95 protein-coding genes and 1 pseudogene (1 of these 96 running past the window's edge) are annotated in these 115343 nt (G+C 72.4%); 36 read left to right on the top strand and 60 right to left on the bottom strand.

The features are described 5' to 3' along the window. A protein-coding gene (locus J2X68_RS15855) for a DUF2252 domain-containing protein (RefSeq protein WP_310433183.1) crosses the window boundary here: on the bottom strand, positions 1-704 show its beginning. It extends 718 nt beyond the left edge of the window; 704 of the gene's 1422 nt are visible here — the first part of the coding sequence; it begins with the start codon at positions 702-704; its stop codon lies off the left edge, out of view. A 320-nt stretch (positions 705-1024) separates the two neighbouring features. Here J2X68_RS15855 and J2X68_RS15850 point away from each other — a divergent pair, with 320 nt between their 5' ends. From J2X68_RS15850 to J2X68_RS15835, 4 genes are all read left to right on the top strand, one after another. Next, the gene (locus tag J2X68_RS15850) at positions 1025-1435 is read left to right on the top strand and encodes a hypothetical protein (RefSeq protein WP_310433182.1); all 411 of its coding nucleotides are present in this window, start codon (positions 1025-1027) and stop codon (positions 1433-1435) included. A gap of 168 nt (positions 1436-1603) precedes the next feature. Beyond that, positions 1604-3220 (top strand): MFS transporter, encoded by a 1617-nt coding sequence (locus tag J2X68_RS15845; protein WP_310433181.1) that lies wholly within the window; start codon positions 1604-1606, stop codon positions 3218-3220. A gap of 573 nt (positions 3221-3793) precedes the next feature. Further along, positions 3794-8200, top strand: a complete 4407-nt coding sequence (locus J2X68_RS15840) for a hypothetical protein (RefSeq protein ID WP_310433180.1) — start codon at positions 3794-3796, stop codon at positions 8198-8200. Between the two features lie 347 nt (positions 8201-8547). Continuing rightward, positions 8548-9318, top strand: a complete 771-nt coding sequence (locus J2X68_RS15835) for a glycosyltransferase family 2 protein (protein ID WP_310433179.1) — start codon at positions 8548-8550, stop codon at positions 9316-9318. Here J2X68_RS15835 and J2X68_RS15830 read toward each other — a convergent pair. From J2X68_RS15830 to J2X68_RS15810, 5 genes are all read right to left on the bottom strand, one after another. Further along, a complete protein-coding gene (locus tag J2X68_RS15830) occupies positions 9308-9490 on the bottom strand; it encodes a ferredoxin (RefSeq protein WP_310433178.1) in 183 nt (60 codons plus the stop codon). The two genes, J2X68_RS15835 and J2X68_RS15830, sit on opposite strands and share 11 nt — an antisense overlap. A gap of 25 nt (positions 9491-9515) precedes the next feature. Continuing rightward, entirely contained in the window at positions 9516-10022 is a 507-nt protein-coding gene (locus J2X68_RS15825) for a hypothetical protein (RefSeq protein WP_310433177.1), read from the bottom strand. Between the two features lie 312 nt (positions 10023-10334). Next, a complete protein-coding gene (locus J2X68_RS15820; RefSeq protein ID WP_310433176.1) occupies positions 10335-10730 on the bottom strand; it encodes a luciferase family protein in 396 nt (131 codons plus the stop codon). A gap of 125 nt (positions 10731-10855) precedes the next feature. Further along, complete coding sequence (locus J2X68_RS15815; protein ID WP_310433175.1) at positions 10856-11728, bottom strand: TIGR03943 family putative permease subunit; 873 nt, start codon at positions 11726-11728, stop codon at positions 10856-10858. Further along, on the bottom strand, positions 11725-12756 hold the full coding sequence (locus J2X68_RS15810; RefSeq protein WP_310433174.1) for a permease: 1032 nt from the start codon (positions 12754-12756) through the stop codon (positions 11725-11727). Before J2X68_RS15810 ends, J2X68_RS15815 begins: the two co-directional genes overlap by 4 nt. 188 nt (positions 12757-12944) lie before the next feature. On the opposite strand from J2X68_RS15810, the gene J2X68_RS15805 reads away from it, so the two are divergent. Continuing rightward, positions 12945-14855 (top strand): NAD-binding protein, encoded by a 1911-nt coding sequence (locus tag J2X68_RS15805; RefSeq protein WP_310433341.1) that lies wholly within the window; start codon positions 12945-12947, stop codon positions 14853-14855. Positions 14856-15314: 459 nt separating this feature from the next. On the opposite strand, the gene J2X68_RS15800 is transcribed toward J2X68_RS15805, so the two are convergent. After that, on the bottom strand, positions 15315-17132 hold the full coding sequence (locus tag J2X68_RS15800) for a prolyl oligopeptidase family serine peptidase (protein WP_310433173.1): 1818 nt from the start codon (positions 17130-17132) through the stop codon (positions 15315-15317). 200 nt (positions 17133-17332) lie between these two features. Here J2X68_RS15800 and J2X68_RS15795 point away from each other — a divergent pair, with 200 nt between their 5' ends. Continuing rightward, the gene (locus tag J2X68_RS15795) at positions 17333-18160 is read left to right on the top strand and encodes an SURF1 family protein (protein WP_310433172.1); all 828 of its coding nucleotides are present in this window, start codon (positions 17333-17335) and stop codon (positions 18158-18160) included. On the opposite strand, the gene J2X68_RS15790 is transcribed toward J2X68_RS15795, so the two are convergent. The 7 genes from J2X68_RS15790 to J2X68_RS15760 form a co-directional block, all read right to left on the bottom strand. Beyond that, positions 18130-19161 carry a hypothetical protein gene (locus J2X68_RS15790; RefSeq protein ID WP_310433171.1) on the bottom strand — a complete coding sequence of 344 codons (1032 nt, stop codon included), beginning with the start codon at positions 19159-19161 and terminating at the stop codon, positions 18130-18132. The two genes, J2X68_RS15795 and J2X68_RS15790, sit on opposite strands and share 31 nt — an antisense overlap. A 134-nt stretch (positions 19162-19295) precedes the next feature. After that, complete coding sequence (locus J2X68_RS15785) at positions 19296-19922, bottom strand: SigE family RNA polymerase sigma factor (protein WP_310433170.1); 627 nt, start codon at positions 19920-19922, stop codon at positions 19296-19298. Positions 19923-20414: 492 nt separating this feature from the next. Further along, positions 20415-21473, bottom strand: a complete 1059-nt coding sequence (locus J2X68_RS15780; protein WP_310433169.1) for an aspartate-semialdehyde dehydrogenase — start codon at positions 21471-21473, stop codon at positions 20415-20417. Continuing rightward, positions 21473-22765 carry an aspartate kinase gene (locus J2X68_RS15775; RefSeq protein ID WP_310433168.1) on the bottom strand — a complete coding sequence of 431 codons (1293 nt, stop codon included), beginning with the start codon at positions 22763-22765 and terminating at the stop codon, positions 21473-21475. Before J2X68_RS15775 ends, J2X68_RS15780 begins: the two co-directional genes overlap by 1 nt. A gap of 284 nt (positions 22766-23049) precedes the next feature. Then, the gene (locus J2X68_RS15770) at positions 23050-23715 is read right to left on the bottom strand and encodes a DUF5063 domain-containing protein (RefSeq protein WP_310433167.1); all 666 of its coding nucleotides are present in this window, start codon (positions 23713-23715) and stop codon (positions 23050-23052) included. Continuing rightward, the gene (gene recR / locus J2X68_RS15765; protein WP_062645091.1) at positions 23708-24307 is read right to left on the bottom strand and encodes a recombination mediator RecR; all 600 of its coding nucleotides are present in this window, start codon (positions 24305-24307) and stop codon (positions 23708-23710) included. The genes J2X68_RS15770 and recR overlap by 8 nt, the downstream gene beginning before the upstream one ends. 79 nt (positions 24308-24386) lie before the next feature. After that, the gene (locus J2X68_RS15760; protein ID WP_310433166.1) at positions 24387-24731 is read right to left on the bottom strand and encodes a YbaB/EbfC family nucleoid-associated protein; all 345 of its coding nucleotides are present in this window, start codon (positions 24729-24731) and stop codon (positions 24387-24389) included. A gap of 318 nt (positions 24732-25049) precedes the next feature. Between J2X68_RS15760 and J2X68_RS15755 the strand changes: the two genes are divergently transcribed. Continuing rightward, a complete protein-coding gene (locus J2X68_RS15755; RefSeq protein ID WP_399040120.1) occupies positions 25050-25784 on the top strand; it encodes an SLATT domain-containing protein in 735 nt (244 codons plus the stop codon). A gap of 36 nt (positions 25785-25820) precedes the next feature. Here the strand turns inward: J2X68_RS15755 and J2X68_RS15750 are convergent, their stop codons facing one another. The 4 genes from J2X68_RS15750 to J2X68_RS15735 all read right to left on the bottom strand — a co-directional run bounded on the left by J2X68_RS15750 (position 25821) and on the right by J2X68_RS15735 (position 30516). Next, positions 25821-27359, bottom strand: a complete 1539-nt coding sequence (locus tag J2X68_RS15750; RefSeq protein WP_310433164.1) for a substrate-binding domain-containing protein — start codon at positions 27357-27359, stop codon at positions 25821-25823. Positions 27360-27460: 101 nt separating this feature from the next. Next, positions 27461-29359, bottom strand: a complete 1899-nt coding sequence (locus J2X68_RS15745) for a protein kinase domain-containing protein (RefSeq protein WP_310433163.1) — start codon at positions 29357-29359, stop codon at positions 27461-27463. 93 nt (positions 29360-29452) lie between these two features. Beyond that, a complete protein-coding gene (locus J2X68_RS15740) occupies positions 29453-29911 on the bottom strand; it encodes a MarR family transcriptional regulator (RefSeq protein WP_310433162.1) in 459 nt (152 codons plus the stop codon). Next, the gene (locus J2X68_RS15735) at positions 29908-30516 is read right to left on the bottom strand and encodes a type 1 glutamine amidotransferase family protein (RefSeq protein ID WP_310433161.1); all 609 of its coding nucleotides are present in this window, start codon (positions 30514-30516) and stop codon (positions 29908-29910) included. Before J2X68_RS15735 ends, J2X68_RS15740 begins: the two co-directional genes overlap by 4 nt. A gap of 175 nt (positions 30517-30691) precedes the next feature. Between J2X68_RS15735 and J2X68_RS15730 the strand changes: the two genes are divergently transcribed. From J2X68_RS15730 to J2X68_RS15715, 4 genes are all read left to right on the top strand, one after another. Beyond that, positions 30692-32047: an aspartate aminotransferase family protein gene (locus J2X68_RS15730; RefSeq protein WP_310433160.1), complete on the top strand. Its 1356-nt coding sequence runs from the start codon at positions 30692-30694 to the stop codon at positions 32045-32047. Between the two features lie 201 nt (positions 32048-32248). After that, the gene (locus J2X68_RS15725; protein WP_310433159.1) at positions 32249-32950 is read left to right on the top strand and encodes a GntR family transcriptional regulator; all 702 of its coding nucleotides are present in this window, start codon (positions 32249-32251) and stop codon (positions 32948-32950) included. Further along, positions 32947-35415: a glycosyltransferase family 2 protein gene (locus tag J2X68_RS15720; RefSeq protein ID WP_310433158.1), complete on the top strand. Its 2469-nt coding sequence runs from the start codon at positions 32947-32949 to the stop codon at positions 35413-35415. The genes J2X68_RS15725 and J2X68_RS15720 overlap by 4 nt, the downstream gene beginning before the upstream one ends. A gap of 59 nt (positions 35416-35474) precedes the next feature. Then, a complete protein-coding gene (locus J2X68_RS15715) occupies positions 35475-36125 on the top strand; it encodes a hypothetical protein (RefSeq protein WP_310433157.1) in 651 nt (216 codons plus the stop codon). 20 nt (positions 36126-36145) lie between these two features. Here the strand turns inward: J2X68_RS15715 and J2X68_RS15710 are convergent, their stop codons facing one another. Then, complete coding sequence (locus tag J2X68_RS15710; RefSeq protein WP_310433156.1) at positions 36146-36439, bottom strand: hypothetical protein; 294 nt, start codon at positions 36437-36439, stop codon at positions 36146-36148. Between the two features lie 232 nt (positions 36440-36671). Continuing rightward, positions 36672-37955, bottom strand: coding sequence for an adenylosuccinate synthase (locus J2X68_RS15705; RefSeq protein WP_028806748.1), 1284 nt, complete (start codon positions 37953-37955; stop codon positions 36672-36674). A gap of 206 nt (positions 37956-38161) precedes the next feature. On the opposite strand from J2X68_RS15705, the gene J2X68_RS15700 reads away from it, so the two are divergent. Beyond that, positions 38162-39034, top strand: coding sequence for a diacylglycerol kinase family protein (locus tag J2X68_RS15700; RefSeq protein WP_310433155.1), 873 nt, complete (start codon positions 38162-38164; stop codon positions 39032-39034). Positions 39035-39071: 37 nt separating this feature from the next. On the opposite strand, the gene eutC is transcribed toward J2X68_RS15700, so the two are convergent. Both eutC and eutB read right to left on the bottom strand, forming a co-directional pair. After that, positions 39072-39905: an ethanolamine ammonia-lyase subunit EutC gene (gene eutC, locus J2X68_RS15695; RefSeq protein ID WP_310433154.1), complete on the bottom strand. Its 834-nt coding sequence runs from the start codon at positions 39903-39905 to the stop codon at positions 39072-39074. Further along, on the bottom strand, positions 39902-41404 hold the full coding sequence (eutB, locus tag J2X68_RS15690; protein ID WP_310433153.1) for an ethanolamine ammonia-lyase subunit EutB: 1503 nt from the start codon (positions 41402-41404) through the stop codon (positions 39902-39904). Before eutB ends, eutC begins: the two co-directional genes overlap by 4 nt. 149 nt (positions 41405-41553) lie before the next feature. On the opposite strand from eutB, the gene J2X68_RS15685 reads away from it, so the two are divergent. Next, positions 41554-43074, top strand: coding sequence for an APC family permease (locus J2X68_RS15685; RefSeq protein WP_310433152.1), 1521 nt, complete (start codon positions 41554-41556; stop codon positions 43072-43074). On the opposite strand, the gene J2X68_RS15680 is transcribed toward J2X68_RS15685, so the two are convergent. Further along, positions 43071-43559, bottom strand: coding sequence for a MarR family transcriptional regulator (locus J2X68_RS15680; protein WP_310433151.1), 489 nt, complete (start codon positions 43557-43559; stop codon positions 43071-43073). The two genes, J2X68_RS15685 and J2X68_RS15680, sit on opposite strands and share 4 nt — an antisense overlap. 74 nt (positions 43560-43633) lie before the next feature. Here J2X68_RS15680 and J2X68_RS15675 point away from each other — a divergent pair, with 74 nt between their 5' ends. Together J2X68_RS15675 and J2X68_RS15670 are read left to right on the top strand one after the other, a co-directional pair. Further along, complete coding sequence (locus tag J2X68_RS15675) at positions 43634-44524, top strand: ABC transporter ATP-binding protein (RefSeq protein ID WP_310433150.1); 891 nt, start codon at positions 43634-43636, stop codon at positions 44522-44524. Further along, positions 44521-46089 (top strand): ABC transporter permease, encoded by a 1569-nt coding sequence (locus J2X68_RS15670; protein WP_310433149.1) that lies wholly within the window; start codon positions 44521-44523, stop codon positions 46087-46089. Before J2X68_RS15675 ends, J2X68_RS15670 begins: the two co-directional genes overlap by 4 nt. Positions 46090-46531: 442 nt before the next feature. Here the strand turns inward: J2X68_RS15670 and J2X68_RS15665 are convergent, their stop codons facing one another. The 20 genes from J2X68_RS15665 to J2X68_RS15570 form a co-directional block, all read right to left on the bottom strand. Continuing rightward, positions 46532-47749: a cytochrome P450 gene (locus tag J2X68_RS15665; RefSeq protein WP_310433148.1), complete on the bottom strand. Its 1218-nt coding sequence runs from the start codon at positions 47747-47749 to the stop codon at positions 46532-46534. A 264-nt stretch (positions 47750-48013) separates the two neighbouring features. Continuing rightward, a complete protein-coding gene (locus tag J2X68_RS15660) occupies positions 48014-48679 on the bottom strand; it encodes a response regulator transcription factor (protein ID WP_310433147.1) in 666 nt (221 codons plus the stop codon). Next, positions 48676-50037, bottom strand: coding sequence for a histidine kinase (locus tag J2X68_RS15655; RefSeq protein WP_310433146.1), 1362 nt, complete (start codon positions 50035-50037; stop codon positions 48676-48678). The genes J2X68_RS15660 and J2X68_RS15655 overlap by 4 nt, the downstream gene beginning before the upstream one ends. A 136-nt stretch (positions 50038-50173) precedes the next feature. After that, entirely contained in the window at positions 50174-50851 is a 678-nt protein-coding gene (locus J2X68_RS15650) for a response regulator transcription factor (RefSeq protein ID WP_310433145.1), read from the bottom strand. Next, on the bottom strand, positions 50848-52500 hold the full coding sequence (locus tag J2X68_RS15645) for a sensor histidine kinase (RefSeq protein WP_310433144.1): 1653 nt from the start codon (positions 52498-52500) through the stop codon (positions 50848-50850). Before J2X68_RS15645 ends, J2X68_RS15650 begins: the two co-directional genes overlap by 4 nt. Positions 52501-52510: 10 nt before the next feature. After that, positions 52511-53698: an acyltransferase gene (locus tag J2X68_RS15640; protein WP_310433340.1), complete on the bottom strand. Its 1188-nt coding sequence runs from the start codon at positions 53696-53698 to the stop codon at positions 52511-52513. Between the two features lie 112 nt (positions 53699-53810). Then, the gene (locus tag J2X68_RS15635) at positions 53811-54821 is read right to left on the bottom strand and encodes an alpha/beta hydrolase (protein WP_310433143.1); all 1011 of its coding nucleotides are present in this window, start codon (positions 54819-54821) and stop codon (positions 53811-53813) included. Positions 54822-54988: 167 nt separating this feature from the next. Beyond that, positions 54989-55873 (bottom strand): alpha/beta hydrolase, encoded by an 885-nt coding sequence (locus J2X68_RS15630; protein WP_310433142.1) that lies wholly within the window; start codon positions 55871-55873, stop codon positions 54989-54991. 291 nt (positions 55874-56164) lie between these two features. Further along, positions 56165-57367: a kynureninase gene (gene kynU / locus J2X68_RS15625; protein ID WP_310433141.1), complete on the bottom strand. Its 1203-nt coding sequence runs from the start codon at positions 57365-57367 to the stop codon at positions 56165-56167. Further along, positions 57360-58205: a tryptophan 2,3-dioxygenase family protein gene (locus J2X68_RS15620; RefSeq protein WP_310433140.1), complete on the bottom strand. Its 846-nt coding sequence runs from the start codon at positions 58203-58205 to the stop codon at positions 57360-57362. The genes kynU and J2X68_RS15620 overlap by 8 nt, the downstream gene beginning before the upstream one ends. 160 nt (positions 58206-58365) lie before the next feature. Next, positions 58366-58779 (bottom strand): DUF3151 domain-containing protein, encoded by a 414-nt coding sequence (locus J2X68_RS15615; RefSeq protein WP_020129192.1) that lies wholly within the window; start codon positions 58777-58779, stop codon positions 58366-58368. A gap of 80 nt (positions 58780-58859) precedes the next feature. Beyond that, positions 58860-60377, bottom strand: coding sequence for an MFS transporter (locus J2X68_RS15610; RefSeq protein ID WP_310433139.1), 1518 nt, complete (start codon positions 60375-60377; stop codon positions 58860-58862). Positions 60378-60474: 97 nt separating this feature from the next. Beyond that, positions 60475-61506 (bottom strand): class II fructose-bisphosphate aldolase, encoded by a 1032-nt coding sequence (gene fbaA / locus J2X68_RS15605; protein WP_310433138.1) that lies wholly within the window; start codon positions 61504-61506, stop codon positions 60475-60477. A gap of 165 nt (positions 61507-61671) precedes the next feature. Continuing rightward, positions 61672-62220, bottom strand: coding sequence for an orotate phosphoribosyltransferase (gene pyrE, locus J2X68_RS15600; protein WP_310433137.1), 549 nt, complete (start codon positions 62218-62220; stop codon positions 61672-61674). A 34-nt stretch (positions 62221-62254) separates the two neighbouring features. Beyond that, positions 62255-63052 (bottom strand): aldose 1-epimerase, encoded by a 798-nt coding sequence (locus J2X68_RS15595; RefSeq protein ID WP_310433136.1) that lies wholly within the window; start codon positions 63050-63052, stop codon positions 62255-62257. 21 nt (positions 63053-63073) lie between these two features. Beyond that, positions 63074-63913, bottom strand: a complete 840-nt coding sequence (locus tag J2X68_RS15590; RefSeq protein WP_310433135.1) for an alpha/beta hydrolase — start codon at positions 63911-63913, stop codon at positions 63074-63076. Positions 63914-64120: 207 nt separating this feature from the next. Further along, complete coding sequence (locus tag J2X68_RS15585) at positions 64121-64990, bottom strand: SRPBCC domain-containing protein (protein ID WP_310433134.1); 870 nt, start codon at positions 64988-64990, stop codon at positions 64121-64123. A 98-nt stretch (positions 64991-65088) separates the two neighbouring features. Continuing rightward, a complete protein-coding gene (locus J2X68_RS15580) occupies positions 65089-66738 on the bottom strand; it encodes a polyamine aminopropyltransferase (RefSeq protein ID WP_310433133.1) in 1650 nt (549 codons plus the stop codon). A 96-nt stretch (positions 66739-66834) separates the two neighbouring features. Then, the gene (locus tag J2X68_RS15575) at positions 66835-67389 is read right to left on the bottom strand and encodes a DUF2617 family protein (RefSeq protein ID WP_310433132.1); all 555 of its coding nucleotides are present in this window, start codon (positions 67387-67389) and stop codon (positions 66835-66837) included. A gap of 411 nt (positions 67390-67800) precedes the next feature. Continuing rightward, a complete protein-coding gene (locus J2X68_RS15570; protein ID WP_310433131.1) occupies positions 67801-68106 on the bottom strand; it encodes a hypothetical protein in 306 nt (101 codons plus the stop codon). Between the two features lie 140 nt (positions 68107-68246). Between J2X68_RS15570 and J2X68_RS15565 the strand changes: the two genes are divergently transcribed. Further along, positions 68247-69443 carry a pyridoxal phosphate-dependent aminotransferase gene (locus J2X68_RS15565; protein ID WP_310433130.1) on the top strand — a complete coding sequence of 399 codons (1197 nt, stop codon included), beginning with the start codon at positions 68247-68249 and terminating at the stop codon, positions 69441-69443. Positions 69444-69520: 77 nt separating this feature from the next. Here the strand turns inward: J2X68_RS15565 and J2X68_RS15560 are convergent, their stop codons facing one another. Beyond that, entirely contained in the window at positions 69521-70066 is a 546-nt protein-coding gene (locus J2X68_RS15560) for a YbjN domain-containing protein (RefSeq protein ID WP_310433129.1), read from the bottom strand. Between the two features lie 142 nt (positions 70067-70208). On the opposite strand from J2X68_RS15560, the gene J2X68_RS15555 reads away from it, so the two are divergent. Continuing rightward, positions 70209-70724: a hypothetical protein gene (locus J2X68_RS15555; protein ID WP_310433128.1), complete on the top strand. Its 516-nt coding sequence runs from the start codon at positions 70209-70211 to the stop codon at positions 70722-70724. Positions 70725-70761: 37 nt separating this feature from the next. Here the strand turns inward: J2X68_RS15555 and clpB are convergent, their stop codons facing one another. Next, on the bottom strand, positions 70762-73365 hold the full coding sequence (clpB, locus tag J2X68_RS15550) for an ATP-dependent chaperone ClpB (protein ID WP_310433127.1): 2604 nt from the start codon (positions 73363-73365) through the stop codon (positions 70762-70764). A gap of 121 nt (positions 73366-73486) precedes the next feature. Here clpB and J2X68_RS15545 point away from each other — a divergent pair, with 121 nt between their 5' ends. Then, positions 73487-73900: a TIGR03618 family F420-dependent PPOX class oxidoreductase gene (locus J2X68_RS15545; RefSeq protein WP_310433126.1), complete on the top strand. Its 414-nt coding sequence runs from the start codon at positions 73487-73489 to the stop codon at positions 73898-73900. A 172-nt stretch (positions 73901-74072) separates the two neighbouring features. Here the strand turns inward: J2X68_RS15545 and J2X68_RS15540 are convergent, their stop codons facing one another. Further along, complete coding sequence (locus J2X68_RS15540; RefSeq protein WP_054241900.1) at positions 74073-74408, bottom strand: hypothetical protein; 336 nt, start codon at positions 74406-74408, stop codon at positions 74073-74075. A 525-nt stretch (positions 74409-74933) separates the two neighbouring features. On the opposite strand from J2X68_RS15540, the gene J2X68_RS15535 reads away from it, so the two are divergent. Together J2X68_RS15535 and J2X68_RS15530 are read left to right on the top strand one after the other, a co-directional pair. Then, a complete protein-coding gene (locus J2X68_RS15535; RefSeq protein ID WP_310433339.1) occupies positions 74934-75782 on the top strand; it encodes a helix-turn-helix transcriptional regulator in 849 nt (282 codons plus the stop codon). 97 nt (positions 75783-75879) lie between these two features. After that, positions 75880-76938 carry a helix-turn-helix transcriptional regulator gene (locus J2X68_RS15530; protein ID WP_310433125.1) on the top strand — a complete coding sequence of 353 codons (1059 nt, stop codon included), beginning with the start codon at positions 75880-75882 and terminating at the stop codon, positions 76936-76938. Here J2X68_RS15530 and J2X68_RS15525 read toward each other — a convergent pair. Both J2X68_RS15525 and J2X68_RS15510 read right to left on the bottom strand, forming a co-directional pair. Further along, positions 76835-77941, bottom strand: coding sequence for a LuxR C-terminal-related transcriptional regulator (locus J2X68_RS15525; protein WP_310433124.1), 1107 nt, complete (start codon positions 77939-77941; stop codon positions 76835-76837). The genes J2X68_RS15530 and J2X68_RS15525 overlap by 104 nt on opposite strands. An 898-nt stretch (positions 77942-78839) precedes the next feature. Beyond that, positions 78840-79949 (bottom strand): substrate-binding domain-containing protein, encoded by a 1110-nt coding sequence (locus J2X68_RS15510; protein WP_310433123.1) that lies wholly within the window; start codon positions 79947-79949, stop codon positions 78840-78842. A 987-nt stretch (positions 79950-80936) separates the two neighbouring features. Between J2X68_RS15510 and J2X68_RS15505 the strand changes: the two genes are divergently transcribed. Continuing rightward, positions 80937-82214, top strand: a complete 1278-nt coding sequence (locus J2X68_RS15505) for a hypothetical protein (RefSeq protein ID WP_310433122.1) — start codon at positions 80937-80939, stop codon at positions 82212-82214. 196 nt (positions 82215-82410) lie between these two features. Here J2X68_RS15505 and J2X68_RS15500 read toward each other — a convergent pair whose 3' ends face one another. The 6 genes from J2X68_RS15500 to J2X68_RS15475 form a co-directional block, all read right to left on the bottom strand. Next, positions 82411-84141, bottom strand: coding sequence for a TraM recognition domain-containing protein (locus J2X68_RS15500; protein ID WP_310433121.1), 1731 nt, complete (start codon positions 84139-84141; stop codon positions 82411-82413). 86 nt (positions 84142-84227) lie between these two features. Then, positions 84228-85673, bottom strand: a complete 1446-nt coding sequence (locus J2X68_RS15495; RefSeq protein ID WP_310433120.1) for a hypothetical protein — start codon at positions 85671-85673, stop codon at positions 84228-84230. Beyond that, complete coding sequence (locus tag J2X68_RS15490) at positions 85670-87778, bottom strand: peptidoglycan DD-metalloendopeptidase family protein (protein WP_310433119.1); 2109 nt, start codon at positions 87776-87778, stop codon at positions 85670-85672. The genes J2X68_RS15495 and J2X68_RS15490 overlap by 4 nt, the downstream gene beginning before the upstream one ends. 6 nt (positions 87779-87784) lie before the next feature. Continuing rightward, a complete protein-coding gene (locus tag J2X68_RS15485; RefSeq protein WP_310433118.1) occupies positions 87785-88462 on the bottom strand; it encodes a hypothetical protein in 678 nt (225 codons plus the stop codon). A 200-nt stretch (positions 88463-88662) separates the two neighbouring features. Beyond that, positions 88663-89025: a DUF4913 domain-containing protein gene (locus J2X68_RS15480; protein WP_310433117.1), complete on the bottom strand. Its 363-nt coding sequence runs from the start codon at positions 89023-89025 to the stop codon at positions 88663-88665. A 95-nt stretch (positions 89026-89120) separates the two neighbouring features. Next, positions 89121-89744 carry a hypothetical protein gene (locus J2X68_RS15475; RefSeq protein WP_310433116.1) on the bottom strand — a complete coding sequence of 208 codons (624 nt, stop codon included), beginning with the start codon at positions 89742-89744 and terminating at the stop codon, positions 89121-89123. Between the two features lie 336 nt (positions 89745-90080). On the opposite strand from J2X68_RS15475, the gene J2X68_RS15470 reads away from it, so the two are divergent. The 13 genes from J2X68_RS15470 to J2X68_RS15410 all read left to right on the top strand — a co-directional run bounded on the left by J2X68_RS15470 (position 90081) and on the right by J2X68_RS15410 (position 104494). Next, positions 90081-91778, top strand: a complete 1698-nt coding sequence (locus tag J2X68_RS15470; RefSeq protein WP_310433115.1) for a conjugal transfer protein — start codon at positions 90081-90083, stop codon at positions 91776-91778. Between the two features lie 59 nt (positions 91779-91837). Then, complete coding sequence (locus J2X68_RS15465; protein WP_062645045.1) at positions 91838-92098, top strand: hypothetical protein; 261 nt, start codon at positions 91838-91840, stop codon at positions 92096-92098. 64 nt (positions 92099-92162) lie between these two features. Next, positions 92163-92648, top strand: a complete 486-nt coding sequence (locus J2X68_RS15460) for a hypothetical protein (protein WP_310433114.1) — start codon at positions 92163-92165, stop codon at positions 92646-92648. Positions 92649-92702: 54 nt separating this feature from the next. After that, positions 92703-95705: an ATP-binding protein gene (locus J2X68_RS15455; protein WP_310433113.1), complete on the top strand. Its 3003-nt coding sequence runs from the start codon at positions 92703-92705 to the stop codon at positions 95703-95705. A 53-nt stretch (positions 95706-95758) separates the two neighbouring features. Further along, positions 95759-96364, top strand: a complete 606-nt coding sequence (locus J2X68_RS15450) for a hypothetical protein (RefSeq protein ID WP_310433112.1) — start codon at positions 95759-95761, stop codon at positions 96362-96364. Between the two features lie 13 nt (positions 96365-96377). Next, entirely contained in the window at positions 96378-96992 is a 615-nt protein-coding gene (locus tag J2X68_RS15445) for a hypothetical protein (RefSeq protein WP_310433111.1), read from the top strand. Positions 96993-97020: 28 nt separating this feature from the next. After that, the gene (locus J2X68_RS15440; RefSeq protein WP_310433110.1) at positions 97021-99222 is read left to right on the top strand and encodes a hypothetical protein; all 2202 of its coding nucleotides are present in this window, start codon (positions 97021-97023) and stop codon (positions 99220-99222) included. A 48-nt stretch (positions 99223-99270) separates the two neighbouring features. Next, positions 99271-99900, top strand: a complete 630-nt coding sequence (locus tag J2X68_RS15435; RefSeq protein WP_310433109.1) for a hypothetical protein — start codon at positions 99271-99273, stop codon at positions 99898-99900. A 37-nt stretch (positions 99901-99937) separates the two neighbouring features. Continuing rightward, positions 99938-100546 carry a hypothetical protein gene (locus tag J2X68_RS15430; RefSeq protein ID WP_310433108.1) on the top strand — a complete coding sequence of 203 codons (609 nt, stop codon included), beginning with the start codon at positions 99938-99940 and terminating at the stop codon, positions 100544-100546. After that, entirely contained in the window at positions 100543-101787 is a 1245-nt protein-coding gene (locus J2X68_RS15425; protein WP_310433107.1) for a hypothetical protein, read from the top strand. The genes J2X68_RS15430 and J2X68_RS15425 overlap by 4 nt, the downstream gene beginning before the upstream one ends. A 7-nt stretch (positions 101788-101794) precedes the next feature. Continuing rightward, positions 101795-102556: a hypothetical protein gene (locus J2X68_RS15420; protein ID WP_310433106.1), complete on the top strand. Its 762-nt coding sequence runs from the start codon at positions 101795-101797 to the stop codon at positions 102554-102556. A 127-nt stretch (positions 102557-102683) separates the two neighbouring features. Then, positions 102684-104192 (top strand): WhiB family transcriptional regulator, encoded by a 1509-nt coding sequence (locus J2X68_RS15415; protein ID WP_310433105.1) that lies wholly within the window; start codon positions 102684-102686, stop codon positions 104190-104192. A 44-nt stretch (positions 104193-104236) separates the two neighbouring features. Next, a complete protein-coding gene (locus tag J2X68_RS15410) occupies positions 104237-104494 on the top strand; it encodes a hypothetical protein (RefSeq protein ID WP_020129155.1) in 258 nt (85 codons plus the stop codon). Positions 104495-104713: 219 nt separating this feature from the next. On the opposite strand, the gene J2X68_RS15405 is transcribed toward J2X68_RS15410, so the two are convergent. Further along, positions 104714-105109: a hypothetical protein gene (locus J2X68_RS15405; protein WP_310433104.1), complete on the bottom strand. Its 396-nt coding sequence runs from the start codon at positions 105107-105109 to the stop codon at positions 104714-104716. A 239-nt stretch (positions 105110-105348) separates the two neighbouring features. Here J2X68_RS15405 and J2X68_RS15400 point away from each other — a divergent pair, with 239 nt between their 5' ends. Then, positions 105349-108540: a hypothetical protein gene (locus J2X68_RS15400; RefSeq protein WP_310433103.1), complete on the top strand. Its 3192-nt coding sequence runs from the start codon at positions 105349-105351 to the stop codon at positions 108538-108540. A 92-nt stretch (positions 108541-108632) separates the two neighbouring features. Here J2X68_RS15400 and J2X68_RS15395 read toward each other — a convergent pair whose 3' ends face one another. The 5 genes from J2X68_RS15395 to J2X68_RS15375 all read right to left on the bottom strand — a co-directional run bounded on the left by J2X68_RS15395 (position 108633) and on the right by J2X68_RS15375 (position 114167). Continuing rightward, positions 108633-109088 (bottom strand): heat shock protein transcriptional repressor HspR, encoded by a 456-nt coding sequence (locus J2X68_RS15395; protein WP_310433102.1) that lies wholly within the window; start codon positions 109086-109088, stop codon positions 108633-108635. A gap of 5 nt (positions 109089-109093) precedes the next feature. After that, positions 109094-110269, bottom strand: a complete 1176-nt coding sequence (dnaJ, locus tag J2X68_RS15390) for a molecular chaperone DnaJ (RefSeq protein ID WP_310433101.1) — start codon at positions 110267-110269, stop codon at positions 109094-109096. Positions 110270-110308: 39 nt separating this feature from the next. Further along, positions 110309-110968, bottom strand: a complete 660-nt coding sequence (gene grpE / locus J2X68_RS15385) for a nucleotide exchange factor GrpE (RefSeq protein ID WP_310433100.1) — start codon at positions 110966-110968, stop codon at positions 110309-110311. Next, positions 110965-112803 carry a molecular chaperone DnaK gene (dnaK, locus tag J2X68_RS15380; protein ID WP_310433099.1) on the bottom strand — a complete coding sequence of 613 codons (1839 nt, stop codon included), beginning with the start codon at positions 112801-112803 and terminating at the stop codon, positions 110965-110967. The genes grpE and dnaK overlap by 4 nt, the downstream gene beginning before the upstream one ends. Positions 112804-112898: 95 nt before the next feature. After that, positions 112899-114167, bottom strand: coding sequence for an MraY family glycosyltransferase (locus J2X68_RS15375; protein WP_310433098.1), 1269 nt, complete (start codon positions 114165-114167; stop codon positions 112899-112901). 383 nt (positions 114168-114550) lie between these two features. On the opposite strand from J2X68_RS15375, the pseudogene J2X68_RS15370 reads away from it, so the two are divergent. Then, positions 114551-115343 (top strand): annotated as a pseudogene (locus J2X68_RS15370) (Fe-S oxidoreductase); the annotation flags it as partial.

The raw sequence follows: 115343 nt of genomic DNA, 5'->3' as shown, positions 1-115343 counted from the left end.
ACGACGTGGGTGAGCTTGTCGAAGACCTGGAGGGTGTCGCGCGAGAGCGCTTTGGTCACGGCCTGCGCCCACCGCTCGCGGCCCCGCGCGGAGAGGTCCGCCCCGAACCGGTTCCGTACCCAGTCGACGTCGAACTGGGCGTACCAGACGGCGAGGTTGCCGAGTTCGGCGAAGGACCGCATGCTCTCGCGGTACGACCGCACGGTGGCCCGGACGATCCTCGACCGCTCCTTGGTGCTGAAGCCGTTCGCCCGGCCGGCGATGACGAGGCTGGCGGCCAGGCGCTTGACGTCCCACTCCCAGGGGCCCGGCAGCGTCTCGTCGAAGTCGTTGATGTCGAACATGAGGCGCCGCTCGGGTGAGGCCAGCAGCCGGAAGTTCAGCATGTGGGCGTCGCCGCACAGTTGGGTGCGCAGGCCGGTCTTCGGGGTGTTCGCGAGATCGGACGCCATGATGGCGGCGGCCCCCCGGTAGAACCGGAACGGCGACTCGGACATCCGGCTGTAGCGGATCGGCACCAGGGCGGGCAGCCGGGTCGCGGACTGCTTCTCGATGATCTTCAGCGGGTCGGGCCGTCCCGGTCCGGGCGCGAACTCGGCGTGGCTGGCGCGGGGCGCCTTCGCCCGCGCGGCCTTGCCCAGCGCGGCCCGCTCCTGCGGGGTGCGGTGCCGCACGTCGTGTCCGTCCAGCTGGTTGTCGGTCATGGCTGCGGCTCCGTGGGGTGGTCTCGCCGGACGCCCGGGCGCCGACGATGGTCATGGCCATGGCGGGGGTGCAGGGGTACGGCTCCCTTCGGCCCGATCACGAGCGGTCCGGTGCCCGGCCTCCTCGGGGGCCGGGGCGGCGCCGGCCGGTGCGAGCGCCCGGAGGCCCGCCGCATCGCCGGTGTGTCCGCTTCCAGACCACCAGGGAACCGCGCCGCGAACTTCACCCGCCTCGGGTGATCTCGGGGGCCGGGCCGCACCGCACGCTCGGAGAGGCAGTACCGCACGTCGCACATCACCGACCAAGTGAGGAATCCGCCATGACCACGAGCACGGTGCACCACAGGTCGTCCACGTCCGGGGCAGCCGCCGGCGGGCTGGTGACGTTCGCCGGCGTCATGCTGTTCATCGCCGGTGTCCTCGATCTGTTCCGGGGCATCATGGCCATCGCCAACGACGACATCTACGTCTCGACGCCCAACTACGTCTTCAAGTTCGACCTGACGAGCTGGGGCTGGATCCAGCTGGTCCTCGGAGTGATCGCCATCGGCGTGAGCCTCGGACTGTTCTCGCGTGCGACATGGGCGCGGGTCGTCGCCGTCGGCATCGCGGGACTGCTGATCATCGCCAACTTCCTGTCGATCCCGTACTACCCCGTCTGGTCCCTCACCCTGATCGCGCTGTACGCCTTCGTGATCTGGGCCCTGTGCACGGTCCCGCGGGAGCGCTGAGGCGCGAGCGCACGCGCCGCGGCCGGCCCCGTACGGCGGCTCCCCTCGGCGGGTCGCGGCGCGCCACCGTGCGGCCGTCCCCGCCGGGGCTCCCGGCGAGCCACCACCCGGCTGACCCCGCTGGCGGGTCGCGGACGCGTTCCGCGTGACCACGGCGAGAATGCGGCCATGACCCCCACAGCGGATACGAACGAGGGTTCGACAACGGGGCGGATCGTCCTGCTGACACTCGCGGCGGGCCAGTTCCTGATGGCGCTCGACAGCTCCGTCATGAACGTGTCGATCGCCACCGTGGCCGAGGACGTGGACTCGACCGTCACGGGGATCCAGGGCGCGATCACGGCCTACACGCTCGTGATGGCGATGCTCATGATCCCCGGTGGCAAGGTCGGGGCGCTGATCGGCCGCAAGCGGGCGTTCATGATCGGCTGCTGTGTCTACGGATGCGGGTCGCTGACCACGTCGCTCGCCCCGAACCTGCCGGTGCTGCTGGTCGGCTGGGCGCTCCTGGAGGGGATCGGGGCCGCGCTGATCCTGCCCGCGATCGTGGCGCTCGTCGCCGGCAACTTCACCGTGGAACGCCGCCCCGCCGCCTACGGCCTCGTCGCCGCCGCCGGAGCGGTGGCCATCGCGGTGGGGCCGCTCGTCGGGGGCGTGGCCACGACGTACTTCTCCTGGCGCTGGGTGTTCGCCGGGGAAGTGGTTCTCGTGCTCGGCATCCTGCTGCTGGCCCGGCGGGTCGCCGACGCGGTGCCCGACCGGCGTCCGCGCATCGACCTCGTCGGGGCCGTGCTCTCCGCCCTGGGGCTCGGGATCTTCGTGTTCGGCGTCCTGCGCTCGTCCCAGTGGGGCTGGTTCCGGCCGAAGCCCGACGCGCCTTCCTGGTGGGGCGTCTCGCCGGTCGTCTGGCTGATGCTCGCGGGCCTGCTCCTCATCTGGCTCTTCCTCCGCTGGGAGACCCGGCTCGTCGGCCGCGGCCGGGAGCCGCTCGTGGACCCGGCCCTGCTGGGGAACAAGCAGCTCACCGGCGGTCTGACGATGTTCTTCTTCCAGTACCTCGTGCAGATGGGCGTGTTCTTCGTCGTACCGCTCTATCTGTCGGTCGCGCTCGGCCTGTCGGCGCTCAAGACCGGCGCGCGCATCCTGCCGCTCTCGCTGACCCTCCTGGCCGCGGCGATTCTGATCCCGCGGCTCCTCCCGGACGTCTCACCGCGCCGGGTCGTGCGGTTCGGGATCCTCTCCATGTTCGCGGGGGCGGTGATCCTGATGGTCGCGCTCGACGCGGACGCGGGCGCGGAGGTCGTCACGATCCCGCTGCTGCTGATCGGCCTCGGCATGGGCGCGCTGGCCTCCCAGCTCGGCTCGGTCACCGTCTCCGCGGTGCCGGACGAGCAGAGCGCGGAGGTCGGCGGCGTCCAGAACTCCGTCACCAACCTGGGCGCCTCGATCGGCACGGCGCTCGCCGGGTCCCTGCTGATCGCCACGCTGACCACGTCGTTCCTGACCAGCATCGAGCAGAACCCGGCGGTCCCGGACTCGGTCAAGACCCAGGCGAACGTGCAGCTCCAGAGTGGGGCGCCCTTCCTGTCGGACGCCCAGCTCAAGACCGCCCTGGAGGACGCCGACGCGAGCCCGGCCGTGACCGACGCCGCGCTCGACGCGAACACCGAGGCACGACTCGACGGTCTGAAGGCCGCCCTCGCCGTCCTGGCGCTCGCCGCCCTCCTCGCCCTGTTCTTCACCCAGCGGATCCCGACGACCCAGCCGGGCTCGGCCAAGCCGTAGCGGAGGCTTGCGTCGTCCACCCGCCGCCCGCCCGTCGTCCACCGCCCCCGGGCCCGGGCCGGCGGGGCGTGGAGCCGGGGGCCGAGGCACGGGGGGCCGGGGGCGTGGGTCGGAGGCCGGAGGTCCGGGGCGTGGGTCGGAGGCCGGAGGTCCGAAGAGTGGGTCGGGAGCCGGAGGTCCGGGGCGTGGGTCGGAGGCCGGAGGTCCGGGGCGTGGGTCGGGAGCCGGAGGCCCGAAGAGTGGGTCGGGATCGAGTCGGCGGCGGGGGCGATGCCGTCGCCCGCGACCGTACGCGAAGCTCGTCACACGCCGCACCGTTGGCCACCGGTCCCTCCCCTCGTGCGGACCGGTGACGAACGGTGCGGGCGGAGTCGACCACGCCATGACGGCGCGGTTCGCGCGCCGGGCGCGCGGTCGCCCGCGTTACGCCCGGTTGATGCGCTTCTGCCTCCGGATCCTGCCAGCTGCGGCCCGAACCGAGGAGGATCCGATGTCCGGTCAGCCACTTAACCGCAGGTCAGCCATATAAAGTGGTTTTTCCGGTCCGGATTGCAGGTGCGGGGGAAGTTAGGGGTGGAGGCCTTGAGTTCCGACTCGGGCGCACGCACAGCCTTCGCGGAACGACTCGCGCTGCTGTACAAGGAGGCCGGCAACCCTCCGCTCAAGCGCGTGTCCGAGACGGTCGCCCGGCTCCAGCGGGTGGACGAGCGGGGACGGCCCGTAAGGGTGTCCACCCAGCGGATCAGCGACTGGCGACGGGCCAAGAACGTCCCCGCCCAGTTCGCCGCCCTCGCCGCGGTGCTGCACGTCCTGATACCCGAGGCGCGGCGGGCGCGACCCGCACCGGTGTCCACCGGGCTGTACGACCTCGGCCAGTGGCAGCGGCTGTGGGAGCGGGCGGTGGCCGACCCGGTCGTCGGCGATGTCCCCGTCGCCCCGGGGACGGAGGAGGAGGGCGAGCGGCCGGCGGCCGAGGCTCAGGGTGTCCCCGGCGGGGTGTGCCCCTACCGCGGACTCGCCTCGTACCGTGAACAGGACGCCCGCTGGTTCTTCGGCCGGGAGCGCAGCACGGACGCCCTCGTCGCCCAGCTCCGCGCGGCGGAACGGACGGGCGGCCTGGTCATGCTGGTCGGCGCCTCCGGGGCGGGCAAGTCCTCGCTGCTCAGCGCCGGTCTCGTGCCCGCCCTCCAGAACGGCGCGGCGGCCGGCCGCAACGGGGGCGCCCGGGCGGCGAGGGCCGGGAGCCCCGCGCAGGTCCTCCAGCTGGTGCCGGGCGCCGATCCGCTCGCCGAGCTGACCAGCCGCATCCCCGAGCTGTCCCCGCTCATCGCCTCGGCCTCGGCCTCGGCCACGGCCACGACGTCGACCTCGACCGCCGCCGCCACTACCCCTGCCACCACGCCTGCCGTCACGGCGACGGCCGTCTACGGGAAACCCGGCACCCCCCGCTTCGCGCGGGCCGTACGGGAGGCCGTCACCGCCTGGGCCCAGCGCGACGCGGCCGCCACCCGCACTGGCCCCACCAGCCCCTTCGACCCCACCAGCCCCACAGGCACCCCAGTCCCCTCCGGCCCCACCAGCCCCACAGGCACCCCGGTCCCCACAGGCACCCCAGCCCCCTCCGGCACCTCCCACCCCACAGGCGCCTCCCACCCTTCCGGCCCTTCCGGCCCTTCCGGCGCCTCCGGGTTCCCCGACCGGCCGGTCATCATCGTCGACCAGTTCGAGGAGGCCTTCACCCTCTGCCCCGACGAGGCGAGCCGGCGCCTCTTCATCCAGCTCCTGCACGACGCCTGCAGCCCCGCCGACACCGGCACGGGGCGCACACCGTTACCGCCCCCCGTCCTCGTCGTGCTCGGCGTCCGTGCCGACTTCTACGAGGAGTGCCTCAGCCACCCCGAGCTTTCCGACGCGCTCCAGCACCGGCACATGGTGCTGGGGCCGTTGTCCACTTCGGAGCTGCGCGAGGCGGTGACCGGCCCGGCCAGGGCCGTGGGGCTGGAGCTCGAACCGGGGCTGGCCGAGCTGATCATCCGCGAGGTGACCGTCGACGGTCCGCGTGGAGCGCACGCGGGCGCGCTTCCCCTGCTCTCCCACGCCCTGCTCGCCACCTGGCAGCGCCGGAAGGCGGGACGGCTGACGCTGGCGGGCTACCGCGCGGCCGGCGGTATCCAGGGCGCGGTGGCGGCGACCGCCGAGCGGGCCTGGTCCGGGCTCGACCCTGCGGCGCGCACCGCGGCCCGGCTGCTCCTGATGCGGCTGGTCCGGCTCGGCGAGGACACCCAGGCCACCCGGCGCCGGGGCACACGCCGGCAACTGGCGGAGGAGTCGGCCGACCCCGGCAAGACGGAGGAGTCGCTGGAGGCCCTGGTGCGCGCCCGGCTCGTGACCCTCGACGCGGAGACCGTCGAGATCACCCACGAGGCGCTGCTGCACGCCTGGCCGCGGCTGCGCGACTGGATCGACGAGGACCGCAGCGACCATCTGCTGCGTCAGCGGCTGGAGGAGGACGGCCGGGCCTGGGACAGCTCGAACCGCGACGCGGCCCTGCTCTACCGGGGTTCCCGGCTGGAGCAGGCCCGCAGCTGGGCCAAGTCCGCCGGCGACACCTTCCTGACCCGCAGCGCCGTGGAGTTCCTGGCCGCGTCGGTCAGGCTGCGCAGGCGCATCGTCTGGATCAGCCGGGGCGCGGTGTCGGCGCTGGTGGTGCTGGCGATCGTCGCCGTCGGCGCGGCCGTGGTCGCCTGGCAGCAGCGCAACGACGCCGTGTTCGAGCAGGTGGTCGCGGAGGCCGACCGCGTCCAGTACACGGATCCGTCGCTGTCCGCGCAGCTCGACCTGGTGGCGCACGACCTGCGGCCGGGCGACGCGGGCTCCAACAACCGCCTGATCTCGATCGTGAACGCGCCGCTGGCCACGCCGCTCCTCGGCCACACCGGCGCCGTCTACCTGACCTCGTTCAGCCCGGACGGCAAGGTGCTGGCCACCGCCAGCTACGACCGGACCGTCCGGCTCTGGGACGTCCGCGACCGGTCCCGTCCCAAGCCGCTGGGCAAGCCCCTCACCGGCCACCGCAGCTGGGTGAGCAGCGCGGTGTTCAGCCCGGACGGCCGCACCCTCGCCAGCGCGGGCGACGACGGCACCGTCCGGCTGTGGGACGTCCGGGATCCCGCGCACCCACGCCCGCTGGGCAAGCCCCTGACCGGGCACACGGGCACGATCTACCTGCTGGCCTTCAGCCCGGACGGGCGGACCCTCGCCTCCGCGGGCGAGGACCACACGGTGCGGCTGTGGGACATGGGGCTGCCTTCCGCGCGAGCGCAGGGGAACGCGGGGAACACGGGGACCGCCGGAAGCGCGGCGAGCGCCGGGCCGGGGCAGGTGCGGCCCACCGCGATCGGCGCGCTGACCGGCCACACCGCCGCCGTGCGCTCCGTGGCGTTCAGCCCGGACGGCCGGACCCTCGCGGCCGGCGGCGACGACAACACGATCCGGCTGTGGGACACGGCCGACCCGCGCCGGGCGCGGCGGATCGACCGGGTCCTGACCGGCCACACCGACACCGTGCACTCGCTGGACTTCAGCCCCGACGGGGACACCCTCGCCAGCGGCAGCACGGACGACACGATCCGGCTGTGGGACGTGACCGACCCCGGCCGGGCGACCCAGCTCGGCCCCCCGCTGACCGGGCACACCGGTCCTGTCTGGTCGGTGGCGTTCAACCCCGCCGGGACCATGCTGGCCGCCGGCAGCGCGGACAGCACGGCCACCCTGTGGAACGTGAGCGACCCGGCGTACCCCTCGCAGGTCGGCGAGCCGCTCGCCGGGGGCAGCGGCGAGATGTACGCCCTCGGCTTCAGCCCGGACGGGCGGACCCTCGCCACCGGCAACGGCGACAGCAAGGTCCGGCTCTGGTCGATCCCGACGGCGGACATGATCGGCCGCAGCGGCGCCTTCCGGCCGGACGGACGGGTGCTGGCCACGGCCGCCCGCGACGGCAGGGTCCGGCTGTGGAACGTGGCGGACCCCGACCGTCCGGTGACGCTGGGCGCGCCCTTCATGCCCGACGACGGCAGCGAGCGCACGCTCGCGTTCTCGCCCGACGGGCGCACGCTCGCGGTGCTGACGGCCAACCGGGCGGTGTACCTGTGGAACGTCACCGACCCGGCCCGGCCGGTCTCTGCGGGGCCGCCCGTCCAGCTGCGCACCCGGTTCCTGGGCCCCGACGCGCTCGCCTTCGCGCCGGACGGACGCACGCTGGCGACCGCGTACGACGACCGCACCATCCAGCTGTGGGACGTCGGCGACCCCGCCCACACCACCGCGCTCGGCTCTCCGCTCACCGGGCACAAGGGGTTCGTCAACGCCCTCGCGTTCAGCCCGGACGGCCGCACCCTCGCCAGCGGCAGCGCGGACCACACCGTACGGCTGTGGAACGTCACCGACCCCCGGCACACCACGCCCGTCGGCAAGCCCCTCACCGGGCACGTCGGCCCGGTCAACGCGCTCGTCTACAGCCCGGACGGCCGCACGCTGGCCAGCGGCAGCGACGACGACACGGTCCGGCTGTGGAACGTCACCGACCCGGCGCAGGCGTCCCGGCGCGGCTCGCCCCTGACCGGCCACACCGAGGCCGTGGTGTCGCTGACCTTCAGCCAGGACGGCGAGACCCTCGCCAGCGGCGGCAACGACAACACGATCCGCCTGTGGAACGTCACCGACCCGGCCGGGGCCTCCCCCATCGGGCAGTCGATGAGCCCCAACGCCAAGACCGGCAACTTCCTGTCCTTCAGCCCCAACAGCCACATGCTCGGCGTCTCCAGCGGGGCCGACACCGTACGGCTGTGGAATCTGGACGTCGACCAGGCGATCACCCGTATCTGCGCGACCACGCGAGGCGTGCTGACGGCCGAGAAATGGCACGAGTACCTGCCCCGGCTCTCCTATGAGCCTCCGTGCGAGGACCGACCGGGAGAGTGATCCCGATCACAACGGCAGGGCAGCTGAGAAGTCGGCTCCCGCCGGCACGGCAGCCTTGTTAGCCTTGGCCATAGCCCGGTCGCTGGTGCATCCCCCGTCGCCAGCGACCGGGCCTTTTCCTGCCCCTTTCGGGATCTCGCCGCCGCTTTCCCGCCTTTTCCCTCCCCTTTCCCGCATGGCCCGCCCCGGTGAGTCCCCCCGGCCGGACCCCCGGCGGGTCCCGGCGACCGGGAGTCGTAGGCTGGCGCCGTGCCGATACCCAGCAGAGCGACGGCGGTCCGCGGCGACGGGAGGCGCGGGCGCCCGGGGCGCCTCGAACGCCCTGGATCCTGCCCGGAAGTCGCGTCGTGAGCCGACGCATCGTCATCGTCACCGCCGTGCACGCCCCTTCGGCCCGATACCTGCCCGAGGCCTACGAGTCGCTGCGCACACAGGAGTTACCCGCGGGCTGGGACTGGCACTGGGTGATCCAGGAGGACGGCACGACGGACGAGGTCGCGCCCCACATCCCCGACGACACCCGGGTGACGTTCCGTCAGGGCCGCCCGGGCGGACCGGGAGTGGCCCGCACGATCGCGCTCGCGCACGCCGAGGGCGAGTACGTGAAGGTCCTGGACGCCGACGACCGGCTCGCGCCCGGCACCCTCGCCCGCGACCTGGCCGCCCTCGAACGCGATCCGGCCCTCGGCTGGGCGACCTCGAGCGCCCTCGACCTGATGCCGGACGGCTCCACGGTCGGCTTCCCCGGCGATCCCGCCGAGGGGCCCATCGAGCGGGGGGCCGTACTCGACCACTGGAAGGCGAACGACTTCCGCGCGCCGGTGCACCCCGCGAGCCTCTTCGTGCGACGGGACCTGCTGACGGCGCTCGGCGGCTGGATGGCGCTGCCCGCTTCCGAGGACACCGGCGTCCTGCTGGCGCTCAACTCGGTGAGCCGAGGCTGGTTCTCGGCGCGGACCGGGCTGCTCTACCGGAAGTGGGACGGCCAGGTGACGGGCCAGTCCGCGCACGTCGACCCCGCCGAACGGGAGGCGCGCATGGCGGTGGTGGAGGCGCGGACCCGGGCGCTGGAGTCCTTCCGCTGGAGCTACCCGCCCCGGGGCGCCCCTAGAGACTGATGGCCTGCGACGGGCAGCGCTCGGCCGCGTCCCGCACCTCCGGGTCGTCGCCGGTGTCCTCGCGTCCCGGCACGACGGCCCCGAAGCCGTCCGCCGTGGTGAAGACGGAGGGCAGGCGAAAGGCGCATTCGCCGGAGCCGTAACAGAGTTCGCGGTTCACGGAGACCGTCATACGACCTGTCTGCCCTCCGGCGGTCTCACTCAACCGGCGCTCCGGCCGCGGCCATCCAGTGGGCGACCCTGCGCAGCGTGGCCTCGTCGACCCGGTCGACCAGGGTCCGGACGGCCGTCACGTCGTCCGGCGCGAGATCGTAGAGGCCGGCCTTGCTCAGGCCTGCCATGAGGACCTGGTGCCGGCGGTCCTCCAGGCGTTCCGCGAGCCTGGCGTGGCCGGGTCGCGCGGCGCCGTCGCCCGGCGGCGGGGACGGCGCGGCCTCCGGTGCGGCCGCGGCCGGGGACGGGTCGAAACGCTGCCACTCACCGTCCTTCGGCCCCCACAGAGCGACGGCCACCTCGTCCCCCCGGGCCCGCTTGACCTGCGTCATCTCACCGATCGCGTACAGCACGGGCGTGCGGTCGGGGGATTCGGCGCCCGGCCGCCAGGACGCCGAGGCCGGGTCGTAGAACATCGCCACCCAGCGGGGCACGCCCGACGGCTGCGGGCTCAGGGGGGGACGGGTCGGACGGTCCGCTTCGGTCTCCATGGCGCTCGTCCCTTCCGTTTCGGGCATCGGCATCCGCATCGCCACCGGTGCCGGTATCCCTGGGCGCCGGTATCGCCTTACTACGCCAGGGCGACCATAACTGACGGACCGTCAGCTCACCAGACGGCCGCAGCGGATACCGCGCGGACGCCGCGGGCGGCCGGCGTGGACGGCGTGGACGGCCGGCGTGGGCGGCGTGGGCGGCGTGGACGGCGTGGGCGGCGAAGGGGATACGGAACGGTCGACGTGGGGTTGCCGGGCGACGGGGCCTGTCGCCCGGTGGACCCCGCCGGACGGGAACGCCCCGCAGGTCTAGATGCCGGCGACGCTCCCTCGGGTGAGCGCCACTTCCCGGTCCTCGTTGCAGCGCGGGAGGACGGTGACGTCCACGTCCGGTTGCCTCTGGTGGGCCTGGAGCGCGGCGCTGACCAGCGTCATGAGCAGGTCGATGTCCGTCTCGCACTCCAGATGGACGGTCACCCAGGGCGAGCCGGGCAGCAGCCGGATCGCGGTGGAGTGCCTCAGGTCCCGCTCGAACCGGCGGATCGCCTTGCCGGTGAGATGCAGGTCGACACTCCGGTCGGAGTGGAAGTGCGCGATCTCGACCCCGGCCGAGCGCAACGCCCGACCGGTGCCGCAGCTGGGCGGGACCTCCGCGAGGTCCGGCCAGGTCGCCAGTCGTGTCAAGGCACGCGAGGCCGCCGTCATGGCCACCATCATGAAGCGCTCACCGCCCGGCCACCAGGGGTTGAGTGAGCCTTAACCGGCGTGTAGCAGGGGGAATTTCGGGTGGGGGACGCTCAGGTGAGCTGAACGTCGACGACCGGGAACACTCAGTTGTTCCAGGACTCGTCGTAGGGGTCCCTGGGAGTGGGGGCGGGCTCGGCGGTGGTGACCCGGAGGAAGGGGATCGGGCCGTCGTTGACCGGGTCGTGGACCGTGCGCGGGGTGTAGGCGCCGGTGACGGTGAGCCAGGTGTCCGGCTGGAGGACCGGCGGGATGTCGCCGGTCAGGCCGACCTTGACCGGCTGGGCGTCGGCGGCGCAGCAGTTGAGCGCCATACGGACCAGGTAGGGCGTGCCGTCGTGGTCCAGGGCCACGAAGCCGGTCAGGCGGACCTGGCGGCCGGCGAGGGTGCGGCCGTGGTCGTATACGGCGCGGCCCGCGTAGTCGACGACGCTCAGGGGCAGCGGGTCCGCGGCGGGAAGGGCCGGATAGGCCAGGGGTTCCTGGAGGGCCGTGCCCGTACGGGTCGCGCTGTACGAGCCCAGGGCCGGCGGGGCGACCAGGATCAACGCCAGCAGGGGGAGGACCAGGAGCCAGGAGACCCGGGGTTCGGGGTGGGCGTGGTCGGGGTGGGCGTGGTCGGGGTGCGCTTCCTCGGGGTGCGTGGGGGCGTCCGCGTCGGCTCCGCACCCCTCCGGCCGAAGTGTCGTCGCCGCCTCCGTCCCGGTCTCCGTCTCCGTCTCCGTCCCGGTCTCCGTCGCTACGATCCCCGTCCGGGTCCTCGCCTGGCTCCTCGTCCTCGTCCTGCGGTGCTCGTACCACGCCGTCGCCAGCGCGGTGACGACGAGGATCGCGCCGGACGCCAGGAGCAGCGGGCGCAGGCCCGCCTTGACGTAGCGGAGGTAGAGATCGGTGGTACCGGCGTGCAGCAGGGCCGCGCCGAGGAGGAAGAGGACGGCCGCCTGGGACTGTCGGTTCACAGCAGGACCCATCCCGTCAGGGCCGCCGACGCGATGGCCAGCGCGAAGGTCGCCGGGGCGAAGCGCAGCGCGAAGCCCCGGCCGAAGGTGCCCGCCTGCATCGCGAACAGCTTGAGGTCGATCATCGGACCGACCACCAGGAACGCCAGCCGGGCCGTCAGCGAGAACTGGGTCAGGGAGGCGGCGACGAACGCGTCCGCCTCCGAACAGATGGAGAGGACCACCGCGAGGACGGCCAGCGTCAGGACGGCGACGGCCGGGTTCTCCGCGGCCGTGCGCAACCAGCTCTCCGGGGCGACCGCCTTCAGGGTCGCCGCCGCCATCGCGCCCAGGACCAGGAACCCGCCCGCGTGCATCACGTCGTGCCGGACCGAGTCCCAGAAAGCGGCCCCCTTGGTCTCCCCCTCGTGCGGCGCGTGGGCCGGCAGCCGCAGCCAGTCCGTGCGGCCCAGCCGCTGCCACAACCAGCCCATCGCGCAGGCCACGAGCAGACTGGCGACGAAACGGGCCAGCACCATCTCGGGGTCGCGCGGGAAGGCCACGGCCGTCGCCGTCAGCACGATCGGGTTGATCGCCGGGGCGGAGAGCAGGAAGGCGAGGGCCGCGGCCGGGGTCACGCCCCGGCGGACCAGGGCGCCGGCCACCGGGACCGAGGCGCACTCGCAGCCCGGCAGGAGCGCGCCCGCGACCCCGGCGACCGGGACGGCGAGCCCGGGGCGGGACGGCAGGGCGCGGGCGAAGAAGGAGGGCGGCACGTAGACCGCGATCGCCGCCGACAGCAGCACCCCGAACACCAGGAACGGCAGGGCCTGCACGACCACCGCCACGAAGACCGTCATCCAGCTCTGCATCACCGGGGCGGACAGCGCGCGGCGGATGGGGCTCTGCAGCAGCACCATCAGGAGCAGCAGCATGGTCAGGGCCAGGGGCGAGGTGAGACGCCCGGGCTGGTCGGACGGCGCGGGCGGGGCCTGCGGGCGGTCCCGGTGGGCGCCCTCCTCGGGCGGGGCCGCTCTGGTGATGGCCACGGGTCGCGCACCTCCGGCTTCCGTGTTCTCCCTGATGCCTGTTTCTCGCATTCCCTCCCCTTTCATACGGGGGTTCCGTGCGGGGTGTTCACGTCATCCGTGGAACCTCCCGTCCCGGTGAGGCAGTCTTCTCCCTCGTGGGGAGCGTTCCGAATCAGGGTCAGCCGCCGGGCATCGCCGGCGCGCACATGGTCGTGTGCGGTGACGACGGCCTGGCGCACCGGCTCGCCGCCGAACTGCGGGGGGTGTACGAGGAGCAGGTCACGCTCGTCGTGCCGCCCGCCGAGCGGACGGTACGGACGCCGGTCGTGGGACGCGCCCGCGCGGTGTCGGCGGCGCTGCTCGACCGGGTGGTGAGCGCGGCCGTCAACCGGGCGGCGGGCAACGGCACGCCCGCCGCGCCGAGCGAACCCGTGGGCGGACAGCGGACGTTGGAGGCCGTGGAGGCCACCGAGGCGGTGCTCGCCGAGGCGGGCGTGGAGCGGGCCGCCGCCCTCGCGCTCGTGTACGACGACGACGAGACCAACATCCGGGCCGCCCTCACCGCCCGTCGCCTCAACCCCCGCCTGCGGCTGGTGCTGCGGCTCTACAACCGGCGGTTGGGCCAGCACATCGAGGAACTCCTCGACCAGGCCGCCGCGTTGGCCGCGGAGAGCGCGAGCGCCGCGGGGGACGTCTATGACGCCTCCGCCGGTGACGCCTCGACCACCGTGCTGTCCGACGCCGACACCGCGGCCCCCGCGCTCGCCGCGACCGCCGTCGTCGGCACCAGCAAGGTCGTCCAGACCGATGGGCTGCTGCTGCGCGCCGTGGAGCGGCCGCCGGCCCGCCCCGGGGAGTCCGACCCGCCGGGCCTGCCGACGCTCGCGCTGCTCTCCGCGATCGGCAGCGACCCGGCGTTCGCGGACGGCTCCGAGGCCAGCGGCGATCAGGGGCCGCTGCTGCTGCCCGACGCGGCGGCCGTACGGGAGGCGGCCGCGTCCGGGCGGCGCGGATCCGTCGTCCTGGAGCAGGTCGCCTACTCCGCCGGACCCGCGTTGCCGGCCGGGCGGGGCGTCGGGGTCGTGGCGCCGTTCGCCTCGCTGTTCTCGCGGCGGCTGCGGTGGTCGCTGGCCGGGCTCGTCGGGTGCGTGTTCGCGCTGGCGGTGGCGTTGTGGCTGGTCACCGGCATCCATCCGCTGGGGGCGCTGTATCTGACGCTGCTGGACCTGTTCGCCGTCAACGACCCGGCCGTCGGCGCCGGCACCGAACGTCAGGTGCTTCAACTCCTCTCCGGGCTGATGGGGTTGCTGCTGCTGCCGGTGCTGCTGGCGGCGGTGCTGGAAGCCCTCGGCACGTTCCGTGGGGCGGGCTCCCTGCGTCGGCCGCCCCGGGGCCTCGGCGGGCATGTCGTGCTGCTCGGGCTGGGGAAGATCGGCACCCGGGTGCTGACGCGGTTGCGTGAACTGAACATCCCCGTGGTGTGCGTCGAGGCCGGGCCGGAGGCGCGGGGGCTCGCGGTGGCGCGGCGGTTGCGGGTGCCGGTGGTGCTGGGGGACGTCACGCAGGAGGGGGTGCTGGAGGCCGCGAAGATCCACCGCGCGCACGCGCTGCTGGCGGTGACCAGCTCCGACACGACGAATCTGGAGGCCGCGCTGTACGCGCGGTCGCTGCGGCCCGATCTGCGGGTGGTGCTGCGGCTGTACGACGACGACTTCGCGACCGCCGTGTACCGCACCCTGCGGGCCGCGCATCCGCAGGCGCTGACCCGGAGCCGGAGCGTCACGCATCTCGCGGCGCCGTCGTTCGCCGGGGCGATGATGGGGCGGCAGATCCTGGGGGCGATCCCGGTGGAGCGGCGGGTGTTGCTGTTCGCCGCCCTGCGGGTCGGGGAGCATGCGCAGCTGGAGGGAAGGACGGTCAGGGAGGCGTTTCGGGCGGGATACTGGCGGGTGCTGGCGCTGGACACCGGGCGTGAGGGCCAGGGCGGGTCCGGTCTGCTGTGGGACCTTCCGGACACGCGTGTCCTGCGGAGCGAGGACCGGGTGGTGCTGGCGGCCACCCGCCGGGGGCTGGCGGAACTCCTGCGGCGGCAGCGGCGCAGGACCGCCGGGGCCTAGCGCGCCGACTCCTGCGCCGGCCGACCCGGACGGCTCCGGATGCCCGCCACCCCGACTCCTGCGCCGGCCGACCCGGACGGCTCCGGATGCCCGCCCCGCCGCCGGCCTTCCGTCCTTCCGGGCCCTGAGGGTTTCTCGCCCCCGCCGCCCCTTCCCGTCCCGGCCTCGGGGACTCCGCCCCCGAACCCCCGCTCCTCAGACGCCGGAGGGGCTGGGGGGACGGAGGCTCGGAGGGGCTGCGGGTCGGGAGGCTCGGGGCGGCCGGAGGGGTCGAGGGGGCGGAGGGGCTGCGGGTCGGGAGGCTCGGGGCGGCCGGAGGGGTGGAGAAACGGAGAGGTCGAGGCGGGAGCAGGCAGTTGTGGCGGAGGGCCCGAAGTTCAGGAAGGCCCTGAGGGTTTGGCCCGGCGGTCCGGCAAGAGCCGGGCGCTGGCGTTCAGCCAGAACTGGAGGAGGCCGCTTCTAGCGTGGCAAGTGCCTTTCCGCGAACTCCAGTTCCAGTCTCACCTGCTTGATCCGCTCGTCCACCACCAGTGAGCCGTGACCCGCGTCGTAGCGGTACACCTCGTGCACCGCGCCCCGCTCCTCCAGGCGCCGGACGTAGTTGTCGATCTGGCGGATGGGGCAGCGGGGGTCGTTGACGCCGGCCGAGATGTAGACGGGGGCCCGCACCTTGTCGACGTACGTCAGCGGGGACGACGCCTCGAACCGCTCCGGGACCTCCTCCGGGGTGCCGCCGAGCAGCGTGCGGTCCATCGCCTTCAGTGCCTCCATCTCGTCGTGGTAGGCCGTGACGTAGTCGGCGACGGGGACGGCGGCGATGCCCACGGCCCACGCGTCGGGCTGGGCGCCGAGGCCGAGGAGGGTGAGGTAGCCGCCCCAGGAGCCGCCGGTGAGGATCAGCCGGGCGGGGTCGGCGAGGCCCGAGCTCACCGCCCATTCCCGGACGGCCTCGATGTCCTCGAGCTCGATCAGGCCCACCCGGTGCTTCAGGGCGTCCGTCCAGGCGCGGCCGTAGCCGGTGGAGCCTCGGTAGTTGACGCGGACGACCGCGTAGCCGTGGTCCACCCAGGCCGCCGGGGCCGCCGCGAAGGCGTCGCTGTCGTGCCAGGTCGGGCCACCGTGGATGTCGAAGACGGTGGGCAGCGGGCCGGTGGCGCCGGCGGGCCGCTGGACCAGGGCGTGGATACGGCCGCCGGGGCCCTCCACCCACACGTCCTCCACCGGGACCGAGCCGGGGGACTTCATGCCGGGCGGGTCCAGGACCACGTCGCCGGTCGTCGAGCGGACGGCCGGCGGCCGGGCCGCGGACGACCACAGGTACTCCACACTGCCGTCCGGTCGGGCCGTGGCGCCGGAGACCGTGCCCGGCGGGGTCGTGATCCGCTCCAGCGCGGCGCTCGCGAGGTCGTAGCGGAACAGTTCGCTGCGGGCCTCGAAACTGTGCACGATGAGCAGGCCCGAGCCGTCCGGGTACCACTCGGCGCTGACGTCACCCGGCAGGTCCAGGTCCAGGTCCGTCTCCAGGCCGGTCGCCACGTCCCAGACGAGGGGCTCCCAGCGGCCCCGGCGCTGGTGACCGATCAGCAGCCGGGTGTCGCCGTCGACCGGGGCGAAGCCCAGCACCTCCAGGCCCAGCTCCTCGACGCCGCCCTTGGTGTCGTCCAGCTCGGCGACCTTCGAGCCGTCGGGGCGCAGGACCCGCAGCGCGGAGTGCATCGCGTCGCCGTGCTCGGTGTGCTCGACGGCGATGAGCGAGCCGTCGTGGGAGAGGTCGCCCACGCCCGCCGACTCCCGGTGGCGGTAGAGCTCGAAGGGGGGCTCGCCGGCCCGCGCGACATGGATCGTCGTGCCCTCCTCGTCCGTGGAGCGGCCGACCACCGCGGTCCGGCCGTCGCGGCCGAGGGCCAGGCCCGCCGGGTAGGAGGCGTCCAGACCCGGGGTGGCGGGCTCGTCGGCTCCGCCGCCGAAAGGCTGACGGCGCCAGACGCCGAACTCGTCGCCGTCCTTGTCGTCGAACCACCAGATCCACGCGCCGTCCGGGGAGAGCACGCCGTCCGTCGTGCCGTTGGCCCGGTCGGTCACCTGGCGCTGGTGGCCGGTGGCCCGGTCCCAGGCGTACAGCTCGTACGTCCCCGTCGCGTTGGAAACGAACAGGGAGCGGTCCGGCGCGTCCTGCGCCCAGTCGGGCAGCGACACCCGGGGCGCCCGGAAGCGCTTCTCCCAGTCCGGCATCTCCTCGTACTGCTCGGGTGCGGCGGACCCGTTGCTCTCAGTCATGACCCCATATTGCCCGTCCGCGACGACAACGCGACGCCAAGGTCCCCAGGCTGTGGATAACTTCCCACCGACTTCGCACCTCCCTCCCACCTCCGCGGCCCACCCGGGCCTCCGCCCCGGCCCCGCGCAGCCCCGCCCGAGCCACGCCCGGACTCACCCCCGCGGGTCGGCGGGCCGCGCCCGCCCCGTACCGTGGAGGCGTGTACCGGTTCCTGCTGACGCCCCGCTGGTGGGGGATCAACGTCTTCGTGCTGCTGGCCATCCCCTTCTGCGTGTTCATGGGGTCCTGGCAGCTGAGCCGGTTCGAGGCGCGGGTGGACGACCACCGCAGCGCGAAGGAGCAGGCCGAGTCCGCCGGCACGCAGGCGGCGAGCCCGCTGGCCGAGCTGCTGCCCGTGGACAAGGCGACCTCCGGCCGCCGCACCACCGCCACCGGGCAGTACGGCAAGCAGCTGCTGGTGCCCGACCGGCGGCTGGACGGCAAGGACGGGTACTACGTGCTGACGCTGCTGCGCACGGACGGCGGCAAGGCGCTCCCCGTGGTCCGCGGCTGGCTGCCCGGCAGCGCCGACTCCGCGAAGGCCCCGGCGCCCCCGGCCGGCCGGGTCACCGTCACCGGCACGCTCCAGGCCTCCGAGACGCCGGGCGACAACGGGGTGCGGGCGCAAGGGGGCCTGCCGGCCGGGCAGACCTCGGCGATCAGCGCCGCGTCGCTGGTCAACCTGGTGCCGTACGACCTCTACGACGCCTGGGTGACGCTCGACACCGCCGACTCGGGGATGACGGCGGTGCCCGCGACCGCGGCGGCCGACACGGGGCTCGACCTGAAGGCGTTCCAGAACCTCGGCTACACCGGCGAGTGGTTCGTCTTCGCCGGGTTCGTGGTCTTCATGTGGTTCCGGCTGCTGCGCCGCGAGGTGGAGTTCGTGCGGGACGCGGAGCTCGGCATCCTCCCGGAGGAGCCGGACGCCGGCTCAGCCGATCGCCCTCGGCCGGTTCAGGAGGACGCCAGCACGCCCGTCCGGTAGATGGTCCCCGCACACGCGCCGGAGACCGTGGCCACGCTCGTCGGGGAGCCGCTCTCGGCCGTGTAGGACACGTTCACGCTGCCCTCGACCGTGCCGTCCTCGGTGTAGAGCTGGGCCGCGGTGCCGGTGGTGGTCTCGCCGGTCGTGCTCGACTGCTCGCTCGGGGTCGGCGAGGGGGACGCCGTGCCGCCGCTGTCGCCGCCGCTGCTGCCGCCCGTGGTGGGACAGGTCTCGGACGGCACCCAGGCGAACTTCACCTCGTAGGCCGAGCCCGGCGCGAGCGCGTGCTGGGAGACGTAAAGGGAAGGGTCGGGCAGGCCGGCCGCCGCGTCGCCCGAGGCGTGCTCCACGACGGTGATCTTCGAGGCGTCGGCGGCGCCCTGGGCCCCGAACGTCACGGAGACGGCACCGCTGACGGTGCAGGTGGCGCCGGAGGCGTTCCGGACGTGGAACGTGCCGTAGACGGTGCCGGCCGCGTCGGGGACGTCGACGCCGGGAGTGCCGGCCTCGAGCTGGTCCGCCGTGCAGGCGGGCGCGCTCGCCGCGGACTCCGAGGCGGGACCGCTGCCGCTGGAGGCGGTGCCGCCCGCGGACTCCTTGCCCTGGCCGTTGTCGGTGGCGCCGCCCTTGCCCTGCTCACCGGTCTCGCCGGAGGAGTCGCCGACCTTGCCCGAGGAGCCGCCGTCGGGGCCCTTGCCCTGTTCCGTTCCCCCCTGCGCCTGGGAGGCCTGGCCGGCGATGGAAGGGTTGGCGGTGGAGCCGCCGGCGTTCGAGACGTGCAGCACGGCGGGGACGGCGGTGCCGAGGAAGAGGGCCGCGGCCGCCATGCCGACGGCCGCCTGCCGCTTGCGTGCCCGCCGGACGGGCACGGCCCGCCGCAGGTGGTCCAGCGAGCCGTCGCGCGGCTCCATCTCCTGGACGGCTTCGTGCAGCATCCGGCGCAGTGCCAGCTCGTCCGAGCCGAGCCCGTCGGGGCTCTCGTCGTCGAGGTGGTGGTTCACGGTTGAGTTCCCAGCGTGCGATTGCTTCGGCTCTTGTGTGGGCGACGAGGACGTCGGCTCGTGCCATGCGAACGGCTCGTGCCGCTCATGACTGTCGTGACTCCCGTGCGAGCCCTGCCCTTCGGCTTCCCCGCTCACGCCGGAGCCTCCATGGCTATGCGCAGGGCGGCGATGCCGCGCGAGCCGTACGCCTTGACCGAGCCGAGGGATATGCCGAGGGTCGCGGCGACCTGGGCCTCGGTCATGTCGGCGAAGTAGCGCAGCACGAGGACCTCGCGCTGACGGCGCTGGAGGCCCTTCATCGCCTTGATGAGCGAGTCGCGCTCCAGCAGGTCGTAGGCGCCCTCCTCGGCGCTGGCCATGTCCGGCATCGGCTTGGAGAGGAGCTTCAGGCCGAGTATGCGGCGGCGCAGGGCGGAGCGGGACAGGTTGACGACCGTCTGGCGCAGGTAGGCCAGGGTCTTCTCCGGGTCGCGGACGCGTTTGCGCGCGGAGTGGACGCGGATGAAGGCCTCCTGGACGACGTCCTCGCAGGAGGCGGTGTCGTCGAGCAGGAGGGCGGCGAGTCCGAGCAGCGAGCGGTAGTGCGCCCGGTAGGTCTCGGTGAGGTGGTCGACGGTGGTGCCGGCCGCCTCGGCGGTCTCGGCGGTGACGACGTTCGCCTCGGCGGCTTCGGCGCCGTCACGCTGGCTGGGGACGCGGGCGGGCCGCGCTGCGGGCATGGGCGCGATCACCGGCATGCCGCCGGGCGTGCCGGGCATGCGGGGTCGGAGGACGGCCCGCGGCGGCCGCAGGGCCGCGCCGAGGGGCGCCACTGGGAGTTCGAGTACCTCTGCCACGCCAGTTGGACACACTTCCCCCCGTGGGGGTTGTACGCGTCCGGCGTCACTTCTGCGTCGGCCAAGGCCCCGCGTACCCGTCTCATGTGTCCCGCTCTTCCCCTGTTTGCCATATGAACGGGCGTCCCCACGCCCGGATCACCGCGTCCCCGAACGCTGTGATCGTTCACACCCCTGCGCGCGCCCCTGAAGGTGTGCCCGCGCACACCCCGGAGGGTGACCGCAAAGACGCTCCCCGCCCTGCGCACGGTTGCGGAGAGCGGGGAGGAAAATCTTCGGACGCCAAAGGTGCCCGATACAAGTGTTCAGAGCCTACGACCCGCTCACATTGCACGGGAGATCTTACTGAGCCGCCAAGCTCTGGCCAGCACTTTTACTCCCGGTAGCGGCCCGCCGGACACCGGCGCGGCCGCCTCAGGACAACTCGGCCGCCACCAGCTCCGCGATCTGCGCGGTGTTCAGCGCGGCTCCCTTGCGCAGATTGTCCCCGCAGACGAACAGCTCCAGCGCCGTCGGGTCGTCGAGGGCCCGCCGCACCCGGCCCACCCAGGTGGGGTCGGTGCCGACCACGTCGGCGGGTGTGGGGAACTCCCCCGCCGCCGGATTGTCGAACAGGACGACACCGGGCGCCGTCGCGATGATCTCGCGGGCGCCCTCCACGGTGACCTCGTCCTGGAAGCGGGCGTGCACGGTGAGGGAGTGCGTGGTGACCACCGGGACGCGCACACAGGTCACCGCCACCGGCAGCTTCGGCAGCCCGAGGATCTTGCGGGACTCGTCCCGCACCTTCATCTCCTCCGACGACCAGCCGTCCGCGCGCAGCGACCCGGCCCACGGGACGACGTTCAGCGCCACCGGCTCCGGGAACGGCCCGGTGTCGTCGCCGACGGCCCGCCGCAGGTCACCGGGGCCGGTCCCCAGCTCGGTGCCGGCGACCAGCGCGATCTGCCGCCGCAGAGTCTCCACGCCGGCCCGCCCGGCCCCGCTCACCGCCTGGTACGAGGACACCACCAGCTCGCGCAGCCCGTACTCGGCGTGCAGGGCGCCGAGGGCGACGATCATCGACAGCGTCGTGCAGTTCGGGTTGGCCACGATCCCGCGCGGCCGGGTCCGCAGCGCGTGCGCGTTGACCTCGGGGACGACCAGCGGCACCTCCGGGTCCATCCGGAAGGCGCCGGAGTTGTCGACGACGACCACGCCCTTGGCGGCGGCCACGGGCGCCCAGTGCGCCGCGACCTCGTCGGGCACGTCGAACATGGCGACGTCGACCCCGTCGAAGGCCTCCTCCGACAGGGCCACCACCTCGACCTCCTCGCCGCGCACGGCCAGCTTGCGGCCGGCCGAGCGCGGGGAGGCGACGAGGCGGATCTCGCCCCAGATGTCGGCCCGCTGGGACAGGATCCCGAGCATGACCGTGCCGACGGCCCCGGTCGCTCCCACGACCGCGAGGGTCGGACGCACTGTGCCGGCCATCAGCGGCCGGTGCCTCCGTAGACGACGGCCTCGTCGCTGTCGGAGTCCAGCCCGAAGGCGGTGTGCACGGCGCGCACGGCCTCGTTGACGTCGTCGGCGCGCGTCACGACCGAGATGCGGATCTCGGAGGTCGAGATCAGCTCGATGTTCACGCCCGCGTCGGCCAGCGCCTTGAAGAAGTCGGCCGTGACACCCGGGTTGGTCTTCATCCCCGCGCCGACCAGCGAGATCTTGCCGATCTGGTCGTCGTAGCGCAGCGAGTCGAAGCCGATGCCGGCCCTGTTCTTCTCCAGGGCGTCGATGGCCTTGCGGCCCTCGGCCTTGGGAAGCGTGAAGGAGATGTCCGTCAGGCCGGTGGAGGCCGCGGACACGTTCTGCACGATCATGTCGATGTTGATCTCGGCGTCGGAGATCGTGCGGAAGATCACGGCCGCCTCGCCCGGCTTGTCCGGCACGCCGACGACCGTGACCTTGGCCTCGGAGGTGTCGTGCGCGACACCGGAGATGATGGCCTGCTCCACCGGCTTGTCCCCTTGCTGCTGTGACTTCTGAACGAGTGGCTCACTGCTGACCCACGTGCCCTCGTGCCCGCTGAAGGACGAGCGGACGTGGATCGGGATGTTGTAGCGGCGGGCGTACTCCACACAACGGTGGAGCAGCACCTTCGAACCGGAGGCCGCGAGTTCCAGCATGTCCTCGAAGGCGATCCAGTCGATCTTCCGCGCCTTCTTCACCACGCGCGGGTCGGCGGTGAACACGCCGTCCACGTCGGTGTAGATCTCGCAGACCTCGGCGTCGAGCGCGGCGGCGAGGGCGACGGCCGTGGTGTCGGACCCGCCGCGCCCCAGCGTGGTGATGTCCTTCTTGTCCTGGCTGACACCCTGGAACCCGGCGACGATGGCGATGTTGCCCTCGTCCAGCGCCGTCCGGATGCGGCCCGGCGTGACGTCGATGATCCGGGCTTTGTTGTGAACCGAGTCGGTGATGACGCCTGCCTGGCTGCCGGTGAACGACTGGGCGCTGTGGCCCAGGTTTTTGATCGCCATCGCCAGCAGGGCCATGGAGATCCGCTCTCCGGCGGTCAGCAGCATGTCGAATTCCCGGCCGCTGGGCATCGGAGATACCTGCTCGGCGAGATCGATCAGCTCGTCCGTCGTGTCGCCCATCGCGGAAACGACGACGACCACCTGGTGGCCGTTCTTCTTCGCTTCCACGATCCGCTTGGCGACGCGCTTGATGCCCTCGGCATCGGCTACGGAGGAGCCTCCGTACTTCTGCACGACAAGGCCCACGTGCGCTCCTCGCTCAGTTTGTCTGTTTCCGCACATACGCCCTTGTACTGCGGGTCGGCTCAGTCTAACGAGCGCCCGAAAACCGCCTCCCGAGTCCCGCATGATGAGACTCGGTGAGGCTCGCGGAAGAAACCGGAACGGGGCACGGGCACCCGTCGTCGGGTCTTCCCTTCCCACTCAGGCCGAAGTGATAGCTGTGAATTAAGATTCAAGCACTATCGCGCGGCCGGCCCGGCGTGAGAGGGCGGGGCGTGCCGGGCAGGGGGCCGCCCGGCGGGGCGGGGTCAGTTATGGACCGGGCCCGGACCTCGGTGGCCGCCGATCTCCTTCTCCATGACCCGGCCCGCCTCGAACTCGAGGGTCTCGTCGCCCAGGGGGGACTGGTCGGTGTCGAGGCCGTTCAGTTCCTCGAGGGGCTGGTCCAGGCGGATGTGGGCGAGGACCGAGTGCAGGGCGCGCAGGGTCGCCGAGGCGGTGGAGCCCCAGTTGGAGAAGTAGGAGAACTGCCACCACCACAGGGCCTCGGTGGTGCGGCCCGCGCGGTAGTGGACCATGCCGTGGCGCAGGTCGGCGATGACGTCGGCGAGGTCGTCCGAGATCCGGGCCGGGACGGGCGCCTTGCGGGGCTCGTAGGGGTCGAAGACCTCCGAGTAGACGTCGACCGGCTCGAGGAGGCGGGCGAGGTTCTCGCGGAGCTCGTCGGCGTCCGGCTCGAAGCCCGGGTCGGGCTCGTAGCGCTCGTCGGGGACGATGTCCTCGTGGGCGCCGAGGCGGCCGCCGGCCAGGAGCAGCTGGGAGACCTCCAGGAGGAGGAAGGGGACCGCCAGGCCCGGCTCGTCGCCCTTCGCGACCTCCGTGACGGCTACCAGGAAGCTCTCGACCTGATCCGCGATCTGGACCACGAAATCGTCCGGGTCGTGGTCGGTCGCGTGCAGCGTGGCGTCAGACATCTAGGAGTCGTCTCCCCTCGAAGGCGCGACCGAGGGTCACCTCGTCCGCGTATTCCAGGTCGCCACCCACCGGGAGGCCGCTGGCCAGGCGGGTGACCTTCAGGCCCATGGGCTTGATCATGCGGGCGAGGTAGGTGGCCGTGGCCTCGCCCTCCAGGTTCGGGTCGGTGGCCAGGATCAGCTCCGTGACCGTCCCGTCGGCCAACCGCGCGAGAAGTTCCCGTATCCGCAGGTCGTCGGGACCGACGCCTTCGATGGGGCTGATCGCGCCGCCCAGGACGTGGTACCTGCCGCGGAACTCACGCGTGCGCTCGACCGCCACGACGTCCTTCGGCTCCTCGACGACGCAGATGACGCTCGGGTCGCGGCGCGGGTCGCGGCAGATCCCGCACAGCTCCTCCTGCGCCACGTTGCCGCAGGTCGCGCAGAAGCGGACCTTCGCCTTGACCTCCATGAGGGCCTGCGCGAGCCGCCGTACGTCCGTCGGTTCCGCCTGGAGGATGTGGAAGGCGATCCGCTGCGCGCTCTTGGGACCGACGCCGGGCAGCCGCCCCAGTTCGTCGATGAGGTCCTGGACCACGCCTTCGTACAACGGACTGCCGTCCTTCCTGGGATTCCTTGCGGTACGTACGGTAGTTGGCCGAGGCCGGTCTTAGATAGGCGGGACGGCCCTAGAACGGCAGTCCCGGGATGCCGCTGCCGCCGCCCAGCCCCTGGGCGAGCGGACCGAGCTTCTGCTGCTGGAGCGTCTGCGCGTTCTCGTTGGCCGCGTGGACGGCCGCGACGATCAGGTCGGCGAGCGTCTCGGTGTCGTCCGGGTCCACGGCCTTGGGGTCGATCCGCAGGGCGCGCAGCTCGCCGGAGCCGTTCACCGTGGCCTGCACCAGGCCGCCGCCCGCCTGCCCGTCGACCTCCGTGTTCGCCAGCTCCTCCTGGGCACGGGCCAGGTCCTGCTGCATCTTCTGGGCCTGCTGGAGCAGCTGCTGCATGTTGGGCTGGCCACCACCGGGAATCACGATCAGCTCCTGTTTCCTACGACTGTCGGGCGTGCCTTCGGGCGGGTCTTTCCCGCTCGGCACGAGCCTACGTGCTCTGTGCGGGTGTCGCCCCAGCACTCTTTCGAGTGAGTCAGGTGTGAGGCCTATACCTGATCAAGGCCTACTTCCGGGCGTAAAAGAGATGAAACCTTCCTCTTCGCCACCCATTGGGAGGTAGGAAAGGTCCGGCGCAGCAGCATCAGGCGTCACGGGTGTCACGCAACGTGAGCGGTCGGGATCGGTCGGGTTCAATCGGTCGGGATCAGTAGGGAGTGCCGGGTGGGTCAGCAGCCGGAGATGCAGCCCGAGGGTCCGCCTCAGGACGGGCGGAGTGAGGGCGCGGCCGGGCTGCGGCCGGGCGATCTGGCCGGGCGGACGCTTCCGCTCGGGGACTGGGGCGAGCCCGCCGAGCGGCTCGACGAGTTGTACCGGTGGGTGGAGCGCGGGGCGCTGGACACCGCCGCCTGGTACCTCGCGGACCGGGTGTGGAAGCGGCGGTGCGCCAGGGTCCTGCGCACCGGGGCGGCGGCGGGAGCGGTGTGCGCGGCGGCGCTGCCGTTGCTCGACCTCACCCGGGTGCTGGGCGGTGTCGCACCCTGGGGGTACCTGGCGCTGCTGGTCGCGGTGGCGTGCGCGGCGGCGGACCGCTTCTTCGGGGTGACCTCCGGCTGGATAAGGGACGTGGCCACCGCGCAGGCCGTGCAGCGCCGGCTCCAGGTGCTCCAGTTCGACTGGGCCTCGGAGAGCGTCCGGGAGGTGCTGGGCCCGGCGGAGGGTACGGCGAGCGAGGCCGCGGAGCGGTGTCTCGCGGTGCTGCGGCGGTTCTCGGAGGACGTCTCGGAACTGGTGCGCACGGAGACGGCGGACTGGATGGTCGAGTTCCGGACCGGGCCCGCGCCCATGGGCATGCAGGGGGCGGTCGCCTCCGGGGGGCGGACGGACGCGGGTGGGGGGTACGGACGGTTTCCGCTGCCGCCGGGAGCGAACGCCCGGCCGAACATGCCGCGGCAGCGGCCGCCGGAGCCGCGGTGAGGCCCCGCGCCGCCCGTCGGCGAGGCGGTCTCGCGCTCACGTGCCGGACGGGTCGGAGCCGCACAGGCGCATGCCCTCCGGGGTCCAGCACGGCAGGTGGCCGTGGGTGCGGATCACGTCCTGGCCGTTGCCTCGGGTGAGGTAGGTCAGGAAACTCGAGGCCAGGGAGTCGGCCGGCGGGCGGCCGTAGGTGTAGGCGTACTCGATCTCGCGGTACGGGTAGTCGCTCGTGCCGTGTTCGATGGCGTCCACGGAGGGCGGGGCGCCGCCCAGGTCGAGCGGGTGCAGGCCCTTCGCGCGCCCGGCCAGGTTGAGCTCGCTGTAGCCGATCGCGCCGGGGGTGGCGGCGACCGTGGACAGCACCTGGTCGGTGGAATCGAGTTCGCAGCGGACGACGGGGGCCGTCGGGTCGTCCTTGTGGACGCAGTCGACGGACGAGTTCGCGATCTCGCCGCGGCCCAGCACCCGCCGCTGGAACACCTGCCGGGTCCCGGAGTTGGCGTCCCGGCTGACCAGGACCACCGGCAGGTCCGGTCCGCCGACCTCGGCCCAGTTGGCGATCTGTCCCAGGTACAGCCGCCGCACGTCCGCCGCGGAGAGGTTCCTCAGGGTGACGTCGTCCTGGACGACCAGCGCGAACACGGACACGGCGACACGGTTCTCGCGCAGTTCGTCGAGACCGGCCGGCCGGGGGCCGTCGGAGAGGGCGACGACGGGTGGCGAGCCCCCGCCGTCCGCGGCGGCTGCGACGAGCTCACGGATCCCGGCCGTCGAACCGTGCGCGTCCACGGTGATCGAGGACCCCTCGCAGTCGCGCTCGTACTTCGCCGCGACCTCCCGGATCACCGGTGCGAACGCGGTGGAGCCGGTGACCGTGAGCGCCCCGCGCTCGCAGCCGACCGGGGGCGGGGCGTCCCGGACGACGACGATCGTCGCGAGGGTGACCACACAGACCGTGAGCAGGATGGAGATCAGCCGGGCGGCCCGGCCGAACAGCGGCGGGGTGTCGTCCGGGGTCGCGCTGCGGTTGGGGTGCACCTCGCCGTCGCGCAGACCGCCGTAGAGCCGTATCCCGCGGCCGACGTCGCCGCCCGACAGCAGCACGAGCAGCTTGAAGTGCTCGCGGGGGTTGAGCGGGACGCGCGGAATGCGCAGGGTGTTGCCTTCGTAGCCGAAGCCCCGGTCCGCGGTGAAGTGGTCCACGAGGTGGTCGGTGTCGGTGGGCTGGGTGACCGACACCCCGCGGATGGTGCGGTCGGTGAAGACGGCGGTCAGGCCGTGGCGTTCGGGGCCCGTGTAGTCGTCACGGGCGATGCCCTGCGAGCCGTCGTTCTCGATGCGCAGCAGCACGAGCGTCGCGTCCGCCATGCCGGGGGCCTCGTCGAAGAGGCCGAGCCGGCGGCTGGGGCGGCCGGATCTGACGTCGTCGCCGATCGGGTTGTCCATCTGCACCCGGTAGCCGACGCGTTTCCTGCGCGGCACCCGGCGCTCGTACCAGACCATGATCCCGGACGCGACGACACCGACCAGGGCCGTCCCCACGGCCACCACGTTCTCCGCGTTCAGCCACTCCACTGTGGGCGCCCCCGCCACTCCCGCAGGCCGGATGGTAGGCGGTCACCGTACGTCCGTCCGGTGGGACATTCCGGACTGGTCGACGGACGTTCGCGTGACGTTCACCGCCGGGTGTAGGTCAGCTTCTCCCCGGTGCCGGTGTTGACCCGTCGCAGCGTGCCGTCGGCGAGCAGGGTGACCTCGGAGGCGGCGCCGGGACTGCACGAGGAGAGGGGTTCGCCGGCGGTGACCTTGGACGGGCCTATCTTCAACGGGCCGTCGTCGCCCGGCCGTGCGGAGAGGGTGGCGCTGAACTCGCAGTGGTAGCCGTCCCCGTCGGCGACGAGGGCGAGCACCGCGTCGCCCACCTCGCCCTGGGCGAGGGTCAGCCGGCGGGTGTTCGTGCCGCTCTCGTTCTCGATCGTGGTGGTCCAGCTGCCGAGATAGGCCGCGGGGACCACGCCGTCCGCCGAGGAGGCGGAGGGGGACGCGGAGGTCGACGGGGACGAGTCGGGCGAGGGCAGCTCCGAGGCCTTCGCGGCGGAGGGCGCCGAACCGGCGGACGTGCTGGGCCCCGCGTTCGCCGCGGGGTCGTCGTCGCCGTTCATGAACGCGTACACCGAGCCGCCCGCGGCGACCGCGACCACCAGGCCGACCGCGACGAGCAGGGCGGTCGTCCGGCCGCTGCGGCGCGGCGGCTCCTGCGGGCCGGTGGGGCCGGCCGGTCCGTACGGGTCGTGCGGCGGGGTGGCGCCGGGGGTCGCGGCGGCGTCCGCGTACGGGTTGTACGGCGCGCCGGGGCCGGGGGCCGCGGACCAGGCGGCCGGCGGCTGGGGCGGGTGGCCGTAGGCGGCCGGGGCCTGCTGCGGATGCTGCTGGGGGTAGCCGTACACCGGGTGGGGCGGGGCCGCCCGTCCACCGGGGGCGTGGGGCTGCGCCGGGATGCCGTCGGCGCCCGCGACCAGCGTCGGGCGGGGGTCCGGCGAGGGCGCGGCGCCGCGCGGCCCGGAGTGCTGCGGGAAGGCCTCGGGGGCGGTCGCCGCGTGGTCCGCGAAGGCGGGGCGCCCCGGGTGGCCGGCGCGGGACGGGCCCGTGCCCTCCGGGTCCTCCACCTCCAGCAGCCGCACGGCGTGCCGGCCGAGCTGCGCCACGAGGGCGCCGGGCAGCCAGGGGTCGCGGGAGCGGCCGTCGGAGACGGTGTCGTCGACGCCGGTGAGTTCCAGGACGCGCTCCAGGGAGGGCCGGGCGCCCGGGTCCTTGCGCAGACAGCCGCGGACCAGATCGGCGATGCCCTCGGGGACGCCGGAGAGGTCGGGTTCGTCCTGGGCGATGCGGAACATCAGGGCGTGCGCGCCGCTGTCGACCGAGCCGAAGGGGAGGGTGCCGGTGGCGGCGTAGGTGATGACCGAGCCGAGGCAGAAGACGTCGCTGGCGGGCGTGACCGGGTCGCCGCGCAGCTGCTCGGGGGCCATGAAGCCGGGCGAGCCGATCACCGCGCCGGTCTGGGTCAGCCGGCTGTCGCCGCTCACGCTCTCCAGCGCCCGCGCGACGCCGAAGTCGATGACCCGGGGCCCCTCGATGGTGACCATGACGTTGGACGGCTTGAGGTCGCGGTGCACGATCCCGGCCGCGTGGATGTTGGCCAGCGCGTGCGCGAGCCCGGCGGCGAGGATCCGCACCGACCGCTCGGGCAGCGGACCGTGGTCGTGGCTCACGACCTGCTGGAGGCTCGGCCCGGCCACGTAGCCGGTGGCGACCCAGGGGACTGCGGCCTCGGTGTCGGCGTCGAGGACGGGCGCGGTCCAGAACCCGCCGACCCGCTGCGCGTTGCGCACCTCCTGCCGGAACCGCGCCCGGAACTCCTCGCGCGCCGCCAGCTCCCGCCGGACCAGCTTCACGGCGACCGTGCGCCCGCGGTCCGAGCGGGCGAGGTAGACCTGCCCCATGCCGCCCGCGCCCAGCCGCGCGAGCAGCCGGTAGCCGCCGATGCGCTGCGGGTCCTCCGGGCCCAGCTTCTCCATCGCAGCGCCGCCTTTCCCGCACATGTGTGAACGAGACATGTGCAACCCCGCCGAGAATAATCCGGCCGTTCGGGGAGTAGTGCGGTGCGGTGTCTACGGTTGCGTAACAGCGGGCTCCAAACCGTCCAGCACCGTGGACAGGCGTTCCAGTACGTGTACGGCCGCGGCGAGCTCCGCCTCCCCGAAGGCCTCCGCCAGCCGGTCGGCGAGGGCCGCGTGACCGGGGTCGATACGGGCCACCGCGGCCCGCCCGGCCTCCGTGGGCGCGAGCAGCTTGGCGCGCCGGTGGGCGGGGTTGGGCCGGTACTCGGCGAGGCCCTGCTCCACCAGCAGGTCGGCGACGCGCTGGACGCTCTGCCGGGTGATGCCCATGGCGCGGGCGATGCCGGACACGGGCAGCGGGTCGCGGAGCACCGCGCCGAGCACCTGCCACCGGGCGGCGGTGAGCCCGGCGGGCCCGGCCAGCTCCTCGGCCACGGCGAGGAACTGGCCGTTCAGCCGGAACACCCCGAGGGCGCCGCGGCTGAGCAGATCCTGTCGCTCCCTGCTCACCGGTCGGCCGACGCCTTCTCCAGCACCGCGTAGGCCTCGGCGTCGGAGTCGTGGAACAGCCGGTACCAGGCGTCCAGCACCTCGCCCTCGTAGACGCCGAGCAGCCGGAAGATCTCGCGGGCGAAGGCGACCGGTTCCGTCGGGCCGGCGGTGATCAGGTTCGCGTCGGTGACGGCGTCCGCCTCCACGTACCGGTCGCCGCCCCCGTAGCCGGTGGCCGCCAGGTAGAAGGAGACCGCGCCGGTGTGGTCCCGGTCGTCGAGCAGGCCCTCGCGGGCGAGTCCCGCGGTGGCCCCGCAGATCGCGGCGACGGGCACCCCGGCGTCGAGGAACGCGCGGGCGGTGCGGGCGAAGGGCGCGAGGTCGTCCGAGGTGTCCCACAGGTCGGCGCCCGGCAGGATCAGCAGGGAGCTGTCCTCGGGCCGTACCGCGTCCAGCGCCAGGTCGGGCCGGATCCGCAGGCCGCCGGTGCTGACCACCGGCTCCTCCGATCCGCCGACGGTCCGGATCTCGTACCCGTTCCGGGCGAGGTACGCCGTGGCGAACCCCGTCTCCCAGTCGGCGAGCGTGTCGTACACGGCGAGATGCACCGGCTTGCGGCTCATGGCTCCTCCTCGCGAGCGGAATCCTTATGACAGAAGGCTGTCACTTCGACAGCAAGCTGTCAATGCATGCCCGACCCCTCGCTCCGCACGCCCGACAACCTGTCGCGGAATCGCCCCGTCCACGGAACAGGACGCCGATACCGCTTCCGCATCGCGGACATTTACGCTCACCCGCATGACCCCTCAGCCCAACCCCCAGGCCGGCGCCGCCGTGAAGGCCGCGGACCGCGCGCATGTCTTCCACTCCTGGTCCGCCCAGGAGCTCATCGACCCGCTCGCCGTGGCCGGCGCGGAGGGGTCGTACTTCTGGGACTACGACGGCAAGCGCTACCTCGACCTCACCAGCGGGCTCGTCTACGCCAACATCGGCTACCAGCACCCGAAGGTCGTCGCCGCGATCCAGGAGCAGGCCGCACACCTGACCACCTTCGCGCCCGCCTTCGCCGTCGAGGCCCGTTCGGAGGCGGCCCGGCTCATCGCCGAGCGGACCCCCGGCGACCTGGACAAGATCTTCTTCACCAACGGCGGCGCGGACGCGGTCGAGCACGCCGTGCGCATGGCCCGGCTGCACACCGGGCGCGCCAAGGTGCTGTCCGCCTACCGCTCGTACCACGGCGGCACCCAGCAGGCCGTGAACCTCACCGGCGACCCGCGCCGATGGGCCTCCGACACCGCGACGGCCGGGGTCGTCCACTTCTGGGCGCCGTACCTGTACCGCTCCCGCTTCTACGCGGAGACGGAGGAGCAGGAGACCGCGCGGGCGCTCGAGCACCTGGAGACGACGATCGCCTTCGAGGGGCCGGGGACGATCGCCGCGATCATCCTGGAGACCGTGCCGGGCACCGCCGGGATCATGGTCCCGCCGCCCGGCTATCTCGCCGGGGTGCGGCAGCTCTGCGACCAGTACGGGATCGTCTTCGTCCTGGACGAGGTCATGGCCGGCTTCGGCCGCACCGGTGAGTGGTTCGCGGCCGACCTGTTCGGCGTGACGCCCGACCTGATGACCTTCGCCAAGGGCGTGAACAGCGGATACGTGCCGCTCGGCGGGGTCGCGATCTCCGGCGCCATCGCGGAGACCTTCGCCCGGCGGCCCTACCCGGGCGGCCTGACGTACTCCGGGCACCCGCTGGCCTGCGCGGCCGCCGTCGCGACGATCAACGTCATGGCGGAGGAGGGCATCGTCGAGAACGCGAAGAACCTGGGCGCCTCGGTCGTCGGTCCGGGCCTGCGGGAACTGGCGGAGCGGCACGCGTGCGTCGGCGAGGTGCGCGGTGTCGGCATGTTCTGGGCCCTCGAACTGGTGAAGAACCGCGAGACCCGCGAGCCGCTCGTGCCGTACAACGCGGCCGGCGAGGCCAACGCGGCCATGGCCGCCTTCGGCGCGGCCGCCAAGAAGGCCGGGGCCTGGCCGTTCGTGAACATGAACCGCACCCACTTCGTGCCGCCGCTCAACGTCTCCGAGTCCGAGGTCAAGGAAGGTCTCGCGGCCCTGGACGCGGCGCTTTCGGTGGCCGACGAGTACACGGACTAGCGCCGGACCGGCACCGGGAAAAGGGCCGCCGGAGGGCCGCGGAACGACCCGGCGGGGAGGGGTCGCGGCCCTTCGGCGGGTCGGTGACGCGGAGGGCGATCGACCAAGGTCCGGATTTCGTCGAACGCGTAAGGTGGCGTGCTCGTACATACCCACGAGCACGCCGCTTTTCCCGCACCCGACGATGGAGACGCCCCGACGATGCCCGGCAGCACCGGCAACGGAGCCGTGACGCGCAGCACCCTGCGGCAGCAGATCGCCGACGCGTTGCGCGACGAGGTGCTGGGGGGACGGCTCCAGCCGGGCCAGGAGTTCACCGTCAAGGAGATCGCCGAGCAGTACGGCGTCTCCGCGACCCCCGTCCGCGAGGCCCTCGTCGACCTCTCCGCGCAGGGCCTGCTGGAGGCCGACCAGCACCGGGGCTTCCGGGTCCACGAGTACTCCGTCCCGGACTTCCGGGGCATGATCGAGGCGCGCAGCCTGATCATCGAGGGGATGTTCCTGGCCCTGGACGAGGGCCGTCAGCGCCACCACGACTACGACGACCCGCGGACCGCGGCCGCCATAGCCGGGGTGCGCCGCCGGGGCGAGGAGGCCCAGCGTGCCGCGGCCGCCGGCGACCTCACCGTCCTCATCGGCTACGACCTGCGCTTCTGGCGGGAGCTGAGCGCGCTGTTCGGCAACCCCTATCTCACCGACTTCCTGCACCGGCTGCGGCTCCAGTCCTGGGTGTGCACGGTGCAGCACCTGCGCCGGCCGACCGATCTGCGCGGCCACCTCTGGTCCGGCCACACCGAACTCGTCGACGCCCTGTACGACCGCGACACCACCACCGCCCGGGCGATGCTCGCCGCGTACAACGACGAATCCGTCGCCCTGATCGAGCGCCTGGCGGCGGAGTGAGCAGGGCGCAAGCCCCCGGCACGTCCGCTCCCGCGCACCGCAGCGCGCCCGTCGAACTCTCCGTCGTCATCCCCGCCTTCAACGAGGAGCATCGGCTCGGCCCCACCCTGGACGCCGTCACCCGCTACCTCGACGCCACCGGGAGCCACTGGCGCACCTGGGAGATCCTGGTCGCCGACGACGGTTCCACCGACGCCACCCGTGAACTCGTCACCGCCCGCCGCGACCCCCGGGTGAAGCTCGTCGCGGGCTCCGGCCACCGGGGCAAGGGCCACGCCCTGCGCCGCGGCGTCGCCGCCGGCCGGGGCCGCCACGTCCTGGTCATGGACGCCGATCTCGCCACTCCCGTCGAGGAGTTGGAGCGCCTGGAGAAGGCGCTGGCGGACGGCAACGCGGCGGCGATCGGCTCACGGGCCGTACCCGGCGCGAGCCTCGGCGACCGCCAGCACCGGATACGCGAACTCGCCGGCCGGGCGGGCAACCTGCTCATACGCCGGACGACCCTGCGGGGCACGCGCGACACCCAGTGCGGCTTCAAGCTCTTCGACGGCGACAAGGCCCGCGCCGCCTTCGCCGCCTCCCGCCTCGACGGCTGGGCGATCGACGTGGAGGTGCTGCGCCACTTCCAGCGGGTCGGCTGGCCGGTCGCCGAGGTGCCCGTGCACTGGTCGCACCAGCCCGGCTCGAAGGTCCGTCCGGCGGACTACCTCCGGGTCCTGCGCGACCTGGTCCGGCTGCGGATCACGGCGACGGGACCCGCGGACGTCGTAGCCGTCCTGCTGTTCCTCGCGATGGCGGTGGCCCTCTACTCCGGCCGCCTCCCGGACCCGGACCACCGCTACCTCACCGACTCCCTCCAGGACCAGAACCAGTGGGAGTGGTTCTTCGCGGTGACCGCCGACAACATCGCCCACCTGCGCAATCCTCTCTTCACCGGCCTCCAGGGCGCCCCGGACGGCGTGAACCTGATGGCCAACACCACGATGCTGGGCCTGTCCGTCCCGCTCACGCCCGTCACGCTGGCGCTCGGACCGGCCGTCACGCTGAGCCTGGTGATGACGCTGGGCCTGGCCGCGACGGCCGCCGCCTGGTACCGGCTGATCGTGCAACGGCTCGTCGACCGCCGTACGGCCGCCTTCGCCGGAGCCGCGCTGGCCGCCTTCGCGCCGCCGATGATCAGCCACGCCAACGCGCACCCCAACTTCGTCGTGCTGTTCATGATCCCGCTGATCATCGACCGCGCGCTGCGGCTCACGACCGGTGCACGCGTCACCCGCGACGCGGTCGTCCTCGGCCTGATGGCGGCCTACCAGTTGTTCCTCGGCGAGGAGCCGCTGCTGCTCGCCGCGCTGGGCATGCTGCTGTTCGCGGCCGCCTACGCGGCCGTACGCCCCGACGTCGCGCGCGAGGCCCTGCGGCCCCTGCTGACCGGTCTGGCGGTCGCCGGCGCCGTCTGTCTCCCCCTCGTCGTGTACCCGCTGGCCTGGCAGTTCTCCGGTCCGCAGAGCTACACCGGCATCGACCACGGCACCGCGCCCGGCGTCGCCAACTCCGTCCGGGCGCTGCTGTCCTTCGCCGAGCGCTCCCTGATCGCGGGCGACGCGCGCCGCGCCGACGCCCTCTCCCTGAACCCGACCGAGCAGAACGCCTTCTACGGCTGGCCGCTGGCGCTGCTCGCGATCGCGGTCACGGCGGGACTTCGGCGGCGGCCGGTCGTCAAGGCGCTGGCCGGGACGGCGGCGGCCGCGGCCGTGCTGTCCCTCGGTTCGCGCCTCCCTCTCCCGCTCACCGACTCGACCGTCCCCGGCCCCTGGGCCGCGCTCGCCGGACTGCCGCTCTTCGACTCGGTGATCGAGAGCCGGGTGGCACTGGTCTGCGCCCCGCCGCTGGGCATGCTGCTCGCCCTCGCGGTCGACCGGCTCGCCCGGGTCCGCAGGCCGGGCGCGCGCCGCGCCGGTCTGACGGCCGTCTGCCTCGCCCTGCTCCCCCTGGTACCCGCCCCGCTGAAGTCGGAGCCGCGCGCCGAGGCGCCCGCCTTCTTCACCGACGGCGCCTGGAAGACATACGTCCGCGGCGACGAGACGCTGGTCCCGGTGCCGCTCGCCGAACCCGCGGACGCCGAGGCGCTGCACTGGCAGACCGCGGCCGGCCTCGGCTTCCGGATGCCCGGCGGCTACTTCAACGGCCCCTACGGCGACGGCGACCGCACCGGCGTCTACGGCGTCCCGCTGCGGTTCACCGCCGGTCTGCTGCGGGACGTGCGGTACACGGGCGTGGTCCCGGCGATCGACGCCCGGGCCCGGGCCGAGACCCGCGAGGATCTCGCGTACTGGCGGGCGGGCGCGCTGGTGCTCGCCCCGCAACCGCACGCGGACCGACTGCGTGAGACGGTGGAGAAGCTGGTCGGCCGACCGGGTAGGCGGGTGGCCGGAGTGTGGGTATGGGACCTGCACGAGGGGAGCTGACGCGGGCCTCACCGACTACTCTTCCCTGACCGGTCGACGCACTGAGTGAGGAGCTCTCTTTGGCCTGTGACCTGTGGCTGGTGCCGCTCGTCGACGTGTTGTGCCACACCCCCGACAATCCCTTCGCCGACGAACTCGCCCAGTACAACAAGGTGCTGGCCGAGGCGGGTCTGCCGCCCGTGCCGGTGTACCAGTACATGCCGGGGCTGTCCGGCGAGGTCGCCCCGGTGGCCGGCTTCGACTACGACGCCCTGCACTTCCTGCGCCGCGCCTACCTCCTCCAGGTGTGCGGCCTGCCGGTGACGCCGGTGGACGAGCTGGGCGGCGACTACGAGCAGCTCCTGGAGATGTTCGAGGCGACGGCCCAGCAGTCGCACCTGGTCTGGCACTACGACCACGCGGGCGCCTACGTGCCCGTCGACTTCCCGCAGCCCCTGTCCAACGATGAACTCCTCGCGGGCGGCGGGCCCCTGGGTTCCGCGCAGTCCCTGCTGCGGGAACTGGAGTTCGTGGCCCCGTCGATCGGCATCGATCCGGCCAATCCGCCGTCGGCTCCGCAACCGCCCGCAGCGCCCACGGAGTTGGAGGAGCCCGCCGTCCCGGCGCCGTACGACTCCAGCCCCTTCGCGCGCGAGCGGCACGTCTGGCTCGGGCTGCACGCGGCGGCGACGCGGAGTCTGGCGCAGGGATCGATGATCGTGTTCAGCTGAGCGGTCGACCGGACGGCCGGTCAACGGCCGAGCTGCGCGAGGCCCTTCTGCACGTCTTCCCTGTTCATCACCGGGGTGTAGGAGATCTCGGCGCCGAGCTGGAGGAAGAACGGCTCGCTGAGCGCGGGCATCTGCGCACTCTCTTCCATGTCGAAGAAAAGGAAGGCGGTGCGGCGGCCGTGGTCGGTGGTGAAGTAGGCGGCCTCGGGCTTGAGCTGCGCCATGGACTCCTCGATGAGCTTCCCGAGGGTGCCGTTCCGGATGGCCTCGTTCGCCTTCTCGGTGTCCATGGACGCCTTCAGCATCATGCGCATCGCAGTCACTTCCTTCTGGTCGACACACATGCGGGTCAACCTCAGGATATGCCCGTACGCGGCTTTTATCCCTTGCGGCGAGACCGGCCGGACGACCTCCGCAGACGGCCGCGCCGGCCCGCGCCGGCTCCCGCCGACGGGGCCGCGCGCGAGGCCGGCGAAGACGACGGGCCGGTCAGGGATGCCCCTGACCGGCCCGCGCCCGCAAACCGCCGCCGGATCGCCGCCGGTACTACAGGAACGAGTTGATCTCGATCGTCTCGTCCCGGCCCGGGCCCACGCCGATCGCGGAGATCGGGGCGCCGGACATCTCCTCCAGCGCCTTGACGTACGCCTGGGCGTTCTTCGGCAGGTCGGAGAAGGACTTCGCCTTGGTGATGTCCTCGGACCAGCCGGGCAGGGTCTCGTAGATCGGCTTCGCGTGGTGGAAGTCGCTCTGCGAGTACGGGAGTTCCTCGACGCGCTTGCCGTCGATCTCGTACGCCACGCAGACCGGGATCTGCTCCCAGCCGGTCAGGACGTCGAGCTTCGTGAGGAAGAAGTCCGTCAGGCCGTTCACGCGGGTCGCGTAGCGGGCGATGACCGCGTCGAACCAGCCGCAGCGACGGTCACGGCCGGTCGTCACGCCCCGCTCGCCGCCGATGCGGCGCAGCGCCTCGCCGTCCTCGTCGAACAGCTCGGTCGGGAACGGGCCCGAGCCGACGCGGGTCGTGTAGGCCTTCAGGATGCCGATGACCCGGCTGATCTTCGTCGGGCCCACGCCCGCGCCCGTGCAGGCGCCGCCCGCGGTCGGGTTGGACGAGGTGACGAAGGGGTACGTGCCGTGGTCGATGTCGAGGAGCGTGCCCTGCCCGCCCTCGAAGAGGACGACCTTGTCGGCCTCCAGCGCCTGGTTGAGGAGCAGGACCGTGTCGGTGACGTACGGAGCGAGCTTCTCCGCGTAGCCGAGCAGTTCCTCGACGACCTGGTCGACGGCGATCGCGCGGCGGTTGTACAGCTTGGTGAGCAGCTGGTTCTTGCCGTCGAGCGCCGCCTCGACCTTCTGGGTCAGGATCGACTCGTCGTACAGGTCCTGGACCCGGATGCCGACCCGGTTGATCTTGTCGGCGTAGGTCGGGCCGATGCCGCGGCCGGTGGTCCCGATCTTGCGCTTTCCGAGGAAGCGTTCCGTCACCTTGTCGACAGTGACGTTGTACGGGGTGATGATGTGCGCGTTGCCGCTGATCAGCAGCTTCGACGTGTCGACGCCGCGCTCGTTCAGACCGCTCAGCTCGGAGAGCAGGACCGACGGGTCGACAACGACACCGTTACCGATGACCGGCGTACAGCCGGGTGACAGAATGCCCGAAGGGAGCAGGTGGAGTGCGTACTTCTGGTCGCCCACGACGACCGTGTGGCCGGCGTTGTTGCCGCCCTGGTAACGCACTACGTAATCCACCGAGCCACCGAGAAGGTCGGTGGCCTTCCCCTTGCCTTCGTCACCCCACTGAGCACCGAGCAGCACAAGTGCGGGCACGCGCGTACACCCCTTCCGGGTGGGGCATGTCCAAGGCCAGGGGCGTACGCGGTGGCTCTTTCCACCGCGTGCACCGCGTGCACCGCGACCGTCGTCGGTCGCCGCTTGTCGGACCCGGATGCCCCGGAATAGACCAAGCCCCTGGCGCAATAGCGCAAGGGGCTCTTGCACAAAGATGCTACCCGAGGAAGCGAGGCAGGACCGAGGTGGCGACTTTCGCGACGTCCGAACAGCTGCTGGTGATCATCGATCCGGTCGCCAGGCGCACGGACGGGGAGTCCGTACGAATCGCGAAAGACGTGCTCAGCGCGGGTGCGGCGAGCACGAAGGTGTGCCTCCCCGAGGACCCGGAGGAATTCGCCCGGGCGCTGGCCCGGCGGGGCTCGCGACGGCCGGTGGTCGTCGGCGACGACCGCGCGCTGATGCGGGCGGTGGCCCTGCTGCACCGGCAGCGGACCCTGGCCGAAACCGTGCTCTCGGTGGTGCCCGTGGGCACGGCCCTGGGCGTCTCGCACGCCCTGGGGGTGCCCACGGGGGCGGTGGCGGCGGCCCGGGCCGTCCTGGACGGCACGGAGCGGCGTCTGGACGTACTGGTGGACGACAGCGACGGGGTGGTGCTGGGCGCGCTGCGGATCCCGCCGGTGCCGTCGGCCGCGCGGCCGGAGACGACCGCGGCGGAGCCCGGGCTCGCGCACGGCGGCGGCCACCCCTGGCTGCGGACCTACCAGTCCCTCTTCCGGACGCTGGTGCCGTCCCGGCCGTCGCGGCTCTCCGCCGCCCCGGCCACGCCCGGCCCGGCCCGGCTGCGGATCGAGGTCGACGGGGTGACGCTGGTCGACCTCGACCAGCCGGTGGAGGCGGTGTCGGTGACCCCGGGACCCGACGGCACGGCGATCGTGCGGGTGCGCCCGCTGTCCCTCGGCGCGGCGGTGGAGCCCCTGGAGACCCGGGGGCGGACGGTGACCGTCTCGGGCGCGGATTTCCGCTACCGGGCGGACGCGGCGGTCGCGGGGCCGGTGCGCCGGCGCACGTGGACGGTGCGCGAGGGGGCGCTGGGACTGATGCTGCCGGAGCTGTGACCCGGGAAGATCCGGGGCGCGGGCGCGACGGGCCCGGTTAGGCAGAGCCCCGCCGGTCCGGCTGGCCGGGGAGGGTCTCGTCCTTGAGGTCGACGCCGCTGCGTCCCAGCTCCCGGGCCCCCCGCAGCAGCGCGGCCAGCTTCGCCGCCGCCGTCTCGTAGGAGAGGCCCAGGGGCGGGCGGATGTTGGACAGGCAGTTGCGGTCGGCGTCCGTCGTGACGCCCGGCCGGGGCCGGTGGGTGAGGTACGCGCCCAGCGAGTCGGCCGCCGACATGCCGGGGCGTTCGCCGACGAGGAGCACCACGGCCGTGGCGCCCATGGCGTGCGCGATGTCGTCGCCGAGGGCCACCCGGGCCTGTTCGGCGAGGACGACGGGCGCCACCGAGGTGGCGGACGGCAGCCGCGCGGTCGTCGCCCGGATCATCGCCGCCGCGTGCTCGTGCACCGCCCGGCTGGAGAGTCCGTCGGCGACCACGAAGACGACGTCCCACGCGCCCGTGGGCAGATGCGCCCGGTCGATGGGGTGCAGGCGGCGGCCCAGGTCGGGGCGCTGGAGGTAGGTGAGACGGTCGGGGGCGGCGCTGCGGACCCGGACCACCGAGGTGCCGGTCAGCCGCGCGGCCACCGTGTCCGGGTCGAACGGCGAGTGCACCGCGTCGCGGGCGGCGGCGTGCGCGGCCTGGAGCTCCAGACGGTGCCGGGTCGGCAGGGCGGAACCGGCCCGGCCCAGACCGATCCGCGCCTGGGTGCGCAGACGCAGGGACGCCCACAACTCCCCCTGCTCATCGGTCGTCGGACCGGCCGTCGCCTGCGTCTGCGTCCGTGCCGGTGCGTGCGCCTGCGCCTGCGCCTGCGTCTGGCTGTTGGTCATGCCGCGAGCTCCCGTCCGGGGGTGGCGGGTCCTGGGGTCCCGGTGACGGCGGGGCCGGTGACGGCGGGGCCGGTGGCGGCGGGGCCGGTGGCGGCGGGGCCGGTGACCGCGGAGCGGGTGGTGGCGATCTCCGTCAGCGGGTGGGCCGGTCCGGACAGTTCGCGGATGCCGCCCCGCCGGTCCAGCAGCCCGATCGCGTCCAGCCACGCCTCGAACTCCGGCGCGGGGCGCAGCCCCAGCACCTCCCGCAGGTACAACGCGTCGTGGTAAGAGGCCGACTGGTAGTTGAGCATGATGTCGTCGCCGCCCGGGGTGCAGATCACGAAGGAGGCGCCGGCCACGCCGAGCATCGTCAGCATCGTGGCGATGTCGTCGTCATCGGCGTCGGCGTGGTTGGTGTAACAGATGTCGAGGCCCATGGGCAGGCCGAGCAGCTTGCCGCAGAAGTGGTCCTCGAGGGCGGCGCGCAGGATCTGCCGGCCGTCGTAGAGGTACTCCGGGCCGATGAAGCCGACGACCGTGTTCACCAGCAGCGGGTCGTAGCGGCGGGCGACCGCGTACGCCCGTGCCTCGACCGTCTGCTGGTCGACCCCGTGGTGCGCGCCGGCGGAGAGGGCGCTGCCCTGCCCGGTCTCGAAGTACATGACGTTCCGGCCGACGGTCCCCCGCTCCAGGGCCAGCGCCGCCTCGTACGCCTCGTCGAGCAGGCCGAGGGTGACCCCGAAGGAGGCGTTGGCGGCCTGGGTGCCGGCGACCGACTGGAAGACCAGGTCGACGGGGGCGCCCCGCTCCATCAGGTCCAGGCTGGTGGTGACGTGGCACAGCACGCAGGACTGGGTGGGGATCGCGTACCGCCCGATCACCTCGTCGAGCAGTTCCAGCAGGTCCCGTACGGCCTTCGGGCTGTCCGTGGCCGGGTTGACGCCGATCACCGCGTCGCCGGAGCCGAGCAGGAGGCCGTCCAGCAGCGCGGCGGCCACGCCGGCCGGGTCGTCGGTGGGGTGGTTGGGCTGCAGGCGGGTGGCGAGCCGTCCGGGCAGGCCGATCGTGGAGCGGAAGGCGGTCACCACGCGCACCTTCCGCGCCACGGCCACCAGGTCGGCGTTGCCCATGAGCTTGGAGACCGCCGCGACCGTCTCGGGCGTGAGTCCCGGCGCCAGCGCGGCCAGCGACACCGCGTCCGCCGCCTCCGACAGAAGCCACTCCCGCAGCTCCCCGACCGTCATCGACGCCACCGGCGCGAAGGCGGCCGGGTCGTGGCCGTCGAGGATGAGCCGGGTGACGTCGTCGTCCTCGTAGGGGATCAGGGGCCGGGTCAGGAAGTCGGTGAGCGGCACCTCCGACAGCGCCCAGCGCGCCGCGACCCGCCGGCGCGCGTCCCGCGCCGCGAGACCGGCCAGGCGGTCGCCGGAGCGTTCGGGGCTCGCGGCGGCGAGCAGTCGGGCGAGCGAGTCGAAGCGGTACCGCTCACCGCCGAGGGTGCAGGTGTAGGCGCTCATGGCGGCGACCGTACGAGGCGTGTGTTGCGACCAGATTTCTAAAGGTCTGGTTGACAAGCATTTAACGTGCCGACACCCTTGACCGACTCATTCGGGCTACAGAGTTCCGGTCCAGCACACCAGCGGACGACCAGGAGAGGGGCCACCCGATGGCAGTGGACGAGGGCGTCGCCTCAGCGGCGGGAACAACGGCGGAACCGGGTGGGGAAGGCGCCGTTCACCGGCTCAAGCCCAACGCCATCGGCTTGCTCGGGGTGGTCTTCATGGCCGTCGCGACGGCCGCGCCGATCACCGCGATGACCGGCAACGTGCCCTTCATGGTGTCGGCGGGCAACGGCATCGGGGCCCCGGCGAGCTACCTGGTCGCAATGGTCGTCCTGGCAATCTTTTCCGTCGGCTTCACCTCGATGGCGAAGCACATCACCTCGACCGGCGCCTTCTACGGCTTCATCTCCTACGGCCTCGGCCGCTCGGTCGGGCTGGCCTCGGGGCTGCTCGCGACCTTCGCCTACGTGGTGTTCGAGCCGGCGCTGATCGGCATCTTCTCGACCTTCGCCACCACCACACTGCAGGACCAGACGGGCCTGGACATCCCCTGGTGGGCGTTCGCGGTGCTGATGCTCGCCGTCAACGCGACGGGCACCTGGTTCGGCGTCTCCGTCGCCGAGAAACTGCTCGTCGTGCTGCTCGCCACCGAGGTGACGATCCTCGCGGCGATGGCGATCTCGGTCGCCCTGCACGGCGGCGGCCCGGACGGCTTCAGCATCGACCCGGTCAACCCGGTCAACGCCTTCCGGGGGACCAGCGCGGGCCTCGGGCTCTTCTTCGCCTTCTGGTCCTGGGTCGGCTTCGAGTCCACGGCGATGTACGGCGAGGAGTCGCGCAACCCGAAGAAGATCATCCCCAAGGCCACGATGATCTCGGTGCTGGGCGTCGGCGTGTTCTACGTGTTCGTCTCCTGGATGGCCATCATCGGCACCGGCCAGGGGAAGGCCGTCCGGGTCGCCACGGCCGATCCGCTGGCGCTCTTCTTCGGCCCCACCGAGCGGTACGTCGGCCACTGGGCCGTCGACGTCATGCAGTGGCTGATGATCACCGGCTCGCTGGCCTGCGGCATGGCCTTCCACAACTGCGCCGCCCGCTACATGTACGCCCTGGGCCGCGAGGGCGTCCTGCCCTCCCTGAAGAACTCCGTCGGCCGCACCCACGCCCGGCACGGCTCCCCGCACATCGCGGGCCTGGTCCAGACCGTCGTCTCGGCCGTCCTGATCGGCGCGTTCTGGGCCGCGGGCAAGGACCCGTACACCGGCACCTACGTGCTGCTCGCCATCCTCGGCACGATGGCGATCCTGGTGGTGCAGGCGGTGTGCTCGTTCGCCGTGCTGGTCTACTTCCGCTCCCACCACCCCGAGAGCAGGCACTGGTTCAGGACGTTCACCGCCCCGCTCGTCGGCGGCGTCGCGATGCTCGCCGTGGTCACGCTGCTGGTGTCCAACATGGGGGTCGCGGCGGGGCCGGAGTCGGGTTCGCTGGTACTGAAGGCGACACCCTGGCTGGTCGCGCTGATCGCGGTGGCCGGCGTGGGCTACGCGCAGTACCTGAAGCGGCGGGACCCGTCCCGCTACCGGCTGCTGGGGCGGACGGTGCTGGAGGAGACGAAGGAGCGCTAGCCCTCCCCGAACACCGTCACCCGGTGGACGCGCCAGCGCTCCATCATGGCCGCGATCTCGCCTTCCATGAACTCGAAGAAGGCGAGCGTCTCGGCCATGCGGCGTCCGGCCGGCGTGTCCGGGCCGAGGCTCAGGACGCCCTCGCGCAGCGCGCCCTCCCACCGCTTGATGAGGGTGTCGCGGTTGGTCAGCGCCTCGTACCACTGGTCGCCGTGCACCCGGTAGCGCTCCCGGCGCGAGCCGGGCTCCCGCTCGCGGGACACCATGTGCGCCTGGGCGAGGTAGCGCACCGCGCCGGAGACGGCGGCGGGGCTGATCCGCAGTTGTTCACCCAGTTCGGCGGAGGTCATCACACCGGCGTCGGAGGAGAGGAGCGCGGCGAAGACCCGGGCCGCCATGCGCTGCATCCCCGCCTCGACGAGCTGAGCCGCGAAGGACTCGACGAACTTCGACACGGCCTCCGCGTCCCGCCCGTTCTCGCTCATGACCCGCATCCTAACGGTTCTTTGCACCATTCCTTAACTTCACAAATTTCTGAAAGAAGCGTACGTTCGGTGCCATGACGAAGGCCATCTCGGTGTCCGGACTGCACAAGTCCTTCGGCCGCGCCCACGCACTGGACGGTCTCGACCTGGAGGTCGAGACCGGCGAGGTGCACGGCTTCCTCGGCCCCAACGGCGCCGGCAAGTCCACCACCATCCGCGTCCTGCTCGGCCTGCTGCGCGCCGACTCCGGCGCCGCGTCGGTCCTCGGCCGCGACCCGTGGACCGACGCGGTCGAGGCACACCGCCGCATCGCGTACGTCCCCGGCGACGTGACCCTGTGGCGCAACCTCTCCGGCGGCGAGGTCATCGACCTGTACGGCAGGCTGCGCGGCGGCCTGGACACGGCCCGCCGCGCCGACCTGATCGACCGCTTCGAACTGGACCCCACCAAGAAGGGCCGCACGTACTCCAAGGGCAACCGCCAGAAGGTCGCCCTGGTGGCCGCGTTCGCCTCCGACGTCGACCTGCTGATCCTGGACGAGCCGACCTCGGGCCTGGACCCCCTCATGGAGGAGGTCTTCCAGCGCTGCGTACGGGAGGAACGGGACCGCGGCCGGACGATCCTGCTGTCCTCCCACATCCTCAGCGAGGTGGAGGAACTGTGCGACCGCGTCAGCATCATCCGCAGGGGCCGCACGGTGGAGACGGGCTCGCTGGCCGACTTGCGCCACCTGACGAGGACCAGCGTGACGGCCGAACTCGCCCACTCCCCCAACGGGTTGGCCCATCTGCCGGGCGTGCACGACCTCGACGTACAGGGAAAACACGTGAAGCTGCACGTCGACACCGACAAACTCGACGCCGTACTGCGGTCGTTGGCGGACTCGGGCGTACGGTCGCTGAGGTCGTCGCCGCCGACGCTGGAGGAGCTGTTCCTGCGGCACTACCAGGAGACCCGGGCATGACCACGCTGGCGGGCACCGGCCCGCTCCTGCGCTTCGCGCTGCGCCGCGACCGGGTACTGATCCCCGTCTGGGTGGCCGTGAACACCCTGATGGTCCTCTCCATGCCGAACACGCTCAAGAGCCTCTACGGCACCCCGGCCGAGCGGGCCGACCTGCTGCGGCAGCTGGAGACCAACGCCTCCCTGCGGGCCCTGATCGGCCCCGTCTTCGACGACTCGCTCGGCGCGCTGACGGCCTGGCGGGTGGGCGTGTACGCGGGCGTGCTCGCCGCCGTGACGAGCCTGCTGATCGTCGTACGGCACACCCGTGACGAGGAGGAGAGCGGCCGTCAGGAACTCGTCGCGTCCGGCATGGTCGGCCGCCGCGCCTCCCTGACGGCGGCCCTGCTCGCGGCGGGCGTCGCCAACGCCGTACTGGCCCTGCTGGTGACGGCGGGCCTGGCGGGCCGGGGAGCGGCCGGCGCGGTCGCGTTCGGCCTCGGGCTCGCCGGGGTGGGCATGGTGTTCGCCACGGCGGCGGCGGTCCTCGCGCAGCTCACCGAGAGCGCGCGACTGGCCCGGGGACTGACGGCGGCGGTGCTGGGCGCGGCCTTCGTCCTGCGGGCGGCGGGCGACTCGTCGACCGACGACGGCTCGTCGGCGCTGACCTGGCTGTCCCCGCTCGGCTGGCTGGAGAACCTGCGGGCGTTCGCGGACGAACGGTGGTGGGTGCCGGGCCTGTTCGCGGCGGCGGTCGTGGCGCAGGGCGCGCTGGCGTACGGGCTGGCCGGCCGCCGGGACGTCGGGATGAGCTTCCTGCCCACCCGCCCCGGACCGGCTGCGGGCCGCCTGGCCTCGGCCGCCGCGCTGGCCTGGCGGCTGCAGCGCGGCGCCGTGCTGGGCTGGAGCGTCGGCTTCTTCCTCGCGGGGGTGGTGTACGGCGGACTCACCGAGGGCGCGGCCGACCTGGTCGCCGACAACGACAAGGCCCGCGAGATCTTCGAGCGGATGGGCGGCCGGTCGGACCTGACGGACGCGTTCCTCGCCTCGATGATCGGCATGCTCGGCCTGATCGCGGCCCTGTACATCGTGGCGTCCGTGCTCCGGCTGCACGGCGAGGAGACGTCCGGCCGCGCGGAGCCGGTCCTGGCGAACGCGGTGGGCCGACTGCGCTGGGCGGCCGGTCACCTCCTGACCGCCTTCGGCGGCGCCACCCTGATCATGCTCCTGGCCGGGCTGGGCTTCGCGGCGGGCTACGGCAAGGAGATCCTGCCGATCCTGGGCGCCTGTCTGGTGCAGCTCCCGGCGATCTGGCTGGTCGGCGGCCTGGCCGTCCTGCTGTACGGCGCCGCCCCGCGGCTGGCGCCGGCCGCGTGGGGGGTGGCGGTCGCGATCCTGCTCATCGGCTGGATCGGCCCGGCGCTGGACGCCCCCCAGGCCGTCCTGGACCTCTCCCCCTTCGGCCACCTGCCCAAGCTGCCGGGCGGCTCGATGGAGTGGGGTCCGGTGCTCACGCTCACCGGCGTGGCGGCGGCACTGACGGCCGCGGGTCTGGCGGCTCTGCGACGACGGGACATGACGACGTAGGGGGCCTGCGGATCGGCCAGGGCCGCCGTGGCGGGTGGGGCGGCCGTGGCGGGTGGGGCGGTGGGGGATCCCGGTCGCGGGCGCTCCGGTCGAGGCCGGGTGGGAACCCGGGGCGGCCGGCGCGCGTCCGTCCCTGGCATGGGACAACGCATGCAGGCCGCCGGTGGCTGCCTCGCCATGGCGCTCGGCTGGGGCGCGGGACTGGCGGTGTGGTCCGTCGGCGTCCGCGGCCGCTTCTGGCGCTTCGAGCAGGCACCCGACTGGCGTGTCCTCTACGCGGAACTGCCGCTCGCCCTGCTGGGCGGGACCGCCGCGGGCCTGGCGCTGTGGGCCGGGTCCGTCCGCCTGGGACGCCGTCTCAGAGGGTCAGGAGGCTCACGTCCCCGAGGGTCACGTCTCGGAAGCTCACGTAGCGGAAGCCCACGTATCGGAGGCTCACGTCTCAGACGGTCACGCTGAGCCCCTCCAGTCCCCGGATCACGAAGTTCGGCTTGCGCCGGGGCTCGGCCGCGAGGGCCAGGGTGGGGGCCCGTTCCAGCAGGGCCGTCATCGAGGCGGCGAGCTCGATGCGGGCCAGCGGGGCGCCGATGCAGTAGTGGATGCCCGCGCTGAAGGAGATGTGCGGGTTGTCCGGGCGGCCGAGGTCGAGACGCTCCGGGTCGGCGAAGACCGCCGGGTCGTGGTTCGCCGACCCGAAGAGCATGGCGATCTCGGCTCCCCGGGGCACGGTGGTGCCGTCGATCTCGATGTCGTCGAGCACCCACCGCTCGAAGAGCTGGAGCGGGGTGTCGTACCGCATCAGCTCCTCGACTGCGGTGGGGACGAGCGAGTGGTCGGCGCGCAGCGCGGCCAGTTGCCCCGGGTTCCGGAAGAGCGCCCACCAGCCGTTGACGGTGGCGTTCACGGTCGCCTCGTGCCCCGCGTTGAGCAGCAGCACGGCGGTCGAGATCATCTCCTGCTCGGTGAGCCGGTCGCCCTCGTCGTGCGCGGCGATGAGACCGGAGATGAGATCGTCGCCGGGCTCCTTGCGCCGCGCGGCGATGAGCTCCCGCAGATAGTCGGAGAACTCGACGGAGGCCCGCACCGCCCGCTGCGCGGTCTCCTCCGACGGGCTGAGCTCGTACATCCCGCAGATGTCCGCCGACCAGGGCCTGAGCGGCCCCCGGTCCGACTCCGGGATGCCCAGCATCTCCGCGATCACCGCGACGGGCAGCGGCTCGGCGACGTCGCTGAGCAGATCGCCCCCGCCCGCCGCCACCAGCCGGTCCACCAGCTCCCCGGCCAGCCGCTGCACGTACGGCTTCAGCCGCTCCACCGTGCGCGGGGTGAACGCCTTCGACACCAGCCGCCTGATCCGGGTGTGGTCGGGCGGCTCCAGGTCGAGCATCCCGTGATCGTTGAGCGTGTGGAACGGCTCCTGCTCGGCCGGGGGCGCCGTCCGCCCGAAGTCCTCGTGCGTGAACCGGTGCTGATACGTCCGCCCGAGCCGTCGCTCCCGCAGCAGCGCCGAGACGTCCGCGTGCCGCGGCACCAGCCACTGGTCCGTCGGCTCGTAGTAGATCACCCGCCCCCGCTCCCGGAGCTCGGCGTAGGCCGGGTAGGGGTCCGCGACGAACGCGGGATCCCAAGGGTCGAACGAGAGAGCGTCAACTACTGCCATGAACGGACGCTAGCCGCTGGACGCACTCCTGACCAGGGGGTCTTGGCGGGCGTACGTCCCGGACCCGGCCCACGTCCTGGCCCGGCGCGCGTCCCCGACCCGGCGCGCGTCCTGGCCCGGCCCGCGTCCTGGCCCGGCCCACGTCCTGGCCCGGCCCACGTCCTGGCCCGGCCCACGTCCTGGCCCGGCCCGCGTCCTGGCCCGGCGCGCGTCCCGGGCCCGCGTACACCCCGGACCCGCGTGCGCCCCGCCCCGGTGGCCCCTCTAGCCCGGTGTCACCAGTCGGGCCTCGTAGGCGAAGACCGCCGCCTGGGTGCGGTCCCGCAGGCCCAGTTTGACCAGGATCCGGCTCACGTGGGTCTTGATGGTCGACTCCGCGACCACCAGCCGGCCGGCTATCTCCAGGTTCGACAGGCCCTGGGCGATGAGGACCAGCACCTCCGTCTCCCGTTCGGTCAGGTCGCCGTAGGCCGCCTGCGCGGTCGGCGACAGGCGCGGGGTGTCGGACAGCTTGGAGAACTCCGTGATCAGGCGCCTGGTGACGGACGGGGCCAGAAGGGCCTCCCCTGCTGCCACCACCCTCACCCCGTCGGCCAGTTGGCGGGCCGACGCGTCCTTCAGGAGGAAGCCCGAGGCACCCGCGCGCAGCGCCTGGTAGACGTACTCGTCCAGGTCGAAGGTCGTCAGGACCAGGACCTTCGCCGAGCTGTCCGCGGAGACGATCTCGCGCGTCGCCTCGATGCCGTTCAGCTCCGGCATCCGGATGTCCATCAGGACGACGTCGGGCGCGAGTTCGCGGACCCGGTCGACCGCCTCCCGGCCGTTGACCGCCTCGCCCACGACCTCGATGTCCGGCATCGCGTTCAGCAGGACCGAGAAGCCCTCGCGCACCATCATCTGGTCGTCGGCGATCAGTACGCGGATCGTCATGTTCCACTCTCGCTCGCGGCGGGCACCGGCAGGAACACCGTCACCTCGTAGCCGCCCGCGGGGGTCGGCTCCGCCGTCATCTCGCCGTTCAGCATGCTGACTCTCTCCCGCATACCGGTGATGCCGTGGCCGGCGCCGGGTGAGGGCTTGATCAGGGACGGGTTCGGCGGTGGGCCGTTGACTATCCGCAGGCCCAGGCCGCCCAGCACGTAGCCGATCTCCACCCGGGCGCCCGCCCCGGGGGCATGGCGCAGGGTGTTGCTCAGCGCCTCCTGGACTATCCGGTACGCCGACAGCTCCACGCCCTGAGGCAGTTCGCGCACCGCGCCGGTGACCGTCTTCTCCACCTCCAGGCCCGTCTCCCGCACGTTGGCGAGCAGCCTGTCCAGTTCGGCGAGCGTGGGCTGCGGGGCGTCGGGGACCTCGTAGTCCTCGGCGCGGACCACGCCGAGGACCCGGCGCAGCTCGGTGAGAGCCGCCACCGCGTTCTCCCGGATGGTGGCGAACGCGTTCTCCAGCTCCGGCGGCGGATTCTCCACCCGGTAGGGGGCGGCCTCGGCCTGGATCGCGACCACCGACATGTGGTGGGCCACGACGTCGTGCAGCTCACGGGCGATCGTGGTGCGCTCCTCCAGCAGGGTGCGGCGGGAGCGCTCGTGCGCGGTCACCGTCTCCTGGGCCGTGACCTTCTCCTCGGCCTGCCGGCGGATGTGCCAGACGGTGACGGCGAGGAGGAGGATCGCCGAGAAGACCAGCATGGGCGCGACGTTCGTGTAGTAGTGGCCCCAGCCGAAGACGGTCTCGGCGATGAAGCCGTAGGCCGCCGTCAGCATCCACATCCACGCCGCTGTGCGCGGGCGGGTGCGTATCGCCACGACCGTCAGCACGATCAGGTGGGCGGTGAAGCTGCCCGGCAGCCAGGGCCACTCCGAGTACGTGGTGCCGATGACGGCGACGACGGTGGTCCCCGCGAGCGACAGCCAGAACGCGCCGACCGGCCGCACCAGCGTCAGCAGCACCGGGGTCAGGGCGAGCAGGCCCGCCAGGAGGCCCACGCCGCTGCCCCCCGCGTCCGCCCAGGCGATCAGCATCGCCACGGCTCCGGCCGCCCCGACCACCGTGTGCCGCGACCAGGCCGCGTACTCACGCCTGCGGCCCTTCATGCGGCCCAGGACTCGGCCGGCGGACTCCTTTCGGGGCAGCGGACGGTAGGCGAACGCGTCGTGGAAGAGGTCCTCCCGCAGGCCGCGCAGGGCGTCCACGGCCGCCCGGAACTCCGGGCTGCGGGGCCGGTAGGCCTCGTAGGAGTCGTCCGGGTCATCCGGGCGCGTGGTGTGCGTCTGCGTCGTCTCTGTCACGTTCAGAACCGTATGCGGAGGAGGGGTTCCCGGTCGTCACCAGTGAGAGGGGTTCGTACGGATCCCTCTCAAGTACTACGGGTCCGACGGGAAGCCGCCGGGTGCCGCCGACCGGGGGCCGCCGGGCCGCCGGCGCTCAGTACCCCGACGGTCTCACCAGCCCCGACTCGTACGCGAACACCGCGGCCTGGGTCCGGTCCCGCAGCCCCAGTTTCACCAGGATGCGACCCACGTGGGTCTTCACGGTCTGCTCGGCGACGAAGAGGTGGTCGGCGATCTCCGCGTTGGACAGGCCCTGCGCGATCAGGGTGAGCACCTCCGTCTCGCGCTCGGTCAGATCGCCGACCCGCTCCTTCAGCGGGGCTCTGGGCCTGCCGTCGAGACGGGAGAACTCGGCGATCAGCTTGCGGGTGATGACGGGCGCGAGCAGGGCGTCGCCCGCCGCCACCACCCGGACCGCCTCGGCGAGCCGGTCCGCGGAGGCGTCCTTCAGCAGGAAGCCGGAGGCCCCGGCCCGCAGCGCGTCGTACACGTACTCGTCCAGGTCGAAGGTGGTGAGCACCAGCACCTTGACGTGCGGATGCGCGAGAGTGATGCGGTGCGTGGCGTCGATGCCGCCGAGTTCGGGCATGCGAATGTCCATCAGCACGACGTCCGGCACGAGTTCGTCGACCTTGGCGACCGCGTCCAGGCCGTGTACCGCCTGTCCGATCACCTCGATGCCCGGGTGGGCGTTGAGCAGCACGGTGAAGCCCTGCCGGACCATCTCCTGGTCGTCGGCGATCAGTACGCGGATGGTGCCGCCGGTCGTCATGGTGTTCCTTCTCCTGTCGGGGGCGGAGCGCCCGCCTCGTGCACATCGTCCCGGCCGCCCCGGCCGCCGCTGTCGGCGCTGTCGGCGCTGTCGGCCAGGGTGGGCAGGGCGGCCAGGTCGGCCGGGCTGTCCCCGGCGTCCAGGCCGGTCAGGCCCGTCGGGTCTGTCAGGTCGATCAGGTCGATCAGGTCCGTCGGGTCGGTCAGGTCGTCGGGGAAGACGAGGTCCAGGGCCGCGGGGGTGCCGGAGTCCGCGGAGTCCTCTCCGGAGCGGAGGGCGTCCGGAGCGTCCACGCCGTCCCGCGGGAGGAACGCCGACACCGCGAAGCCGCCGTGCAGGGTCGGATGAGCGTGGACCTGGCCGCCCAGCATCGCCGCCCGCTCACGCATCCCGAGCAGACCGTGCCCCGCTCCCGGGGACGGCGGCACGGGTGCGCACGGGCGGGAGTTGACGACCTCCAGGTAGAGCCCACGGGCATCGTGGGTGACCCGCACCCGGACCCGGGAACCCGGCGCGTGCCGCAGGGCGTTGCTCAGCGCCTCCTGGACGATCCGGTACGCGGACAGCTGCACGCCCGGCGGATACACGGGCGCCTCGCCCTCGACGGTGGCGACCACGTCGAGCCCCGCGGCGCGGGTGTTCTCCATCAGGGCGTCGAGGCGGTCGAGCGTGGGCTGCGGGGTGTCCGGGGCGGCCCCGGTGCCGGCCGCGCCGAGTCCGTAGGGGTCCTCGGGGTTCTCCGAGCGCAGCACCCCGAGCACCCGGCGCAGCTCGGCGAGCGCCTCCAGGGCGTTCTGCCGGATGCCGGCGAGGTTCTCCTTCAGCTCCTCGGACGGGTTCTCCACCAGGTGCGGGGCGACCTGGGCCTGGATGGAGATCACCGACATGTGGTGGGCGACCACGTCGTGCAGTTCGCGCGCGATCCGGTTGCGCTCCTCCAGCAGGGTGCGGCGGGCGCGTTCCTCGGCGGTGATCGTCTCCTGCTCGACGAGCTGGGTGCGGGCCTCGCCGAGACCCCGGAACGCGGTGCCGACGAGCACCACGGCCCCGAAGATCGCGACCGCGGTGACCCCGGTCGAGGTGTAGGTCGCCCCGCCGATCAGGCCCTGGACCACCCAGGTCGTCAGGACGGTGGCGGCGAGTGCCGCGAGCGACACCCGGGTGCGCGTCCGCAGGGCGAGGAACAGGAGCACGGCGGCGTGGGCGAGGACTTCGGGGATGTTCCAGGGCCAGCTGGGACCCGGCAGGGGGTGCCCCTGAAGCTCCGGGCGCGCGGCCACCGCGGCGACCACGGTGCCGGCCAGGGACAGCGCCCACGCGGGCCCCGGCCGCCACAGGGCGAGGACCACGGCCGCGCCCTGCGCGAACCCGGTCACCACCCCCAGCTCCGTGCCCAGGTCGTAGCGGCCCATCTGATCCGTGGCGGTGAGCGCGATCCCCAGGGAGGCCCAGCACACCACCACGTACCCGAGCAGCCGCAGCAGGCGCCTTGCCCGGTGGCGGAGCGCGAGCCGGCGCGGGGCGGGCCCGGCGGAGCGTGATCCGCCGGAGTCGGCGCCCACGGGTCCGGGCGAGCGCGGGAAGCGGGCCCGGCCGGTGGGTACGAGGACGGCGCGCTCGGTCGGGGTGCTGCCCTCATCGCCGTTCACGGGCTCAACCCTAGGCATCGGGCGCCTCCTTCGGCTCCGTCCGGCCGGAACGGTGGTGGACGCGGATCACCCGGGACGCGCGGCCGCCGGGGCGGCGCGGCCCGCGTTCACAGGCGTGGAACGCCGCCCGGCACACCCCCAGCACCAGGGCGAAGGCCGGCAGCCACAGCAGCCGGGCCGCCACCCATCCCGGCCCGTCGGGGACGGTGTGCAGGCCGGGCAGCCGGCCCGCGAACAGGGCTGTCGCGGTGGTCGCCATCATGGCCGTCTGGTGCCAGAGGAACACCGTCATCGCCGAGAGGTTGACCAGCGCGACCGCCGCCCAGGCCAGAGGTCCGCGCATGACCCGACGCAGCCGGTCGCGCAGCAGCAGTGCCAGTCCGCACTGGGCGAGGCCGAACGTGACGGCGGCCAGCGTGGGCGGGTCGAGGTTGGACACCGCGGCGCCCGGCACGCCCACCATCGACGCCGGGTATCCCCCCAGGCCGACGAGCAGCGCCGTCGCGACCGCCCCGCCGACCAGCAGCAGCCGGCCCGCGCGGGGCCGCTCCAGCTCACCGCGGGTCCAGGCCGCGCCCACGGTGTACGGCACCAGCCAGCCCGCCAGCACGTTCACCCAGCCCAGCCACGACGGGCCGCCCGGCCCGAAGCGCACCAGGTCCACATGGAGGACGACGGCCAGCGGCCACAGCGGGTTGAGCCGGACCAGCAGCGGGGTCGCGGCCGTCAGCAGGGCGAAGACCAGCAGGAACCAGAGAGGGGACAGCGCCAGTTTGACCACGGTGTGCACGGTGACGAAGGACGCGCCGCCGAGCAGGAGACCGATCGCGGCGACCGTCCACACGGCCAGGAGGGCGGCGACCGGCACGAACAGCCGCGCCAGCCTGGTGCCGAGCCACGCGCGGTAGCTCCCGCCCCGCGCGCGGGCCGAGGCGAGGCTCCGGGTCGCCACATGGCCGCCCACCATGAAGAAGACGGCGAGGGTCTGGAACATCCACGACACCGGGGCCAGCCGGGGCATGGGCCCCAGCGGGCTCGCGGCCCGCAGGGTTCCGCCGTCGGCGACGAGCGCCGTCACCAGCCAGTGGCCGAGGACGACACCGAGGATCGCCAGTGCCCGCAGGGCGTCCACGGCCCGGTCGCGCCCCGGCGGCGTGGCGGCGTCGATCCGGGCGGCGGCCCGCCGGAGCCCGAACAGCGCCCGCTCCCGCGCCCCTCGCTCAGGGGCCCCACGTTCCTGAGCCGCACGCCCCCGCGCCCCGGGCGCCGGTGACTCCCGCTCGCCTTCCTGGGTCGCGCGTTCCCGGGTCTCACGCACCGGTGACCTCCGAGGTCGCGCCGAGGACGATCCGGGCGATGTTGGCCAGGGAGGGCGAACCCGGCCGGAAGTAGTCGCTGTGGCCGCCGGAGCCCGCCGCGAAGACACGGGCGCCGAACGACGGGGACAGGGGATCGGCGCCGAAGCCGACCGTCGTGCCGAACAGGTCGGCGCTGACATGGGGCACGTCGGCCACCCAGTCGCCGGCGCCCCGGGCCGCCCAGATCCGCGCGGAGGTGCGCAGGCCGGCCGCCGACTCCGCGCCCGTGCCCGGGCTGCCGAGGAGGACGAGATCCGTCACGTCCAGGTGCGGGGCGGCGCGGCCGCACACGACCGAGCCGTACGAATGGCACAGGAGGGTGAATCGGGCACCCGGTGCGGTGACGGCGCGCAGCCCGCGCAGGAACTCCCGCAGGTCCGGGGCCGCTTCCTCGGCACGGTCCGGGGTGAGCACGGCGGCGCTGACCGTGCCGGGGGTGGTGTAGCCGAGCCAGGCCACCACCGCCGTGCGCGGTTCGGCGCCGGTCCGCCCGGTGAGCCGGTGGTGCAGTGCGGCCGCTCCCGCGCGGAAGCGTCCGAAGGTGTCCAGCGAGGTGTCGGAGCCCGGTACGAGGACGGCGACCCGGTCGGCACGGGCGAGGTCCCCCAGCACCTCGACGGCCCGGCCGGGACCCCGGCCGTCGAAGGAGAGCAGCTTGCGGGAAGGGCTGGCCAACTCCCGCTCGGCGGCGGCGCGGTGGCGGTCTCCGTGGGCGGCGGCCATCCCGGACGCCAGTGCCGCGTTGGCCCGGTTGGCGGCGTACGCCCGCTCCAGCGTGGCCGCCGTCGGCGGGGCGAGCGCGGCCGGGGGCGGGGCCGGGATGCGCGGCCGGGCCGCCGCCGCCGTGAGGGGGACGACCACGGCGGCCGTGATGAGGACGGCCAACAGGGCGCGGAACCAGTGCCGCCCTCCGCGCGACTCCCCCGCCCGGCGCCGCCTCCCGCGAAAACGCAGCTCCGCCATCCCGCCCCTCCCCCGCCAGTGCGCCCGGCCATCGGGCCCTTCCGGCTTGGAAGTTACGGAGCGGCGCCCGTCGTTCGCGTCCCGCTGAGGAGCTCTTCTTCGACGTAGCTCTCAGGTACTACGGGTACGAGCCAGGGGACTTCACCGCGCCGGATCCGGGGTCGCGGCTACCACGCCAGCTGCGCGATCTCCTCCGCCACGACCGCGCACGCGTCCGCCGCCGGGTCGATCAGCGGGAAGTGGCCGACGTCCTCCAGGAGGGTCAGGCCCACCACCTCGCCCGCCTTCGCCGCCGCGTCCGCGTACGCCTCGGCGACCGCCTGCGGGACGACCAGGTCGGTGCGGCCCTGCACGAGGGTCGTCGCGACGCCCGTCGGCAGCAGCAGCGCGGGGTCGGCGTACGGCTGACGCTCCCCGAACCGATCGTCTCCGCCCAGGAGTTGGTGAACCGCTCCGCCGCACACGTCCAGCTTCTCGGCGACCGCGAAGTCGGCGATCGGGGCCATCGCCACGACGCCCCGCAGCCAGGCCGAATCGCCGGTGCGCCAGGGGGCGTCGGCGGGCAGCACATGCCGGGCCGCCGCCCACAGGGCGAGGTGACCGCCCGCCGAGTGGCCGGTGAGCACCGTGCGGCGGGCATCGGCCTGCGGCACGGCCTCCCGGACCAGGGCGGGGAGGGCGTCGAGGGCCGCGGCCACGTCGTCGAAGGTGTCCGGCCAGCGTCCCGCGAGCGGGGGCGCCCCCTCCGGGGCGGGGCTCTCGGCGCCCCTCCGGTACTCCACGTTGGCCACGGCGAAGCCGCGCTGGGCCAGGTAGTCCGCGAAGGGCGTGATGTGCCGCCGGTCGTACGGCGCCCGCCAGGCCCCGCCGTGCAGCACGACGACGAGCGGGACCGGCCCGCCCGGGCCGACCTGCGCTCGCGGGACGTAGAAGTCGATCACCTGGTCGGGGTGATCGCCGTACGCCGTGGTGACGTCGGGCTCGACGGGCGGATGCGCGAAGGCCGACGCCTCCTCGGCGGCGGCCCGGGCTGCGACAACGTCGTCCGGCATGCTCCAACCTCTCAGCGGCGATGGGGACTTCCCAGGCCTTCGGCACTGGGGGAGGATTCGGCGGACCAGATGAGAATTCGGCCGTTGGCCGGGACGGTATCAGGACCGTGACGTGCGCGGACACGCGGATGTCACGCTCGGTGAGAGGCGACCGGCGCGGCTGAACGGTTCTGCTGTTCCGCCGCCCTGCCGGGCCCGTCCGCCGGGAAACTCTCCGGACCTGCCCTCAGGTACGCCCGCAGGGCCCGGCCGGTTCAGCCGGCCGGGCCCGCCTCGCGCGTTGCCGCCGGGTCAGCGCAGTTCCTCCGCCAGCACCCGCGCCGCCCGCTCCACGTCCGCGAAGCCGACGTACAGCGGGGTGAAGCCGAAGCGCAGGACGTCCGGGCGGCGGAAGTCGCCGACGATCCCGCGCCCGATCAGCCGTTCCATGACCTCGCCGGCGTCCTCGCAGCGCAGCGCCACCTGGCTGCCGCGCTCCTCGTGACGGACCGGGGTCAGCGACTCGACCCGCCCCTCGGGGACGTACGCGGCGACGCACTCCAGGAAGAAGTCCGTCAGGGCCAGCGACTTCGCCCGCACCGCCTCGACCGGGACCCCGTCCCAGACCTCGAGCGCCGCCTCCAGGGCGAGCATCGACAGGATGTCCGGGGTGCCGACCCGCCCGCGCGGGGCGCCCGCCGCGGGCTCGTACGCCTCCCGCATGCCGAAGGGTTCGGCGTGCGAGTTCCAGCCGGGCAGCGGCGAGTCGAACCGGTCCTGGAGGCCGCGGCGGACGTACAGGTACGCCGGTGAACCCGGCCCGCCGTTCAGGTACTTGTAGGTGCAGCCGACCGCGAGGTCCACACCGTGCTCGTCGAGGCCGACCGGCAGGGCGCCCGCGCTGTGGCACAGGTCCCAGACGGCGATCGCGCCGACCGCGTGCACGGCGGCGGTGAGCGACGGCAGGTCGTGCAGCCGCCCGGTGCGGTAGTCGACGTGGTTGAGCAGCACGGCGGCCGTGCGCTCCGACAGCGCCGCCGGCACCTCGCCCGGTGTCACGGCGCGCAGGGTGCGGCCGGTGAGACGGGCCGCGGACCCGGCGATGTAACCGTCCGTGGGGAAGGTGGTGGCGTCGACGAGGATCTCGTCGCGGGCGTCGTCCACCAGGCGCACGGCGCCCACCAGCGCCTTGAAGACGTTGACGCTCGTCGAGTCGCCGACCACGATCTGGCCGGCCGCCGCGCCCACCAGCGGGGCGATCCGGTCGCCGATCCGCTCGGGCGCCGTCCACCAGCCGCTCTCGTCCCAGGAGCGGATCCTCAGCGCGCCCCACTGACGCCGTACGACGTCCTCCACGTGCCCGGGGACGGACCGCGGCAGCGCGCCCAGCGAGTTGCCGTCCAGGTAGACGCCGTCGTCGAGGAGGAACTGGGCGCGCTTGCCCGCCAGTTCGTCGCCGCCGTCCAACTCCTTCGCCTTGAAGGCGAGTTGCTCGAAACCGGGGCGCTCAGACATGGGACCGGGCCGTCCACAGCTCGGGGAACACGTTCTTCTGCGCACGCTTCTCCAGCCAGGCCACACCGGCCGAGCCGCCCGTGCCGGCCTTCGCGCCCATCGCGCGGCGGGTGGCGACGAGGTGGTCGTTGCGCCAGCGCCACACCAGCTCGGCGACGTCCGTCAGGGCCTCGCCGAGGCGCGCGATCTCGTCACCCTCGTCACCCGCGTACACGGCCGTCCAGACCGCCTCGACCTCCGCGGAGGGCTCGTACCGGCGCGCGACGTCCCGCTCCAGGACGGCCGACGGGATCGCGTGACCGCGCCGGGCCAGCAGCCGCAGCACCTCGTCGTACAGGCTCGGCTCGTGCAGCGCCTTCTCCAGCTCCGCGTGGACGCGGGGCGCGCCCCGGTGCGGGACCAGCATGGACGCGGACTTCTCGCCGAGCAGGAACTCCATACGGCGGTACATCGCCGACTGGAAGCCGGAGCCCTCGCCGAGCGCGGAGCGGTACGAGTTGAACTGCGCCGGGGTCAGCTGCCCGAGCGGCCGCCAGGACGCGTTCAGCGCGTCCAGCTCGCGGACGGACCGCTTCAGCGCGTCGATCGCCACCGGCACCCGGTCCTGGCGGAGCGCCTGCGCGGCGGTCTCCCACTCGTGCACGATGACCGTGAACCACAGCTCCATGACCTGGGTGGTGACCAGGAAGACCATCTCTCCGGGATCGTCGGAGAGGGTGTGCTGGAGGTGGGTGAGCACGTCCGCCTTGACGTAGTCCTCGTACGGCGTGGTGCCGGCGAAGTCGAGATGCGGGGTCTCGGGCTCCGAAGCCTCTCGGGGCTGAGCCTGCTGGGACATCGCTGTCTCCTGTTGTGTACTCCGGGTAGCGGTCCGCCCCTGCCGTTACCGACACGGGGGCCCCGGTCCCCACCGGCACATACTGCGCAATGCTCTCCCGAAAACGCAAGGCCCGCCTGGTCACACCGGACGGGCCTCGCGGGAACACACGGCCGAACGGCTATCCCAGGGTCTGGGCGGCCGTCGGCGAGGAGTCCTTCAGGAACTGCGAGCAGCGCTCCCACTCCGCCTGCTCGCCGATCGCCTGCGCGGCGCGGGCGAGGCCGTGCAGGGCGCGCAGGAACCCGCGGTTCGGCTCGTGCTCCCACGGCACCGGGCCGTGGCCCTTCCAGCCGTTGCGGCGCAGGCTGTCCAGGCCGCGGTGGTACCCCGTACGGGCGTACGCGTACGACTCCACCACGCTGCCCCGCTCGAACGCGTCGTCGGCGAGCTGGGCCCAGGCCAGCGAGGACGTCGGGTACTTCGCGGCGACGTCGGCGGGCGCCGTGCCGTTGGCCAGGAGCTCGCGCGGCTCGGGGTCGTCGGGGAGGTGGGTCGGGGGCGGTCCCCCGAGGAGGTTTTCGTGAATGGACATGCGTCCAGTCTGCGCCATCCGGAAGCCCTCGGCCCCGGGCCACCCGGGAAACCCGGACAGCGGTCGGACCCGCGGCACCCCTAGGACAGCCGCCCCTTCGTCCGCTCCCCCTCCAGAGGCGGCGCCAGCACGCTCCCGTGCGTCCTGCACTCCGGCCTGCGGCAGCCCGGCGCCGGGCGGCGCACCGTCGCGAAGGCGACCGCCGCACCCACCACCAGCACCCCGGCGCACAGCACCATCGCCCGCCCGAACGCGTCGTCGAAGGCGGTGGCCGAGCGGTACGCCTCCGAGCTCATCCCGGTCAGCAGGGGCAGCGCGGCCACCGCGACCAGTCCTGCCGCGCGGGCCGCCGCGTTGTTGACGCCGCTCGCCACCCCGGCCCGGGCGACGTCGACGGAGGCCAGCACGGTCGCGGTGAGCGGGGCGACCAGCGCGACCATGCCGAAGCCCAGCACCAGGACGGCGGGCAGGACGTCGGTGACGTAGGAGGCGCCGGGCCCGACCCGAAGCATCAGGAGCATTCCGGCGGCGCACAGCAGCGGGCCGACGGTGAGCGGGATCCGCGGCCCGATGTGCTCGGCCAGTTCACCGGAGCGGGCGGACAGCAGCAGCATCAGCACGGTCGTCGGCAGCAGCGCCGTACCGGCCCCGAGGGCGGACCAGCCGGCCACGACCTGGAGCTGGACCGCGGACAGGAAGAAGAACCCGCCGAAGGCCGCGTACACGCACAGGGTGACCAGGTTGACGGCCGTGAACTGGCGGGACGCGAAGATGTCGAGGGGCAGCATCGGGTCCGGGGTGCGGCGCTCCACCGCCACGAAGGCGGCCCCGGCGACCAGTCCCGCGACCGCCGTCCCCAGGACGACCCCTACGGGCCCGCTCCGGGCCTCGATGAGCGCGTAGGTGACGAGGGCGAGCGCCAGCGCGCCCAGGACGGCGCCCAGCACGTCGAAGTGCCCGTGCGGACGCTCGGCCGCGCTCCCGGGCACGCCGCCGGCCGCGCCGGTGCGGACCGGCCGCCCGTCCGACTCCGGCACGTGCCGCAGGGCCACCGGCACGCACACCACCGCCAGCGGCACGTTCAGCAGGAACACCCACCGCCAGCCCGGGCCGTCCACCAGCCAGCCGCCCAGGAACGGCCCCACGGCCGCCCCCATGCCGCCGAACCCGGACCACAGGCCCACCGCCCGCCCCCGGTCGTCGGGGTGGAAGGAGGCCTGGATGAGCGCGAGGGAACCCGGTGTGAGCAGCGCGCCGCCGACCCCCTGCAGGGCCCGGGCGGCGACCAGCACGCCCGCGTTCGGGGCGATGCCGCACAGCAGCGAGGCGGCGGCGAACCACACCACCCCGATCACGAACACCTTGCGCCGCCCGTAGTGGTCGCCCAGGGAGCCGCCGAGCAGGATCAGCCCGGCCAGCGTCAGCAGATACGCGTTGACGGTCCACTGGAGGGCGGCCAGGTCGGCGTCCAGGTCGCGGCCGATGCGCGGGAGGGCGACGTTGACGACGGTCGAGTCCAGCAGGGCCATGCTGGAGCCGAGCACGGTGGTGAGCAGGATCCACTTGCCCCGCGACGAGGCCAACCGGACGTCAGGCATGCCCCCAGGTATACAGCGAGCCCGGCGCCGTAGACAGACGCCGGGCTCACCCGTACCCGTAGTACCTCCGGAGTGTCACCGGAGGCGCCGCAGGGGACTACTTGATCTTCTGGCCCGCCGAGCGCAGGTGCTGCGTGGCCTCGGTGACGCGCGCGGCCATGCCCGCCTCGGCCAGCTTGCCCCAGGTCCGCGGGTCGTAGGTCTTCTTGGAACCGACCTCGCCGTCGACCTTCAGGACGCCGTCGTAGTTGCGGAACATGTGGTCGGCGACGGGACGCGTGAAGGCGTACTGCGTGTCCGTGTCGATGTTCATCTTGACGACGCCGTTCTCCAGCGCGGTCGCGATCTCCTCCGGGGTGGAGCCGGAGCCGCCGTGGAAGACGAAGTCGAACGGCTGGGAGCCGGCCGGCTTGCCGTACTTCGCGGCGATGCCCTCGTTCAGCTCCTTGAGCAGGTCGGGGCGGAGCACGACGTTGCCCGGCTTGTACACGCCGTGCACGTTGCCGAAGGACGCGGCCAGCAGGTAGCGGCCCTTGTCGCCCAGGCCCAGAGCCTCGACGGTGCGCACCGCGTCGTCGACCGTCGTGTACAGCGAGTCGTTGATCTCGTGCGAGACGCCGTCCTCCTCGCCGCCCGTCGGGGTGATCTCCACCTCGAGGATGATCTTGGCGGCGGCGGTGCGGGCGAGCAGCTCCTGCGCGACGGTGAGGTTGTCGGCGAGGGTCTCGGCCGAGCCGTCCCACATGTGGGACTGGAACAGCGGGTTGCGGCCGGCCTTCACGCGCTCCTCGGAGATCGCGAGGAGCGGACGGACGAACCCGTCGAGCTTGTCCTTCGGGCAGTGGTCCGTGTGCAGCGCGATCGTGACCGGGTACTTCTCGGCGACGATGTGCGCGAACTCGGCGAGGGCCAGCGCGCCCGTCACCATGTCCTTGCTGTACTGACCGCCCGCGAACTCGGCGCCACCCGTCGTGATCTGGACGATGCCGTCGCTCTCGGCCTCCGCGAAGCCGCGCAGTGCCGCGTGCAGGGTCTGGCTCGAGGTCACGTTGATGGCCGGGTAGGCGAACTTGCCTGCCTTCGCCCGGTCGAGCATCTCGTTGTAGACCTCGGGGGTTGCGATGGGCATCTGTCCGCTCCTTGGTATCTGCGGGTTGGCGATCTGTCGATCTGCGTACTACGGCCCTGACCTAGACCTGGGGTGCGACGTCATCGTCGGCCCCATCTTTCCAGACCTGGGCGAATGGTCCATGCCTGGTCCACAACCCGGTCACGTGCGGGTCGATACGGCCCGTCAGTCCAGACCCAGTTCGTCCTTCGAGAAGGCGAACAGATAGGGCACGCCCGCGCCCGCGCGGATCTTCTCGTCCGCGCCGGTCGCCCGGTCCACGATCGTCGCCACGGCCACGACCTCGGCGCCCGCCTCGCGGACGGCCTCCACGGCGGCGAGCGGCGAACCGCCCGTGGTGGAGGTGTCCTCGACGACCAGGACGCGACGGCCCTTGATGTCCGGGCCCTCGACCCGCCGCTGGAGCCCGTGCGCCTTCGCCGCCTTGCGGACGACGAAGGCGTCCAGCCGCCGGCCGCGCGCGGCGGCCGCGTGCAGCATGGCGCCGGCCACCGGGTCGGCGCCCATGGTCAGACCGCCCACCGCGTCGAAGTCGAGCTCGGCGGTCAGGTCGAGCAGCACCTGGCCGACCAGCGGAGCGGCCTCCCCGTCCAGGGTGATGCGGCGGAGGTCGATGTAGTAGTCCGCCTCCAGACCCGACGACAGGGTCACCTTGCCGTGCACCACGGCCTTGTCCTTGATCTGCTGCAGCAGCGTGCCACGTACGTCCGTCATGCTGCTCAGCTTAGAGCGAGCCGGGAGGGCGGGCTCAGAGCCGGGTCCACTGCCAGGTGGTCCCGGACTCCAGCGGCTCCAGGGGCGTGACCAGGCGCGGGAGCGTGTTCAGGCCGTCGGGCGGCCCGGTCTGCGGCTCCACGCACACGGCCGCCTCCTGCTCGTCGTAGACGACGACCCACTCCTCGGGGCTGGTCACCCTCAGCTCCAGCCGGCCCGGCCAGGTGAGGCCGACGTCGACACCGCCGGGCATGCCGAAGCAGTCGTCCCAGGGGCCTGGCTTCGGCTCGACGCGGTTGCCGGTCGGCAGATGGTCGTCGCCGCGCTCCTCCTGCCACGCGGGCTCGAAGGAGAGCCGCACGTCCTGGTCGTCCGGGCCGCCCAGGTTGCGGTTGAACCAGGGGTGCCAGCCGATCTGCGCCGGGAAGGACGAGCCGTGCGTCTCGACGGCCATCGCGAGGTTCAGGGCGTCCTCGGTCAGCGTGACCACCTGGGTGACCCGGCCGGGGTGGGGCCAGGGTGCCACCAGGTCGTACGTCAGCACGACCTCGGCGGCGGTCCGCCGCGCCACCTTCCAGGCGCCGTCGCGGACGGTGCCGTGGATGGCGTGGGGCGCGGCGTTGAGCGGCATCTGGCGGACAGCGCCGCCGTCCCGGAAGCGGCCGTCGCGGATCCTGCCGCACCAGGGGACCATCGGGAAGCACCCGAAGCGGTCCCCCTGGCGCAGCAGTTCGAGGCCGCCGACCCGCAGCCCACCGATCCGGCCGCCGTTGCCCGGCTGCACGGTCACCTCCGCGTCGCCCGCGGTCAGCGTGATGTCTTCTCCACTCACGGGACGACCCTACTGGGACGATCAGACCGGTGCGGTGGCGGACCGGCCGAGATGCCGGGCGAGGAACCGGGCCGCGCTGTCGGCCTCGAACCTGGGCAGTCCGGCGTGCGCGCCCGCGTTGGCGTGCAGCGTCTTCTCGGCGGAGGCGAAGGCGTCGAACAGCGCGAGACCGGCTTCGCGCGGGATGTGCTCGTCGTCCCACTGGAGCGCGAACTCGACCGGAACGGTGACCCGTCGCGCCGCCTCGGCCAGGGTGTCCGGCCAGAAGAGGCCGAAGACCGCCGCGCGGATGCGGGGTTCGACCGCCGTCAGCGGCACCCCGATCGCGGTGCCCAGGTGCAGGCCGAAGTACCCGACGGGACCTCCGGCGCCGATCTCCGGCAGCTCCTGGAGGGCGTCCAGGGTCGCCCGCCACTCCGGCACGGCACGTTCCGCGAGGTGGGCGTTGTACCGGACGACGAGCGGGCCGACCGGCTCGCCCTGCGCCATCGCCCGCCGGAGGGCGGCGATCTCCCGCTCGTCGTGCGCCGAGCGCGGCCGGTCGCCGTGACCGGGCGCGTCGATGGTGGCGACGTGGAATCCGCAACCGGTCACGAGCAGCCGCGCACGGCCCGTCACGGCCGGCGCCTTCCGGTGCCCACCGCCGCCGTGCCCCAGCAGCACCAGGGGCGCGCGCTCGGGGCCGGACGCGGGTCCGGTCACGGTCGAGGAGGACTCGGGTGCGGACGCGGAGGCCGACGCGGGTGTGGACGCGGGCGCGGGTGCCGGTGAGCGGAGCACGCCGGTGACCTCGCCGATCGTGAAGTCGCGCTCGCGGACACCGTCCGACGACGTGTCCGCGGTGAAGTGCAGAGAACGCATGAGGTGTTGCCTCTCGGGATCGCCTGGTTGCCGAGGCGCTCCCGGCGACGCCTACGTCGGTCGCCCGGCCATGACGGAACGGGGGAGCACCCACACGGATACAGCGTTCATGGGTCTCACCTCCTCGTCCGGTGTCACGGCCTCGCGCACGCTACCGGCCGGGCGCCGCACCGCCAACCTCTTTTCCCGGCCCGCCCGTTCCGGGTCTCAGCCGCGTCGGCGCAGCGCCCTGCCCACCACGATCGCCGACGCCACGACCAGCGCGGCCGCCGGAGCGGCCCACCGCAGCGTGCTGTTCGGGACGACGGTCTGCGGGGCCGGGACCGGGGCGTAGCGCCCGCGCGGCGGTGCGTGGTCGACCTCCTCGGCGCTGCGCCCGATCATCGTCCGGCGGGCGTGCGCGGCCTCGGCGGGCGGTTCTCCCGGCCCCGCGAGGTCCTCGAGTCCGGCGGGCGAGACCTCCGCCTCGAAGACGGCCGCGGAGGCCGGCGCGAGATCGACGTCGTCGGCCTCGTCCACGTCGTCGACGTCGCCGGCCTCCCCCGCGGCGGCCTCGGCCTCGTTCTCGTCGAGGTCGTCCACGGCGTCGTCCACGGCGTCCACGGCCTCCGCCGCGTCCGTGGCATCTGTCGCGTCCGCCGCTTCGGTGGCTTCGGTGGCCTCCGTGGCCAGGTTCGCCGCGAAGCGGTTCAGGAGCCGGGTGACGGCCGCGTCCACCGCCTCCGGCGGCAGCTCCGCGATCCGGCCGTCCGCCGACGCGGTCCCCTCGAAGCGCAGCGTCGTGCCCGCCCCGGTCTCCCGCAGCGACAGCGTGAGCAGGGGTTTCACCACCCCGCTGCCGCGCACCTCGGTCGCGTCGCCCTCCACGGCGTAGGAACCGTCCTCGCGCGGGGAGACGCGCACGGCGCCCCGGTACGTGATGGTGTGGCCGCCGACCCGCACCTTCAGCCGCCCCGCGACGGGCTCGGTGCCCGCGTCCTGCTGGAGCCCGGGGACCGCCCGGGCCACCTGCGCCGGATCTGCGAGAGCCGCCCTCAACCGCTCGGCCGGAACCGGAACGAACACCTCTTGCTCCATGACATCGGAGCCTACCCAGCAGGTACCGGAAAGCACCCGGCGAAACCGGGATTCGGCCGCACCGCGCTCCGGCCGGTGACAGACTCCCGGGCGCCGGGTCAGTACCGCGGATGCACCAACGTGGACGGCCGCAGCCCGGTCACCCGGGTCGCCTCCGCCGCCCGCGCGTCCGCCGTCAGCTCGGCCTGGGTCAGGGTGCGCGGCGGCTGCCCTTGCCGGTCGAGGCGCAGCGGCGGACGAGAGGCGGCGGTGGCCAGGACGAAGCCCCAGTCCCGGGGCGCCCGGGAGCCGCCGTCGGCGCGGTCGGGCCCCGCGGTGCGGCAGGCGTCACGGCCGACCACCCGGTAGGGCGCGGTGTGCAGGCCCGCCGCGCGCATCGTCGCCTCGACCGTCCAGAACGCGCGGGACCGACCGGCGACCGGACCTGCGTGCACGACGAGACGGCCGCCCGGGGCGAGGGCGCGCCGGGCGAGGCCGTAGAACTCCTGGGAGTAGAGCTTCGTGCTCGCCGTCATGCCGGGGTCGGGCAGATCCGCGACGACCACGTCGTACGTCGCCGGCTGGGCCCCGCGCAGCCATCGGAAGGCCTCCTCGGTGGCGACGTGGACGCGCGGGTCGCCGTAGGCGTCGTCGTTGAGACGGGACAGGCCCGGGTCGGTGCGGGCCAGCCGGACCAGGCCGGGGTCGAGCGCGACGACGTCGACGCGGCGCACCCCGGGGTGCCCGAGCGCCTCGCGGGCCGCCAGGCCGTCGCCGCCGCCGAGGATCAGCACGCGCGCGTGGGGCCCGCTCAGCGCGGGCCGGACCAGGGCCTCGTGGTACCGCCGCTCGTCGTGACCGGCGAAACGGAGGCGGCCGTCCAGGTAGAGGTCGAGGGACCGGCCGTCGGCGCCGCCGGTGAGGACGATCTCCTGGACGCCGGTCCGGACCGCCACGCGCACGTCGTCCCCGTACACCGCCTGCCGGGCCGCCCGCTCGAAGTCGTCGACGAAGACCGCGGCGGAGACGAGGACGCCGAGGACGGTGATGTTGGCGACGAGCAGCAGACAGCGGGCCCGGCAGGTGAGGTCGCGGCGGAAGAGGCCCAGGACCAGGGCGGCCCCGGCCACGACGTTGACCCCGCCGGTGAGCAGGGAGCTGGTCAGCTGGCCCAGGAACGGCAGCAGCAGGAAGGGGAAGGCGAGGCCGCCCACCAGCGCGCCCACGTAGTCCGCGGCGAACAGGTCGGCCACCGCGCCGCCCGCGTCCTGGCGGCGGATGCGCTGGATGAGCTCCATGAGCAGGGGCACCTCGGCGCCGATGAGCACCCCGATGGCGAGCGAGAACGCGACGAGGAGCACGCGGGGGCCCTGGGCCCACACCCCGCCCCAGTCGCCGGTCCACGCGAACACCGCGTAGAGCGCCAGGGCACTGCACCCGCCGACCAGGGCGAGGGTCGTCTCCAGGGCGCCGAAGCCGGCCGCGGCGAACCGGCGCAGCCGCTTGGCGGCGAGCGAGCCGACGCCCATCGCGAAGACCATGACGGACAGCACGACGGAGGCCTGGGTGACGGAGTCGCCCATCAGGTAGGAGGCGAGGGCGACGAGTTCCAGTTCGTAGACGAGACCGCAGGCCGCGCAGACGAAGACGCACGCGAGGACCAGGAACCGCCCGGTGGCCGGCCGGACCGGAAGCCGCGCGGGCCCTTGCGGGGGCGGCTCCCGGTCCGGTCGGACACCGGGCGGCGCCGGCGCGTGCGGTTCGATCACGACTGCGACGTTACGTGACGGCACGGGTGCCCCTCGTCACCCACACGTGTGGAATCCAGGGTCGTTCGCGCGGCGGACGTTTGAGCCGCCGACGCCTCAGACTCCCTGGGCGGAGGCGCTCACGGGCAGGCCGGGATCGCCCGACCGGACCCGGACGCCGACCTTCGTCCTGGTCGCCACCAGCTGGCCGTCCTGCGGATAGGCGTGCCAGGTGCGCCAGTGGACCTGGCCTTCGCTGCGGTGGGCGAGCAGGGCGGTGAAGGCGTGCGGGCTGCCGGGGAAGACGCCGGCGAGGCCGTGCGGGTGCTCGGAGACGAGGGCCAGGAGTTCCTGGGCGCGGCCCGCGAACTGGCCCGGCGAGAGCACCTCGACGCGCGCGGCGAACTCGTACTCCCAGTCGCCCACCCGCTTGGCGACGCCGAGCGGGAGCGGGGTGCTGCTGCCGGGGATGCAGGCCACGGTCTCGGAACACGTCCCCTGCTCCTCCTCCAGGAGCACCTGGTGTGATGCGCCGAGCAGTCTGAGGTGCACCTTGGCAGCGGACAGTTCGAGGTCGAGCGTGGCGAGGGCGGGCAGCGGTTCACGCCCCAGGGCCCAGGCGAGATCGGCCGCGCGCGTGTCGGAGTAGGAGGTGTGGAGGGTCGTGAGCATGGATCGGCTCCGCGGAGACGCAAAGAGGAGAGGGGGCAGGTCGGCGCACCCCGGTCGAAGCCGGGAGAACGGCCCCGGTCGGCCCGGTCCGGAAGGTCGTCCGCACGGGACGTCCGCAGGGGTCCGAGGGGCTGCGTTGGTGGTTTAGAGGGAATCATGAACTGCGGTGGCTCCACAGCGTTTTTACCCAACTTCGTGGGGTTTCCATCCCTCGGGGGGTCCACAGCTCAATTGTTCAACTATGGCGTACCCCAGGCGGCCCAGGCGTGCATCCACGCGCCCCACATGAAAGGCGCGTCAGCGGGTAACCGATGCGGCCACGCTGACGCGTACGACCGCGGAGCCCGTGGTCAGGGTCGGGCCCCGCGGTCCGGATGCGGCTCCCCCCGCGGGGAGCTCAGCTGCCCCGTGTCAGCTGCCTCCGCCGCATCCGCCGCCTCCGCCGCAGGAGGAGCCGCCGCCCCCGCAGGACGACCCTCCGCCGCAGGAGGAGCCGCCGCCCCCGCAGGAGTGGCCTCCGTGATGCCCGCCGCCGGAGCCGCCGTCTCCCCCGCCGACCCACCAGCCGGCGCCACCGCCGGCCGAGCCGCCGCCGGCGCTGTACCGTCGCGACCGGCCGCCGCGGGCCGGCCTCGCGGCTCCGCGCCTGCCGGCGTTGGCCACCAGGGCCACCACGAACAGGATTCCGATCACCGCCAGGATGATGCCGAAGACCATGGCGCCACCCTCCTTCCGTGTCCCCCGAAGCGGCCCCCCGTGGGCGCCTCGCGTGGCGCCCGAGCGCCACGTGCACGGGGGATGCCCGCCTGTCTCAGCTGCCAAAGCAGAGTTGAGGAACTCCAGAGCTTCGGCGCAGGATGACCGGCATGACCTCCACCGCGCGCCCCTTCCTCAACCGCCGTCTCGCCGAGTTCGGGACGACGATCTTCGCCGAGATGTCCGCCCTGGCCGCGGCGACCGGCGCGATCAACCTGGGGCAGGGTTTCCCCGACACCGACGGCCCCGAGGAGGTCCGCGAGGCGGCCGTGCGGGCGCTGCGGGACGGACGCGGCAACCAGTACCCGCCGGGCCCCGGCGTGCCCGAGCTGCGCACGGCGATCGCCGGTCACCAGCTCCGCCGTTACGGCCTCTCCTTCGACCCGGACACCGAGGTCCTGGTCACCGCGGGCGCCACGGAGGCCATCGCCGCCACCCTGCTCGCGCTGCTGGAGCCCGGCGACGAGGTCGTCGCCCTGGAGCCGTACTACGACTCCTACGCGGCCTGCATCGCGATGGCGGGCGCCACGCGGGTGCCGGTCACGCTGCGCCCGGACCCCGAGCGGGCCCGTTTCCGCCTCGACCTGGACGAGCTGCGCGACGCGGTCACCGGGCGCACCCGGCTGCTGCTGATCAACACCCCGCACAATCCGACCGGCACGGTCCTCACCCGCGAGGAGCTGACCGCGATCGCCGAGCTGGCGGTGGAGCGGGACCTGCTCGTGGTGACGGACGAGGTGTACGAGCACCTGGTCTTCGACGAGGCCGAGCACGTGCCGCTGGCGACGCTGCCCGGGATGCGGGAGCGGACGGTCACCATCGGGTCGAGCGGCAAGACGTTCTCGTTCACCGGCTGGAAGGTCGGCTGGGTGACGGCGGCGCCCGGACTGGTCGCGGCGGTGCGCTCGGCGAAGCAGTTCCTGACGTACGTGTCGTCCGGCCCGTTCCAGTACGCGGTGGCCGAGGCGCTGGCCCTGCCCGACAGCTACTTCGCCGACTTCCGCGCGGACATGCGGGTCAAGCGGGACCTGCTGGCGGCGGGGCTCGCGGACGCGGGCTTCGCGGTCTTCCGCCCGGCGGGCACGTACTTCGTCACGACCGACATCCGCCCGCTCGGCGAGTCCGACGGCTTCGCCTTCTGCCGCTCGCTGCCCGAGCGGGCGGGCGTGGTGGCCATTCCGAACGCCGTCTTCTACGACCACCGTGAGGAGGGCGCGCCCTTCGTGCGGTTCGCGTTCTGCAAGCGGGTCGGCGTGCTGGAGGAGGCGGCCACCCGGCTGAAGGCGCTGGCCGGCTGACGGCGCCGACGACGAGAAGCGGGCGGCCGTCCACAGGCTGTGGACGGCCGCCCGCTCGACGCTCAGGCAGGGGGGACCTAGTTGTCGCCCTCGGCGCCGTCCGCGGGCTTCTCGTCGGCTTCGTTGACCGCCGACTCCAGGCCCAGCTGCTCCACGAGCCACTTGTCGAACTCGATCGCCGCCCGCACCCAGCTCACCGTCGAGGAGACGAAGAGCTCGATGTTCACCCCGGCGCCGATCAGCAGCTGCGCCTCGCCGATGAGACGGACGGTGCCGTCGTCGTGGGTGTGGGTGTAGACCTTCGGCCACAGGGTGCGGCGGTTCCAGTCGTCGATCGACTCGAGCAGCGCCACCTTGTCGTCGATCTTGTGGGGCCGGTCGTAGAACGTCCGCACCGAGTAGACCGCCTGGTCACCCTCGCCGCGGAACATGAAGTACGTACGGAACTCCTCCCACGGCGCCGCGAGGTCACCCTCGTCGTCGACGACGTACTTCAGCTCCATCTGGTCGAGGAGCTGCTTCACGAGATCCTGATCCGGGACGACGGGGCCCGCCGGTCCACCCTGGGGCTGCGGCTCTGGCTGGCCCCCGAAGTTCGGAATCGAGGACGGGTCGATGCTCACCGTGTTTTTCCCTTCGTACGGATCCCGCCATCCTCCCCCATGCGGGGAGGGGGGTGGCAAGCCCAGCACGGGCCTGTCAGCCCTGAGCTGACATGATCCGGCCTGTTGCGCGAAGGGGCGGCGACGCGTGGAGGGGAATCGCATGGCGAACGGGCGAAGCCGGGTCGGTGTGCCGCGGGGGCCGGAGCCGCGGGGGCGGACCAGGTGGGGCGTGGTGGCGGCGGTCCTGGCCCTGCCGGTGCTGCTGGTGGCCGGCCTGCTGGTGCTGACCGTCGTCCGGGTGCTGACCGACGACGAGGAGACGGACGGGACCCGGCTGAAGAAGGTGCCCTGCGCCGAGGCGCTGGCGTTCGGCGGGGCCGCTCTCCCCGCGGGGGCCCGGGACGCCGAGTGCACGGTGCAGTCCTGGCTGGACACGAACTACCAGGCCGAGTTCCGGATGCCGCGCGCGGGCGTCGGCCCCTGGCTGACGGCCGCCTATCCCGACGCCCCCGGAGCGGGCGGCCCGGGGACCCAGGCCTGCGCGCACGGCTCGGACCACTGCTTCCAGCTCGACGTCACCGGCCGTCCCGGGACGGAGGCCTATTACGTCGACGTGACCGTGACGTACGAGAACGCCGAGACCGCACGGGTGCGGTACTCGGCGTTCACGACGTGACACGGGCGGAAGCCTGAGCCGGGCGGGAGCGGTGGCGCTACAGCGTCTTGCCGGTCGCCGGGCCCACGATCAGGCCCTCACCCTCGCCGAAGGTGTCCACCCGGACCGTGTCGCCGTCCTTGACCTCGCCGGCCAGGATCTCCTTGGCGAGCCGGTCGCCGATGGCCGTCTGGACCAGGCGGCGCAGCGGGCGGGCGCCGTACGCCGGGTCGTTGCCCTCGTCGGCGAGCCAGGCCAGGGCCGCGTCGGTGACCTCCAGGGTGAGGCGGCGTTCGGCGAGCCGCTTGGCCAGGCGGTCGATCTGGAGCCGGGCGATCCGCTCCAGCTCCTCCTTGTTCAGGGCCGAGAAGACGACCAGGTCGTCGAGCCGGTTGAGGAACTCCGGCTTGAAGGAGGCCCTCACCACCTCCAGGACCTGTTCCTTCTTCTCCGCCTCGGTGGACACCGGGTCGACCAGGTACTGGCTGCCCAGGTTCGACGTCAGCACCAGGATGGTGTTGCGGAAGTCGACCGTGCGGCCCTGGCCGTCGGTCAGCCGGCCGTCGTCCAGGACCTGGAGGAGGACGTCGAAGACCTCCGGGTGCGCCTTCTCCACCTCGTCCAGCAGGACGACGCTGTACGGGCGCCTGCGCACCGCCTCCGTGAGCTGGCCGCCCTCCTCGTAGCCGACGTAGCCGGGGGGCGCGCCGACCAGACGGGCGACGCTGTGCTTCTCGCCGTACTCCGACATGTCGATGCGGATCATGGCCCGCTCGTCGTCGAAGAGGAAGTCGGCGAGCGCCTTGGCCAGCTCGGTCTTGCCGACGCCGGTCGGGCCGAGGAAGAGGAAGGAGCCGGTGGGGCGGTCGGGGTCGGCGATGCCGGCGCGGGAGCGGCGTACCGCGTCGGAGACCGCGCGCACCGCCTCCGTCTGGCCGATGAGGCGGCGGCCGAGCTCCTCCTCCATGCGCAGGAGCTTCTGCGTCTCGCCCTCCAGGAGGCGGCCCGCGGGGATGCCGGTCCAGGAGGCGACGACGTCGGCGATGTCGTCCGAGCCGACCTCCTCCTTGACCATGGTGTCCTTGGCGGCCTCCTCCTCGGCCTCGGACGCGGCCTCCAGGTCGCGCTCCAGGGCCGGGATCTCGCCGTACAGCAGCTTGCTGGCGGTGTCGAAGTCGCCGTCGCGCTGGGCGCGCTCGGCCTGGCCGCGCAGGTCGTCGAGCTTCTCCTTCAGCGCGCCGACCCGGTTGAGGGACTGCTTCTCCTTCTCCCAGCGGGCGGTGAGCAGGCGCAGCTCCTCCTCCCGGTCGGCGAGGTCGCGGCGCAGCTTCTCCAGCCGCTCGCGGGAGGCGGCGTCCGTCTCCTTGCTGAGCGCCAGCTCCTCCATCTTCAGCCGGTCCACGGACCGCTGGAGTTCGTCGATCTCGACCGGCGAGGAGTCGATCTCCATGCGGAGGCGGGAGGCCGCCTCGTCGACGAGGTCGATGGCCTTGTCGGGGAGGAAGCGGGAGGTGATGTACCGGTCGGACAGGGTGGCGGCGGCGACCAGGGCCGCGTCCGCGATCTGCACCTTGTGGTGGGCCTCGTAGCGGCCCTTGAGACCGCGCAGGATCGCGATGGTGTCCTCGACCGACGGCTCCGCCACCAGCACCTGCTGGAAGCGGCGCTCCAGCGCCGGGTCCTTCTCGATCCGCTCCCGGTACTCGTCGAGCGTCGTCGCGCCGACCATGCGCAGCTCACCGCGCGCGAGCATCGGCTTGAGCATGTTGCCGGCGTCCATGGCGGAGTCGCCGCCCGCCCCCGCGCCGACGACCGTGTGCAGCTCGTCGATGAAGGTGATGATCTGCCCGTCGGAGTCCTTGATCTCGGCGAGGACGGTCTTCAGCCGCTCCTCGAACTCGCCCCGGTACTTGGCGCCCGCGACCATCGCGCCGAGGTCCAGCGCGACGAGCCGCTTGTTCCTGAGGGACTCGGGCACGTCGCCCTTGACGATCCGCTGGGCGAGCCCCTCGACGACGGCGGTCTTGCCGACGCCGGGCTCGCCGATGAGGACGGGGTTGTTCTTCGTGCGCCGGGAGAGGACCTGCACGACGCGCCGGATCTCCTGGTCCCGCCCGATGACCGGGTCGAGCTTGCCCTCGCGGGCGGCGGCGGTGAAGTCCGTCCCGAACTTCTCCAGGGCCTTGTACTGCCCCTCGGGGTCGGCGCTGGTCACCCGGCGTCCGCCGCGGGACTTCTGGAAGGCCTCCTGGAGCTTCTTCGGGGTCGCTCCCTGCCGGGCCAGCACCTCGCCGGCGGCTCCGCCCTTGGCGGCGATGCCGAGGAGCAGGTGCTCGGTCGACAGGTACTCGTCCCCCAGGTCGCGGGCCCGGCTCTGCGCGTCGGCGATGACGGCGAGCAGCTCGCGGTTGGGCTGCGGGGGCGCGACGGTGGACCCGGTCACGCTGGGCAGCGCGCCGAGCACCTTCTCGGTCCCGGCCCGGACGGCCGCCTGGTCCGCGTCGACGGCGGCGAGGAGATCGACGATGTTGTCGTTCTCCTGCCCCTGGAGCAGAGCGAGCAGCAGATGGGCGGGGATGAGGTCGGCGTGTCCCTGGGACACGGCCGTGTTACTGGCCGCGTTGATCGCGTCCCGGCTCCGGTTGGTCAGCTCGGCGTCCACGTTCGCTTTCTCCTCCTGGCGTCAGCAGTCTCCCGTGTCTGACTCAGTCAGCGTACACAAAGTTGAGTCTACTCCGCTCAAGGTGCGCGCGGGAGTCCGGGAACGGGTTAGGTTCCGGACCATGGCCGCATATCCCCAGGACCCGGGTTCCCCGGACGCGCCGTATCTCGCCTTCTGGCGCGAACGGCACCTGTGCACACTGACCACACCACGTCCGGACGGGAGCCCGCACGTGGTTCCGGTCGGAGTGACATACGAACCGGAGGCCCGGCTCGCTCGGGTCATCGCCGACCGGCGCAGCACGAAGGTGGGCAACGTCGCGGCGGCGGGGCCGGACGGCGCCCGGGTCGCGGTGTGCCAGGTGGACGGCCGGCGCTGGGCCACCCTGGAGGGCAGGGCGCGCGTGCGCGAGGAGCCGGAGCGGGTCGCGGAGGCGGAGCGCCGCTACGCCGAGCGCTACGGACGCACGCCGAGCCCGAACCCGTCACGCGTGGTGATCGAGATCGAGCTGACCCGGGCGATGGGCCGCGGCTGACCCCGGCGAGGCGGATGACCTGATCCGTCCCCGTCGTTTTTCGGCCAACGCTCAACCGGGTGCATGTGCGGAAATGTCGCCGCAAATTACAGCGGCGTCACCGTGTTCAGGTCACGGTGACGCCGCTGCGGGGGGAAGCACCTGAGCGATCTGTTACGACGGGGGAATCGCGTCAGGCACTGCGGGGGGTGGCTGAGATGGTCTTCAGGGGCGGGGTCTCGGGCTCCACGAGCCTGTGGTCCCGCTGGTCCAGGTTCACAAAGATCATTCCGTAACGAATGGCGCACCGCACGGGCTGCGGCGCCCCCCGGGGCTTGCGCAGGCACCGGTAGGCCCGTACGTCCTCGTCCTCGTCGCGCGTCACGACCACGGGCTCGCCGAACACGGTCACCATCAACGAGTCACCACTGTGGGGGATGGCGGTGACCAGGTCGATGAAGTGCCAGCCGGAGCGGTAGGCGGTGGCCATTTCGCGGCGGAAGGAGCGGTCGTCGGGTGGAGTGGTCATGACTCGGCGACCCACGTACTGTCGCCGGGGGCGACCCACGTACTGTCACCCGGCACGTCTGCCGCCGTGATCACCCACGTGCTGTCGCGGGGCGCGACCCACGTACTGTCCGCGGGCGCCGCGACGGTCTCGGTACCCGTGCTCCAGGTACTGTCGCGCGCCGTGTCACCCGTCGTTCCCGCAAGGCCACTCAGCGCCCCGAAGGCCAAGGCGGCGGAGAAGGCGGCGGCAAGCGCCGAGCGAAGCATTCTCTTATGCATAGTCGGCTTCGTCCTCATTTGAAGGTCACCTCTCCCCCGTCCACTACGACGATGGCCCATTCGGGCACGTCATGGCCACACAATCGATGCATCATGTTCCTGCACGTTCAGGACCCTGGGGGGTGGAGATTTGACGAAAAATGAGACAAAGCAGACACATCCTCATGCGTCGACTGAGCTGTGCGAGGAAGGTCGCCGTCTCTATGGGAACGCTCTTCGGACGGGCCGCATAGCCCGTGCCGACGTGGAGCCTGCTCCGTGTTTGATGGAGTTCGCCCTGCTTCACGCGGACCCCGACGACGCGAACTGGCTACGTCCGGTGCCCCCGTCGATCGCCCTGTCCCAGCTGCTCAACCCGATCGAGCGCGAGATCACCCGACGCAGGCGGCTGTCGGTCGAACTCGCCGACGCTTTCGAGCCGTTCATGACCCTCAGCGCCCAGCCGACGCCGACCACACACTCGATCACGGTGCTGGAGGGCATCGACCGGATCAACGCGGCTCTCGATCTGGCCACCTCCCAGTGCCAGACCGAGATGCTCACCGTCCAGCCGAGCCGCCGGCGCCTCGAACACACCCTCGTGCAGGGCCTCGAGCGCGACCGACCGCTGATCGAACGCGGCTGCCGGATCCGGACCCTCTACCAGCACACGGCCCGCTACAGCCCCGAGACGCTGGCCTACGTCTCGCAGTTCACCGACGGCAAGGTGGAGTACCGCACCATCGACGAACTCGTGGAGCGGCTGATCATCTGCGACGAGACCGTCGCCTTCATCCCGACCCGGGACGACGGACAGGTCGCCCTCGAACTCCGACACCCGGGGCTCGTCCGCTACCTGATCAAGGTCTTCGAGTTCATGTGGGGCCGCGCGGTGCCGCTGGCCACCGGCGCCCCCTACGAGACCGCGCCCGACGGCATCACGGACATCCAGCACTCCATCGCCAAGCTCCTCGTCGAGGGGCACGTCGACGAGGCCATAGCCCGCCGTCTGGGCATGAACGTGCGCACCTGCCGCGCCCACATCGCGAAACTCGCCACGGCCCTGGGCAGCGGCAGCCGTGCCCAACTCGGCTTCCTCATAGCTCAGTCGGGGATCCTCAAACAGGAACCCTGACCGTGCGGGCGGGCCCGGGACCGAGAACCGGGAACGGCACGCCCGCACCGCCCGGCCGTCCGCCGTCCGCCGTCCTCGAACAGGAGAGAGATCCGCAGTGAACGCGCCGCCGCACCCCCACCACGGCGTGGAGAACCTGTGCGCCGCCGGCACGAACCTCTACGAGACGGCCCTGCGCGACGGGCGCGTCAAGACCGGGGAGGCCGAGAAGACCGCCCCCTGTCTGCTGTCCTTCGGCCTCCTGCACCCGGTCGTGGACGACCCGGACCAACTCGAGCCCGTCTCCCCGGCCCTCGCCCTGCACCGGCTGCTGCGCGCCTCGGGCACCCGCATCGCCGACGAACGGCGCCGCGAGGAACGACTGGCGACGCTCTTCGAGCCCCTCATGCGGATCACCGGCAGCCGCACCGCCGCCGCCGACCCCGCCTCCCTGCGCCTCCTCAGCGGCACGGAGCAGATCAACGGGGCCATCACCGAGGCGACCGCCGAGGCGACGGACGAACTCCTCTGCATCCAGCCCAACGTCCACTACAGCGGGCCGCGCGGCGAGACGGCCCAGACCGTGGCCATGGCGCGCGACCAGGCCCTGCTCGACCGGGGCTGCCGCATCCGCACCCTCTACCAGCACACCCAGCGCCACCAGCCCCTCGTCCTGGCCCGCTACGAGCAGCTCCGGGGCGACGTGGCGGCCCGCACCCTGGACGAGGTCACCGACCGCCTGATCGTCATCGACGGCACGGTCGCCTTCATCCCCGCGGGCGAGGACGGCCGGCTGGCCCTGGAGGTCCGCCACCCCGCCCTGCTCACGTACTTCACCATCACCTTCGACCGCCTCTGGCGGCTGGCCACCCCCATGTACCCGCAGGCCGTGCACCGCCCGTCCCTCAACGGCGTCACCCCCCGGCAGCAGGCCATCGCCGCCCTCCTCGTCGAAGGGCACACCGACGCCGTCATCGCCGACCGCCTCGGTATGAACATCCGGACCGCACGCGTCCACATCGCCAAACTCGCCACCACCCTCGGCAGCGAGAGCCGCGCCCAACTCGGCTACCTCATCGGCCAGTCGGGGATTCTTGACCGGGAACGGAACCGGGACCGGGCGCAGGAGCAGGAGCAGCGGCCGGGTCCGGACCGGACCCCGGCGCCGGAAGACTGACCGCGGGCGGCTCCGCCTCCCCCGACGGCCGGTCGAGGCCGACCTGCGCGATCCGCACCCCCAGCTGGGTCCGGCTGGCCGCGCCCAGGGTCTCCGAGAGCCGGGCGATGTGCGCACGGCAGGTGCGGACGCTGATGCCCAGCCGCTCGGCGATCACCGCGTCCTGGTGACCCTCCGCCAGCAGGGCGGCGATGGACTGCTCCCGGTGCGAGATGCCCTCGATCCGGGTCTCGGGCAGGGGCGCGGTGAGCGGTATCGCCAGCCGCCACAGCCGCTCGAAGACCGTCACCAGGTAGGACACCAGGGCCGGGTGGCGCAGCTCCAGGGCCATCGTGCGGTCGGTGTTCGCCGGGATGAAGGCGACCGTCCGGTCGAAGAGGATCAGCCGGTCGATGACCTCGTCCAGCGTGCGGGCCTCCACCGCGTCGCCCATCAGCTCCAGGTAGGTGAGCAGCCCCTGGCCGTGCCGGGCGACGTGGTTGTAGATGTCCCGCATGCGCACGCCCCGGCCGCGCAGCGCCAGCGCCCGGTGCAGACCCTCCGACAGCTCGTGCTCACGCCGGATGCCGCCGGGCTGCACCGTGAGGACCTCGGTCGTGCACGCCTCGGTCGCGGCGTCCAGCGCGGCCTGGATGCGGGAGGCGCCGTCCAGGACCCGGATCGCCGCGCCCTCGCCGGCCGTCCCGCCCCGCCCCGGACCGCCCAGGCCCGCGTACCACTCGAAGGCGGCGACCGCCGAGCCCATCCGGCGCCCGCTCGCGCTCACCTCGTCGTACAGGCCGCGCAGCAGCCGGGTCATGACCTCCTGCGGGGAGGTCGGCACCAGCCAGTCCATGTCGTCGGGGTCGGGGTGCAGCAGGGCGAGTTCCAGGAGGCACGGGACCGGCTCGGCGTCGGTCCGCGCCACCCGACCGCGCCGCACGGCCCGGGAATACACCCGATCCCCGGCCTCGCACAGTCGGTCGGCACCGTGTGGATGCTCCTCCGTCCCGTGCCCGGCCATCGCCCATCCCACCCCCGCCGTACGCCTCTTCCGGAGCGCAACTATGCGCGGCCCGGACCAGCTCCGCAACACGGCTGCCCCGGCCGACGCCTGAGAAAACCACCGGTCTGTGCCTGTTTCTCCCAGCCTCCTCCCCTCGCACTGCAACAAGCTGACGGTGGTGCGGGGCGTCCGCGACAAGGCATGGTGGATTCCGCTTGCCCCCGGGTGCTCCCCACTCGGGGGAGGGCACAGCCGACCCGGCCGGACCACGGGGGAGTCCGGCCGGGCCAAGGCCACGCGCCACCGCGCCCGCAACACCCCTACAGAGATGCCGGGCACGCGTGCACTTCCGGGAATGCCGGAGAAGTGCTCGCCGTGTCACGTCCCCCTCCGACGCCGGCCCATGGCGGACATGCGTGACGCGTACCCGCTGGTCGACGCGTGGGACGAGACGTTCCGAGCGGCCCGGTGAGGTCGGGACCGCCCACGAGCCGGCGCCGGCGGCGCTCCAGCCGATGGAACCGGGTGAACTGCGCGTCAGGGCCGACCGGACGACCTGCGCCTTCACCGACCGCGGAGTGACCTGCGCCTCCGCGGGCGAGGAGCGGCCCCGGCCGCTGGACCCACTACGACGACGTCACCCCGTACAGGGGCCTCCACCGGGGCGCCGCGGGCGGACCGCCCGAGGCGGCGGTGGAGTTCACCCGGGTGGCGTGCGCGCCGCACACACGCGCGTGTGGCGGGGCGAGCGGCGACACGCGCGTGGAGGCGTGACGGGCATGAGGGGCGACACGCGCGTGGAGGCGTGACGGGCATGAGGGGCGACACGCGCGTGGAGGCGTGACGGGCGTGAGCGGCGGCACGCGCGCGTGCGGGGCGGTCCGGGCGGGCGCGCGGCCCGCCCGGCGTCCGTCGCTCAGACGAGGTTGAGCGCCTGGCAGGCGGCCTTGTACTTGGCCGTGCAGATCTCGGAGACCTTGTAGATGCCGTCGGCGATGATGGTCGACTTGATGTTGTCCTTGGTCAGCGCGACCACGGTCACCAGCTTGGCCGGGATGTCCTTGTTGGTCGGGCTGTCGACCCGGTCGCGGGTGAGGGCGTCGAACTGGATGTCGCGGCCCTGGACCTTGGCGACGGCGGCCTCGGCGGCGGCCTCGGCCTCGCCCGGGTACGGCTTGTAGACGCTCATGAACTGCTCACCGCTGATGATGCGCTGCACGGCCGCCAGCTCGGCGTCCTGGCCGGTGATCGGGGGCAGGTCGCTGCCGCTGACGCCCGCGGCCTTCAGCGCCTTGATGATGCCGCCGGCCATGGCGTCGTTGGCGGAGTAGACACCCGCGATGTTGGACACGCCGAGGGCCTCGATCGCCTTCGTCATGTTGGCCTCGGCGAGCTCGGGGCTCCACTTGTCGGTGTCGTACGACCGCGCCACCGTGACCCGGCCGTTGAGCTCGTCGAGCGCGCCCGCCTTGAACTGTCCGGCGTTCGGGTCGGTGGGCGAGCCGTTCACCATGACGATCTTGTCGCTCTGCTTGACGTTGGTGATGGCCTCCACGAGGGTGCGGCCCTGCACCTCGCCGACGAGCTCGTTGTCGAAGGAGACGTACCCGTCGATCGGGCCCTGGGCCAGGCGGTCGTAGGCGATGACGGGGATGTTCGCGTCCTTGGCCTTCTGCACCATCGGCGCGATGGACTTCGAGTCGACCGCGTCCAGCAGGATGACGTCGACCTTCTCGTCGATCATCTTCTGCATCTGGGTGCTCTGCGTCTTGGCTTCCCCGGCGGCGTTCGCGTACTCCGTCTTGCCCTTGTTCTGCGTGAGCTCGGCGACCTTCTTCTTGATGATGGGGTAGTCGAAGTCCGCGTACCGGGTGTTGGTCTCCTCCGGCATCAGCACGCCCACCGTGACGTCGTTGCTCCGGGTCGGTGTCGCACTGCTGCTGTCCTCCGAGGCGCCCAGCATTCCGCACCCGGCGAGCGACAGGGACATCGTGGAGGCGACCACGGCTATGGCGATACGACGCATTCGGGGGCTCACTTCAGGTGCGTTCGGTGCGATTCCGGACACATGGGTGCGACATGTTGACCCAGGTGTCTGAAAAGACAACGCGGCGGCGACCATCGGCGTCAAGCGGAACTACTTAACGAAGTAGCAACATCACACTCCGTTTAGCGGGTGAAGACGCATGGAGACCACGCGGAGAGGTTAAAAGACCTGGCCGGAGAACCGACCGACGCGTAAGCAAAAAGCCGCACGGGCACGGCCGTTGCCCACGGACCGCGCCCCGCTCCGGCCGACGGCCCGACCCGAGGAGACCGAAGGCGGCCGAAGCCGACCGGAGGTGACTGAAGCCGACGGAAAGCAGCCATGGATGACCGGTGCCCGACCGGGGGCGATCAGGGGCGACCCGGGGCGACCCGGGGGTGATCGAGAGGAGCGCATGAAACCCGCCGACTTCGGCCCGGCCGTCGTCCCGGCCGCACCGGCCGCACCGGCCGCACCGGCCCGTACGTATCGGCCCGGACGTACCGGCCCGGACGCGCCACCCCCGACGCATCCTCGGCCCGCACCGGCGCTCGGTCCGTACGGCGGACGGCGGACACCGTCGGACGGCCTCTGACGGCCGTCGGGGGCTGGCCGCCGAAAGCCGGCCGGCCGGGCCGTCCGCGACTCGGCGCCTGACCAGCGGAATCGCCGCTTCCGGCGCTGTTGCGAACTGGTGACGGAGCGACGATTGATCACCTGTGGGATCCGGGTGAAGATGAGTCACCGCGAGCCGCCGGGGGGACAGGCAGTACCGGCGGCGGTCACGCTCCTGGTGCGCCTCTCCGCCTTCCCGTCGCGCGCCACGCCCGCTCGCACTTCCCGCTCGTCGGACGTCCGGTTCGTCGGGCGTTCAGCTCGTCGGGCGTCCCGCTCGGCGCGCGTCTCGTTCGTCGCACTTCCTGCTCGTGTCCTCGCCGCCGCCGTCACGGCGTGCTCTTGCCGCTTGATTCCTTGGGGGGATTCATCATGTCCGCTCGTTCCGTCGCCGCCCGCCGCATCCGCACCGTGGCCGCGACCGCCGTCGTCACCGCTGTCGCCGGCGCCGTCTCCGTCCCGGCCACCGCCGTCGCCGCCGACACGGCAAACGGACACGCGTTGAAGATGACGCTCGGCGCGCCCACCCCCACCGGCCCGCTCAAGCGCGGCGGAGCGACGGAGTCGATGATCCTCTCGGTCGCCAACTCCTCCGACAAGGCGCAGGAGTTCTCGGCCTGGCTGCCGGGCACGCCGGACGGTCCGAGCCCGGTGCTGAAGGACTCCATCGTCTTCGACGTGACCGCGGTCGACGCGCCCGCGACGAAGTCGGCCGTCGGTCGCCAGGACGGCTCCTTCCAGGGGCTGTTCTTCCCGGCCACCGGGAACGCGGCGTCCACCTTCTCCATCCCGGCGAAGACCGAGTTCACCTGGAAGGTCACGGTCGGCCTCGGCGCCTCCTACCCCACCAACGACGGCGACTTCACCCTCACCGCCGGCCGGCTGGTCGGCGACACCGACGACGACCCGTCCCGCAACACCCAGGTCTTCAAGATCGACCCGGCGATCACGCCCGGCAAGCTGAACGTGGCCTGGGAGCAGAAGACGGGCGCCGTCGCGCGACCCGGCCGGCGCGCCGAACTGGTGCTGAACACGACGGCCACCGGACCCGGCGAGTTCCCCGCCGAGCTTCAGCGCACCGTGTCCGCCCAGCAGTTCCGCGACGGCGCGGGCAACCCCGACTTCGTCCTGGAGGCCGAGGTCGACGGCAAGATCGTCAAGCTGGCGGAGTCCAACGACAGCGAGTGGGAACTCCCGGCCATATCCAAGGGCTTCGGGGCCTCCACGGGCACCGCGAGCATCAAGCTGTACCTCTCCCTGGGCAAGAAGAGCGACATCGTGAAGGACACCGTCGTCCCGCTGGAGGCGCTGATCTCCATGGGCGACTCCTGGGGGTTCAACGGCGCCGGGACCCAGGTGAAGGCGGGCCCGGCCCTGGCCACCACGCCGAGCGGCACGCCGTCCACGACGCCGTCGCCGTCCGCCTCCACCCCGGCCTCGGCCTCCCCGTCGGCGTCCGCGTCCGACTCCGCGGCCACCACCACGGGTGGCACGACCGGCGGCACCACGAACACCACGACCGCGACCGGTTCGCTCGCCGCCACCGGTTCGGGCGGCGGCCTCTACGGCGCCCTCGCGGCCGTCCTGCTGGCCGTCGGCGGCGCGGCCACCTGGTTCGGCACGCGCCGCCGCCGAGCCTCCCGCGTCTGACCCCGCCGGACGACGACACGGAGAGCCACGACGGACGGGCCACGACGGACGGACCCCCTGACGGGGGACCAACGGGGGAACCGACAGGGGAACCGACAGGGGAACCGACAGGGGAACCGACAGGGGAACCGACAGGGGAGGGGCCCGGAGGCGATCGCCTCCGGGCCCCTCCCCCGTGCTCCGTGCCGCCGTCGGCTCAGCGCGCCCCGGGGTCGTACTTCTTCAGCGAGGCCTGGACCTCGGCGGCGTAAGCGCCCTCCCACCACGGGACCGTCTCGACCAGCACCGGCTTGGTGCCGGAGGCCAGGACGAGGGCCCGGCCGGGCGGCATCGCGCCGAGGTCGGAGACCTGGAGGACGCGCTCGCGGCGGGTGGACTCGCTGATCGAGCGGTTGCCGGACCAGCCGCCGAACTCCGACTCACGGCTGGTCTGGTACTCCCGCAGCTCGAACTCGCCGGCCAGCTCGCTCAGATCGCCCAGGAAGCGGGTGTCCGAGACGCCACCGCCGTAGACGCGGACGTTCGCCGCGGACCACAGCTTCTCCATGCCGCGCTCGCCCCACACCTCGATGCCCTGCGCCCAGGACTGCAGGATCGTCATCAGGATGATCCCGCGCGAGCCGTAGTGCGAGTACAGGTCGGGCAGCGAGCGCCAGCGGCACACGTTGGCCGCCTCGTCGAGCACGCCGACGAGGGGCAGCGGGAGACGCCCGCCGCGCTGGGTGGTGGCGTACTCCTCGGCCGCCTCGACGACGGCGACGGTCAGCGCGGTCACCAACGGCCCGGCGGAGTCGCGCCCCTCCCGGCTCAGCGAGTACAGGGTGCCGCCGCTGCGCACGAACGCGTGCGGGTCGAACTCGCCCGCGTACTCGTCGGCCGGGGGCGTCACCCATCGGTTGACCTCGGGATTGACCAGGCAGGACGCCATCTGCTGGGCGACGCCGTAGATGCCGCTGCGCTGCTTGTCAGGGGCGCTGATCACGCCGGCCAGCCCGTCCGCGGACATGGCGTGCCCGGCGCCGCGCAGGATCCGCTCCGGGGCGTCGTCCTTGGGGTTGGACAGCCAGGTGTAGATCTGGGTGATCGGCGCCTTGGCGCAGGCGGCGGCGAGCAGCAGGTTGGCGAGCAGGTCCTGGCCGGCCGGGTCGAAGAAGGCGTCGGTGGAGGCGTTGGCGTCCCGCGAGCCGCTGGCGAAGTGGTCGGCCATCTTCCGGGCCTTGGCCACGTCGGTGACGTACGACAGCGGGTTCCACCACCAGCTCGGCTCCTCCTGCGCGACCTGCTGCGGGTCGAACACCCACACCGGGCCGCGCGCGGTCCGCGGACCCCGGGTCGCGTCCACGATGTCGCGCTTGTTGGAGGTGACGAGGACGGCGCCGGGCCCGTCCAGGATGGCGGGAATGGCACGCCGGGTCGTCTTGCCGGTCCGCGGGCCCCAGATGTCGACGTGCATGTCCTCGTACGACCCGTACAGCGGCTGCCGCCCCTTGACGGACCGTCCGATGAACACGCCGGGCGTGCCCGCCCGCACCCCGAGGCGCTCGGCGGTGGCGGCCGCGCCCTTCATGGTCAGCTTGCCGAGCTCATCGCCCTTCGCGAGGTGCTGGGCGGCGCCGTCCACCTTGGGCTTGTTCCTGAACCGCTCCCGCACCCGGTAGGCGGCCAGGCCGAGGATGCCGACCACCAGCGCCTCGCCGGCCGCGACGGCACTGGCCGCCGAGCCCGGCCAGCTGTAGTCGCCCTTGATCACCTCGACGAGGAACGTCAGCGGGTCGGAGGCCGGCGCGGGCGCGTCGGCGTACCCGGCCCCGACCTTCGCCGCCAGCCAGGCGCCGGCGCCGACGAGGAGCACGACCGCGACGGCGATGACGATCTCGAAGGTCCAGTCGTCCTCGGCGCGGGGTTTCTTCTGCTGGTTTGCGGTCACCCGCGGGTCCGTCCTTTCTGGACTGTGGACTTGCTGAGTTGTCTGAGGATGGGGGTGCTGGGCGGTGGTGGTTGGGAGGGCCGGGGTCAGGCCTTCTCCGGAGCGAAGACGAAGACGCCCTCGCTCGTCGCCAGCAGGGCGTGGCCGTCGGACGTGCGCTCCAGGACCTCGACGTCGTCGTTCAGCGAGGAGTCGGGCTCCAGGCCGGAGGCGAGCACCTTCTTGGTGCGCATGTCGAGTGCCGTCAGCCCCAAGTCGCTGACGGACGCGTAGAGGACGTCGCCGGTCGGCAGCGCAACCGGCTCGATGTTCTGCTCGCCCTCCTCCTGCCGCCAGAACTCGTCGCCCGTCTGCGCGTTCCAGGCGACCGCGCCTCCGCCGAACTGGGTGACGACGCTCTTGCCGTCGGCGGAGAGGACGACGACCGGTTCGTGCGCGTCGTTGGGGTCGAAGGGGGTCTTGGGGCCTTCCACGAGGGTGCGGCCCGTCCTGAGGTCCACCACGGTCAGGAGCGCGTCGTACGTGTCGTCCTTGAGGCCCCAGGCGAGCAGGCCCTTGTCCCCGTCGAGCGGGAAGAGGGAGGCGGCCGCCCGGTCGCCGTCCGGGGTCTGCGCCGCCACGGGGGCGGGCAGGGTGACGCCCTCCGTGTCCCACAGGTCCTTGCCGGTGACGCGGTCACCGACCTGGAGCCGGTCACCGCTGACGTAGAACTCGGCGAGGGACGTCATCACCCGGTAGCCGAAGCCCGGCCCGATCGGCGCCTGGTCCTCCCACCGGTCCTGGACCTCGACGGTGGCCCCGCCGCCGAGCGGCGCGTAGGAGCCGCTGTCGCTTCCCTCCCGCAGGCGCACATGGCCGGCCTCGACGGTGAAGTCGGTCCCGTCCTCGCCGTCGTAGGCCGAGCTGCCCAGTTTCTCTCCGGAGGGGGCGTACATGGTGTACGTCGTCCGCACGGACTCCTTCTTGAGGCCGCTCGCGGGAACCACGTCACCGTCGACGGCCAGGAGGGCGGGCGTGCCGTCCTTCCACCGGCCGATGGTGAAGAACTCGGCGGGCACCGGATCCCGGTCGCTCGACCAGCCGTCGGCGGGGATCGCGACCTCGACCGACGTGCGTTCCCGGCCGGTGGCCGCGTCGAGGAAGCGGGCCCGGAAGAGGTACTCCTGCGGGGTGCCGCCGGTGTTGTCGGGGTACACGGTCGCGTCCTCGGTGAGGACGACGGCGTCACCGAGCACGCAGGTCTGCGAGTGGTCCCCGACGACCCGGCTCGTGGCCCGCTCGACCGGGTCACCGGGGCATCCCGTGTCAGCGCCGGCCGACCGGCTCCACACGGGCTTCCGGGTCAGGCCGGGCAGTGCGGCGCCCCGGTAGGCGGAGCCGTCGGCGGGGGAGGCGGACGCCTTGGGCGTCGTCCTCCCCTTCGCCGCGCCGTCGTTCCCCGTGTCGTCGCCTCCGCCGCAGCCCGCGACGAGCCCCAGTGACACCAGGGCCCCGGTGAGAGGGAGAAGGTGACGCCTCATCTGCTGGCTCATGCTCCTGTTCCGCTGTCCTTGCCGTCGCCCTCGACCGCGTTCGTGCCCTGGGGGATCGGCACGCGGTAGACGCCGGTGATCTTGTCCTGGTAGTCCCAGTTGCTGAACTCGACCGACTTGCCCGGCCGCGGAGCGTGAATGATCTTGTGGCCCTTGGGGTCCCAGACCAGGCCCACGTGGCCCGAATGGCCGGCTTCCGGCCGGAAGAAGATGACGTCGCCGGGCTGGGCCTCGGACAGCGACACCTCGTACTTCTTGAGGTAGGGCTCCTGCGTGTAGGTCGTCGTACCGATGTTGATCTTCCCGCCGCTGGCCATGTAGTACGCCCACTGCGTGAAGCTGGAGCAGTCGAAGCTGGTCGGGTTCTCGCCCTGCAGGCGCGGGGCGCCGAACACGTACGGGACGCCGATGCCGCGCTGGGCCCAGCCGAGGACCGCGCGGATGACCGGGTCGTCGGCGTCGGGGAGGACACCCGAGACGCCCGCGCCGTCCGGGGCCACCGCGGCACCGCCGTTGTCCTCGGCGCAGTCCGCGTACTGCGCGTCCCTGCTGCTCTCGTCGGATCCCGGGACGGTCCCGTAGTCGGGGTTGGCGGTGACCTTGCCCTTCATCCACTCGTCGGGGTCGACCATGCCCGGCCCCTGGTCCTGACCCCCCACGAACGGGTTGTCGACACCGGGGACGAGCACCTCCCAGTGCAGGTGGGGCCCGGTGACGTTGCCGGTCGCGCCGACGGTGCCGATCTGCTGACCGCGCTTGACGCTCTGACCGACGGACACCTTGATCGAGGTCTGGTGGCCGTAGAGCGTGATGACCCCGCCCGCGTGCTCGATCTTCGTCATGTTGCCGTACGAGCCGCCGGGGCCGGCGTGGACGACCTTGCCGTCGGCCGGGGCGTAGATCGGGGTGCCGCTGGAGGCCACCAGGTCGAGGCCTGTGTGGTAACCGAGGCTCCACATACGGCCGTTCTGGTGGTACGGGGTGCCGACCGTGTACGTGCCCTGCTTCATGGGCCACTGCCAGTCCTTGCCGGTGGTGGGCTCCTTGGCAAGGGGGAAGGACACGGTCGTCGCGTAGCCGGCACCGATGCTGCCGCTGTCGCCGCCGATGTCACTGCTGTACGCGGCCAGGGACATCGCGGTCGTGCTGCCGTCACCGCTGTCGTCGTCCAGCGCCGGCGTCGACCAGGAGCGGGCCGGGGTGGCGGCGATGCTGAGCGCGGAGCCGGGCTGGGCGTTGTTGCCGACCGGTTCGGGAATGTCCGACTGCTTCCCGAGGGTGGGGAAACCCGGGTTCTTCTCGATGGTCTCCTTCAGGTGCGCGTACCAGCGCTTGATGAGGTCCTTGTCGCCGGTGAGCACGCCGCGGTAGCGCGCGGCCTGGGTGAGGACGACCCGCGGGTAGATCGTGTTGGCGGCCGTGGAACCGGAGTAGATCTGGAGCGCCTTGAAAGGAGCGGTCTCGGCCTTCTTGGCGTGCAGGAAGTTGGCGGCGGCCCAGGCCGCGTCGTCGACGTTGTACAGGTCCTTCGTGCCGTCGCCGTTGCCGTCCGCGCCGTAGTCCGTCCAGGCCGGCTTGCCGAACTGGAGGATCCCCATGTAGCCGAGGGAGTTCTTGCCACCCGGCGCGGCCGAGGGGTCCTGGCCGTACTTGGTCTCCTGGTACATCTGCCCGGCGATGAGCGTCCAGTCGAGGCCGTCGTAGCGTGCGGCGGCGCGCATCGCGGCGAGGATCATCTTCGGCGGTATCTCGTTGCGCGCCGTCTCGCTCGGCATGTACATCTTGCCGGCCGGCATGACCGGGTTGGTGGCAGCGGCGTCACCGGTGTTCCCGGCGTTGGCGTTGTCCGCGTAGTCGCCGCAGGAAGCGGCCGCCGCACCGGCGCCCACTCCGCCGATCATGCTTCCCACCAGGATCAGGACGAGAGTGCCGACCCCGGCGATGGGCAGGCAGCCGACACCGCCGACCAGCCACATCCACTTGTTGTTCTTCTTGTCGCCGCCGCCCTTGCCGCCGCCGCTCTGGGCCGCGGCCTTAGCCGCCTTCGCGGCCTTGGCGACCTTCGCCGCCTTGCCGGCGGCGGCCAGTACCGCTGGTGCAACCATTCCGGTTCACACCCCCGAGTCGTCGGACGCGCCCACGTCGCCGAGGCCGAACACGTCGAACCCGGAGACGACCCACTCGCCGCCGTCCTCCTTGACCGTCACCAGCCACTGGTTGGACTCGGTCGTGGTCTGCCCGTCCGCGGTGCGCGTGGCGGTCACCTTGACGAGGGTGGACATCGAGCGGCCGCTGTCACGCACCAGGTCGTCCGAGACCAGGGCATCGCGCACGACGACGGCCTCCCCCTTGGAGGAGCACTCCTCGGCCTGGCAGATCGCCCACTCCTTGCCCGTCGGCAGCGCGGTCGCGGCCTTCATCAGGGCGTCGTTCGTGGTGAGCCGGAGCAGCGGAACGCTCCAGGTCGCGGCACTGCTCGTGTGGTCGTACGTGGTGAGCCCGGCCATGTACTGCACCATGGCGGTGTGCGCCTGCACGGCTTCGGAGGCCGAGACGATCGGGGCGACCGCGGTGTTCGACCCTTCGCCGGCGGCTCCCTCACCGTCCGAGCCGGCGTCGCCCCCGTCCGGGCCGGCGGTGGGCGTCACGGAGTCGCCCTCGGCGTCACCGCCGTCGCCCCCGTCGTCTCCGTCGAAGACGGTGAACACGGTGAGCACGGCGATCAGGAGAAACCCGAGCACCCCCAGGGCCAAGAGCCCCGTGCGCTTGTTCTCCGCAGGCAAGTCCACGTTCCCGCGCCTCCCTTGTGCTGAGCCGGTACGGCGGGTGACCGGGACACGGTAGGGGGAGGCGGAAGGGGGGAGTCGGGGGAATTCCCGGTGGGGAAATCAGGCGGTCCCGCGCCGGGAAAGCGGGGGAAAGCCAGGCGCCGGCGCACCGCACCGCGACGCCGTGCACGCCACGCGCGCCCGGCCGCCCGCCGCGGCGCTCACTCCGGGCGCGGATCCACCGGCAGCGGGTCGAACGGGTACGCCGTATGCCCGCCCTTGGGCGAACAGGCCGCGAACGGGCCCGAGTCGGCGTCCATCAGGACCCGCAGATGCGGGTCGGCGTGGTGCAGCCACCACGTCGACATGCCGAGCGCCGGGTCCTGGCGCAGGTGTTCCCAGGCCAGCCAGAGCGCGGACAGACGGGCGCCGGCCTCGGGGTGCTCCCACCACCTCGGGCACCAGGTGGCCGTGCTGCCGTTGACCCGGCGGCGGATCATCTGGGCGAGGTAGTCGGAGACGAAGACGAAGACGTCCGCGAAGTAGAACTCCGGCTCGTCGGAGCCCTCTGCGGTGCCGGACATCGGTGCCCCCATCGGTCGGTAGGTCTGCGGCTGTCGCGCGATCAGGTCGGATCGGGTGGCGCGGATCGGGTGGCGCCCCGCCCGCCGCCGCGTGATCAGGTCAGGACGATACCGAGCAGCAGCAGGACGACCACCACCGCGCCCATCACGATGCGCGCCGTCGGGTCCTCGCGTTCCCACAGGTCGTGGACGACGGCCCAGCCAGTCAATCGCGCGGCCCGGCCGCTGTGGATGTCGGAGGACGCCTGCTGCTCCTCGTCCCCGACCGTCTCTTCCGCCACCGGCGGCTCGGGGTCCTCGTCGAAACCGACCGGCATCCCCTGCTGCTCCTGCGCCACCAGGACCATTTGCTCGAGGAGTTCGGGAATCGTGTTCGGCGTGAGGGGATAGGCGAAGGTGCCGTACGGCGTCTCCACGCACAGGCTGGCCTGCCAGGGGTTGCCGGGCTCATAGCCGTCGACCCAGGCGCGCTCGGCCTGGAAGACCTGCGGGGCCTGAGCCGGCTGCGGGGCCGGGGCGGGGGCAGGACCGGCGGGAGCCGCGGGTGCCGGGGCAGGAGCCGGAGCCGGAGCGGGAACGCCCGCGGGGGCCGGGGCCGGGGCCTGCTGGACCGGCGGCGCCTGCTGCGGGATCGCCCAGGTGCGCGGGTCGGGCTGCTCCGGGGGTTGCGGCTGCTGCGGGTACTGCGGCTGCTGCGGGTGCCCGTTGTGGTCGGTCAACTCTCGTCCTTCGCCGGGTCCGTCGGGTCCAGGGGGTGGTGCCGGAAAGGGGTACCCGGCGACCTCGGGCACACGCGCCCAGCGCATTGTGGGCCCAGGACGGGTCGGTACGGCACGGTGCCGTCCCGCCGTGTCCCTGACACTTTTCCCGGCCGGTTTCCTCATGGACACGGCATCGGGAATGCCCGCAGTCCCGGCGAGGAAAGCGACACCGGTCCGGTGACAGGTCTTTGTCACACTGCCAAGCGCACCTGGCCGGGCCAGGGCCCGTCGTGCGGTGCGGTCGTGAACCCGCCCAGGCGGACGGGGAACCGACTCGCTGGAGTAACCGACTCGATGACAGACCACAACAGCCCTGCTGGCGCGGTCGGCGGAGGCCAGCCTTCCGGGCAGCCCGGGTCCTTCGGTCCTTCCCAGCAGCCGCCGCAGCAGGCGTGGCAGGGGCAAGGGCAGCAGGCCCCCGCCCCCCAGCAGGCCCCCGGTCCGCAGCAGCCGCAGCCGCTGCCCTCCGACGCGGCCCGCGCCCAGGTCGCCGCCGCGTGGGTGCGCAGCACGCCCCGGGCCGGCCAGGCCGCCGTCCCGTCGCTGCCGCCGCGTGAGACGCGCCCCCAGGGCGAGTCGAAGAAGGAGAAGCGCGAGCGCGAGCGGGCGGCACGCAAGGCCGCGTACGAGCAGAAGAAGGCGGAGAAGGAGCAGCGCAAGCGGGGCGTTCCGGCGACGGCCGCCACAGCCACCGCGCCTGCCCCCACGCCGACCACGGCCGCCCAGCACCCGCCGCAGCACGGCCACCAGGCCCCCGCCCCCGGCTCCTCCACGATGTCGCTCAGGGCCACGGCAGCCCCGGCCGCGAGCGCGACCGCTCCGGCCGCCGGCGCGGTCACCCCCGGCCAGGCCGCCCCGAAGGCCGCATCCGCCCACGCACCCGCACGCGACTTCGTCGTGCCCAAGCCCGGTGGCCGTATCTCCGCCGGCGGCCGTCGCACGCACGTCGCGCTCCGCGCCACCCTGCTGATCACCACCTGCGTGTTCGCGCTGGGCTCCTGCGGCGTGATGGGGCTCGTGATCGGCAAGTCGTCCGGGACCACCACCGCCGGGCTGGACGCGTCGGACGCCACCCGGTACCGCCTCACCGAGTTCCCCACCGAGCAGGCGGCGGCCTTCGCCGAGCAGTACGCGCAGCTCTGCATGACGTTCTCCCCGGACACCGCGTCCGCCCGCCGCACCGACCTCGCCCGCTACGCCTCCGCCGGGGTCGACCCCGACTGCGGCTGGAGCGGCGAGGGCACCAGCAAGGCCGTCTCCGTCACCTGGGACGGCACCGCCGAGAAGCTTCCCGAGTACGGCGACCACGGCCGCTACATCGGGGTCCAGGTCCGCACCGACGACGGCACGCTCACCACACTCACGGTCCCCGTGTACGTGCAGAACCTCAAGACGGGCGAGGGCATGCGCGTCTCCGGCGACGTGGGCCAGATGCCGCTGCCGGCCGCCGCGGACGTCCCCGAGGTCGACCAGGGCGACGAGGTCGTGGACGACACCCTGTCCACGCAGCTCCAGAAGGAGGTGCTGCCGGGCTACTTCGAGGCCTGGGGCGCCTCCGACGCCACCGCCATGGCCCGCTTCCTCACGACCGACGCGACCCTGACGGCCACCACCGGTCTCGCCGGCCGCCTGACGGGCCCGCAGATCGGCCCCGTCGTCGCGCTCGTCCCGGCGAGCGCCCAGGACACCAAGCCGTACACCTACGACGTCGGACAGGCCGTCCAGGTGCGGGTGTCGGTCGACTGGACCGACGCGAAGGGCGTCGCCGTTCGCCGCGCGTACCGGATGACGATGGTCAACACCGCCCAGGGCTGGTTCATCAAGGACGTCCGAGGCGGGGTCCTCGACGCCGAGGGCGGCCGGGCCGACAGCGACAGCGATGCCGCGACGGGAGCGGCGTCACCCTCGGTCGGCGCCTCCGGAGCCCCCTCGCCCTCCACCTCCGCGTCCGCGGCCGTCCCGTCGTCCACGGCCAAGCCCGCCAAGCCCTGACCGGCCCGCCCCGCACCCCCATACCACTACCGCCGCTCCACCACCCGAGAGGAACCACCATGTACCTGGCCGAGACGACCCTGAACGACATGTTCGGGCAGATCGAGGACATCCTGCGCAACGCGGGCACCATGGTCGCCGTCATCGCCCTGCTGATCCTCGGCATCCGGATGCTCCTGTCCATGAAGCGCGGCGACGGCATGCGCGAGGCCTTCCAGGGCTTCGGCATGATCGCGCTGGCGGCCCTGATCATCGGTGGCGCCGGCGGCCTCGCCGGTGTGCTGATCGGCCTCGGCAGTCAGATCGGCGGCGGCAACTGACGGACCGCTCGGGCCCTGCCCGACGTGACGTCAGCCGCCGTTTCAACCAGGGGAGTTCGCAGACATGAGCCAGGAGGCGCCGGAGCCGCTGGTCGCGTACGACCACACCGATCTGGTCAACCGTCCCAAGCGGATCTGGAACTGGGGCAACATCCCGCTGCCCGGCCTGCTGCTGCCCGCGCTGGGCGCTGCCTTCGGGTTCGGGCTGGTCTGGCTCATCACCCTGTTCACCGTGTCGGCGTTCCTGCCCTTCCTCGGCATGTCGATGTGGACGTCGGTCCTCTACTTCGGGCCGCCGTTCGGCATCTACTTCGTCTGGGGGCGCCCGCTGCCCTCGGCGCTCACCCTGAGCCAGCAGCTCGTGGTGTGGACCGACTGGTGGTTCCAGCCCAAGCGGCTGCAGGGTCTCGCCGCGGACCAGGAGCCGGAGCAACTGCACTGGCAGGTCATCCTCTTCACCCCCGGCTCGCCGCGCTGGCAGGCCCGCTACCAGGCCGCGCGCCGCGTCGCCGCCGAGCGCGGCAGCGCGTTCGCCGCCGCCAGGCGCTGATCCCGCGCTCACCCCACCACTTCCCGATGTCGACTACCGCAGGATGAGTCCTCCATGTTCATGTTGATCCTTTTGGGCGGGGCGGCCGCCTTCTTCGTGGTCGCCATGATCATGGCCGCCTCGTCGAGCAAGAAGAACGGCCAGGGCGGCCAGGGCGGCGGCAGGAACTCCTCCGCGCGCTCCAAGCCGTCCGGCTCGTCGGCCGCCGCCCGCCGCGAGGACCTCCGCCTCCCCTACCGCTACGCCGACGACATGATCTTCGTGCACGGCGACTCGGTGTGGACGGGCATGGTCCTGCCCAACGCCATCGACGAGTACCTCAACGCCGGCGAACTCCAGGCGATGGCCGAGGGCCCGGCCCGCGGTCTGCTCAACCTCGCGCGCGGCGACCGCAACGTCGAGTGCCACTACCGCAAGGTCTACCAGCCGATCACCGCCATGACCTGGGCGGAGGAGCTGAACGCGGTCGCCTGGGACCCCACCGAGAACTACAAGGCGTACAACCTGCGCAAGGCGGAGTACCAGGAGCGCATCGGCGCCAAGCGCGAGCGGAACATCCTGCTGGTGAAGCTGGGTTCGCTGAAGCGCACCAACGGCGGCAGCGGGGTCGTCGCCCGGGACGACGAGCCGTACGACGAGCCCGGCCTCCTCCAGGGTGTGCGCGGCGCCGCCGACCAGGCCGCCGCCACCGCGACCGGCGTCGCCGACGAGTACCTCTCCCCGCACGTCCTCGCCGAGTGGACGCAGGTCGCCGTCGAGGTGCACGAGAGCCTGGAGGGCCTGAAGGGCACCCCGCTCAGCCGCGAGGAGCTCGTCTGGCTGATCCGCAAGCCGCTCCACGGCGACCTGCCGGTCCCGCCGGAGCCGGTGCTCGGCTCGCGCGCCTGGGGGCCGAACCAGTTCGACCTGGTCGTCGACTTCTCCGGCGAGAACCGCAAGACGCACATCGTGCTGAACCAGTACGACGAGGTGACGGGCGAGCAGCAGACCAGCTACACCACCACCCTCGTGGCCGCCAACTGGCCCGCGGAGACCCGCTTCCGCCAGTCGACCGCTTGGGCGCGTTACGCCGCCCAGCACGTGGACTTCCCCGTCGAGATCGACATGCGGTTCACGCTCATCCCGTACCTGAAGTTCAAGGACCGCGCCGACAAGATCCGCGGCAACCTCGTCGACGAGATGAACGACATGGCCAACTCCGGCCGCAGCCCCGACACCAAGCTGGCCACCCAGGTCACCCGCGCCCAGGAGCTCGTCGACGACATCGACGAGCACAAGATGCCGGGCATGGAGGCGCAGATCCGCTTCACGATCTCGGCGCACGACGTGAAGGAGCTCGAGCGCCGGCGCCGGGTCCTGGAGATGCAGTTCAAGCAGGACCTGAAGGTCACCCTGCTGCGTCCGACCCGCCAGCAGTGGCGGCTGCTCCAGTCCCAGTTGCCGGGCGACGCGCCCAAGCTGCCGATCGCGCCCTACCTGCGACTCCAGGAGGTCGAGCAGCTCGGCGCCGGACTGCCCACCGCGGGAACGGAGTTGGGCGACAATCCCGAGCACCGTTCCGGCAAGCGCCTGGGATGGGTCGGCAACCTCGTCGGCTGGGCGGGCAAGATGCCGGTCCACTACTCCCTGCACGTCGGCCCCGCCCGCAACGACGGCGGTGGCCTGGCCATCGTCGGCGCCTCCGGCGGCGGCAAGTCCTCGCTGGCCCTGCAGAAGTTCTACGAGGAGTCCGAGTCGGGCGTCCGCTGCCTGGTCATCGACCCGAAGACCGACTTCGCGCAGCTCTGCTACTACCTGGCCTTCGGTTCCCAGGTGAACGACCCGGACTTCGCGAGCGACGCGGAGACCGGCCTCCTCGGGACTCCGGCCAGCAAGTTCCAGCCCGTGAACCCCGAGTTCTGGGCCGAGACGGAGGTCGTCGACCTCCTGAAGGGCCAGGCCGGCGTCCTGGACCCGTGGGTCATCGCCCGTGACGTCCCCGCGGGCCGTCTCCTCGCCGAGTCCATGCTCCGGGGCTTCCTCGGCGACGAGGACTACCAGCGCGTGCGCCTCCCCGTCATCGAGGGCATGGCGACCGTCATCGGCCGCTACAACTCCGCGATCCGCCAGGCGGTCGAGCAGGGCCACACGGCCCGCGACGCCGAACTCGCGGTCCCCCGACCGACGTTGTGGCAGGTGGTCGACGAGGTCGTGGCCGCGTACGACCACGCGGTGGCGTCCGGCGACCGCGAGGCCATCAAGGACCTGAAGCTCGCGCAGATGCTCCTGACCGAGCTGCGCACCCTCCCCTACGCCCGTCTCTCCTTCGCCGAGCGCCCGCAGCCCCTCTCCAGCATGCGCAAGCGCCGTACGGTCATCACCCTGCGCGGCTTCCAGTCGCCCGCGGCCTCCGACCCGCGCAGCTGGAACCCGGCGGAGCGCCTCGCGGCGACGGCCCTCATGGCGGTCGTGGAGCTGGGCAGCCAGATGCTCGACGTCGGCTACGAGAAGAACCCGGTGACCGGCGAGATCGGCCTCCGCCCGAAGGCGCTCTTCGTCGACGAGGCCTACGTCGTCACCGCCACGGAGTCCGGCCGCGACCTGATGCGCCGTGCTCTGAAGCAGGGCCGCTCCTACCTGGCGGTCACCGTCCTGATCACCCAGCAGGCCATCGACCTGGTCCAGATCGAGGACTCCGAGGCCCGCAGCGGCGGCGCCAACCAGATCCACACGGTCTTCGCCTTCAAGCAGAAGTCGGCGCAGGAGGCGTCCATGGTGGCCCCGCTCCTCGGCCGCCCGGAGAACGACCCGAAGGTCATCGCCGCCCTCCAGGAACTCCGCACCGGCGTCTGCCTCCAGCGCGACGCGGACAAGCGGGTCGGCACGGTCGCCGTCGACCTGGTCTTCAAGGAGATCCTCGCCGCCACGGACACCAACGGCACCACCCGCCCGGCCCGCCAGGGCGTCAACCCACCGCTGAGCGTCTGGGACTGGACGTTCCTCCAGGAGGCGGAGGAGGACCCGGCGCAGTCGGCGAAACCGGCGGCGGAGACCGCGACGGCGACGGCGACGGCATGACGCGTCGCACCGGCACCATCCGCCCGCACACCCACCGAGGAGGCCGTTCCACCGTGCGCCTGTCCAGAAGTCTCGCCATCGGGGCCGCGGCCCTCGCCCTGCTCGCGACGCTGAGCGGGTGCGGGTCGGACTCGGAGTCCGGCTCGCAGTCCAGTACCGGGGCGGACTCCGTCGTCGGCTCGGACGCCGACTCGGCCGACGGCAGCGGACAGGCCACGACCGGTGGCCTGCCCCAGGCGTCGGACACGGCGGCCGTCGCGAGCTATCTGAACCGGTACACCCCCTGCCAGGACGTGACGACGGGCGACGAGTACGACACCGGCAACGACGGTGACGCCTGGGGCACGGACGAGTCGGAGGACCCGGCCTGGGGCATCGAGGAACGCGCCGTGTGCGCGGACGGCTCGGGCGGCCCCATCGCGCTGCTCACCGTCTCCGACATGAAGAAGTTCCAGACCGCCGCCAAGGCGAGCGGCGACGAGTTCCTGGTCGGCGAGGACTTCGCGGTCGTCCCGGTCGGCGACGAGGCGATCCGCGACCTCCAGCAGTCCGACCTGAGATTCCTGTCGTGCGATGCGGACCTCACGGTGCCGAGCGGCTTCGAGAAGGAGCCGGCCCTGGTGGACGGCTGCGTCCTGACCAACTACGTCCCCGAGTAAGGCGAGAAACCCCATGCGAATCAGGCGAGCGATCACCATCGGCGCCGTCCTCCTCATGTCCGCGTCGATGACGGCGTGCGGCGGCGACGACAGCGACGCAGGGAACAGCGACGGCGACGGGAAGAGCAGCGCGAGCACGGGCAGCGGAAAGGGCGACGGCAGCGGGACGGCGAGCACGGAGCTGCCCGAGGCGTCGGACATGGCGTCCCTCGCGTACTTCCTCAACGAGCACGCCTCGTGCCTTGATCTCAAGACGGGCGCCGAATACGACGACTCCAACTACACGGACACGGATCCCGCCTGGGGCGAGGAGAACATGACCCAGGATCCCGCCTGGGGCATCAAGGAACGCGCCGTCTGCATGGACAAGTACAACGACGCCAACACGCTGCTCCTGCTGTCCGACATGAAGAAGTTCCAGACCTCCATCAAGGAGCGGAACTACGGCTCCATCCTGATCGGCGAGAACGTCGCGGTGGATCCGGGCGACGCCCAGACCGTCCAGGAACTGAAGACCTCGGGCCTCAAGACCCTGCACTGCGATGCGGAACAGCCGATACCCAGCGGCTACCAGCAGGAGCCCGCACTGGTCGCCGGATGCGTTCTCACCGACTACTACGACGACTGACCTCCGACCCGTCCCCGAAGGGCTTTTCATGCTGACCCGCTTCCGGCCGCGCTCCGGCCGTCCGGCACGGCCCCGGACGAGGCGCTCCCTACGCGAGAAAGTCATCAGCACCGGCATCGCCGCGCGGGCCGTGCTGTTCCTGGTGCTCGGGGTGATCGCGCTCTCCTTCTCCGCTCCACAGCAGGCGCAGGCCCTCTTCGACACCTGTGACTGGGCGCAGCAGAGCATCAATCAGAAGGCCGACATGCCAGGCCCCGCCGCGGAGAACATCTTCCCCTCGGTGAAGCAATGGGACGGGAAGCGCGAACTCGTCGCCGGCGCGACGAAGATGGACGGCCCCGCGTCGAAGTACACGCTCTACGAACTCAGCGCCATGCGCGGCCTCAACTGGGCCTCGACCCAGCAGAGCCAGCACGATGCCCAGCAGGGCGACCGCGGGCAGGCCGCCGACGACGACGAGTGCAGCCTCCAGAACGAGATCTACAACAGCATCGCCCAGGCCATCTTCGACCTGAGCAAGATCATGAGTCGGGCCGCGATCAGCATCAAGGAGATCTCCTCCAACCCCAGCCCGCTGGCCGCCCTCTACGACGGCACGGTCTCGGGTGACGACAGCGTCGTCGACCGCCTGAACAACGGCGTCTTCAAGCTCGCCGTGCCCACCATGATCCTGCTCACCGGCCTCTGGGTGTTCGGCAAGTGGCGCAAGGGCGACATGCGCGAGGTCTGGTCGGGCGTCGGCTGGGCCGCGTTCGTGGTGATCGCCGTGTCGGCGTTCCTCGTCAACGGGAACTACGTGGCCGTGGTCGAGACGGCCGACTCAGGAATCGCGCAGGGAAACGCCGCCCTGACCGAGGCTGTGCTGGACAGTGCGATCGACGGCGTCGACCCGCCCTGCGACCTGCCCGACAACGCACCCCAGCGCGGCATGCGCATCTCCAGCTGTGCCATGTACGACACCCTGGCGTTCCGCCCCTGGGCCATCGGCCAGTTCGGCGACCCGGGCAAGGCTCGCATGGAGTACAAGGGCACCCAGAAGTGCGACTTCGGGTCGGAAAAGCGCTGCACCGACCTGCGAGTCAAGCAGGTGATCGTCCAGTCGGTGACGAACATCGAGTACTACCAGCACCCTTCGCCGGTCGAAGTGGAGGAGAACGAAAAAGGCGACATCATCAAGGCGAAGGAGAACCAGTACGGCGAGCTGCGCCACTACATCGCCGAGAACGAGGATGCGCGCATCTACGAGCAGTGGTCCGGCGACAAACCCGCCAACCGCATCAGCATCGGGGTCTACGCCCTGGTCGCTTCGCTCATCGTCGGTCTGATGGTGGTCGTGCTCAGCGCCCTGACCCTGCTGTGGCACGCGGTCACGCTCATCATGGTGATCCTGCTGCCCCTGGTCGCGATCATCTCGATCCACCCGACCCAGCAGAAGCTGCTGCGGGGCTGGTGGCAGACCTTCGTGCACAGCTTCGTCCTGCGCGCCGGATTCGGCGTGATCCTCACGATCCTGCTGCTCTTCTACCAGCTGATCCTCCCGCTCCAGGTCCCGCTGGGCATGCAGTTGCTGATGCTCCTGCTGGTCACGATCGCCGTGATCATGCTGCTCAAGAACCTGCTGTCCGGGAAGTTCAGCCCGCAGGTCCAGGGCGCGGACGACGCTCTCGGCGTCGGGGACATGGCCGGCAAGGTGACCGCCATGGCTCCCGGTCTGGCCGCGTCCGCCGCAGGCTCCACCGCCCGCACCACGGGCCGCGTGGCGAGCACCACGGCCAAGGGCACAGTGCGCGCGACGGGCAGCACGGCGCGCGGGACCGCCTGGGCGGTGGACAAGCTCGCCTTCAAGGGCAAGGGCCGGGCCAAGATGCAGGAGAAGGGCTGGCTCGGTCAGTCCAAGCGCGAGCAGCGGCAGACGGCCTACCAGAGTTCGCAGGTCGCCCAGAAGAACTACGACCGGGAATTCGGCGAGCAGGGAGGCCAGGAGTCACCGGCTCCGGAGCCGCCCCGCACCCGAGGCCGCCGTGTCAGCGGGTCCAGCAGTGCGCCGGCTCCGCAGTCCACGACGCCGACCGAGTCCCGCCCGGCACCCGCGCCCGCTCCTGCTCCCGCTGCCCCCGCACCGCAGGTGCCTGCCCCCCGTCCCCGGCCCGCCGACCCGCCGGTGACACCTGCCGCCCCGGCGCCCACACCGCCCCGGAGGGACCCCCGAGGCCCCAGCGGCCGCGTCTAGCCCCTCCCCGTCACCCTCGCAGCCCCACCCACACCAAGGAGCCACCCGATGCCCGCCCTGACCGCCGACCGCAGTCCCGACCAACTGGTCGCGGAACTGGAGCGGCTCATCGGCGTGGACTGGCCCACGGTGTGGGCGGGGGTCCCGGAGGACGCGGAGAAGCGGGCGAGGTGGTGCGCGGGGTTCGGCTGGCGTCCGCTGTGGGCCGAGGCGGGACTGCGCGTCCGTACGGCCCTGGGCGGCCGCCTGTATCTCGCCTCCGCCGCCCCCGGCGGCCCGGTGACCCGGATCGACCACACGGTGTGGTCGGCCCGGGCCCGGGACACGGACGAGAACGCCCTCGTCACCGACCTGGCGGAGACCCGCTGGACCGCCGGCCTGACCGCCCTGCGCGGCCTGCTGGGCAACCCGACCTGGCACGGCACCTGGGACACCCCGGACTTCCCGGAACTGCCGGGTCCGGGGGCCTGGCCCGACGCCGGGTGGCGTACGGCGTACCAGGACCCGCACCGCGTCGCGGTGTGGCGGTTCCGGGTACCGCAGGCGCCGGTGTTCGAGTTCAGGGCGACGCTCGGCGCCACGGCACGACGTGGTCCGGTTCCGGCCAATGCGAGGATCGAACTCGTCTGCCATGACCCCGACCACGCGGAGTCCCGTCGGCAGGCGCGGCGCGGATGAACCGGAGCCGTGCGGAACGCGAGGAAGGTGACAAGCGATGACGACCCTCAGCATCGAACGCAGCCCCGAGCAGCTGGCAGAGGAGCTCAGGGGGCTGGAGCACGTGGACTGGCCGGCGGTCTGGGCGGGCCCGCCCAACCCCGGTCAGGCACTGGACGACTGGTGCGCTCTGTTCGGCTGGAAGCCGACGTCGGCGGAGCGGGTGCTGACCGTGCGCAGTGGTACGGGCCAAGACCTCGCCCTCTTCCCTGTGCGCTCCGCCGGTTGGGCTCCGGTCAAACAGCTCAGCTGGACGAGTTGGCACATGTCCGCGGACAACGCGTCCGAGAACGACGAGGTCCTCACCCAGGCTGCTGAGACGTGGGCCGCCTATGTGGAGGCTGCCCGCTCTGTGCTCGGCGATCCTTCCTACGCGGGCGCCTGGGACGACCCGGCCTTCCCTGAACCGCCGCACGACCGGCACTGGCTGATGCCCAGCGACCTGCGGCTGGAGGACATGGACCCCTACCGCATGGCGGTCTGGCGGGAGGAAGGGCCGGAAGGCCACCTCACCGTTCTCGCCGCCAAGCCGGGATCCGCCCGAGCGCCGGGTGCGCTCCGGCGCGCGTCGATCAAAGTGACCTGCTACCCGCCGGAGGCCGAGTGATCCAGGCACACATCCCGGACCGAGTCCTCGACAACGCCCGTGACAGGCAGCGGACCGTCGAGCCCGGCCTGACCGAGGCCGAGGCCAAGCGGATCGCGAGGGAGCTGCGCGCGGGCATCGACCACCTCCAGGACAAGGAGTACAGGAAACAGCTCCACCAGCGGCTGAGGGAGATCGCGGCTGCCCAGGACATGGACCTGCCCTCCCCCGACACCAGGTCGACCTTCTGGTCCTACCGGCTGGAGGACCATCCGCAGATCAACAGGGAGCCCGGGGAAGAGCTGTACAGCATCCACATGGCGGCTGCGTACACCGAGGCACAGAACTCGATCGTGCCGGACACCCTGCGGTACCTGGAGGGCACGCCCGGCGGTGAAGCGCTGGGCCGGCTCCATCTGTGGGACGCGGAGATGCAGGACGCGCTGGGCCTGGACGAGAAGGCGGGTCTTGCCCTGGCCTACGACGCCTGGGGCGCCCTCTCCGAGAAGTACGCCGCGAAGACGGAGAACGAAGCCCTCTTCTTCATGCCCGAGCTCAACCCTAGAACCGTGGCCTACCAGACGGAGTCTCGTCAGCTCCGTCAGGACGGCAAGCTCGACATCATCAACTTCATGTATCCGGCGCCGACGCACAACTACACCGACCTTGCGCCGGAGACCCAGGAGCTGCTGGCCTCCCAAGCTGTCCGCGCCCAGATCCACACCTTCTCGTACGACGAGCACGACGAGAAGTACACGCCGCTGACCAAGGCGGGGCACCTCGACCTACAGCAGTTGGCAGCGCTCCCCACCCCCGAGGCCCAGCGCGCCGCTGTCCTGGAGGTGTGCGCCCGGGTGGCGACCATGGACGGCCCCGCTCGCGCGGCCGACGTGGAGAAGCTCATCGAGGAGATCAAGGTCCTGCGTCCGGACCACGAGGTCACGCTGCCCAGCATCGAGGACCAGCAGTGGGCGGCCGGACTCCGCGGTTCCGAACCGACGGGACCACCGCCCGTCGCCGTCAGCACCCACGGCCAGTACCTCCCCGGCGTCACGGTCAACGCCAGGACGGGACCTGCGCTGCTCGAGTCGGTCACCCTCCCTGCACCGGAGAAGGCCGCCGTGAGCGCCCACAGCTTCCTCCCCGGCGTCTCCCCGCAGGCGAAGTCGGTCGTCGCCCCGAGCCGGACCGACACCCCGACGGCTCCCCCCAAGGCGCCTCCGGCCCCTGAGCAGTCGAACGACACCGGAATGGGAGTGTGACCGGCCCATGAGCCGCACGCCGGGCAATGCCCGCACCCCGCGCACCTCTCGTCCACCAGGCCCTGCCCGCACCACGCACACCGCCCAGCAGACCGCAGCCGACCGGCAGGACGAGACCACCACCCCAGAGACCAGCAGCCCTGCACCCACCACCGTTTCAGCCCCGGCCCTTCCCCTCCTCCGCCGTTTCCTCCACCAGGACAGGGACGACGCCTGGGCCGTCCGTCTCCTCCCCCGCATCGTCTTCGGCGTTGCCGCGCTCTACACGGTGATCACCCTCGCCTCGCAGAGCGGCTCCAGCTTCGTCGCCGTCGTCACCGCGCTCCTCCTCGGCCTCGCGCTCTGGCTGATGCGCCGCCGTACCCAGCTGCTGCTGGCGATCGGGGTGAGCATCCTCGCCGTCGCCTTCACCGGCTACTTCTCCGCGGTCGGCGACGCGGCCCGCACCAGCGAGGACGCGAGCGCCACCGTCACCGGCACCGCCGCCTTCGGCTACTGGGCCCTCGCCGGCATGGCCCTCCTCGGCGCCTGGATGGTGAAGGAGCACCCGGGCCGACGGGGCGTCACCGTCGTCCTCGCGGATGTGATCCTCGTCATCGCGTCCGTCGTCGGGATGTTCCTGCCGGAAGCGGGTGTACCGCTCGGTTTCCTCGGCGTGCTCACGGTACTGGCGCTGCGCGGAAGCAGGGCGAAAGCGGTTGCAGGCCGGGCCGGCCAGGCACTTGGCCGCCTGCGGACGCGCAAAGCCAGTGATCCGACGGACAGTTGAGGCCCGTGTGAACGTTTCGTCTCGTCACTGTGCCAAGTCGGCACACGCTTTGCAGATGCGTTGCACGGGGTTGACGGAACGATTTAGGCTCCCCCCCGATCACGTATCACCACGGGGGACGACACACATGCCTATGGTCAGCCATACGGCGCTGCCCACGCGCCCCGCGCGCGGGCCGGTACGGGGAGCGGGGGCGGGGACGGGGGTCCACACGCCCGACGCCGCTCTGCCCTGCCAGCGCCGACCGGACGTCTTCCAGCACCCGCTGCTGGAGGCACCCGCCGACATTCCGTACACCTCGCCCGAACAGCGCCACCAGCACCTCGTACTGCTCCGCACCGCCCGCGACCTGTGCGCCTCCTGCCCGCTCTGGGCGGAATGCCTCCAGGACACGATCGCCCACGCCGAGCCCTACGGCTACGCTGCCGCGACCACGCTCGACGACCGCCGCTGGATCCGCCGCGCCCTCGGCCTCGGCGACGCGAACGGCGACCTGCCGACCCACATGGTGGACGGCCCCGGCGCGGGCCCCGGCTACAGCTCCGGCGAGACGTCCCGCCGCCTGCTCCGCCTGCGCTCCCGCAGCATCGACACGGCCGCCCGGCACGACGCCGAGCACGGCCGGCCCACGCTGGAGCGAATCCTCGACGCGTTCGACGCACGCCAGGACCAACTGGCCAGGCAGCGAAGCGAGTTGCCCGCAATTCCCCGGCAGTTGCAGCAGCACACCACCACCTCACAGTCCGCCCACGGCGGGCAGAGACACTCCCACCCGCACGCAGACCCGGAAAGCAGGAGCGAGGACATGGCAGCGGCCGAGTCCGGGCAGCGGATCGCCTTCTCCTACGAGGATCCCGCCCAGGCCGTACGACAGGCTCTGCTGGCCCCTCTGGTCCGCTCGGCCCTGCCCACGCTCGCAGGCCTGGAGCAGCTGGCGACGATGCTGGCGAGCGTGCCTGGCGGCGAGATCGCGCCGGAGATGCCGGACACCCTCCGCGCCGCGCGGAAAGCCGTGGAGGCACTGGCTCCGCACGGCGGCCTGGGCTCCGGAGATTCCGCAGAGGCCGCCCCGGACGCCACCGGCCCCCTCCGCGCCCTCACCGGCTCGGTGTCCGTCGAACTCGCCACCACCGACCCGGTGGCGGCCCTGCGCCGCGACTTCCTGGAACCGCTGCTGCGCGAACTGGCCTCGTCTCTCGCCAACATAGAGAAGGTCGCGACCATGCTGGCCGCGACCGAGGCGCCGGCAGGCGGCGACGAGAACCACCTGGAGCCGATCCGCACCGCGCTGCAAGGCATCCGCGCGTGCCTCCCGCACCCGGCCCCGAACGGCAAGACCTCCACCGGCACGGGCCAGGCCGCCACCCTCGTGCCCTCCGGCGCCCCCAGCATCCGGGCGGCCGTGGAGACAGCGGTGTCGACCTTCCCCGGCCCCTTCTCCGCGCGGGACGTCTTGCGCGCCCTCCCGCCCGGCGTCTACGGCGACCCCTCGAAGACGATCAGCAACGTACTGTCCGCCCTCGTCAAGTCGGGCCGCCTTCAGCGCCTCGCCCGAGGCACGTACGCTCGCACCGTCGATGTCCCCATCGACGACGCTGTGGACGTCCCCGAGCAGGACGAGGCGAAAAGCGCCTGAGCCGGAACTGATCCGGACCGAGCCGGAAGGAACCCAGACCCCCGATGACCGAACCGACGCCGCCACCCCCCGCCACGGCGGACGCCCAGGTGCACGTCTTCTCCCCCAACGCCGGCCTGATCGACGGCGTCCCGGTCACCGCCCCGCCCTACGGCGACATCCAGGACGTCGTCCTGGCGATCCTCCAGCAACGCGCCCAGCAGCTCGGCGCCCCCACCCCGGCGACCATCACCGACAACCGCTACGGCGGCGCGATCCGCCTCCTGATCCACCCGGACGGCACGACGGAACAACTGGGCTGAGCGGCTTCGGTCTTGTTTCAGCGCGCAAGTCCTGTCGCAGGGGCACGCCAACAGGTCTCCCTCGGACCCTGCTGATCAACCCGGGGGTGTGAGTGATTCCCAGGTCGCCGGGTTCGACGGGTTCGACGGGTTCGACGGGACGTTCGTAGGCCGGTTCCAGTACTCACGTGAGAGGCCGCCACGGTCCGGCCGGCAGCCGGAAGCTTCCGGGGTGACCGGTCAGGCTCGGGGGCCGGTTTCCCCCGGCGGCGGGCTGACCTCGTCGATGTCGGCGAGGATCTGGCGCGTGAGGCGGAGTTCGATCTGCAGCATGTCGCGATCGAACTTGCCCCGGTCCTTCTCGTAGCGAGCCTTGCCCGCCTCCGAGGTGAAGGCCTCAGCGGGGACGGCGTCCTGGCCCGGAGGAATGAACTTCAGGACCTCCTCGACTGCGGCAACCGCATAGGCCAGCGCACCGCGATGCCTGTGGTGCTCGGACTCGGGCGTGTTGAGGATCTCCAGTCCCGCGCGGCGCGACACGTCGGACGCGACCTCGGCGAACTCACCGGGGTCGATGATCTCGGAGGGCTCGGTGCCGCCGAAGGCCGGCGGCGGCGGGGGAATCTCGTCGGCCATCAGGAAAGCGAAGTTCCGGTTGCGGCCGCACTGCGTGCACGGCCCCTCGTACACGGCGACGATGCCGTCACCGCGCTGCTCCAGGCGGTGCCGGCGGACGAAGTCGGAGCTCCCGCACTCGCATGGGTGCAGGTCCATGTACAGGTGCGCTTCGAGTGAGGAACGGGCTCTCAACATGGGATGATCCTAAGGTCTGTTGTGCGGTGTGCATCTGTACAGAGCCTGGGGGAGGGCATCACATGGACACATCGGCCGATCCGCAGATCGGCATGGGCGCGCTCCGCTCGGGCGGACCCGCGCAGCAACAGGATCTCGTGTGGGCCGCGAGGCGGGACATGGGCGCGGTGGCGGCCGTCGTCCTGGGGGACCGGCTGGCCTCCCTCACCCCGGCGCAGACCGAGGACGGGCGTCAGTACTTCGTGCTGCGGGACAGTCAGGGGGAGTCCGCCCAGATCTGGGTGGACGCCATTCCGCTGACGACAGGGGCGATCGCCGACACGGCGACGAACACCACCTCGCAGAACTACGTCATCCGTGTGTCCGACCGCCTTCCCACCGCGATGCTGGGACGAGTCCTCGCCCACGAACTCGGTGAGCTCGCCGCCGTGCGCGAACGCGCGGCCGACGGTGTGGTCCCCGTCCGGGACGACCTGTTGCGGGAGGGAGCGGAGCTCCCCGCACACCGTGAGCTGTCCGCCCCGGACAGGGGACGTATCGGGGAGCTCAACTGGCTCGCCGGGCAGAGCAGGGACACCGGCCTCTCCGCGCAGCAGCAGGGCGAGGCACGGGCGCAGTTCTCCGCACTGCTCGACCCGTACGGCCTCCGGCCCACTGCCGCTCCGAGCGACGAGGCGGCGTTCCGCGCCCAGGTGAAGGCGGCACGCGTCCGGTACCTGGTGTCGTACGCCTCGCTCTCCAGCGATTCGGTGAGTCTCCTCGAGGATCTCGCCCACCCCCTGGAGGACCTCTCCCCCGCCGACGCCGCCGCGCTCCAGGCGTCCCGGGACGCAGCGCTGCGGGCCGAGCGGCAGGTCGACGCGTTCATCGGGCGGCGCGACGTCACCATGCCCATGCCCGGCTACGACCAGAACGGGCTGCCGCTCCCCCGCGACGAGCTGGAGCCCGCCGCCGAGCGGTGGGCCGAGTACCGCGCCCAGGTCAGCGAGCGCACCGCACAGACGCTGGAAGGACAGCTCGCCCAGGGTCAACTCCCCCTGCGCAAGGTCGTGATCGGCGGCGGGGCGAGTCTCACCGGGCGGGACCCGGAAGCGCTGCTGGTGGACGGCGCGGGCCGCTGGCACCTGGACCCCGGCGCCGGGATCGTGCAGTCGGCGGATCAGGACCGCGACCTCGTGCAGTGGATGGGCGCCGACCCGTACTCGGCGGTCGAGGATCCCCGGCACCGCATCTCCATCCACGCCGTCCGCGTCTGGGAGGACCAGCTCGCCACACAGGGCGACGTGGTGAACGGCCACGCCCGGCTGCGTCTGGGGCAGAACGGCGAACTCCTCGCCGAAGTACGCACGTTGGGCGAGGACGGAGCCGAGAGCGCGACCCCCCTCTGGGTGGCCTGCGACGGCACCCCCAGCATCGCCACCGGCCTCACGCCGGAACTCGTGCCGGGAATGCCGCGCGGAGAGTTCGCCGTGGAGAGCCGCGGCGAAGCCGTCCGGCTGATCAGCGACCGGCTGCGCGAACTGGAGGCTCAGGGGTTCGCCGGTGCGGCCGAGATGAGCGCCTGGCTGACCCGGGCCGAGCGGGGCGGCACCGACGCCGGTACCGTGCTCGGCGCCCTGAACTCCTACGCGGAACTGAAGGACGCCCTCTCGGCCGGCCTGGGCGTCGCGGACCGGACGCGCATGGGCAACTGCTTCACCGCGCTCGAATCGACGCAGAAGTGGGAGGCGGCGCGCAAGGCCGCGGAGGGGCGGGCACTGCTGGGCGACGAGGTCGCCGAGAGCCGTTTCGACCCGCATGCCGCCCAGGAGTGGATCGTCGTGGGCTCCGGCGGAACGGCCGTCGCCAACGCGGAGATCATCCTGATCCAGAACCCCGACGCCCACGTCACGATCATCGGATCGAGGCCGCCGCCGGCGCTGCAGCACCAGGTCCAGTTCCCGGCGATGGAGGCGAAGTACGGCCACGGCGAAGGCGGCGAGAAGCGTCTGAGCTTCGTCGAGGCACGTGTCGGGGCCATCGAGACCTACCAGGACGAGAAGGGCGAGACCCGCTTCCAGGTCCCCTACGTGGAAAAGGGGACCAAGGAACCGAGGGTGGCCCGCAGCGACGGCTACGTCACCAGCCTCGGCCGCACCAACCCCCTGCCGCCCGCCCTCCAGGTCCTCGCCGACGAGGTCCGCGACCGGGGTGGGGAGATCTCCGGGGACCTGCTGTTCGACAAGGACGACCAGTACATCGGCTACGGGCTCACCTTCGCCGTGGACGGCAGGGAGCACCGCGTCGACGTGGACGGCGCGGCCTCCTGGCAGCTTCCACGCGAGGTATTCGCCCCGGAGTCGGGAATCCAGGCTGAGTTGAACGGGATGGGCGTCCGCGGTCTGCCCTCCGAGACCGGCAACGCGGCTCCCGGCTTCTCGCCCATCGCCCGCCAGAGCGCCCTGCGCGCACGCGCCGTCGCGGCGGCAGCGGCGGGCGACCCCGAAGCGGTACGACGCCTGTCGACGATCCCGGAACGCTGGCGACGCCCGGACCTGCGCCACGACCAGGATCACGACCAGACCCAGCCCCAGGCTCAGACCCCGGACGCGGGCAAGAGCACAGGTACGGGCACAGGTACGGGCACGGGCACGGGCACGGGCACGGATGCAGGCGTAACCACACGGACCGGCACGGAGGCGCCCCCGCCGGCGGCGGCCACGGGCGGCCTCACCCCGCACCAGGAGAAGCCCCAGCCCGCACCGGAACGGGCACAGGAGCGGGAGCAGGAACGGCAACGGGCACAGGAGCGGGAGCAGGAACGGCAACGGGCACAAGAGCGGGAACAGGAACAGGAACGGGGACAGGAACCGGACCGGGAACGAGAGCCGGGCACGGAGCCCGCCCCCACCCCCGAATCGGGCACAGCCCCGGGCCCGTCCCCGACGACGAGCCCGTCACCGTCCTCGCCCCCGGCGACAACCCCGACCCCGGCACCGGGACCCGCATCGGCCCCGGCGCCGTCCCCGGCTCCGACGACACCCCCGGCACCCCCGGCACCCCCGGCACCCCCGGCACCCCCGGCACCCTCACCCACGCCTACATCCACACCCGCACCGGCCCCGTCTCCCGCGCCGGACATCCCCGGCTCCCACCTGTGGCAGATGGGCGTGCCCCGGGGCGGCGGCACCCGGCCCCCCGCTCCCGTCCAGAAACCGGAGCAGCGGCCGCCGGGGCACGAGCGGCCGGAGCCGGGCGTCGACATGGGCGAGTGACGGCCGGAGAGGACGAGGAGGGCCGTACAGAACGAGGCAGGGGCCGGAGACGAATCTCCGGCCCCTGCCTCGTTCTTACGGCTTCTGGGATCTCAGTCGGACGACGGCTGCTGCCGCTTCGGCCGCCAGACCACCAACGCGCTGGTCTGCTGCACCTCCTGGTACGGCACCAGGTCCCGCCGGTAGGAGGCGTGCACCGCCGCTTCCCGCTGCTGCATCGCCGCGGCCGCGCCGTCCAGCGCGGCCTCCAGCTCCGCCGCCCTGGCCTGGAGCGCGGCCACCTGGTTCTCCAGCTCGATGATCCGCTTGATGCCGGCCAGGTTGATGCCCTCGTCCTGGGACAGGGCCTGCACCGTGCGCAGCAGCTCGATGTCACGGGCCGAGTAGCGGCGTCCACGGCCGGCGGTGCGGTCGGGGGAGACGAGACCCAGGCGGTCGTACTGGCGCAGTGTCTGCGGATGCAGGCCCGAGAGCTGGGCCGCCACCGAGATGACGTAGACCGGAGTCTCCTGAGTCAGTTCATACGGGTTACGCCGACGGCCGTCCATCACTCTCATGCTCCCTTCGCGGCCTCGAACAGCTCCGCCCGCGGGTCCTCGCCCGCGGTCGCCTCGCGATACGCCTCCAGCGCCTCACGAGCCTTCCCCGACAAGTCCTTCGGAACACTCACCTCGACGGTGACCAGCAGGTCGCCGCGGGTGCCGTCCTTGCGGACCGCGCCCTTGCCCCGCGCCCGCATGGTGCGGCCGTTGGGCGTGCCGGGCGGAAGCTTCAAGGTCAGGGACGGCCCGCCGAGCGTCGGCACCTTGATCTCGCCGCCGAGTGCGGCCTCGGTGAAGGTCACCGGCACGGTCACCGTGAGGTTGTCCTCCTTGCGGCCGAACACCGGGTGGGCGCCGACGTGGACGACGACGTACAGGTCGCCCGCCGGGCCGCCGCGCTCGCCCGGGGCGCCCTTGCCACGCAGCCGGATGCGCTGGCCGTCGGTCACCCCCGCCGGGATGCGGACCTGCATGGTCCTCGACGACTTCGCGCGGCCGCTGCCCTTGCAGTCCAGGCAGGGATGCTCGGCGATCAGGCCGCGGCCCTTGCAGTCCGGGCAGGGGTCGGTCAGCGAGAAGCCGCCTCCCGAGCCCCTCGCCACCTGGCCCGTGCCCACGCAGGTGGGGCACACGCGCGGGGTGCCGTTCTTGTCGCCCGTTCCCGAACACGCCTTGCAGGGGGCCTGCGAGGACATGCGCAGCGGGACCGTCGCGCCCTCGATCGCCTCCGTGAAGGTCAGGGTGACCTCGGTGTCGATGTCCTGGCCGCGCCGGGGCTGGGTACGGGTCGTGCCGGGGCCGCCGCGGTTGAACAGGCCGCCGAACACGTCCCCGATGCCGCCGCCGAAGCCGCCCTGGGCGCCACCGCCCTGGGCGCCGCCTCCGAAGAGGTCGCCCAGGTCGAAGTTGAAGTTGCCGCCGGCGCCCGGGCCCGGGCGGAATCCGCCGTTGCCGAAGAGGGCGCGGGCCTCGTCGTACTCCTTGCGCTTCTTGGGGTCACCGAGGACGTCGTTCGCCTCGGAGATCTCCTTGAAGCGCTCCTCCGCCTTGGCGTTGCCCTTGTTGGCGTCCGGGTGGAACTCGCGGGCGAGCTTCCGGTACGCCTTCTTGATCTCGGCCTCGGTGGCGTCCTTGGGGACGCCGAGGACTTTGTAGAAGTCCTTCTCGACGAAGTCCTTGGTGCTCATCCTCGACGTCCCTCCTCCCCATCGCTCATCCGATCGAGCTCAGCCCTCGTCCGGGCCACCGCTCTCCTTGTCGTCGGCCGCCTCGGCGGCCTCGTCGGCCTTCGCCGCCTGCGCGCCGGGCTGCGGTTCGGCGACGGCCACCCGCGCGGGGCGGATGGTGCGCTCGCCGATCCGATACCCGGGCTGAAGGATCGCCACGCACGTCGTCTCGGTGACGTCCGGCGCGTAGCTGTGCATCAAGGCCTCGTGGATCGTCGGGTCGAAGGGCTCGCCCTCCTTGCCGAACTGCTGGAGGCCCATCTTGGCCGCGACGGTCTCCAGCGATTCGCCCACCGACTTGAAGCCGCCGACGAACTCGCCGTGTTCCCGCGCGCGGCCGATGTCGTCGAGCACGGGCAGGAGCTCGGTCAGGAGGTTCGCGACGGCGATCTCCTTGACCGCGATCCGGTCGCGCTCGACCCGGCGGCGGTAGTTCTGGTACTCGGCCTGGAGGCGCTGGAGGTCCGCGGTGCGCTCACCCAGAGCGGTGCGCACCTGGTCCAGCTGGGCCACCAGACCGGCTGTCTGGTTCGCGTCCCCGTCCGGGGCCGCCCCCGCCGCCGAAGCGGGGGAGGGCGCGGCCTTCGGCTCGGCGTCTTCAGGGGTGGCGCCGGAGGGGACGTCGGGCTTCTCCTCGAAGCCCGGGGTCTCCTCCGTCACGCGGCACCGTCCTTGCGCTCGTCGTCCACGATCTCGGCGTCCACGACGTCGTCGTCCGCCTTCGGCGCGTCGGCCTTGGGCGCGTCGGCGCCCTGACCGGCCTGGGCGTCGGCGTACATGGCCTGGCCGACCTTCTGCGAGACCGCGGCGACCTTCTCGGTGGCGGTGCGGATCTCGGCGGTGTCCTCGCCCTTGAGCGCGGCCTTCAGCTCCTCGACGGCGGCCTCGACCTCGGTCTTGACCTCGCCGGGGACCTTGTCCTCGTTGTCCTTGAGGAACTTCTCCGTCTGGTAGACGAGCTGCTCGCCCTGGTTGCGGGACTCGGCGGCCTCGCGGCGGCGGTGGTCCTCGTCCGCGTACTGCTCGGCCTCCTGGCGCATGCGGTCGACCTCGTCCTTCGGCAGCGAGGAGCCGCCGGTGACGGTCATCTTCTGCTCCTTGCCCGTGCCGAGGTCCTTGGCCGTGACGTGCATGATGCCGTTGGCGTCGATGTCGAAGGCGACCTCGATCTGCGGGACGCCACGGGGCGCCGGCGGCAGACCGGTCAGCTCGAACATGCCGAGCTTCTTGTTGTAGGCCGCGATCTCGCGCTCGCCCTGGTAGACCTGGATCTGGACCGACGGCTGGTTGTCCTCGGCCGTCGTGAAGATCTCCGAACGCTTCGTCGGGATCGTCGTGTTGCGCTCGATCAGCTTGGTCATGATGCCGCCCTTAGTCTCGATACCGAGGGACAGCGGGGTCACGTCGAGGAGCAGGACGTCCTTGACCTCACCCTTGAGGACACCGGCCTGGAGCGCGGCGCCGATGGCGACGACCTCGTCCGGGTTCACGCCCTTGTTGGCGTCCTGACCGCCGGTCAGCTCCCTGACGAGTTCGGCGACGGCGGGCATCCGGGTCGAACCACCGACGAGAACGACGTGGTCGATCTCGGAGAGGTTGATGCCGGCGTCCTTGATGACGTTGTGGAACGGCGTCTTGCAGCGCTCCAGCAGGTCGGCCGTCAGCTGCTGGAACTGGGCGCGCGTGAGCTTCTCGTCCAGGTGCAGCGGGCCCTCGGCGGAAGCCGTGATGTAGGGCAGGTTGATCGAGGTCTCGGTGGACGAGGACAGCTCGATCTTCGCCTTCTCGGCGGCCTCGCGCAGACGCTGGAGCGCCATCTTGTCCTTGGCGAGGTCCACGCCGTGACCGGACTTGAACTGCTGCACCAGGTAGTCGACGACACGCTGGTCCCAGTCGTCACCACCGAGGTGGTTGTCGCCGTTGGTGGCCTTCACCTCGACGACGCCGTCACCGATCTCCAGGAGGGACACGTCGAACGTGCCGCCACCGAGGTCGAAGACGAGGATCGTCTGGTCGTCCTTGTCGAGGCCGTACGCGAGCGCGGCCGCGGTGGGCTCGTTGACGATGCGAAGGACGTTGAGACCGGCGATCTCACCGGCTTCCTTCGTCGCCTGGCGCTCGGAGTCGTTGAAGTACGCCGGGACGGTGATGACCGCGTCGGCCACCTTCTCGCCCAGGTAGGCCTCCGCGTCGCGCTTGAGCTTCTGCAGGATGAACGCGCTCATCTGCTGCGGGTTGAAGTTCTTCCCGTCGAGCTCGATCGTCCAGTCCGTGCCCATGTGGCGCTTCACGGAGCGGATGGTCCGGTCCACGTTCGTGACCGCCTGGCGCTTGGCCACCTCGCCGACGAGCACTTCACCGTTCTTGGCGAAGGCGACGACGGACGGCGTGGTCCTGGCACCCTCGGCGTTGGTGATGACGGTGGGCTCGCCGCCCTCCAGAACGCTGACGACGGAGTTGGTTGTGCCCAGGTCGATGCCGACCGCACGTGCCATGGTGATCTTCCTCCAGCTGACTTGAGTGGAACGGACTCAAGTGTGCACGAGGCTCACCTCTCGGTCAACAGACATGAGTCGCACCCACTCAACTCTTATCCGTTCCTTACGCGCAAGGGCGCGCTGACCTGCGGCGATACGGATCGCCCCGATCTCCTCACACTGGGTTCCGGGTGGCGCGCGGAGTCCTCGGATTGACGCCGGGGCGCGTACACCGACGCCGAACCGGCCCCGGGACGCTGCTCGGGCCGGGCCGCTGAGCGGGCCCCGGGCCGCGCCTCCCGGGCGACCCCCCCGACCCCCGGACCGGAACCGCCGGCGCCCCGGGCGGTGACGGCGGCACGGGCACGCCGCGTGCGCCGCACCGGACGGTCCCCACCGCCACGCGCGCGTGAAGGGCCGTACACCGCGACCCGCAGCATCCCGAGCACGACGACGAGTGCCCCGCCGGCCACCCACCACACCGCCCGCGCGTCGACCGCTCCGGCGTGCGCCAGCACCCCGACGAGCACCGCGGCGAAGGCAGCGACCCCGAGCAGGACGGTCACCCCCTGCGCCGTGAGTCCCAACCGCCGCAGCCGGTGGGCGAGATGGTCGGACCCGCCGCGCAGCAAGGGCCGTCGGGCCAGCCGCCGGGAGAGCACGACCAGGACGACGTCGGCCGCGGCGACCGCGGTGAGCGCGAGCAGCACGCCCGCACCGGCGACCGGGTCGTGCCCCGCGCGGGCGATCACGGCGGCCGCGGCGAGGAGGAACCCCGCGAAGAGCGACCCGCACGCCCCGAGAGCGACACGCGCGGGAGGCCAGTTGTGCATCAGGAACCCGGTCAGCGCGGCGGCGAACACGCTCAGCAGCACCGCCAGCCCGTCCATGACCTCGACGGCGGCGCAGGCGGCCACCCCGAAGGCGGTCACGACGCCGACGGTCCCGGCCACTCCGTCGGCGTGGTCCAGCGACCGGAAGGCGAGGGCGACGAAGGTGATCCAGCCGACACCCGCCACTCCGGCCACCACCCCGGTGTCGCCGTACGGCACCACGAAGGCGGCCGCGACCGCGGTGCCGATCACCAGGAACCGTGTGTTGAGCCGCCACACGTCGGCGACCAGCCCGAGCGCGGCGACGGCGCCCCCGGCGGTGAGCAGCACCTCGATGCCGTCGCCCAGCGGGGCGATGCCCGTCCAGTCCCCGGCGACCGCGACGAGGCAGGTGGCGAGGACCACGGCGGCACCCCCGAACAGCGGCACCCGGCGCTGCCGCTGCCGCCGGTCGAGCAACCCCAGGCGCAGGGCGGGTACGCGCAGCAGCGCGGCGAGGACGGCGGCGAGGAACAGGGCGGTGATGGCGGCGACGATCCCGTAGAGCACGGATATAAATTAGTCACATATGTACCAATTTGGTACGAATAACACGGCCAAGTTGCGACCGGATCCCCACGGGAACCCGACACCTCCGCCCGGAGGCGGCCCGAAGAGGACCCCGGAGGCAGACCGAAGACGACCCGAAGAGGACCCGAAACCGCCCCGAAGCCGAGCCGGAACCGGTCGAAGCCTCCACCCGAACCCGACCCCGAAAGCGCCCCGCACCAGCCCCGCACCCGCCCCGGACACGCCTCGATCCTGAGGCAACCCTGAGCGACTGAGATCACTCCGCATCCCGCTACAGTGCGACGGAGAATACGGGGTAGTCTCAGACGGACTGCATAAGTTACCGCTTAGTAATTTCCCTCGCAGGCCCGAGGAGCCCCCAAATGCAACTCGCCGCGATCGTCGTGTCGCTGCTTCTGACCGTGGTCGGCGTCGCCCTGATCGCACGCGCCATCGGCCAGTTCGTCCGGTACTTCAAGCTGGGCCAGCCGGTCCCCGCCGGAACCCGGACAGACAACCCCTACGCGCGCAGCGTGACGTTGGTACGGGAGTTTCTCGGCCACACGCGAATGAACCGCTGGGGCATCGTCGGCTTCGCCCACTGGTTCGTGGCGATCGGCTTCCTGACGCTGCCGCCGACCCTCGCCCAGGCCTTCGGCCAGCTCTTCGAGGCCGACTGGGTGCTGCCGGTCATCGGCGACTTCCTGCCGTTCGAGCTCTACATCGAGTTCATCGGCGTGATGACGATCCTGGGCATCGTCGTCCTCATGGCGATCCGCCTGCTGAACCTGCCCTCCCGCGCAGGACGGAAGTCCCGCTTCGCCGGCTCCAAGTCCGGCCAGGCCTACTTCGTCGAGTACGTCATCCTCACCATCGGCCTCGCCATCTACGTACTGCGGGGCCTGGAGGGCGCACTGCACCACGTGGAGCACTACGAGCCCGGCTACTTCGCCTCGTACCCGCTCGTCCTGGCCTTCAAGGGGCTGGGCGTCACCACGCTGCAGAACCTGGTCTACCTCGTCGCGATGATCAAAATCGGGACGTCGTTCATCTGGATGATCGTGGTCTCGCTCAACACCAACATGGGTGTGGCCTGGCACCGGTTCCTGGCGTTCCCGAACATCTGGTTCAAGCGCGACGCTCAGGGCGCGACCGCGCTGGGCGCGCTGCTGCCGA

It is taken from the genome of Streptomyces sp. 3330 (genome assembly GCF_031456635.1).
Lineage (GTDB): Bacteria > Actinomycetota > Actinomycetes > Streptomycetales > Streptomycetaceae > Streptomyces.
This window is presented reverse-complemented; position numbering and strand designations above follow the sequence as displayed.

Excerpts from the sequence above, each read along its gene's own strand:
- J2X68_RS15410 (WP_020129155.1), top strand. The coding sequence starts at position 104,237 with ATGACCGAACCGACGCCGCCACCCCCCGCCACGGCGGACGCCCAGGTG.
- J2X68_RS15620 (WP_310433140.1), bottom strand. The coding sequence starts at position 58,205 with ATGTCCCAGCAGGCTCAGCCCCGAGAGGCTTCGGAGCCCGAGACCCCG.
- J2X68_RS15670 (WP_310433149.1), top strand. The coding sequence starts at position 44,521 with ATGACCACGCTGGCGGGCACCGGCCCGCTCCTGCGCTTCGCGCTGCGC.
- J2X68_RS15710 (WP_310433156.1), bottom strand. The coding sequence starts at position 36,439 with ATGCGCATGATGCTGAAGGCGTCCATGGACACCGAGAAGGCGAACGAG.
- pyrE (WP_310433137.1), bottom strand. The coding sequence starts at position 62,220 with ATGACGGACGTACGTGGCACGCTGCTGCAGCAGATCAAGGACAAGGCC.
- J2X68_RS15505 (WP_310433122.1), top strand. The coding sequence starts at position 80,937 with ATGTCCGCTCGTTCCGTCGCCGCCCGCCGCATCCGCACCGTGGCCGCG.
- eutB (WP_310433153.1), bottom strand. The coding sequence starts at position 41,404 with ATGAGCGCCTACACCTGCACCCTCGGCGGTGAGCGGTACCGCTTCGAC.
- J2X68_RS15470 (WP_310433115.1), top strand. The coding sequence starts at position 90,081 with ATGACAGACCACAACAGCCCTGCTGGCGCGGTCGGCGGAGGCCAGCCT.
- J2X68_RS15820 (WP_310433176.1), bottom strand. The coding sequence starts at position 10,730 with ATGACGGCGGCCTCGCGTGCCTTGACACGACTGGCGACCTGGCCGGAC.
- J2X68_RS15680 (WP_310433151.1), bottom strand. The coding sequence starts at position 43,559 with ATGAGCGAGAACGGGCGGGACGCGGAGGCCGTGTCGAAGTTCGTCGAG.
- J2X68_RS15535 (WP_310433339.1), top strand. The coding sequence starts at position 74,934 with ATGGAGTTCGCCCTGCTTCACGCGGACCCCGACGACGCGAACTGGCTA.
- J2X68_RS15780 (WP_310433169.1), bottom strand. The coding sequence starts at position 21,473 with ATGGCCGGCACAGTGCGTCCGACCCTCGCGGTCGTGGGAGCGACCGGG.
- J2X68_RS15830 (WP_310433178.1), bottom strand. The coding sequence starts at position 9,490 with ATGACGGTCTCCGTGAACCGCGAACTCTGTTACGGCTCCGGCGAATGC.
- J2X68_RS15755 (WP_399040120.1), top strand. The coding sequence starts at position 25,050 with ATGCAGCCCGAGGGTCCGCCTCAGGACGGGCGGAGTGAGGGCGCGGCC.
- J2X68_RS15685 (WP_310433152.1), top strand. The coding sequence starts at position 41,554 with ATGGCAGTGGACGAGGGCGTCGCCTCAGCGGCGGGAACAACGGCGGAA.
- J2X68_RS15770 (WP_310433167.1), bottom strand. The coding sequence starts at position 23,715 with ATGTCTGACGCCACGCTGCACGCGACCGACCACGACCCGGACGATTTC.
- J2X68_RS15630 (WP_310433142.1), bottom strand. The coding sequence starts at position 55,873 with ATGCCGGACGACGTTGTCGCAGCCCGGGCCGCCGCCGAGGAGGCGTCG.
- J2X68_RS15465 (WP_062645045.1), top strand. The coding sequence starts at position 91,838 with ATGTACCTGGCCGAGACGACCCTGAACGACATGTTCGGGCAGATCGAG.
- J2X68_RS15665 (WP_310433148.1), bottom strand. The coding sequence starts at position 47,749 with ATGGCAGTAGTTGACGCTCTCTCGTTCGACCCTTGGGATCCCGCGTTC.
- J2X68_RS15590 (WP_310433135.1), bottom strand. The coding sequence starts at position 63,913 with ATGCGTTCTCTGCACTTCACCGCGGACACGTCGTCGGACGGTGTCCGC.
- J2X68_RS15555 (WP_310433128.1), top strand. The coding sequence starts at position 70,209 with ATGGCGAACGGGCGAAGCCGGGTCGGTGTGCCGCGGGGGCCGGAGCCG.
- J2X68_RS15800 (WP_310433173.1), bottom strand. The coding sequence starts at position 17,132 with ATGACTGAGAGCAACGGGTCCGCCGCACCCGAGCAGTACGAGGAGATG.
- J2X68_RS15805 (WP_310433341.1), top strand. The coding sequence starts at position 12,945 with ATGGTCGTGTGCGGTGACGACGGCCTGGCGCACCGGCTCGCCGCCGAA.
- J2X68_RS15415 (WP_310433105.1), top strand. The coding sequence starts at position 102,684 with ATGCCTATGGTCAGCCATACGGCGCTGCCCACGCGCCCCGCGCGCGGG.
- J2X68_RS15435 (WP_310433109.1), top strand. The coding sequence starts at position 99,271 with ATGCCCGCCCTGACCGCCGACCGCAGTCCCGACCAACTGGTCGCGGAA.
- J2X68_RS15725 (WP_310433159.1), top strand. The coding sequence starts at position 32,249 with ATGCCCGGCAGCACCGGCAACGGAGCCGTGACGCGCAGCACCCTGCGG.
- J2X68_RS15660 (WP_310433147.1), bottom strand. The coding sequence starts at position 48,679 with ATGACGATCCGCGTACTGATCGCCGACGACCAGATGATGGTGCGCGAG.
- J2X68_RS15430 (WP_310433108.1), top strand. The coding sequence starts at position 99,938 with ATGACGACCCTCAGCATCGAACGCAGCCCCGAGCAGCTGGCAGAGGAG.
- fbaA (WP_310433138.1), bottom strand. The coding sequence starts at position 61,506 with ATGCCCATCGCAACCCCCGAGGTCTACAACGAGATGCTCGACCGGGCG.
- dnaJ (WP_310433101.1), bottom strand. The coding sequence starts at position 110,269 with ATGAGCACCAAGGACTTCGTCGAGAAGGACTTCTACAAAGTCCTCGGC.
- J2X68_RS15615 (WP_020129192.1), bottom strand. The coding sequence starts at position 58,779 with ATGTCCATTCACGAAAACCTCCTCGGGGGACCGCCCCCGACCCACCTC.
- J2X68_RS15570 (WP_310433131.1), bottom strand. The coding sequence starts at position 68,106 with ATGGTCTTCGGCATCATCCTGGCGGTGATCGGAATCCTGTTCGTGGTG.
- J2X68_RS15650 (WP_310433145.1), bottom strand. The coding sequence starts at position 50,851 with ATGACGACCGGCGGCACCATCCGCGTACTGATCGCCGACGACCAGGAG.
- J2X68_RS15460 (WP_310433114.1), top strand. The coding sequence starts at position 92,163 with ATGAGCCAGGAGGCGCCGGAGCCGCTGGTCGCGTACGACCACACCGAT.
- J2X68_RS15525 (WP_310433124.1), bottom strand. The coding sequence starts at position 77,941 with ATGGCCGGGCACGGGACGGAGGAGCATCCACACGGTGCCGACCGACTG.
- J2X68_RS15850 (WP_310433182.1), top strand. The coding sequence starts at position 1,025 with ATGACCACGAGCACGGTGCACCACAGGTCGTCCACGTCCGGGGCAGCC.
- J2X68_RS15420 (WP_310433106.1), top strand. The coding sequence starts at position 101,795 with ATGAGCCGCACGCCGGGCAATGCCCGCACCCCGCGCACCTCTCGTCCA.
- J2X68_RS15585 (WP_310433134.1), bottom strand. The coding sequence starts at position 64,990 with ATGGAGCAAGAGGTGTTCGTTCCGGTTCCGGCCGAGCGGTTGAGGGCG.
- J2X68_RS15400 (WP_310433103.1), top strand. The coding sequence starts at position 105,349 with ATGGACACATCGGCCGATCCGCAGATCGGCATGGGCGCGCTCCGCTCG.
- kynU (WP_310433141.1), bottom strand. The coding sequence starts at position 57,367 with ATGTCTGAGCGCCCCGGTTTCGAGCAACTCGCCTTCAAGGCGAAGGAG.
- dnaK (WP_310433099.1), bottom strand. The coding sequence starts at position 112,803 with ATGGCACGTGCGGTCGGCATCGACCTGGGCACAACCAACTCCGTCGTC.
- J2X68_RS15635 (WP_310433143.1), bottom strand. The coding sequence starts at position 54,821 with ATGGCGGAGCTGCGTTTTCGCGGGAGGCGGCGCCGGGCGGGGGAGTCG.
- J2X68_RS15440 (WP_310433110.1), top strand. The coding sequence starts at position 97,021 with ATGCTGACCCGCTTCCGGCCGCGCTCCGGCCGTCCGGCACGGCCCCGG.
- J2X68_RS15405 (WP_310433104.1), bottom strand. The coding sequence starts at position 105,109 with ATGGCCGACGAGATTCCCCCGCCGCCGCCGGCCTTCGGCGGCACCGAG.
- J2X68_RS15845 (WP_310433181.1), top strand. The coding sequence starts at position 1,604 with ATGACCCCCACAGCGGATACGAACGAGGGTTCGACAACGGGGCGGATC.
- J2X68_RS15735 (WP_310433161.1), bottom strand. The coding sequence starts at position 30,516 with ATGAGCCGCAAGCCGGTGCATCTCGCCGTGTACGACACGCTCGCCGAC.
- J2X68_RS15675 (WP_310433150.1), top strand. The coding sequence starts at position 43,634 with ATGACGAAGGCCATCTCGGTGTCCGGACTGCACAAGTCCTTCGGCCGC.
- J2X68_RS15575 (WP_310433132.1), bottom strand. The coding sequence starts at position 67,389 with ATGCTCACGACCCTCCACACCTCCTACTCCGACACGCGCGCGGCCGAT.
- eutC (WP_310433154.1), bottom strand. The coding sequence starts at position 39,905 with ATGACCAACAGCCAGACGCAGGCGCAGGCGCAGGCGCACGCACCGGCA.
- J2X68_RS15480 (WP_310433117.1), bottom strand. The coding sequence starts at position 89,025 with ATGTCCGGCACCGCAGAGGGCTCCGACGAGCCGGAGTTCTACTTCGCG.
- J2X68_RS15745 (WP_310433163.1), bottom strand. The coding sequence starts at position 29,359 with ATGGAGAAGCTGGGCCCGGAGGACCCGCAGCGCATCGGCGGCTACCGG.
- J2X68_RS15540 (WP_054241900.1), bottom strand. The coding sequence starts at position 74,408 with ATGACCACTCCACCCGACGACCGCTCCTTCCGCCGCGAAATGGCCACC.
- J2X68_RS15445 (WP_310433111.1), top strand. The coding sequence starts at position 96,378 with ATGCGAATCAGGCGAGCGATCACCATCGGCGCCGTCCTCCTCATGTCC.
- J2X68_RS15610 (WP_310433139.1), bottom strand. The coding sequence starts at position 60,377 with ATGCCTGACGTCCGGTTGGCCTCGTCGCGGGGCAAGTGGATCCTGCTC.
- J2X68_RS15510 (WP_310433123.1), bottom strand. The coding sequence starts at position 79,949 with ATGCGTCGTATCGCCATAGCCGTGGTCGCCTCCACGATGTCCCTGTCG.
- J2X68_RS15490 (WP_310433119.1), bottom strand. The coding sequence starts at position 87,778 with ATGGTTGCACCAGCGGTACTGGCCGCCGCCGGCAAGGCGGCGAAGGTC.
- J2X68_RS15730 (WP_310433160.1), top strand. The coding sequence starts at position 30,692 with ATGACCCCTCAGCCCAACCCCCAGGCCGGCGCCGCCGTGAAGGCCGCG.
- J2X68_RS15455 (WP_310433113.1), top strand. The coding sequence starts at position 92,703 with ATGTTCATGTTGATCCTTTTGGGCGGGGCGGCCGCCTTCTTCGTGGTC.
- J2X68_RS15545 (WP_310433126.1), top strand. The coding sequence starts at position 73,487 with ATGGCCGCATATCCCCAGGACCCGGGTTCCCCGGACGCGCCGTATCTC.
- J2X68_RS15395 (WP_310433102.1), bottom strand. The coding sequence starts at position 109,088 with ATGGACGGCCGTCGGCGTAACCCGTATGAACTGACTCAGGAGACTCCG.
- J2X68_RS15785 (WP_310433170.1), bottom strand. The coding sequence starts at position 19,922 with ATGCCCGGCACGCCCGGCGGCATGCCGGTGATCGCGCCCATGCCCGCA.
- J2X68_RS15495 (WP_310433120.1), bottom strand. The coding sequence starts at position 85,673 with ATGAGCCAGCAGATGAGGCGTCACCTTCTCCCTCTCACCGGGGCCCTG.
- J2X68_RS15565 (WP_310433130.1), top strand. The coding sequence starts at position 68,247 with ATGACCGGCATGACCTCCACCGCGCGCCCCTTCCTCAACCGCCGTCTC.
- J2X68_RS15825 (WP_310433177.1), bottom strand. The coding sequence starts at position 10,022 with ATGGAGACCGAAGCGGACCGTCCGACCCGTCCCCCCCTGAGCCCGCAG.